The organism is Yoonia litorea (genome assembly GCF_900114675.1).
Classification (GTDB): Bacteria; Pseudomonadota; Alphaproteobacteria; order Rhodobacterales; family Rhodobacteraceae; genus Yoonia; species Yoonia litorea.
This window is the reverse complement of the sequence record NZ_FOZM01000003.1, coordinates 114,431-227,110: the sequence shown is the minus strand read 5'-3', so window position 1 is coordinate 227,110 and position 112,680 is coordinate 114,431. Positions and strand designations below refer to the sequence as shown.

Below are 112,680 nucleotides of genomic sequence, written 5' to 3'. Positions count from 1 at the left end.
GATAGCAGCGAAATGCCGCCGCGTTGCGGAAAACGAGGGGTTCTATCCCCAGCGCCTGCGCTTTATAACGCTTTGGGACCTGCGCAGCTCAGCGCGCGCAGGGGAATCACATTGGGTTGGGGAAGGCCGCGCAGATGTTAGGCTTAGGTGGACTGTTTTCGTCCGACATGGCGATTGATTTGGGCACAGCGAATACGCTTGTGTTTGTGAAGGGCAAAGGGATCATTCTTTCCGAACCTTCTGTGGTGGCCTACCACGTCAAAGACGGCGTGAAGAAGGTGCTGGCAGTTGGCGAGGATGCAAAACTGATGCTGGGCAGGACACCCGGTAGTATCGAGGCAATCCGTCCGATGCGCGATGGTGTGATCGCCGACTTCGATACGGCGGAAGAAATGATCAAGCACTTCATCCGGAAAGTGCATCGTCGCTCGACCTTTTCAAAGCCGAAGATCATCGTTTGTGTTCCTCACGGTGCGACACCGGTAGAAAAGCGCGCCATCCGCCAATCGGTCTTGTCTGCTGGCGCAAGGCGCGCAGGCCTGATTGCCGAACCAATCGCTGCAGCCATTGGTGCGGGTATGCCGATCACCGACCCGACAGGTAGTATGGTTGTCGATATTGGTGGTGGCACGACCGAAGTCGCTGTCCTGTCGCTTGGCGACATCGTCTATGCGCGATCCGTCCGCGTCGGCGGTGACCGCATGGATGAAGCCATCATCAACTACCTGCGTCGCCAGCATAACCTGCTCATTGGGGAAAGCACCGCAGAGCGCATCAAGACCTCGATCGGGACAGCAAGAATGCCTGACGATGGGCGGGGGCAGTCGATGCACATCCGCGGACGCGATCTTTTGAACGGGGTTCCGAAAGAGACCGAGATCACGCAGGCCCAGGTTGCCGAAGCGCTGGCCGAGCCGGTGCAACAGATATGCGAAGCTGTCATGACAGCGCTTGAAGCTACCCCTCCCGATCTCGCTGCCGACATCGTTGACCGTGGCGTGATGCTGACCGGTGGCGGCGCGCTTCTGGGGCAACTGGACCTGGCGCTGCGCGAGCAGACCGGCCTTGCCATTTCTGTCGCTGACGAGTCACTCAATTGTGTAGCATTGGGGACTGGTCGCGCACTGGAATATGAAAAACAGCTCCGGCATGTGATAGACTACGACAGCTAGCACCACACACGAGGGAACAACCGCCCTTGGCACGGGACAAATCCAACGAAGACTATATCGGCCCGATCCGCAGATTGCTTGTCGGTGTTCTGGTCTTGGCCCTTGTTGGCCTCTTTCTCGTCTGGCGCATTGACAGCCCGCGGGTCGAGCGTCTGCGTGCCCAAGCCATTGATACATTTGTGCCTTCGTTTGCTTGGGCAATGGCCCCGATTACCGGGGCGGCCAATCTGATCAGCGATTTTCAAAGCTATCAGCAATTGCGCGCGCAAAATCAGGATCTCAGACGCGAGCTCCAGCAAATGAAAGCCTGGCGAGAGGCCGCGCTGCAGCTAGAACAAGAAAACGCCAAGCTGCTTGACCTCAACAACGTAAGTCTTGATCCGCAACTGACATATGTCACCGGGGTCGTCATTACTGATAGTGGGTCGCCCTTTCGGCAGTCCGTTCTTGTAAATGTCGGGGCACGCGACGGGATCGTTGACGGATGGCCCACGATGGACGGGATCGGCCTTGTGGGCAGGATCGCCGGTGTCGGTAACGAAACCAGCCGCGTGATGCTCCTGACCGATACCTCCAGCAGGATTCCAGTAACGATCCAACCGTCAGGGCAGCGTGCGATCCTAGCCGGAGACAATACGCTTGCGCCCCCGCTCGACTTTCTTGAAGACACCGCACTCGTCCGTCCCGGTGATCGTGTCGTCTCGTCAGGCGACGGCGGTGTGTTTCCCGCGGACCTTCTGGTTGGTCAGGTTGCTCTGGGAACAGACGGACGGATGCGTGTCCGCCTGGCCGCTGACTATGGCAGATTGGAGTTTCTCCGGGTCTTGAGAGCACAGCCGCATGGACAGATTGCCGACCCAGACGGGCTCGTGACACCAGGAGGCGAGTTTTACGGCCCTGCTGTGCCAAATTTCTTCAACCCCGCGACCCTTGTCCAGCGGGAGGACGAAGATGGCTGAGCGTATCGATAGCCAGACGTGGATGATGCGCGCCATCTTTGTCATGCTCGCATTTGTTCTGATCGTGGTCGACCTTGTGCCGCTTGATCTGCGGCCGACAGCTTGGGCTGGACCGGATATTCTTCTCCTGGTTACGTTGGTGTGGGTTGCGCGGCGGCCTGCAGTGCTCCCGGTGTTCGTGGTGGCGATCGTTTTCCTGATGGCAGATCTTCTTTTCCTCAGACCACCGGGACTTTGGGCAGCACTCGTTGTTGTTCTGACCGAGGTCATCAGACGCCAGCATAGCGAGTTCCGCAACATGGCCTTCCTTGTGGAGTGGGGCACAATTGCGGGCGGGCTCGTCACCGTCACTTTGATCAACAGGATCGTCCTGACAGTCACCGCAGCACCACGGCCACCGCTTGGCCTCTCCTTGATTGAGCTGGTTGCGACAATCCTGTTCTATCCAGTCGTCGTTGTCTTGGCGTATTACTTGTTCGGCATCAGACGGGCTGCCCGCGGCGAAATGGGTAGCAAGGGACAACTGCTATGAAACGCTCCGCCAAAGACACAATTCAAAGCGCACGCACAATTAACCGGCGTGCTTTTGTCGTGGGCGGCGTGCAACTTGGTATCGTTGGCGCACTCGGTTACCGCCTGAGGGATATGCAGGTAGAGCAGGCCGACCAATTCCGCCTCCTGGCAGAGGAAAACCGCATCAATATCAGGTTGCTTCCGCCTGAGCGCGGCGTGATCTTCGATCGTAACGGCATTGCCGTTGCAGATAACGAACAGAATTATCGGGTCATCATGATCCGCGAAGATGCCGGTGATGTCGGTGAAGTGCTGGCCAAGCTGACCGAAATTGTTCACATCGAACCGGGTGATCTTGCGCGCGCCATGGAAGAGATGCGGCGTAGATCGCCATTTGTACCCGTTACTATTGCAGACAGGCTAAGTTGGGAGGATGTCGCGGCCATCAATCTCAATACCCCTGCCCTGCCCGGCATTCAGGCCGAAGTTGGCCTCAGCCGAGTCTATCCTTGGGGTGCCGATCTTGCGCATGTCGTCGGATACGTTGGGCCTGTCAGTGATTTTGACCTCAGTCGTATCGAAGACCCGGACCCCTTGTTGCAAATACCTAAATTTCAGATCGGCAAAACAGGCGCTGAAAACAAGCTTGAGCAGGAATTGCGCGGCAGCGCCGGCACACGAAGGATCGAGGTCAACGCCGCAGGACGGATCATGCGTGAACTCGACCGGCGTGAGGGCGATCCCGGCAAAGATATCCAGCTTACAATCGATAGCCGCCTTCAAAGCTACGCGCAGGCCCGCATGGATGGTGAGTCAGCGGCAGCGGTCGTCATTGATCTCGAAAACGGGGATTTGCGCGCAATTGCGTCAGCACCGTCTTTTGACCCCAATCTCTTTGTTCGCGGCATTTCAGTCCCTGACTGGAATGCCCTTAACGCCGACAAATACCGCCCATTGGCTGCGAAAGCCGTTCAAGGCACCTATCCGCCAGGGTCGACCTTCAAAATGGTTACAGTCATGGCCGCAATGGAAGAAGGTGTCGTCACCGCAGACGAGACAGTCTACTGCCCCGGCTACACGGATGTCTTCAACATCCGTTTCCATTGCTGGAAGCGCGGTGGTCATGGCAACATCAACCTTCATGAAAGCCTTAAGCAGAGTTGCGATTGCTATTACTACGAGATCGCCCAGCGCGTTGGTATCGACAAGATCGCGGCCATGGCGCGGCGGCTTGGTCTCGGCATCCGGCACGATCTACCACTTTCAGCGGTTGCTGAAGGTCTTGCGCCTGACAAAGAGTGGAAGTCTCGGGTGCGGGGCGAAGAATGGCGGGTTGGCGACACCGTTAATGCCTCTATTGGCCAGGGCTATGTATTGTCCTCACCACTTCAACTGGCGGTCATGACGGCGAGACTTGCCACGGGGCGAGAGGTGACACCGCGTCTGGTCCGTCTGATTGATGGTGTTGAGCAGCCAAGCGGGATCGGCGAAAGCCTCGGGATCAACGAAAACGTCCTCCGCCGTGTCCGGGCGTCCATGGACGATGTGTGCAATCACCGGCGCGGCACGGCCTACGGGTCACGTATTGTGGATGATGCGCATAAGATGGCCGGAAAGACCGGCACCAGTCAGGTCCGGCGGATCACGCCCGAAGAGCGCGCCGCAGGTATCATTCGAAACGAGGATCTGCCGTGGGAACGTCGCGACCATGCGCTGTTCGTCGGATATGCCCCGCTTGATAAACCCCGCTACGCAATTTCTGTTGTCGTCGAGCATGGCGGTGGTGGATCACGCGCAGCGGCGCCAATCGCCAGAGATATCTTGCTTCAGGCACAATATGGCGGGCCGCCACCTCTCGAAGCATATCCTTCCAACGTGAGGGACCAGATCGCCGAGCAGCAACGCCGCATCAGCGCGCGCATTCCGCCCGGTGCGAAGGTACAGGGCCGCGCATGAGCTATCTGGAGCATAATACGAAGTCGGTCCCTACGGGCTTTCGGAAAGTTCTGCACCTGAACTGGCCGATTATCATACTTTTGGTCGCTGTCGCCTGTGCCGGATTTGTCATGCTCTATTCGGTCGCTGGCGGCTCTACCCGTCCGTGGGTCGAGCCACAAATGCAGCGCTTCATCCTCGGACTGGTTCTGATGTTCATCGTTGCCATGGTTCCGATCTGGTTTTGGCGGAACATGGCGTTTCTGGCCTATACCGGCTCCGTTCTGCTTCTCGTCGGAGTGGAGTTTTTTGGAGAGGTCAGAATGGGCGCCCAGCGTTGGATTGACATCGGCTTTATGCGGCTGCAGCCGTCAGAACTGACCAAAATCACGTTGGTGATGTTTCTTGCAGCTTACTACGATTGGTTGCCTAACAAGAAAACGTCCCACCCGTTCTGGGTGGCTGTCCCTGTCGTGCTGATCCTTCTTCCGGTGATGTTGGTGCTGGGCCAGCCCGACCTTGGGACCGCGCTCTTGTTGCTCATTGGTGGGGCGACGATCATGTTTCTGGCAGGCGTCCATTGGGCTTATTTCGCGACAGTGGTCGGCGGCGGTGTTGCAGCGATTCTTGCCGTATTCCAAAGCCGTGGAACACCGTGGCAGTTGCTGCAAGATTATCAGTACCGCCGGATTGATACATTTCTCGACCCGTCGAATGATCCGTTGGGTGCGGGATATCATATTACGCAGGCCAAGATTGCTCTTGGGTCTGGCGGATGGACAGGCCGCGGCTTCATGCAAGGGACACAATCACGGCTGAATTTCTTGCCTGAGAAACATACGGATTTCATTTTTACAACTTTGGCCGAAGAATTCGGCTTCGTTGGAGCATTCACCCTTTTGGTACTTTATCTGTTGATCATCGTCTTCTGCGTCGTATCGGCGCTGGGAAACAAAGACCGTTTTGCAGCGTTGCTCACCTTGGGCATTGCCATGACCTTCTTCCTCTTTTTCGCTGTAAATATGGCGATGGTAACCGGTCTCGCGCCCGTGGTCGGTGTCCCGCTTCCGTTGGTGAGCTACGGCGGCTCCGCGATGCTTGTCCTGCTAGTGGGCTTCGGGTTGGTCCAAAGTGCACATGTCCATAGGCCACGCTGATGCTTAAAATTCTCTTCTCCGCACACCGCGACCGCTGGAGCGAATACGAACAGCCCTTGAATGCAGCATTCGCGGCCGTGGGCCTTGCAGCCGACCTTGCGCTGGATCACTCGCCAGATGAAGTCGACTATATTGTTTTCGCGCCAAATGGCCCGGTTTCGGATTTCAGGCCCTATAGCAAAACCAAGGCGGTGATGGGGCTGTGGGCAGGCGTCGAGACGATCGTGAACAATGACACACTGACCCAACCACTTTGTCGGCTAGTTGATGAAAGTCTGACGGACGGGATGGTCGAGTGGGTCACAGGACACACACTGCGCCATCACTTGGGCATGGACACCCACATCAAGGGGCAGGACGGCGTCTGGCGTGACGACAGCTTTCCACCGCTTGCCACGAACCGCCCAGTAACAATCCTCGGAATCGGAGCGTTGGGTGCCGCCTGCGGGCAGGCGCTGGCGCGGCTAGGGTTTCCCGTGACTGGATGGAGTCGTACAGCGAAATCAGTTCCTGACATGCGATGCCTCCATGGCGAAGAGGGCTTGATAGAGGCACTGACTGCTGCTGAGATTGTCATTCTGTTATTGCCACAAACGCCCGAAACCACTGGCATCCTCAACGAAAAGACCTTCAGCTTGCTGGCAGAGGGGGCTTTCATCATCAACCCCGGGCGCGGCCCCCTGATCGACGATAGTGCGTTGCTCGCCGCGCTTGATCGCGGGCAAGTCGCACATGCAACGCTGGATGTTTTTCGGACCGAACCCTTGCCGCCAGATCATCCATTCTGGTCTCATCCAAAGGTGACGGTAACGCCGCATATTGCGTCGACAACGAGACCGGAGACCGCAGCAAAGGTCATTGCCGAAAACATACTGCGCGGAGAACGCGGCGAACCGTTTAAGTATCTCGTGGATCGCGCTCGCGGTTACTAACGGAGCTTCGGCGGGCTTTCTGGATCCATGCCCGGCGCGCCGGGGATATGAGGTGTCGCTGGCTCAGGCAAATCGAACCGGAGGCCGATTTTCGCAAGATGTGCCGCAAGCGGGTCACTTGCCTTAATAAACATGACATCAATCGCGCCAGCTTCGATCCCCGAAAAGGTGAGGGCCTCGCCTGCGGCCGACGCAAGCGCTTTCTCTGACCCGTCTACGGCGTCAACAAAGGCAAGCACATGCCCTCTTCCCCCGTCTTCGTAGGTCGCAGCGGCAAGGTATGCGGATCGGGCAAGTCCTGCTGCAATCGCCAGTTTACGGTCGAGCGCCGTAATCACGGTCTCTGGCAAACCTTTCGGCGCCAGAACCTCGGTGAGGCGTGCTTCTGCTTCGGTCGGGCCATGCGCCAAAGTCTGAACCAGCCAGTCAACGGCTTCAGCCGGGATCAGCATCGCTGACGGGGCAACTTCAAGATTAAGCGCGAGGCCTATACCTTGCCCCTGCAGCATCTGGACCAAGGCACGGCCCGGAAGGCCAGCATAGGGTGCTACACGCCCCACGAACTGGGAAAGGCGCTCCTCACGGTCAAATACAAGCGTAAATCGCTGATCCTCGATCTCGAACAGCTCTGGCGTGATCTGCTCGTCTGCGGCCTCTTCGCCGAGAAGCATGAAGAGTTCGGTATCAGCGAGCCGTTCGTAAAACCGCAAACGCGCGGCATCATCGTCGGGCGCTGCTTCCATTGCGGCATGTGCTTGATCAAGATCCGTCATTCCAACACCTTTGCTACCGTTGTGCGTAGCTCCGGCAGGAGCTCTTCAACAAACCACGGGTTCTTCTTCAACCATGCGGTATTGCGCCAGGACGGATGTGGCAAGGGAAAGACTCGCGGTGCAAGGTCGCGCCAGCGCTTCACTGTCGCGGTGACGCCCTCGCGCGTTGTCAGATGCCAGCGTTGCGCATAACCGCCGATCAGAATTGTCACCGGTATATCGCCGAGCGTGGCAAGGATTTCCCGCCGCCAGGTCTGATGACAAACAGGCGGGGGTGGCAGGTCAGCTCCAGAACGGTCATAGCCGGGGAAACAAAACCCCATCGGCACGATTGCGATGCGCTTCCGGTCATAGAAGGTCTCTTGATCTACGCCCAACCAGTCGCGCAACCGATCGCCGGAGCGATCCCAAAACGGCATTCCAGCCTCATGGACACGCGCGCCGGGTGCCTGACTGGCAATCAATATCCGGGCGCCCTTCTCAAACCACACAACCGGGCGCGGCTCGTGCCGCGTCGCGGTCTTTGCAAAACGCTCCGCACAGATGCGACAGTCTTGCAAGCGGGTTTGCAAATCGGAAAGGTCAGTCATGCCACCCTATGTAAGGCCGCTGTGCAAAACGCCAACGTGACACCTCAGTCAGGCTCACAGAATTGTCGCTATATTCCCGCCGCAATGCTGGGGTAAGAAGAGGAAAAGGGTGTTTGCACATCGTGGCGCTAGAAACCGACATGGCACCGAGCAAGAGATACTAAAGCGACATGCTGGAATTTTCAGAAGTCAGTAAATCATTCTGGACCGGAACCCAGCGCAAGGTCATCCTTGATCGCGCTTCATTCAGGGTCGAATTGGGAAAGTCGCTGGGTATTCTGGCGCCAAATGGCACGGGTAAAACCACGCTCATCAATATGATGGCGGGGCTGGAAAAACCTGATGAAGGCACGATCCGGCGGGATTGCCGCATATCCTTTCCGGTCGGTTTCACAGGCGGTGTTAATCAGAAATTGTCGGCAATGGAGAACTGCCGCTATGTAGCGCGGCTCTACGGTCTGGATCCCGACTACATCGAAGCCTTCTGCCGCTGGCTGTGCGATCTGGAAGAATATTTCGACCAGCCTCTTGGTTTTTATTCGTCAGGCATGCGCGCGCGGTTCACAATGTCACTGACACTTGCACTGGACTTCGACATGTATCTCGTCGACGAAGGGATGCCAGGCGCTGTTGATGCAGAATTTAACCGAAAAGCTGGCGAAATCCTCAGGCAACGCCTGGAAAATGCGACACTGGTGATCGTTTCGCATAGTCCCGAGACGCTTGAGCGTTTCGTCAAAACTGCGGCCGTGCTAAAGAACGGGCAGTTGCATATGTTTGACTCCTTGGAAGAGGCACGGGTGCTTTATGACTACCAAACCCAGGGTTAAACGGTTTCAAATCCGTCGGCGCAGTTCGCCCGAAAGCGCGCAGCCGCAAGAAACCTCTTCGGATGAAGTGGTGGAGGCGACAGAGAAACGCCAGCCGACCCATGCAGAGCAGATCGAAGCGATCAGCAAAGAGGGCCTGACCGCGCGACAACTTCGGATGGCCCGCCGCGTAGCTGTCAAAAACGGATTTGAAGCCTCGTCCGATTATGATGCCGTCAGACAATTGCGAGCGGCGGGTATCGATCCCTTCCAGCGAAGTTCTGTCGTCGATCTGGTTGCGCCGGACAAAGACAAACAATCCGGCAAGCGCGTGCGCATTCAATTGCCGGACACAACCAAGCAAGGCGAAGTTGCCTTGCCGAACCCGGCCTCTCAGGAGGCAGCAAGACGCAACGCGCAGGAAATCCTGCAAATCCAGCGCGACATTGCACGGCGGCGCAAGCGCAAACTAGCCCTGCTTTGGACACGCCTAGCCGTCTTCATCATGCTGCCCACGTTTGCTGTGGGATGGTATTTTTACAATATTGCGACGCCGATGTATGCCACAAACTCGGAAATCGTCATTCAGCAAGCCCAGCCGCAGGGCGGCGGGGGCGGCAGCCTCGCGACACTGTTTCAGGGCACCTCGATGGCGACGCAACAAGACAGTATCGCAGTACAGTCCTATCTTGCGTCACGCGAAGCAATGTTGCGCTTGGACGAAGATCACGGCTTCAAAGAGCATTTCAGCGATCCCGCTATCGATGGCATCCAGCGCTTGCCAGAAGGTGCAACCAACGAAGAGGCTTTTGGCCTCTATGAGGATCACGTCCGGATTAGTTATGACCCGACCGAAGGCATTATCCGCATGGAGGTCGTCGCAACCGATCCGATCAAAAGCTATGAATTTTCGCTGGCCTTGATTGGGTATGCCGAAGAGCAGGTAGATCAGCTGACCAGCCGTCTGAGGGCCGACCAGATGCGCGGTGCACAGCAAAGCTACGAAGATGCCGAACGTCGGCGGTCAGAAGCCCTGGCCGAATGGCTGGCGATCCAGGAACGCGTTGACCAGATTGACCCTGCCAGTGAGACTTCGGCGCGCATGGGACAAATCAACAGTCTTGAAAGTGAAAAACAGCGCCTCGAATTGGTCCTGCAGTCACGTCTGAACGTGGACCGCCCGAGCGAGGTTCAGGTCCAGACCCTACGTGATCAGATCAGCAACATTGACGATGCGATTGCCGACCTACGCGAACAACTGACAGGCAACGACGGTGACCGTATCTCACTTGCTGAACGCAATACCGAGCTTCGCACCGCCGAAGAAAACTACAACTTTCAAACCATTATGGTGCAGCAGGCGCTGACCCAGATGGAAACAGCGCGGATTGAGGCAAATCGTCAGGTTCGCTACCTCTCTCAAAGTGTCAGGCCTGTTATTCCTGACGCGGCAACCTATCCGAGGGCATTTGAAAACACGCTCTTGGCTTTCTTCATTTTCTCAGGTGTCTATCTGATGATTTCTCTCACGGCTTCGGTCCTACGCGAACAGGTCAGTTCATAATGCATACAGTCAAAATCGGCTCTTTGGAGGTCAGCAATGACCTCCCACTTCTCGTCATTGCTGGTCCCTGCCAACTGGAGAGCGAGGACCACGCACAGATGATCGCCGGGCGCATGGCAGAGGTCTGTGCCGCGCACGGTGCGCAGTTCGTGTTTAAGGGCTCTTACGACAAGGCGAACCGGACCTCACTGTCAGGAAAACGTGGCCTTGGCATGGATGAAGGGCTCAAGGTGATGCAGTCGGTGAAAGAGAGTATTTCCTGCCCTGTTTTGACGGATATTCACACAGCCGATCAATGTGCCACTGTGGCCGGGGTTTGCGATATCCTGCAAATCCCCGCCTTCTTGTGCCGACAAACTGATCTATTGCTTGCAGCAGGGGAAACAGGTGCCGTTATCAACGTCAAGAAGGGCCAGTTTCTCGCACCTTGGGATATGCCGAACGTAGTCAGCAAGATCGAGAGTACCGGCAACACTCGTATTCTCTTGACCGAACGTGGGGCGTCTTTCGGCTATAACACGCTGGTCGCAGATATGCGGTCGTTACCGACTATGGCCAAGACAGGTTACCCGGTCGTGATGGATGCGACACACTCCGTCCAGGAGCCCGGTGGCCAAGGTGGCTCTTCCGGCGGCCAGCGCGAGTTCGCTCCTGTGATGGCGCGCGCAGCTGTTTCGCTAGGGATTGCAGCGGTCTTTATCGAGACACACGAGGACCCGGACAATGCGCCGTCAGACGGACCGAATATGATTCCGCTTGATCAAATGGATGGCGTCATAAAAAGCCTCATGGCTTTTGACGGACTTGCAAAGGCAGACCCATTGCGCGTCTGATTGGCTCTATCGAAAGTGCTAGGTCGCCCCGATTGGCTTAAACACATGCAGCCGTGTTCTAGCTGTCAAAGCAGGTCAATCGTTTAATGCCAGATGGGTTTGTTGAGCAATGGACACCGGGTGAGCGGGCGATTTGGAAAGAAACCGGATTAGGTGCATTTCTTTCATATTCGGGGCTTGAACAGCCCTCGCCTTCACAGTAACTAGCATCTCGCTGTTGGGGTGTAGCCAAGCGGTAAGGCAGCGGTTTTTGGTACCGTGTACCGTAGGTTCGAATCCTACCACCCCAGCCAGCAAATCCTGAAATCGAGACTCCTTTGCTTCTGGGTAGCGATCCGACATCGGAATTGAAAAAGGCCGCGCATGGTTTCCCAGCACGACCTCTGAATGGTTCGGGTTCGTGAAAGAACGCCTTTAGTTGAGGCGCTCTCCCGTCGCCGGAACAAAGTAGGACACCTTGGACAGATCAAAGGACAGCATCTGCGGCTGTCCAGCCTTCGCCGTCGTCTCAGCATGCAATCGGGCCGTGACGGCCTTTCCGCCCAGATGTGTGACAACGAATGTATCTGCGCCTGCAGGTTCAACGATATCGATGCGGCACTCGGCCTGCTGCAGGCTCTCTCCGCTACGCTGACCAGCCTCGGCAATGTCTTCCGGCCGCACGCCGATGATCACATCATTGGGCAAACCAGAGGTGCCGGTGTCTTTCAATGTGATCGGCGTCCCGTCGGCGCCGGTAATTTCGATGACGCTTCCATTGCCGTTCGCAGTTGCCTTGGCTGGGATCAGATTCATCGCCGGACTGCCCATGAAGTCTGCGACGAACATGTTGGCAGGCCGATTATAGATCTCTGACGGTGTCCCGATTTGCTGGATGACGCCGCCCTTCATCACGACAATCTTCGTCGCAAGGGTCATCGCTTCAATCTGGTCATGGGTGACGTAGACCATCGTGGCCCCAAGGTTCTGGTGAAGCGCTTTGATTTCGGTACGCATCTCGACACGCAATTTAGCGTCAAGGTTGGACAACGGCTCATCAAAGAGGAACAGCTTCGGATCACGGACCAATGCCCGCCCCATCGCGACACGCTGGCGCTGACCGCCTGACAACTGGCTGGGACGACGGTTGAGGAGCGGCTTGATCTGCAACTGCTCAGCCACACGCTCAAGCTTGGCGTCCTGCTCGGCCTGATCCACGCCGCGGACCTTCATGCCAAATGTGATATTCTTGGCGACCGTCATCGTCGGATAAAGCGCGTAAGACTGAAAAACCATCGCGATGTCGCGGTCCTTGGGACTGACGTTTGACATATCCTGCCCGCCAATGCTCAGGGAACCGCCAGTGATCGGCTCAAGTCCAGCGATGCAGTTCAGCAGTGTGGACTTCCCGCAACCTGAGGGGCCGACCAGCACAAGAAAATCGCCAGGCTCAATCGCGACATTGATGTCCTTAAGGATCTCTGTGCTGCCATAGTTTTTGTAGAGGCCTTTGATATCAAGAATAGGTGCCATGTGATTAGCCTTTCACGGAGCCAGCGGTCAGACCGCGGATGAAGTATTTTCCGGCAATGACGTAGACGATCAGCGTCGGTAGCGCGGCGATAATCGCGGCGGCCATATCAACGTTGTATTCCTTCACACCGGTTGTTGAGTTGACGATATTGTTGAGGGCAACGGTCACGGGCTGTGTTCCCGCCTGACTGAATGAGACCCCGAAAAGGAAGTCGTTCCAGATCTGTGTGAATTGCCAGATGACAGTCACGACGATGATCGGCAGAGAAAGCGGGAGAAAAATCGACCAGAATATCCGGAAGAATCCAGCGCCATCGACCTTGGCTGCTTTGACAAGTTCAGACGGGATTGAGACGTAATAGTTCCGGAAGAAAAGTGTCGTAAATCCCAGTCCGTAGACGACATGAACAAAGATCAGGCCTGGAATGGTCCCTGCAATGCCCATCAGACCAAGCATCCTTGCCATCGGCAGAAGAACGACCTGAAACGGAATGAAGCAACCGAACAAAAGCAAGGCGAAGAAGACGTTTGCTCCGCGAAACTGCCATTGCGCGACGACATAACCGTTGATCGCACCGATCAGGGTTGAGATCAGGACTGCAGGCACAGCAATCAGGACAGAGTTCCAGAAGTAAGGCCGGACCCCTTCGCACTGGATTCCGGTGCAGGCGCCGGACCATGCTGTAGCCCAAGCATCGAATGTTACTTCGCGCGGCAGTGCAATCAGGTCACCTGTGCGGATTTCCTCAAGGCTTTTCAGCGAGGTTGTGACCATGACGAAAAGCGGCGCCAGATAGAACAGCGCGAAGGCGATGAGCAGCACATAGAGCAGCCAACGCAGTGCAACCGTAACGGCTTTGCCTTGGGTTCGTGCTGGGGTGTTTGTGAAAGCGGCATCAGTCATTTTTTGCTCGCAGTTCTGAATAGAGGTAAGGCACAACAATCGCGAAGACGACGCCCATCATCACCATGGCAGAGCTTGCTGCCTGACCAATGTCACCGCGCGAAAACGCCATCGAGAACATGTAGGTGGCTGGCAGATCGGTTGCGAAACCCGGCCCTCCGCCTGTCAACGCGATGACCAGATCAAAGCTTTTGATGGCAAGGTGTGCGAGTACGATAAAGGCGGACAGGAAGATGGGGGCCATCGACGGTATGATGATCGCCGAATAGATGCGCCAGGTCGGGATTCCGTCGATCTGCGCGGCTTTGATAATTTCACCGTCAACGGACCGCAGACCAGCCAAGAACAGCGCCATGACAAATCCGGAGCTTTGCCAGATTGCTGCAAGCACGATGGTATAGATCGCCATGTCAGAATTCACGAGCCAATCAAATCGGAAGTCCTCAAAGCCCCATCGGCGCACCATTGCTTCAAGTCCCAGACCGGGGTTCAGGATCCACTTCCATGCGGTACCTGTCACAATCATCGAAAGGGCCATTGGATACAGATAAATGGTGCGAATGGCACCTTCGGCACGAATGTTCTGATCCAGGAAGATTGCGAGAACCAGACCGAGGATCATCGAGATGCCGATGAACAGCGCACCGAAAAGAAAGAGATTTCCGAAGGCTGTATCCCAGCGGGGTGAGTCAAAAAGGCGTTCATACTGGATGAAACCTTCGATGTCGTAGCGGGGCAGCAGACGGGAGCGTGTCAATGACACCCAGCCAGTCCACGCGATAAAGCCATAAACAAAGATCAATACCGCAAGAAAGGATGGCGCAAGCATGATCTTGGGAAGGTTTCGCTCTAGAAACTGCATCTGGCGACCTCGTGTGTTTGGAGAACCCACCGCCAATGCAGGCGGTGGGGGAGTTTAGCATGAATGTCGGGATCAGTGTTTAGAGGCTGTTCGCAACAGCCGCAGCGAGTTGCTGCACAGCTTCTTCGGAGCTCATGTCAGAGTTGAAGTGCTGAGTAACAACATCTGTGATCGCACCAGACTGCGCACCGCGCAGTGCCATACCGTGCGCGTAGCTCGGCAGAAGTGAGCCGCTTTCGCTCGACGCAGACATATCTGCCGCCGAAAGAAGCGCACAGCTGTCGAATGCATCCAAAGCCACGTCTGTCCGTGCTGGGATCGACCCTTTGTTAAGGTTGAAGACCTCTTGGAAGTTCTCGCCAACGATCAGTTCAGCCAAGAGTGCCTGACCCTCCTGCTTGTCTTCACCATCAACGGCGAACATCGCAAAGCTGTCCACGTTGTAAAGGAAGCCTTCACCCGGCGTAGATGCGCAAAGGAAGTCTTCGCCAGGTGTTTTGCCAGCCGCCAGGAACTCACCCTTGGCCCAGTCACCCATGATCTGGAAGGCCGCTTCGCCGTTCATGACCATCGCCGTTGCGAGGTTCCAGTCACGACCTGGGAAGTTGGGGTCAACAAAGCCGCGCATGGTACGCATCTGGTCGAACACAGCGACCATCTCTGGCGATGTCAGTGTTTCTTCGTCCAGTTCGACGAATGCCTTGCGGAACCCATCTGCACCCAGAATGCCAAGTGCGACGGCTTCGAAGACTGTTGCGTCCTGCCATGCCTGACCGCCATGAGCGAGTGGGATGATGCCAGCTTCCTGCAGTTGCGCGGCGGCGGCGTTGAATTCTTCCCAGGTTGTCGGCATCGCAATACCGTTTGCTTCCAGAACGTCAGCATTTGCCCAGATCCAGTCGACGCGGTGTACGTTTACAGGTGCCGCGCACCATGTGCCGTCACACTGCATGTGGCCTGCAATGGATGCTGGCAGAACGTCTGCCCAACCCTCTGCTTCAGCGACGGCAGTGATATCGGCCAGAACGCCTTCTTCATACCATTCCTGAATAGCCGGGCCCTTCAGCTGGACGGCTGTTGGTGCATTGCCAGACAGAACACGTGCACGCAGCGCCTGCATCGCAGCATCGCCGCCGCCGCCAGCAACTGGCATATCAGTCCATGTGCCGCCGTTTGCTGCGAACTCTTCTTGCAGAACAGCAACAGATTTTGCCTCACCACCGGATGTCCACCAGTGCAAGACTTCGGCCTCTGGTCCAGCATGTGCCGCGCCTGCGACGCAAAGGGCCAATGCGGATACCGCCAATACGGATTTTGTCATTCTTTGATCCTCCCAAAATGACATCTCACTTAGATGTGCACCGCAGCAAACCGCGAGAGGGCCGCTTCGATCAATAATGAAACGGCGTCAATTCAAGGGCCGCCCGCAGAAATTATGCCGGTCTGTTACACGTTGTTACATCTGGATTGATTTTGTTGCCTGTTGTTACAAACCCTCTGATGACAAGATCACAGCGCGAGGGAGGCGGGCCGTGTCGATTCTGCGAATACTGGTTGTCGATGACGACCCCGAAGTCAGGTCGATGCTGACGCAGTTCTTGCAGCGCAATGGCTTGATTGCACTGCCGGCCGCCAACGAGGCCGACATCCGCAAGCACATGACCGCAGGACGGATCGACCTGATATTGCTTGATGTGATGTTGGGCGACGAGAGCGGCATCGATATCTGTGCCAAACTGCGCGAGGATGACGATGTTCCAATTATCATGGTCTCTGCCCTGTCGACCGATCAGCAAAGGATGGCAGGTTATGCCGTCGGGGCCGATGACTATATTGCCAAACCGTTCAATACGTCCCTTCTTCTCGCTCGGATCAAAGCAGTCATGTCACGCACCCGCAGGACTGCCTCGCTTGCTCACAGGCGCCGTCTTTCGCGATTTGCCTTTGCGGGTTGGCTTTACGACGGTCGCAGCGACGAGGTGAAGTCGCCAGAGGGCTATCAGGTTACGCTTTCACGACGTGAAATCAGCTTGCTCCAGGCGCTTTTGGCAAATCCGCACATCCCCCTCACCCGCGAAGAGATCGCAGCTGCCCTTGATGTCACTGGCACTGATGGTGACTCAAGCGGAAGAGCAATTGACGTGCTGGTCGGGCGACTGCGCAATAAGATCGAGAAAGACCCCAAGGATCCAAAGCTCATCAAAACCCAACGCGGTGTAGGCTATGTCTTCGCTGCGGATGTTGAAGTGACCCCCTCGTGATATCGCCACTCGGCAGCCTCAGGGTTGGCGGCGTTGCGCTTGCGGTCGTTGCATTTTTCTGTGGCGTTGGAACGGCCGCCTTATGGTTGTCGTCCAAGGCTGCATGGGACAAGCATTTGCTGCGTGCAGAACAGATGGGTGTCCTCATCTTCGAGTCTGTTCGCTCCGACCGCCCCCTGCCATCAGAAGTTTCAGAAGTCGTGCTTTCACAATCTGATCAGGCTCGCGCTGAGGCGGGCGAGTTTGAGCGGATGCGTGCTGCGCCAAGTCCGATCTTCGTCACCTACCTTACCGCGACGCCTGAGAACCCTGCCGACCGGCTGGCGTCCGGGGCGCTTCGGATCGCAATTCTTTCGCCTGATCTGGTTTACCCCATCTCAGAAATTGACCAAAGCGGTGCACATTCGCTGCCTAAAACGATGGGTGATGTGACTGCGCTGATCGCTACCTATTGCAGCGATGCATTGCTGCTGGTCAGTTTCGGTGAAACTGCATGGCGCGGGGTAAGGGGCGACGCAGTCTGGTCGTGCGACGCGGCACCGAATGACAACCGCCTAGCAGCAACACTCTTGGGGTTCCTTGCACTCTTCAGTCTTGGAAGCATTGCAGTAAACACGGCTGCACAATTCACCGCCTTTGCCGAACTGCTGCAATCCAGGCGGCGGATCGGTGCAGCTGATGATTTCGCAAGAGAGGGTCCCGAAGAACTCCAAGCGATCATTGCCGCCGTGAATGATTACCGCGATACCCAGCGTCAACACCTTGCAGATCGTGCGATGGTTTTGTCCGGCGTAAGCCATGACCTCGGTACGCCTGCGCTTCGGCTGAAACTACGCAGTGAGTTGATCGCAGACGAGGAGTTGCGGAAAAAATTCGACTCCGACATTGATCAGATGACCGGAATTATCGAAAGCGTTCTGACTTACACGCGCGCAGAACTGAATACGGAAGAACCGCGAAGGGTCTCTCTGACCTCACTGATCGACGCAACCGTCGCGGACTACGCAGACATCGATAAACCGGTTATTTTCGAGAAAACCGAGCGCGTCGTCATAAAAGGGGGACAATCCATTTTCATGTCTCGCCGTGGCAGCACTGAATTGACCGACACCTCACAAGTGATCGTGCACGCCCGTCCGATTGCCCTTCAGCGCGCGTTATCCAATCTAATTGACAATGCCCTCAAATACGGGCGCCGCGCCGCGGTGCGTTTGGAAACAGAGGCAACTCAGGTGCACATCCTTGTTGAAGACGAAGGTGGCCCGACCGCAATTAGCGAAATCAACGCGCTGACCGCTCCTTTCCAACGAGGCAAAAACGCCACACCAATCCCTGGCTACGGAATGGGACTAACAATCGCGTCTACTATCGCATTGGAACACGGAGGGAGCTTGAGTTTCGCAGAAGGAAAGGCTGGTCTGATCGCCCGTCTGACGATCGCTCGGGGCTAAACCATGCGTTGAAGCCTGATTGTTCTCGAATCGCGATACAATCCAAGTCGAGCACTCAGATTGCTGAAACCACGCCCGGAGCCGTGAGAAAGTGGCGAAACACGCCAAATTCGGCTGAAACAGGCCGGCTGGGACCGCGATCTTTCTACAAAACAAACATTCTCTCGACACAATTTGCCCCAAATTCGCGTGTTTGTTTCCTCTCATGATCTTGCTTGGAGGTGATGTCGCAATTCCGACACCCTCAATCACAACAACGGTCGACGGGCCCGGGAAGGCTCTGAAACGATAGAGGAGAGAAGACTTTGGCGATGAAGCTTAAGAAAACACTCAAGACGTCTGCGGCGAGCCTGGCTCTCGCCTCCGCGTTCTTGGCACCGTCAGCTTCGCTGGCACAGGATGTTACGCTGGTATCGACCGATGGCACAATCAATGTCACCGGTCAGTTTATTTCGTTTGAAAATGAAACATACGTTCTGCGGACCGCCTTGGGTGATCTGCGGATCGCCGCAAGCAGCGTGATTTGTGAAGGTGCTGCTTGTCCAACGTTTGAAACAGCTTCCGCCGATGTAACAATCGTGGGTTCTGAAGCAATCGGCCTTGGCATGATGCCATTGCTGATGACCGGCTTTGCCGCTTCGCTGGATGCGGATGCTGAAATCACAAACTCCGCCGCTGGCGAGTCGATTGCAACGCTGATTGACGATGGTGGCTTTGGCGACGAGATCGGTTCTTATCTCGTTTCGTCCACGGATGATGACAATGCATTCGAGGCACTGCTGGAAGGTGACGCCGCGATCGGTATGTCATCTCGTCGTATCACTCAGGACGAAGCTCGCGCACTCCGCGCAGATGGCGCTGGCAGCATGGTGAGCCCAACGCAAGAACGGATTATTGCGGTGGACAGCATGGTCGTCGTCACACACGACTCGAACCCTGTCGATCAGCTTTCGTCAGAACAGCTTGCCGGCATCTTCTCCGGACAGATCACCAATTGGTCTGAAGTTGGTGGCCCTGACCGCGAAATCAATGTGATCTCACACGAGCAAAATTCGGCGTCCTATGACTACTTCATGTCGTATCTTTATGGTGAGGACCGCCCAGCGTTCCGTCCGCAAGCCATTGCAGCGGATGATCAGGCCATGTCGAACGTCATGTTCCATGACCGCAACGCCATCGGCTACCTTGGCTATGCGTTCCAGCGTGGCGCCAAGCCCGTTCAGCTGCTGAACGAGTGCGGAATCTCGACACAGCCTGATGCGTTCTCGGCCAAGACCGAGGAATACGAACTCAGCCGTCGTATGTATCTCTACAATCGCTCCGACAATCTGGATGATAGCGCGCAAGCTTTCCTCGACTACGTCATGTCGAACGAAGCTGACAGCGTGATCGGCAAATCCGGCTTTATCGATCTGGGTATCGTTCGCCGCAGCCAAGGTGAAGATGACCCACGTCGTGCAGCCCTGATCCAGGAGACACAGCGTTATGACATCGGTTTCGAAGGCGAAATCATGTCTGACATGCTCACCGAAATGTCTAACTACGACCGCTTGTCGACAACGTTCCGCTTCCGGACAGGCTCCTCCCGCCTCGACGAACGTGGCCGTCTCGATTTGCAGCGTCTGATCGCATATCTTGAGGACATGCCCGTCGGGACAGAGATCGCCGTTGTTGGTTTCACCGACGATGTCGGCCCGTTCGAAGCCAACCGTGCCCTTGCCATTGAGCGCGCAGGTGCGGTGCTGGATGAAATCCGCGACGCTGCTGGCGACCGCCTTGCTGGCATCAACATGGTGACAAAAGGCTACGGTGAAGTTGCACCATCTGCCTGCAACGTCTCAGAGCGTGGACGCGGTATCAACCGCCGTGTCGAAATCTGGATCGCAAGCACGACTGAAAGCTAAGTCTTTCCATCCAGAGCGGCAGGCATCAACGCAGATGCCTGCCGCTTTCTTTTACGATTGTCGCTTCTTGATGGCTGCGATTGGCCATGAGCCGGACGGCCCGCGTATTGGGCGCTTCCTTCCGATGTTATAACTGCGTGTTGTTTAATGAGTATTCCTTTGGCCAAAGGTTGGTAGGGCAAAATGCGCGTGCACGTCCCTACAAAGATAGGAACCAACGATGCACAACCGGGATTCTGAATCTCAACGATCTGTTCTCACGACATTTGCGAATGCTAAAGGTGGCAGCCAGGCTTTGATCTTTGCTTTGGCTGTCATTGCATTTCCCACAACCGGGCTTTGGCAACCCACAATCGCCAACGCCGAGACTGCAAATACAGAAGTTGCAAACGGTGGAAAGGCGCGCGTTAGCCGCTCTGCGAGTTTGCGCTCACTCACCGAAGCTGTCGCATCGGCCAGTTGCCGAATTGATGCTGGCATCGGCACCGATCTAGCCCGCGCAGAACTCAAGAATGCATCAGAAGATTTCAGCGCGATTATCACAGGTCTGATTGATGGCGATCCTGCACTTGGTATGCCCGGACCTGAACGCCGCGCACGGACGCTGACGTCACTTCAAGCCACTGCCGACCTTTGGAAACCGCTCGCTTCTGCCGCACAGAATCTCGCGACTGGGGCTGGAGAAAGCGCAGATGCCACCATCATTGCGGCAAACTATGCTGAACTCTTCGCCCAGACTGAACAGACGGCATCCGATGTGTCCGGGCAATATGCCGATCCACAGTCGTTGCTGCAAAGCGATGCGACCGTTCTCAATTTCGCGGTCCGTCAGCGGGCGCTGGCATATCGTATGACCCGCGCCATGTGCCAGTTGGCCGCCGGAACCGGAGACGAGACAACTGCCGCGGAACTTGCCGAAACTGTCGATCTGTTTGATCGAACGCTTATTGCGTTGCGCGATGGCTTTCCGGCGGCAGGCATCAACCCGCCCCCGAATGAGACGGTCTCAGACCGCTTGAGTGAAATCTTCACTGTCTGGCGTGGTGTGCGCGGCATCTATGACAATGCCATTGCCGGAAATACGCCGACGGTTGCGGACGTTGAGGCTTCCGCGGACCTGACAGCGCGACTTTCTGTGGCGATGAATAATGCAATCACGCTCTACCTTATCGCAACTCCGGGACAGGACGACGTCTATCGAATCCCGCTGGAAGCCTACGCGCGCAATGAGCTTGCCGGCTGGATGACTGATCCTGCCGTCATCGCGGCTCTGCAATCGCAGAATATGGCGCACAGCGACCTGAATGAAGACGCGGTTGTCGCGCTTGATCAGCAATGGCGCGCGGAAGCTGGTGAAGGCGGGGGTCCACTCATCAATCGTCTTCTGAGCAGCGACGTGTCCGGATGGCTACGGACAAAACAGGACGCGACGGCAGGTTTTGTGACCGAGGTGTTCGTGATGGACAACAAAGGTCTCAACGTGGCCCAGAGCGTCGAAACATCTGATTACTGGCAGGGCGACGAGGCAAAGTGGCAGCAAACCTATCTGGTCGGGCCCGAGGCTTTACATATCAGTGATGTGGAATTCGACGACAGCACGGGGTTCTATCAATCGCAGGCATCGCTTCCGATCACGGATCCCGACACAGGCGAGGTGATTGGCGCCGTCACATTCGGCATCAACGTGCAAAGCCTGATGTAAATGCGCTCAATGATCAGCGGGCCCCAACGGGCCCGCTTTTTTTAGGCTTCTTGTCCAAGCTTTTGAAGGATCGGGCAATCAGGCCGGTCATCCCCGGCACAACTTTCGACAAGCTCCGAAAGGGTCCGCTGCATGTCTTGCAGATCCGCAATCTTGGATTCGATCTCATTCAAATGATCCTGTGCGATTGCACGAACATCTGCACTCGCACGTGAACGATCTTCCCATAAAGCCAGCAAATTGCGGCAATCCTCAATCGTGAAACCCAGCGCCCTCGCACGGCCCAGAAAGGTCAGTTTGTGCGTATCGGTTTCGCGAAAAGCGCGATACCCGTTATTGTCGCGAAGTGGCTTTACCAGACCGATATCCTCGTAATAGCGGATGGTCTTGGCTGGCAGGCCAGAGAGTTTGGCAGCTTCTTTAATGTTCATCCTGCGGCCTCTACTTTTGGCACCCAACCCAGGCGCAAAGCGTTTGACAGGACAAAGACGCTCGACAAAGCCATCGCGCCCGCCGCAAGCATAGGCGACAGAAGTGGCCCGCCGAACACGTAAAGCACGCCTGCTGCAACCGGGATGAGGGCAGTATTATAGGCGAAGGCCCAGAATAAGTTTTCACGGATGTTCCGCATGGTTCTGCGGCTGATCTCGAAAGCGTTCACCACCCCGCCAATCGAACCAGACATCAAGACAACATCGGCACTTTCAATGGCAACATCTGTGCCAGTTCCAATCGCGATACCGACATCAGAAGCAGCGAGCGCCGGAGCATCGTTGATACCATCACCGACAAAGGCGATCTTTCCATGTTCGTCGCGCAAGGCATTTATTGCCCGCACCTTCCCATCTGGAAGCACCTCTGCCACCACATGATCAATACCGACGCGTTTTGCGATCACCTTGGCCGTGGCAGCATTGTCGCCGGTGATCATGGCAACCTGCTTTCCCATACGATGCAACGCGGCAATGGTTGCTGGTGTGGCCTCTTTGACCGGATCAGAGACACCGATAAGCGCGGCAAGCTTGCCATCGATCGCGGCATAAAGCGGTGTTTCACCGTTCGAGGCGATTTCTTCGGCCAAGTTGCTCAATGCGCCGAGGTCGATCCCATGTTTGACCATCAAACGATCTGCACCAATCAGAACTTCACTTTCGCCGACACCGGCCTCAATTCCAAAACCCGTCAGCGTTTTGAATTTTTGCGGAGCGGCAATTGACAACCCTTTTTCCTTGGCGGCACGTACAATCGCCTGAGCAATCGGGTGTTCACTATGGCTTTCGACGCTCGCGACCTTCTGCAGAACCGCGTCAGCATCATGGTCAACCACCTCAAAAGTCGTGAGCGCCGGGCGACCTTCCGTCAACGTGCCTGTCTTATCAAAGGCTACGACACTCACGTCCTGAAGTGCTTGAAGCGCATCTCCTTTGCGGAACAAGACGCCCATTTCAGCCGCGCGTCCTGTGCCGACCATGATCGATGTCGGCGTCGCAAGTCCCATCGCACAAGGACAGGCCACAATCAGGACAGCAACCCCGGCGACAAGCGCAAAACTCAAGGCCGGATCAGGCCCGAAAATCAGCCACATTCCGATAGTTACCGCAGCAATAACCAACACTGCTGGCACGAAATACATCGTAATACGGTTGACCAGATCCTGAATAGGCAGCTTTGCCCCTTGTGCGTCTTCGACCATCCGAATGATCTGCGAAAGCATTGTGTCTTCGCCAGTTTTGGTCACGCGGAAACTAAAGGCCCCTGCCCCGTTCACCGTCCCACCCGTCACAGTTTGGCCCTCCACCTTTTCGACAGGAACAGGCTCACCTGTGATCATGCTTTCATCGACGAAGCTGCTTCCTCGCACAACCGTGCCATCAAGCGCCACACGTTCACCTGGGCGGACCCGCACGATTTGGCCGACCGAGATCTCATCAATGGGGACTTCGCGCGCGTCGCCTTCAATCTCGACCATAGCCGTTTTGGGCTGAAGGCCGACAAGCTTACGGATTGCTTCACCGGTGCGCCCTTTGGCGCGCGCCTCCAACCAGCGCCCCAATAGAATAAGCGTCACGATCACTGCCGCAGCCTCATAATAGACCGCGCGCGTCCCCTCCGGCAAAAGTGATGGGACAAATGTCGCGATGGTCGAGAAGCTCCAAGCGGCCAGCGTCCCGATTGCAACGAGGGCATTCATATCCGGTGCACCTTTTAGGAGCGCGGGTATGCCGCGTTCAAAGAAAATTCGCCCGGGCCATGCAAGCACAAGAGTAACGAGCACAAACTGGATCAACCAGCTTGTCTGCAACCCGATTGTCTGCGCGATCAGATGATGCATGCCCGGAACAAAGTGACTGCCCATTTCCATGATGAAAACCGGCAGTGTCAGAATGCCAGCAACAAGAACCCGACGAGAAAGGGCCTCAGCCTCAGCGCTTTTGCGCTCGGTTGATACTGTCGCATCGATGCGCGGCTTGGCCTTGTAGCCTGCCTGTGTCGAGACACCTGCAAGTATCTGGGGCGTTGTCGCACCATTCACGTACTTCACCGTGGCAGTTTCGGATGCGAGGCTGACCGCAACTTCCGAAACGCCCTCCGCACCCTCCAAGGCCCGCTCGACGCGACCAACGCAGGAGCCACAGTTCAACCCTTCCACGTCAAGAACGACCTGATCAAGGGTGGCGGGATAACCTGCGGCATCCAGCGCCTCGGTCAGCGCAGCAGGGTTGGCAGGGGCATCATATATCACAGTCGCATTTGCGTTCGCGAGATTGACCGCCACCACCGATACACCTTCAACCTCTGAAAGTGCCTTTTCGGCGCGGCCAACACATGATCCGCAATTCAGACCATTGAGCTGCATTTTGATTGTCTGAGACATTTTGGCGGCGTCCTGTTGTTCCGGTCGCCACCTACATAAAGGTTCCACTCACTGGAAGGTCAAGGGGGACCTTTCAAGACTCGCTACTCAGAACGGGCCTGCGCAACAAAACTCTGCAAATCCTCAAGCGGAACTGCTCCTGGTACGACCGCATCGCCGATGACGAACGCGGGTGTCCCGGTAATTCCAAGCGCCTGCGCGAGTTCGCGGGTGTCCTCAATGTGCGTCGTCACAGCCGCGCTTTCCATGTCAGCACGTAGCCGGTCGATATCAAGCCCAAGATCACGTGCAGCCGCGATGATGGACGCCTCCTCGGCCCGGCCGCGAAGTTCCATCAGCGCCCAATGCATTTCCTCGTATTTTCCCTGTTCACGGGCAGCAAGTGCAGCGCGCGCCGCAAAGACCGAACCTTCACCCAAAATTGGCCATTCACGATAGACGACACGGACATCTTCATCGTCACCCAACAACGCCTTCACATCGGCCGCAGCGCGTTTGCAGTAAGGGCAGTTGTAGTCGAAGAACTCGACCACGATGGCTGTCGGCTCTTCGGCGCCTACGTATGGCGCATTGGGGTCACCTTCCAGAAAGTCGCGGCGTTCTTGCAAGACCTGAGCACCAGCGGCCATCTGTGCAGCTTGTCGTTCCTGCTCAAGGATGGCGACAGCCTCTATGATGATCTGCGGGTTTTCAAGGATGGCCTGTAGCGCAAGCTCCTTGACCCGGTCTTCTGACAGCTCTTGCGCAACAGCGGAAAGTGGCCACACAGCCAAAGCACACGCCAAACCAATTTTTCTGAACATCAAACGCCTCATCAAGTTTTCGCGCGCAGTGAAACATGACGCGTCAGAAGTCACCAGACACAACTGCGTCACTTTGGTGCATCGGTATGCGTGCTAGTGCCGCATCGGTCGTCTTGTCAACTTGCTCAGAACGCGCCTGCAGAGTAGGTCCGAGGCATGACAACCACCGCGTTCAGACCCCGGAAAAGTAAGTCGCCGATGACACGTGTCTTCGGCGTGGTTGCCGTTCTGGTCACTATCATTTGCGTTATTCCTTACATCGGGGTGATCACGGCAGCTGCATCCGGGTCATTTGATACGTTGGCCCATTTGGCTGACACGGTCTTGGGCCGCTACACTCTGACAACCGTGATCCTTGTCGCACTTGTGATGATCGGCAGCGCGGCAATCGGGGCCGGGGCCGCATGGTTGGTGACCATGACAGAGTTTCCGGGGAGACGGTGGATGGAAATCGCACTGGCACTGCCACTGGCGTTTCCGGCATATGTGCTGGCCTATGGATATACGCACGTTCTTGACCATCCGGGTATAGTACAAACAACGCTGCGGGACCTGACAGGATGGGGGCCACGCGACTACTGGTTCCCTGAAATCCGGTCGTTAGGCGGTGCAGCACTGATGCTGACTTTGGTGCTTTATCCATATGTTTATCTGCTCGCGCGCGCTGCGTTTGCAGCCCAAGGGGCGAGCACCTTTTTGGCGGCGCGGGTATTGGGGCAGTCTCCGCTCAATGCCTTCTTTTTTGTTTCGCTCCCTATGGCACGTCCAGCTATTGCATCAGGCGTTATGCTTGTTGCGATGGAGACGATTGCCGATTTTGGCACGGTTGCCTACTTCGGCGTGCAGACCTTTGCTGTCGGGATTTACACGAGCTGGTTCACGATGGCCGACCGGGCCGCAGCTGCGCAACTCGCCCTGGGATTGCTCGCCTTTGCATTATTCCTGGCAATTCTCGAGCGAACATCACGCGGCGGCGCAAAGTACGCAAACGGACGCCGGAATGCGCCGATGCAAAGGATCAAGCTGAGCGGCACACAAAGGATTGTCGCGAGCTTCTTCTGCTTCTTGCCAATTCTCATGGGAGTTATCTTGCCAGTTGCGGCTTTGGGCACAATGGCAGTTGGATCGGAACAAGACCTTCTCAGCCCTCGCTATCTAGGCTTCATCCGAAATTCGTTGATGTTGGCGAGTATCGCGGCGGCACTTGCCGTTTTTGCAGCCCTCGTCCTTGGCACACTGCACCGAGCGAAGGATAGCCGGACCACCGGCGCAGCACTCTATCTGGCGCGGATCGGCTATGCGGTGCCGGGTGGTGTTATTGCTGTAGGGCTGTTGGTGCCTTTCGCGGCGTTTGACAACACTCTGGATGCATGGATGCGGGCCAATTTCGACATCTCGACGGGTCTGCTGTTTACCGGCTCGATCTGGCTTCTGATCTTTGCCTATCTGATCCGCTTCTTGGCGGCTGCGATCGGCGCTTATGAAGGCGGGATCGCCAGCGTCGGCACCAATATGGATGCCGCCGCGCGCACACTCGGGCAAGACATGCCGGGGATGGTGCGCAGGATTCATCTTCCCCTCTTGCGCACTAGCCTGCTGACGGCAGGGCTGATCGTGTTTGTCGATGTGATGAAAGAGCTACCCGCCACCCTAATCATGCGCCCCTTCAACTATGACACGCTGGCAGTGCAGGCCTATCGCCTCGCTTCTGACGAGCGGCTCGAAGGGGCGGCGGTGCCGAGCCTTGTGATTGCCGCTATCGGGTTGATCCCTGTCGTTCTGCTGTGCCGCCGGATCGGCAAAGGCCGTGCTTGATAAGGCCATCCCAGAAGCAACTAACGTGAACAAAAAAGGGCGTCACCGCAGTGACGCCCAGTTTAGAGTGGATGCGTGGGGCCTTATTCCCAGCCAACCTCATTAAAGATGCGCTGCGCGGTTGGGACGTTCTTGGCAACGGCGCTCAGATCAACCGCGTCGGGGCGGAAGAGACCCAATGCGGCAACTGATGGCGCAAGACCCACGCCAGGCACGCCTGGATATTCGTCGTTACCTGCGCTGAAGTACTCCTGCGCCTGATCTGAGGCGAGGTACTCAAGGAACAGGATGGCATTGTCGCGGTTTGGTGCGTTGGCAGCCACGCCACCGCCGGAGAGGTTCATATGCGCCCCTTCCGCGTTCTGGGCAGGGAAAACCCAGCCGATGTTTGCCATATCTTCGGCACCGAGACCGTCTACGTCTTTCCGGAGCGCGCGGGCGAAGTAGTAGGTGTTCGAGATCGAGATATCGCATTCACCAGAGACCAAACCGCGCAACTGGTCAGTATCGCCCCCTTGTGGATCGCGAGCGAAGTTGTTGACCATGCCTTGCGCCCATTCTTTCGCAGCTTCTTCTCCATGGTTCTCAATCACGGCCGACAGAAGGCTTTGCGAATAGACGTTGGTGGATGACCGATGGCAGACCATGCCTTCGTAAGCCGGGTCAGCGAGTGAAACGTAATCCATTGGCGGATTTTCGACGTCGTTCTTGTCGTAGAAGATGATCCGCGCACGCTGGCTGAAGCCAAACCACTGGTTGTCGGCGTCCTGCAGGTTTTGCGGAATGCGTGCTTCGAGCACGTCGCTGTCAACGGATTGGAGGATGCCAGCGTCCTTGGCGCGCTCAAGACGTGAGCTGTCGACGGTCAACAGGATATCGGCTGGCGAGTTCGCACCTTCGGCCTGCATTCTGGCAATCAGCTCGTCGGCGTTGCCTTCGATGCGGTTGATGGTGATGCCTGTCATATCTGTGAAGTCAGAATACAGACGCTCATCAGTGTCGTAGTGACGCGACGAGTAGAGGTTCAGTTCGCCGTCAGCATAGGCTGCGACGCCGGAGGCCAGCGACGCAACAGCGGTGGTCACGGCCAGAGAAGCTTTCAGTGATGGACGCATTTGTTTCCCCTGCGTTGATGTTTATCACGCGGCGGAACCTGACAAAAAGTATCGGAAATAGCAAGTATTCCTGATTATTTTTGTTGGTTTATTTTAAGATGCTGATTTGTATTATGTTTTTGACGTTGCTGTCTGGTCTTGGCCTGCCCGCCCCCTGCGACAAACCGTCTACCGCCCCTTCCAGACCGGATCACGTTTCTCGGCAAAGGCGCGTGCGCCTTCTTTCTGGTCCTCCGACCGATAGAGTCGCTCCACCGTTTCAAACTGGCTCTTGGTAATCTTGTTCATGGCGTCCTGGAACTTCATGTCCTCGGCCTCGCGCACGATCTCTTTCAGCGCGGCATAGACCAGCGGTGGCCCCGAGGCGATGAGGTCGGCCATCTTGCGTGCCTCTGCCATAAGCTGATCCGCAGGCACCACGCGGTTGATGAGGCCCCAGCGGGCGGCTTCTTCGGCGTCGATCCAGCGCCCTGTCAGGAGCATTTCCATCGCGATGTGATAGGGGATGCGCTTGGGCAATTTAACCGAAGCCGCGTCGGCCACGGTGCCGGACCGGATTTCCGGCAGGGCAAAGGTGGCATGGTCCGCGGCGAGCAGGATGTCACCCGAGAGCGCCAGTTCCAGCCCACCCCCGCAGCAGATGCCATTGATCGCCATGATCACCGGCTTGTTCAGCCCGCGCAACTCCTGCAAGCCGCCAAAGCCGCCCTTGCCGTAGTCACCGTCAACTGCGTCGCCCTCAGCGGCTGCTTTCAGATCCCAACCGGGGCAGAAGAATTTATCGCCCGCAGCCGTCACAAGCGCCACGCGCAGGTCGGGATCATCGCGGAAGTCGGTAAAGATCTCCCCCATAATCCGGCTGGTCACCAAGTCGATCGCGTTGGCCTTGGGCCGGTCGAGTGTCACTTCAAGGACATGGCCGCGCCGTGTGGTCTTGATCGGGCTGTCAGTCATCGGGCTCTCCTGTCGTGATAAGGGCGTCGGCGGCGGTGGCATGGTCGGACCCACACATCAGCGGGTTGATTTCGACCTCATAGGGGTGGTGTGTCAGCACATAGTCCTGCAGTGCGAGGACAGAGTCGATGATGGATTGCAGATTGGCGGGTGATGCCCCGCGGTAGCCTCGCAGCAGCGGGGCGATGCGGAGATGCGCGAGGGCTCGCCCGATATCGTCATCGCTGACAGGCAGGATCAGGCTGACGCTGTCGTTCAGGATTTCCGTCAGAGTGCCCCCTGCGGCGAGGGTCAGCACGTAGCCATGTGCGGGGTCGAGGACCACGCCGATCAGGAGTTCCGCAACCGTGCCAGTGATCATCTCTTCCAGAAGGAAGCTGTCAGTTGGCATGGCGACGGCGGCATTTTTCACCGCTTCCGGTGTAGCGAGATTGAGCGCCACAGCCCCTGCCTCGGTCTTATGCGTGATGCCTTCGCCTTTGAGGACCACGGGATAGGTGAGCTGCGCGGCTACCTCTGAGAGGATAGCGCGCGTAGTCCGGATCGCGGTTGGTGTGCGGATGCCGTGGGCGCTTAGGGCGGCTTTGGCCTCGGCTTCGGTGAGGGTTTGGCCAGCGCGAATCACTGGTGGCGGTGCTGGTGTCCAGTCTGGCGCGATGCGCCCGAGGGAAGCTGCAACAGTGATCGCCTCCAGCGCCTCGTCCAGCCCGCAGAATGGCAGGATGCCTTGGGTGATGAGCCGTTCGGCGACCTCTTCGGGGATGTTCTCGACCAACGAGCCAAGGATCGCGACGGGCTGGCAGCTGGCCTCTTGCGCGCGGGCCACGGCGTTGCAGACGAGATCCCAATCGGGATGGGTGCAGCGGTCGGGGCGGGGGAAGTCGAGGATCACAATCCCGAGTGCCACGGCGGGCGTCATCATGGCGGTGAAGGTCGCGGCCATGGCGTCCTCGTTGCCCCAGATGAAGGTGTGGTAGTCGAGCGGATTCGACAGGGCGACCAGCAGGCCGAGGGTGGCGCGCAGCTGCTGGCGCTGCGTGTCAGTGAGCGATGGGAAGCTGATTTCTGTGCCATGGGCGGTATCGGCCATCAGGCTTGCTTCGCCGCCCGAACACGACATTGATGCAATCGCGGTTGAGGGCAGCGGCCCTAGGACATGCAGCAGTTTCAGCGACTCCAGCAGCGCAGAGAGCGACCGCACCCGTCCCACGCCCAGCCGTGCCAGAAGTGCGTCCGCGCCTGCGTCGCTGCCCGCGAGCGAGGCGGTGTGCGACACGGCGGCCTTTTGTGCCTGCTCGGACCGACCGATCTTGAGCGCGACGATAGGTTTGCCGATGCTTTGTGCGTAATGCGCAAGTTCGGTGAAGCCCGCGAGGTCGTCGATGCCTTCAATATAAAGCCCGAGAGCCGTGACCTTTGGATCCGAGAGTAGCGACTTGCCGACCTCTGACAGCCCCGTCTGCGCCTGATTGCCGACGGTTACCACATAGGCAATAGGCAACCCGCGTTTCTGCATGGTCAGATTGATCGCGACATTCGAGGACTGGGTGATCAGGGCCACACCGCTTTCGACCCGCTTGCCGCCGTGCTGGTCAGGCCAGAGAGTAACGCCGTCGCGGTAGTTGAGGAACCCATAGCAGTTGGGACCAATAATCGGCATATCGCCTGCGGCCTCCAGCAAGGCCGTCTGGAAATTGGTGCCGTCGGCGTCCTCGGCGGAGGCCTCCTTGAAACCCGATGCAAAGCAGACCGCGCCACCTGCACCCATAGCGGCAAGGTCTCGGATCACATCGATAGTGGCAAGGCGGTTGACCGCGACATAGGCCGCATCAGGAGCGTGAGGCAGGTCGGCAATCGACCGATAAGGAATCAGACCCGCGATGTCCTCCTTTGTCGGATGCACCATCCAGAGGTCTCCGGCAAAGCCGATCTTCTGGCATTGCCGGAGCACGGCCTCGCCCCATGCGCCGCCGCCGATGACCACGATGGACTTGGGGCGGAAAAGCCGCCCGAGGCGATCCATCAGGCGCCCAGAGGCCGCAGGAGCTCGCGGCTGATGATGTGGCGCTGGATTTCCGAGGTGCCGTCCCAGATACGTTCGACGCGGGCGTCGCGCCAGAAACGCTCGATGGGGAAGTCATTCATCAGCCCCATGCCACCGTAAATTTGCAGCGTCGCGTCTGTCACGCGGGCAAGCATTTCTGTGGCGTAGACCTTGGCGGAGGCGATTTCACGATTGGCGGGCAGGCCCTGATCAAGCCGCCAAGCCGCGTTCAGGGTCAGCAGATCGGCGGCGTCGATCTCGGTGATCATATCGGCAATCTGAAAGCTGACGCCCTGAAACTTGCCGATGGGCTGGCCGAATTGCTTGCGCTCAGCCGCGTAAGAGAGCGCGTAGTCAAAGCAGCGCCGCGCGCGGCCCACAGACATGGTGGCGACCGTGATCCGCGTGGCATAGAGCCATTCGTTCATCACCGCAAAACCGCCGTCCACCTCGCCCAATACTTGCGCATGAGACAGGCGGCAGTCGTCAAAATTCAGGACGCAGTTCTTGTAGCCACGGTGGCTGACGGACTTGTAGCCTTCGCGCACCTCGAAGCCAGGCGTGCCGCGATCCACAAGGAAGGCGGTAATCCGCTTTTTGGGTCCGCGTGTGGTTTCATCAACGCCGGTGGCCACGAAGACGATGAAGAAATCCGCGTGATCCGCGCCTGAAATGAAGTGCTTCGACCCGTTCAGCACCCAATCGCCGCCCTGCCGGACCGCCGTGCATTTCATGCCCCGCACATCCGATCCGGCGTCGGGTTCGGTCATGGCGAGCGCGTCCATCCGTTCCCCGCGCACCGCAGGCAAAAGATAGCGGTCTTTCTGGTCACCCTCGCAGGCCATCAGGATGTTCTGAGGCCGCCCAAAGAAATGGTTGAGCGCCATAGACCCGCGCCCCAACTCACGCTCGACCAGCGCGAATTCCAAATGGGACAGGCCCGCGCCACCGACACTTTCAGGAAAATTGCAGGCATAGAAGCCTAGTTCAATCGTCTTGCGCTTGATCTCGTCAGCGACCTCTTTGGGGACTTCACCTGTGCGCTCGACAAGGTCTTCGTGGGGATAGATTTCGTTCTCGACGAATGTGCGCACGGTATCGACGATCATCTGTTGTTCGTCGGTGAGGCCGAAGTGCATGGTGTCCCTCCCTTGGTCTTTCAGCCGACGTTAGGTAGGGTGCTCCATGAAGTCATGCAAAATCACGCCTGATACTGGCCAATGGCCGACACCTGCGAAAAAGGAGACACGCTAGCCAGCGGGTCGATAGTTGCCACCAGTAGCACGCGTCAGCCTTTCGGCAGCATCAATCACCTCTTCTGCAAGCACTTGAATCCGGTCGTCAGTGATACGGGACGTCGGTCCTGAGACCGAGATACCTGCAACAGCCTCCCCGTAAACGTTGAACACGGGCGCAGCGATACACCGCATGCCTATGTTGCGCTCCTCTCCGTCAAAAGCGTAGCCGCGTGCGCGGGTTTCGCGCAGATCAGCAATCATCGTTTCAGGATCGGTCAATGTATGCGGGGTGAATTTCTCCAGCTTGCTTGCGGCAAGTACCTGTCGCTGACGAGCATCATCCATGCGTGACAACAAAGCCTTACCGATACCAGAGGAATGCATCGCGCCTTCAGTACCCGGAGGAAAGAAGGCACGGATCGTGGCGTGGGTTTCGACTTGCCCCAGAAAGAGCACTTTGCCCCCTCTTTCGATCCCGAGGTTTGCCGTTTCGCCTGTCGCTTCCATCAAGTGTCGCATGATCGGTCGCGCACGTTCGACTAGGGACGTGCGCCGCAAAAAGTGCGATCCCGTCATGAACGCAGCTGGACCAATGTTCCAGGTCTGCCCGATCTCATCAAAATCCACAAAACCGCGCCCCTGAAAGGTCGTCAGCACGCGGTAGACGGTTGCTGGCGATTGGTCGAGCGCACTTGCAAGCTCTGACAAGGTTGCCCCCTGCAGTTCCCCCAGCTTCACCAACACCTCAAGCGCGCGATCAAGCGACTTTATCGTATTTTGGTCGCCCTTATCGTCCCAAGCGCGTGGGCGGCCCCGCCCTCTTTTGACATCCTGATCCATAATTTTTCCATTTGTGAAATGAATTTTCACATTATGAAAAAATCAACCTTCTGACAACTAAAGGTTTTTCTGTGCAGCTCATTTCTGAAAAATAATTTCAAAAAAATGGATTGGAATCGGCACGGCTGGCAAAACACCCTCACACCAAAGGAGGAGTTGGACGATGAGTTTTCAGAATCCTGTATTTATTCCAGGCCCGACGAATATGCCTGAGGCGATCCGCAAAGCCTGCGATATGCCAACGATCGACCACCGTTCGCCGTTGTTCGGCCAGATCCTGCATCCCGTCCGCGCCAACGTGAGAGAAATTCTCAAGTCCACGTCAGCCGAGATATTCATCTTCCCGTCAACCGGCACGGGCGGCTGGGAAACTGCGATCACAAATACGCTCTCCCCTGGTGACACCGTTTTGGCCGCGCGCAACGGGATGTTCAGCCACAAATGGATCGACATGTGCCAACGCCATGGTTTGAATGTCATGATGGTCGAAACCGCTTGGGGTCAAGGTATCCCAACCGACCGTTTCGCCGAGATTTTGGCCGACGACAAAGACCACAAAATCAAGGCTGTTTTGGCCACACACAACGAAACCGCGACGGGCGTGCGGTCCGATATCGCCGGCGTGCGCCGTGCGATGGACACATCAAACCATCCTGCAATGCTGTTTGTTGATGGCGTCAGCTCAATCGCCTCAATGGACTTCCGCTTTGACGAATGGGGCGTCGATGTTGCGGTCACAGGATCACAAAAAGGCTTTATGCTGCCCGCGGGCCTCGCGATTGTCGGGTTTAGCAAGCGCGCTGTCGAAGCGACCAAGACGGCCGGTCTGCACCGCACCTTCTTTGACATTAACGATATGACAAAGGGCTATGACGCAAACGCCTATCCCTACACACCGGCTGTTGGCCTGATGAACGGACTTCTTCTGGCAACAGAGACTTTGCTGAAGGAAGGGATGGAAAACGTATTTGCGCGCCACAACCGGATTGCATCAGGGGTGCGCGCCGCTGTCGATGCTTGGGGGCTTGAACTCTGCGCCGCATCACCTGATCTCTATTCCGACACAGTCAGTGCCATCATGACGCCAGAAGGCTTCAATGCATCAGACATCGTCAGCCATGCCGCTGAAAAATACGGCGTCGCATTTGGCACCGGCCTTGGTGACGTTGCAGGTAAGGTATTCCGGATCGGCCACCTGGGCAGCATGACGGACGTGATGGCATTGTCCGGTATCGCAACCGCCGAAATGTGCATGGTTGATCTGGGCCTCGACATCAAACTGGGGTCAGGGGTCGCCGCCGCGCAGGAGTTCTACATGGGCAAAACCCAAACTGTTCCGATGAAGGACGCTGCATAATGAAAGACCATAGCGAGATGTATATTCCAACATATCAGGACATGCTTGACGCGCATGAGCGCATCAAACCACACATCAACCGCACACCGATCCGCACCTCCGCCTATCTCAATGAACTTGTCGGTGCCGAGCTGTTCTTCAAGTGCGAAAACTTTCAGGAACCGGGTGCTTTCAAGGTGCGCGGTGCAGCAAATGCCGTTTTCGGTCTGAGCGATGAGCAGGCGGAAAAGGGTGTGGCGACACACTCATCCGGCAACCATGCCTCTTGCCTGAGCTACGCCGCGATGCGCCGTGGGATCCCATGCAACGTGGTCATGCCACGCACAGCACCACAGGCCAAGAAGGACACCGTGCGCCGCTATGGTGGTGTGATTACCGAATGTGAGCCGTCGACAACGTCACGCGAGGAAACCTTTGCCAAGGTTCAGGCCGAAACTGGCGGTGATTTTGTGCACCCCTACAACGATCCGCGCGTAATTGCGGGTCAGGGCACGTGCTCCAAGGAATTCATGGAGCAAGTCGATGGTCTTGAGATGATGGTCGCACCTATCGGCGGCGGGGGGATGATTTCCGGCACGTGTCTGACACTTTCGACCCTCGCGCCGGAAGTCCAGATCATCGCGTCAGAGCCAGAGCAGGCAGATGATGCATATCGCAGCTTCAAGGCAGGCCATATCATCGCTGACGATGCGCCCAAGACGATTGCAGATGGTCTTCTCGTGCCTCTGAAAGAGCGGACCTGGCACTTTGTGTCCAACTACGTGACCGACATTTATACAGCCTCAGAAGAAGAAATCATCGAGGCGATGAAGATCACATGGAAGCACCTGCGGATCGTGATGGAGGCAAGCTGTGCTGTGCCCCTTGCCACGATCCTCAAGAATAAAGAAAAATTTGCCGGCAAGCGTGTTGGCGTCATCATCACCGGCGGCAACGTCGACCTCGATAAACTGCCCTGGATCAAGGGCTAACGGAGAAAACCCATGAACGATATGAGCACCCTCAAGAACCTTGAAGTCGGCTATGACGTGCCCGCTTTGCCCGGCATGGACGAGTCCGAAATCCAGACACCTTGCCTGATCCTTGATCTTGATGCGCTGGAGCGCAACATCAAGAAGATGGGCGATTACGCCAAGGCCCATGGCATGCGCCACCGTGTGCACGGCAAGATGCACAAATCCGTCGATGTCGCTCTACTGCAGGAAAAGCTGGGCGGCGCGGTTGGCGTCTGCTGCCAGAAGGTATCCGAGGCTGAAGTCTTTGCCCGTGGTGGTATCAAGGACGTTCTGGTCTCCAACCAGGTGCGTGATCCGGCCAAGATCGACCGCCTGGCCCGCCTGCCCAAGCTGGGCGCGCGGACAATTGTCTGTGTCGACGATATCGACAATGTGGCTGATCTTTCTGCCGCGGCCGTCAAGCACGGCACGACCATCGAATGCTTTATCGAGATGGACGTGGGCGCAGGCCGCTGCGGTGTGATCGGTGCAGAGAAGGTGCTGGAGATCGCCAAGGCGATTGATGCGGCAGAGAACCTCAAGTTCACTGGCATCCAAGCCTATCAGGGCGCAATGCAGCACATGGACAGCTATGAGGACCGCAAAGCCAAGATCGACACGGCTGTTGCCATGGTCCAAGAGGCGATCGATTTGCTGGAACCTGCTGGCCTGAAGCCTGAGTTGGTGTCGGGAGGTGGTACGGGATCGTACTACTTTGAATCAAACTCCAGCGTGTTCAACGAACTGCAGTGCGGCTCTTATGCCTTCATGGACGCCGACTATGGCCGCATCCTTGATAAGGACGGCAACCGCATCGACCAGGGCGAGTGGGAGAACGCGCTGTTTATTCTGACCTCTGTCATGAGCCACGCCAAGGCAGACAAAGCGATCGTTGATGCGGGCCTGAAAGCCCAGTCCGTGGATAGTGGCTTGCCCTTCATCTTTGGCCGTGACGATGTGGAATACGTCAAATGTTCGGACGAGCACGGCGTTGTTGCTGACCCTGATGGCGTTTTGAAGGTCAACGACAAGCTCAAGCTGGTGCCAGGGCACTGTGATCCGACCTGCAACGTGCATGACTGGTACGTCGGCGTGCGCGACGGCAAGGTTGAAACGCTGTGGCCTGTCTCTGCCCGCGGTAAGGCCTACTAAAGCAGGAGCCTCCGGCGGGAGTTTTCTTGCCAAGATGAAGAAAAGAGCCGGTTCGGAAGGGCCGGCTCATTGCCAGAAGGAAACGGGCAATGATTATCGTACCAGAGCGTGAGATTGCAGACCTGATGACACGCGCCGCTGCTTTTGATGCGGTCGAGAAGGTCTTTGCGGCCATGGCCGCAGATGACGCCTACAACTTTCCCGTCGTCCGCGAGGCGATCGGCCATGAGGATGCGCTTTACGGTTTCAAGGGCGGGTTTGACCGTGCGGGAAAAGTGCTGGGTCTCAAGGCGGGCGGTTACTGGCCACATAACCTTGAGAAGCGCGGTGAGATCAACCATCAGTCCACCGTTTTCCTTTTTGACCCGGATACGGGAAAAGCAAAGGCGATGATCGGCGGCAACCTTCTGACCGCGTTGCGGACGGCAGCAGCATCGTCGGTATCAATCAAGCATCTCGCCCGGGAAGACGCGAAAGTCATGGGCATGATTGGTGCAGGGCACCAGGCCACTTTCCAGCTTCGCGCGGCTTTGGAGCAGCGGAGTTTTGAAAAGGTGATCGGCTGGAATTACCATCCAGACATGTTGCCCAACATCGCCAAAATCGCTGAGGAGGCAGGTTTGCCGTTTGAAGCTGTGGATCTGCCCGGCATGGCGGAAGCTGACGTGATTATCTCGATCACATCTGCATTTGCGCCCTCGCTCATGGCCGATCACGTCAGCGCAGGCACACATATCGCCTGCATGGGCACCGATACGAAGGGCAAACAAGAAGTTGAGGCCGCGCTTCTGGCCAAAGCGACTGTCTTTACCGACGAAGTCGCTCAGTCTGTCAGTATTGGCGAGGCCCAGCACGCGGTTGCCGAAGGGCTGATCGCTGAAAGCGATGTCCACCAATTGGGCGCAGTGATCAATGGCACCCACCCGGGCCGCGTCAGTGCAGATGATATCACGTTATTTGACGGCACAGGCGTCGGCCTGCAGGATCTGGCAGTTGCCGCATCCGTCGTCGATCTGGCTATCGAAAAGGGTATTGCGATAGAGGTGGACTTTTAGTCCACCAATCGCTGTCCCGAGACTGTATCGAAGAAATGCAGCGCCCCGGCGCCGATATTCAAACCGACCTCATCAGTACTTTCTTCATCCATGCGGCCCGGCAAGCGGGCTGTCACCGTGCTGCCACCGAGACTGAAGTTCAGGTAGCACTCCGCACCAGTGTTCTCGATCATGGTGGGTGTGACCACAAGATCCGGTGCGCCGTCTGCCAGAGAGAGCTTCTCCGGCCGGATACCAACCTTGACGTCAGTCGGTAAACCTGCGGGCGCCGGCAGGGTCAAGTCACCAAGATGGACTTTTCCATCAGAGGCGCGACCTGCGACGATGTTCATTGGTGGGGAACCCATGAAATCAGCGACAAAGGTATTGGCAGGCGTATCGTAGATTTCTTGCGGGGTGCCGATCTGCTGAATGTCACCACCTTTAAGCACAACGATACGGCTCGCCAGCGTCATCGCTTCGATTTGATCATGGGTCACATAAACAATGCTGGCTCCGGTCGTCTTATGCAGACGTTTGATCTCAGCACGCATCTCGACGCGCAGCTTTGCGTCGAGATTTGAGAGAGGTTCGTCAAAAAGAAAGAGTTTGGGATCGCGGACCAAGGCACGCCCCATGGCCACACGCTGACGCTGGCCGCCTGACAGCTGTGACGGATTGCGGTCAAGCAGATGGTCAATCTGCAAAAGCTCTGCCACTTCGCGGATTTTGGCATCCATTTCGGGTTTGGGCACTTTGCGGATGCGCATGCCAAAGCCGATATTTTCAGCCACGGTCATGGTCGGATAGAGCGCATAGGACTGGAAGACCATCGCAATATCGCGGTCCTTGGGCGGTTCTTGCGTCACGTCCCGCCCGCCGATCATGAGACGGCCCGCTGTGATTTCTTCAAGTCCTGCAATGCAATTCAGCAACGTTGACTTGCCACACCCCGATGGGCCGACAAGAACAAGGAACTCCCCTTGTCCCATCGCAATATCAATGTTTCTGAGCACTTCGACCTCGCCATAGGACTTTCCTAAGCCTTCGGTCTGAAGTGCGGGCGTGATTGATGTGTCTAGGGCCATAGTTCAAGTCCTGAGGTTGGTACGGGTCCGGTTGACTCCCGGACAATAAGTTCAGCATCTTCAATCTGCTGACGTGGCTTCGCCCCTTTGATCAATGCGATCAAAAGATCCGCAAGAGGCTGGCAGGCATCGCGCAATGGCGCGCGCGTGACGGTCAATGCCGGTGAGAAATTTACGGCACGAAGTTGTGGCAGGGCGTCGTCGTGGGCAACGATTGATACATCCGTTGGCACCTGCAGCCCCTTGTCCCGCACCGCCCGCATCGCTCCTGCGGCGACAAGTGTTGAGCCACAGACGATCGCTGTCGGTGGCAGGTGCTGCCGATGCGCGAGCATAGCGAGCGCCGCGGCATAGCCTTGCGCCTCTGTTTCATTGTCACCGGAGATAAAATCCGTCGGCACAGGAAGTTTGCGGTCCTCCATGGCTGAAACGAACCCACGTCGCCGATCATGGGCGAAGGCATATTGCAGGGGCCCGTTCAGCAATGCGATCCGCTGATGTCCCAGCGACACCAACAGCTCGACAGCCGCTCGGGAGACACCGGCATTGTCGATGCCGTAACATGTGTAATCGACGTCAGGCGCGGTCTGGCCGTGCAAAACGAAGGGTATGTTTCTTTGACGCAGGTAATCGACGCGTGGGTCGTGCGGCGTTGGCGCATTCAGGATGAAGCCATCAAGGATGTCGCGCTCCATCATCTTTGCGTAAGGTTTCACCGGGTCTTTCCCTTGGTCCACCGACAAAACCAAATCCACATCATGGGCTGCAAGAGCTGCCGTAAGACCGGTGAGCATCTCAAAAAAGGTCTGATCGGCGCTCATGTCGGGGCGGATTTTCAGGATCATCCCCACCATACCCGAGCGACCCGTTACAAGGCGTTGAGCGACCCGGTTGGGCCGGTAACCCAGACGGTCCGCAACTTCGCGGACCTTGTCACGTGTGTGCTGGTTGACCTCCGGAAAGCCGTTGAGCGCGCGACTGACCGTCGCTGGGGAAAGCCCCAACTCCAATCCGATCTGCTTGAGTGTCGCCATCACTCACCTCCCAAAGCGTTTTAGAACATTTGAGCAAATTTGTCGCCCCAAGTGCTTTAATCCCTTATATGCTGCCATCTGCCGCGCTGTCTAGCTTTCAAAACGTTTTGAAAAAGACAGCAGGTTTGGTAATGTCCGCTCGAATCAGGGAGGACAGTATGCGAGAATGGTGGCGTGATGCGGTGATCTATCAGGTCTATCCGCGCTCATTTCAGGACGACAACGGCGATGGTGTCGGAGATCTGAAGGGCATCACGCGGCGCTTACCCCATATTGCGCAGCTTGGCGCGGACTGTATCTGGCTGTCACCGATCTTTACCTCACCGCAGAAAGACATGGGATACGATGTCTCGGATTACACAGGCATCGACCCATTGTTTGGAACACTTGATGACTTCGACGCTTTGATCGCGCGCGCCCATGAGCTGGGTTTGAAAGTCATTACGGATCAGGTGCTTTCACATACGTCTGACCAGCATCCATGGTTCAAGGAAAGCCGCGTAAGTCGCGATAACCCGAAATCGGATTGGTATGTCTGGGCGGACCCTCTGCCAGACGGCTCGCCGCCGACGAATTGGCACAGCCACTTTGGCGGGCCAGCTTGGGAGTTCGACCCGGGTCGTGGACAGTATTACCTGCATAACTTTCTGGCCGCTCAACCGGATCTGAACTTTCACAATCCCGATGTTGTTGATGCTATTATCGACACCTGCAAATTCTGGCTCGACCGTGGTCTGGATGGCTTCCGGCTGGATACCGTGAACTATTATTTCCACGATCAGGACTTGCGGTCTAACCCGCCGGCACAGACCCGCCCGCAGGTGATGGCGACCGATCTCTACGGGATGCAGCAGAACATCTATAACAAGACGCGACCAGAAAACCTCGGCTTTCTGGAACGGCTGCGCAAGTTGACCGACCAGTATGGCGAGATCATGATGGTCGGCGAGGTCGGCGAAATGGGCCGGCGCTCAATCGAGATCATGGGCGAATATACCGCAGGCAGCAGCCGCCTTCACATGGCCTATAGTTTCGCAATGCTTGGCCCTGATTTCAGCGTTGATCATTTTCGCAGTTGCATCGAAGGGTTTCAGGCTGGCGCTCCCGACGGCCATCCTAAATGGTCGTTCAGCAACCACGATGTCCCACGACACGTATCACGCTGGTCGGAATATGCCGTCAGTGACGAAGCGATGGCGCGCTTTGCCTGTGCCATGCTGATGAGTTTCGAAGGGACAGTCGGGATCTATCAAGGCGAGGAACTGGGTCAGACCGAAACCGAGCTGGTTTACGAAGAACTCACCGACCCGCCTGCCCTTCGCTTCTGGCCCGCCGTCAAAGGGCGTGACGGTTGCCGGACACCAATGGTATGGGAACATGACGCGCCGAACGCTGGTTTTTCCGATGGCACACCCTGGCTTCCTGTCAAAGCGCCTCAGGCGGCTCGGTCGGTTGATCTGCAAGAGGCAGATTCTGACAGCATCCTGCACTTCTACCGTGAAGCTATCGCATTCAGAAAGTCACAATCGGCATTGCGCGAAGGCGCGACGACGTTCGTGACTTTGCCGGAGCCGCTGCTCGCATTTCATCGTCAGTCTGACGCGCAGACGATCACTTGTGTATTCAACCTGTCGAAAGACACCCATGAAATCAAACTTTCCGGTGATGCGACGCTTATCGGCCCGCATCTCGCAAACCTGGATGGATCAAAGCTGACGCTTCCCGGCAACGGCTTTGCCTATCTCACGCACGACGGGGCGCTTACCCTGTCCGTGTAAAGCCAACTCTCTGGGAGGAGAACAAAATGAAAAAGTCACTTACTACCCTGGCGCTGCTCTTGGGAACAGCGATGCCCGCTGCAGCTCTTGAAGACGGCAAGCTGCTGATCTGGACAGGCGCAAACCGTGATCGCGATGCCCTGCTGGCCGCAGTACAGCCCTTTGTCGATGATCTCGGCGTTGACGTTGAGGTCGAAGTTGTTGACCCTGACCTGCCACAAAAGTTCCAGCAAGCTGCAGCGACCGGCGATGGTCCCGATATTCTTTTCTGGGCGCATGACCGCTTCGGAGAATGGGCTGGTGGCGGCCTTCTTGCCCCTGTGCAGCCTTCTGCCGCTTGGGAAGAAGACATCCTTCCAAGCGCAATGGAGGCTGTCCAGTTTGGCGGCCGGACGTGGGGCTACCCGATTGCAGTTGAGGCTGTCACGCTGATCTACAACAAGGATTTGGTTGCGACGCCTCCGGCATCCTTTGAAGAAATCGCCGACCTCGATATCGAAGGCCAGAAGATCCTTTGGGACTATAATAACACGTACTTCACCATGCCTCTTCTGATGGCGGGTGGCGGCTATGCCTTCCAAAAAGTCGATGGCGCCTATGACGGTTCCACCACTGGTGTGAATACCGAAGGCGCAATCGCAGGTGCGGAAGTATTGAAGTCATTGTTTGATGACGGTGTGATGCCACAGGGCGTTGACTATGGCGTCATGGATGGTGCCATGAACAACGGTGAAGTTGCGATGGTACTGAATGGCCCATGGGCATGGGGCGCATTCGAAGCATCCGGCCTGAACTTTGGCGTGGCCCCGATCCCGACGGTCAATGGCAATGTTTCGCCTCCGTTCCTTGGCGTTTTGGCACTTGGCATCAATGCAGCCTCACCGAATACGGACCTTGCGGTAGAGTTGATCGAAAACTACCTCGCGACCGACGAAGGTCTGGCGACCTGGAATGCTGACAACGCACTTGGTGCTTTGGCGGACGCGTCTGCTGCGGAAGCGCAGAACAACGAACTGGTAACCGATATGCTCGCTGTTGCGGCGAACGGTGTGCCGATGCCATCGAACCCAGAAATGGGGGCTTTCTGGGCCGCGATGGGACCTGCTTTGACAAACATCACGTCGGGCGTAGCGTCTCCAGAAGAAGCACTCAACGACGCTGCAACCCGAATTTTGGGCGAATAAGACTGAGAGGGGTGGCGGCATCACGCCACCCCCTTTCCTTTTGCATCGCGGGACAGAACCAAAATGACTGCAAGAGCGGATATTCCTGTCAGTGAAGGCTCCGACCTGCCACGCCTTTTAGGAGTTGGCGTCATCAGCATCGCGCTGCTCTTTGCTGCATTCATCCTATATGCGTTCGGGCAGCCTCTGTTTGGGGCGATCATGCTCGCGTTGGCGACCGGTTTTGCGATTGTTTTTGGCGCGCGCCGTTTCTACGGGGCGCGCTTTATTTTTCCGGGGATCGCGGCGGTTCTGATCTTCATCGCCTTTCCCGTTGCTTACACAATTTATATCGGCTTCACGAACTACTCATCCTTCAACCTGCTCACTTATGAACGCACGGTTGAAGTGCTGACGTCACGCGCGTCCGTCGATCCGACAACAGAACAGCCGTTTGCCGTTGCACCGGACGGAGACAATTTCCGCATCTGGTTACCAGAAACAGGGTTGCTTTCTGACCCCGTGGCGTTGGACGGCATTGCAGAGGCGCAGCTCAATCCTGCATCCGAGCCCTCCACATTGCTTGAGCGGCGCGATGCGATCCGCTTGCGTGAAGGCTTGGGGCTGCTGACCCTTGTGACGCCGGATGGAACAATCATCCAAAATGCAGGACTGCGCACGTTTGCCTCGGTGACGCCCGACTATCAGCAAATTAGCCCCGACACCCTCGTTTCAGCTGACGGAACAGTTCTGACTGCGAACCACGACATCGGCTTTTTCGAAACACCCGAAGGAGAGCGCGTCCCTCCCGGGTGGCGCGTAGCGATTGGCTGGGACAATTTTGAGCGCGTCTTTCAGTCCGAAGGCATTCGCGGCCCGATGGTCAGCATCTTCGTTTGGACATTCGTTTTTGCGATCCTGTCGGTCGTCCTTACCTTCGCGGTTGGTCTGACCCTCGCAGTTATCCTGCAATGGCCACACTTGCGCTTCAAAGCGCTGTATCGGATCTTGCTCATCTTGCCGTATGCGGTGCCAGCCTTCATATCGATCCTCGTGTTCCGCGGCCTGTTCAACCAGAACTTTGGTGAAATCAATCTGATACTCGAAGCCCTGTTCGGCATCCGGCCGGACTGGTTCACCGACGGTACTTTGGCACGATCAATGGTTCTGATCGTGAACACCTGGCTTGGCTATCCCTACATGATGCTGCTTGCGATGGGATTCCTTCAAGCTGTGCCTGAGGACCACAAAAAGGCTGCAGCACTTGAGGGCGCGAGTGCACTGCGGGTATTCTTCACGATCACGCTGCCACAGATCATTCCGCCGTTCCTGCCGCTGTTGATCGCCTCCTTTGCATTCAACTTCAACAATATGGTGCTGATCTTCCTGCTGACGCGTGGCCTGCCCGATATTCCCGGCACTGTCATTCCGGCCGGCGAGACAGATATCTTGGCCAGCTTCACCTACCGGTTGGCGTTCGACAATGCCGGACAGGAGTTCGGTTTGGCCGGCGCAATCACCCTGTTGATCTTTGTCGTTGTGGCTGCAATTTCATACGCGAACTTTGTTGCGATGCGGCGGGCAGCCCAGCGCCGTTCAGGGAGGGCTTAAGCCATGATCGTCGAACGTCCCAAGGATTTATTGATCAAGAAGATTCTGGCCCACGGGTTTATGCTGATCTTTCTCGCGCTGATCCTGTTTCCATTCTTCATGGTTCTTTCGATCAGCTTTCGTGAAGGAAACTTCTCCGTAGGCTCGATCATCCCCGAGAACCCAACGCTGGAACATTGGTATCTGGCATTCGGCCTTGATTACACGCGCGCCGATGGCACCGTGGTTGAGCCCCCCTATCCCGTACTCTTGTGGATGTGGAATTCGATCAAGATCGGGCTGATTGCCGGATTTGGCGTACTCGTCATCGCAACGATCTCGGCCTATGCGTTCAGCCGCATCCGGATCAAGGGCAAGAGCGCAATGCTGGACGGGCTGTTCTTGATACAGATGTTTCCGACCACCCTCGCGCTGGTGGCCATTTATGCGATTTTTGACGCCCTTGGCGAAGTCAGCCCGTTTCTAGGGCTGGACAGCCATGTGGCGCTGATCTTGATTTACATGGCTGGCGTCACCCTGCACATCTGGACGATCAAGGGTTACTTCGACAGCATCGACACTGCTCTCGATAAGGCGGCTGCGATTGATGGCGCCACGCCCTGGCAGACCTTCAGGTTCATCTTCTTGCCGCTGGCCGTCCCGATTATGTCGGTGGTTTTTGTCTTGGCCTTTATCGGATTCATCAACGATTACCCGATTGCATCGGTTTTAATCAGGTCGGAAAGCCAGATGACGCTCGCCGTCGGGTCGCGGCTTTACCTGAACGAATTCCGCTATCTTTGGGGTGATTTTGCTGCTGCTGCCATCCTGTCGGGCTTGCCCATTACGGTCGTGTTTCTGATCGCACAACGCTATCTTGTGTCCGGTCTGAGCGACGGGGCGGTGAAAGGCTAGGCCTGCGCCGCCGCGCGGATAGCCCGGATATTCTCGCCGTATGGCGCTGGATCGCTGACGGAGCCGCCACGGAATACAGCAGATCCTGCGACAAGCACATCGGCACCGGCAGCTGCGACCAGTGGTGCGGTGGTCGGATCAACGCCACCATCAATTTCAATGTGGATCGCACGGTCGCCGATCATCGTGCGCAACTGACGCACCTTGTCCACCTGACTATGGATGAATTTCTGCCCGCCAAACCCCGGGTTCACTGTCATAACGCAGACCAGATCGACCATGTCCAACAAATGTTCGATTGATGAAGCCGGAGTGCCAGGGTTGAGAGCAACCCCTGCCTTGGCCCCTGCGCCGCGGATCGCCTGCAATGTGCGATGGATATGGGGACCAGCCTCAACGTGGGCCGTAATGACATCCGCACCTGCCTTGGCGAAAGCTTCAATGTAAGGATCAACAGGCGCAATCATCAGATGCACATCCATCACGCCTTTGATGTGTGGCCGGATGGCGGCACATGTCGCAGGACCAAATGTGATGTTCGGCACAAAGTGGCCGTCCATGACGTCTACATGGACCCAGTCCGCACCTTGCGCCTCAATTGCTTCGCATTCAGCACCGAAATTTGCGAAGTCGGCTGACAGGATCGAAGGGGCGATCTTGATAGAACGATCAAATGACATGGCGGCTCCAATTCAACGATTGTGACCCCATACGCCAAAGCCCAAGGCTTTGTCACGCCTCGTTGCAGCGACAATTTCCAAATCGGACAAAGTTGAAAAGTTTTTTTCAAACAACGGCAAGTTTCGGATATTAATGCTGCAGCGCAGCAAGATCGGTGATAGCTTTGCGCCATGATCAAGACCCTTCGACACCAAGATATCCTGCTCGGCGGCGCTCAATCGCGGCTGACCCGCGCACCCTTGGCGTCCTCGCGCCCCAAGTCTTTGCACACCCATGACTTCTTTGAGCTATTTTGGGTGCAGAACGGTCAAATTCGCCATCATCTTTCCGAACGGACAGAAACTCTGTCCGAAGGTGATTTGGTCTTTATCGCCCCTGGCCAGTCACATGGCCTCCAAGGTAAGGGTGAAAATGCACTTATTGTGTTGATCGCCTTACATCCTGAACTGGTCATCGGCATGGCGAACCGCCATCCTAGTATGCAAGGCCGACTTTTCTGGGCTGACAAAGGACCTGTTCGCGCGCGTCGCGACATGAAGGCGCTTGCGGCACTCAACCATGCGGCCGTCCAGCTTGAACAAAGCAACAATGATACGCTCAGCACTGAGGCGTTTCTTCTACCACTCTGCGCTGATCTGACAGCGCAGTCGTTTGCGCCTGAAGTTCCAAACTGGCTTGCCGACGCCTGTTTGGCCGCTCGTCATCCTGATGTCTTCCGCGACGGCTCCGCCGGGCTGGTCGCACGCACTGGCAAGGCACATCCGCATGTAAGCCGCATGATGCGTCGCTACCTTGGCATTACGCCATCAGACTTCATCAACAAGATACGTATGGATTACGCCTCGCGCGCGCTGACAACCGACATTGAACCCGTCAGCGCGATTGCAGCGGATTGCGGCATTCCGAACATGTCCCATTTCCACAAACTCTTCCGCGCGGCGCATGGTATGACGCCACTACAGTACCGTCAGCAATTCCAGCGCCAGATCCTCCAGCCGAATTGACGCGAGGTCCCGGCGCTCAACTTGTCTTAACGCTTTGACGCCCTCTGCATAACTTGCCAAGACAATGCCAAAGTGCCACGCTGACGGCACTTCAGGAGGCCGTTTTGCAGACGACGCAATCACCAAAGACAATGACCGCGCAGCTCCCGCAGGTGCATGAACCGCGCAACGAAGGCACCCCACTCGATCTCGACTGGGTGATGGCGGTGCAAGCCAACACATCCGCGATCGAGCGCCGTGCCGCGACACTGCCCGGTCGCCGGAGCGTCAAGAAAGACCATCAAGCAGCCTGGCTTTGCAAAGCGATCAGCTTGATGGACCTGACCACATTGTCAGGTGACGACAGTGAAGGCCGTGTCAGACGGCTTTGCGCCAAGGCCAAGCAGCCGGTCGCGCAGCCCATCCTTGAGGCTTTGGGCATGGTGGGCCTGACCACAGGGGCGGTCTGCGTCTATCACGATATGGTTTCAACTGCGGTCGCCGCTTTACAGGGCACCGATATCCCCGTCGCTGCCGTTTCGACGGGCTTTCCTGCAGGTCTCTCGCCTTTTCATCTGCGCATTGCCGAAATTGGCGAAAGCGTCGCAGCTGGGGCCGAAGAAATCGACATCGTCATCAGCCGCCGCCACGTGCTGACCGGCAACTGGCAAGCGCTCTACGACGAAATGAAAGAGATGCGCGCCGCCTGCGGCGAAGCCCACGTCAAGGCGATCCTTGCCACGGGCGAGCTTGGCACGCTGCGAAATGTCGCCCGCGCCTCATTGGTTTGCATGATGGCGGGGGCCGATTTCATCAAGACCTCGACCGGCAAAGAACCAATCAACGCAACCTTGCCAGTCACACTGACGATGATCCGCGCGATCCGTGACTATCAGGACCGGACCGGTATCAAAGTGGGTTACAAGCCCGCTGGCGGCATCAGCAAGGCCAAGGATGCGATCACCTACCTTGCCATGATAAAGGACGAGCTTGGCGACCGCTGGCTGCAACCTGATCTTTTCCGCTTCGGCGCCTCCAGCCTTCTGGGCGACATCGAACGGCAACTCGAACACCATGTCACAGGCGCTTACTCGGCCCAGTGGCGCCATGCGATTGGATAACCCATGACCGTCAAAGAAATCTTCGACACGATGGACTATGGCCCTGCGCCTGAAAGCAGCAAGGAAGCGCTGCAGTGGATTGCTGACCGTGGCGGCATCGCCGGTCATTTCATCGGTGGCAAATGGGGTCCGCTGCGTGATGACTTTGCCACCAACAACCCTGCGACTGGTGAGAAGCTGGCCGGCGTGACAAAGGGCACAGCAGAAGAAGTTGCCACAGCTGTGACCGCAGCGCGCAAGGCGCAATCTGCATGGGCCAAGTCAGGCCACAAACGTGCCCGCGTCCTTTACGCGATTGCCCGTCTGATGCAGAAGCATTCCCGTCTGCTGGCGGTCATGGAAAGCCTCGACAACGGCAAGCCAATCCGCGAAAGCCGCGATATCGACGTCCCGCTGGCGATCCGCCACTTCTATCATCACGCGGGCTTCGCCCAACTGATGAAATCCGAACTGCCTGACCGCGAGGCCTTGGGCGTTTGCGGCCAGATCATCCCGTGGAATTTTCCGCTGCTGATGCTGGCGTGGAAAATTGCCCCTGCGCTCGCGATGGGCAACACAGTGGTGTTGAAGCCCGCCGAATACACACCCATGACAGCCATGGTCTTTGCCGAAATCTGCCGCGAGGCAGGTGTGCCGGCTGGTGTCGTCAATATCGTCACCGGTGACGGTGAGACGGGCGCTGCACTGGTCGAGGCAGATGTGGACAAAATCGCCTTTACCGGTTCAACCGAAGTCGGCCGCAAGATCCGCGAAGCCACCGCTGGCAGCGGCAAGGCGCTGTCGCTCGAATTGGGGGGCAAGTCGCCTTACATCGTCTTTGACGACGCCGATCTGGATTCGGCTGTCGAGGGCCTTGTCGATGCGATCTGGTTCAATCAGGGTCAGGTCTGCTGTGCGGGTTCGCGACTGCTGGTGCAGGAAGGCATTGCCGAGCGTTTCTACGCCAAGCTGAAGGCCCGCATGCAGGGGTTGCGCGTCGGTGATCCGCTGGACAAATGCATTGATGTGGGCGCCATCGTTGATCCGGTGCAACTGCAGCAGATCACCGCGATGGTGGACGCCAATACCGAAGGCGAGAAATTCCAGACCACCGCGCCTGAAGGCTGTTTCTACCCGCCAACCCTCATCACTGGACTGCATCCTGCATCCACGCTGATGCAGGAAGAGATCTTTGGTCCTGTTTTGGTAGCCACCACATTCCGGACACCTGCTGAGGCGGTCGAAATCGCCAACAACACGCGCTACGGGTTGGCTGCGTCGGTCTGGTCGGAAAACATCAACCTCGCTCTTGATATTGCACCGAAACTTGCCTGCGGTATTGTCTGGGTGAACGGCACGAACATGATGGATGCTGCTGCCGGTTTCGGCGGGGTACGCGAAAGCGGTTTTGGTCGCGAAGGTGGTTGGGAAGGGCTGAGTGGCTATACCAAGCCCAAAGGCAATGCCAAGACACTGAGCCAAATCACGGCTTTTACCAGCGAGGACGGCACTCCTGCCGATCCTCTCGACCGAACGGCAAAGTTTTATGTCGGCGGCAAGCAGGCGCGCCCCGATGGCGGTTATTCGCAGCCAGTCTTTTCGCCACGCGGCAAGCTTCTGGGCCACGCCTCTGTCGCTAACCGCAAAGATGTGCGTAACGCTGTCGAAGCGATGAATGCTGCCAAGGGCTGGTCAAAAACGACCGGCCATCTGAGAGCACAGATCCTTTACTACCTCGCCGAAAACCTCTCGGCACGTGCTGAAGAATTCGCAACGCGCATTGACAATATGACCGGAAAGCGCGGCGGCACGGACGAGGTCGAAGGCGCTATTCGCAGCCTGTTCACCGCAGCCGCTTGGGCAGACAAATACGATGGTCAGGCGCATGGCGTGCCGATCCGCGGTGTCGCACTTGCGATGAAAGAACCCGTCGGCAAGATCGGTGTACTTTGCGACGACGCGCGGCCGCTAGGCGGTCTGATTGACGCAATGGGAATGGCAATTGCGATGGGCAACCGCGTGACTTGCGTGGCAAGCGAGCCATTTCCTCTCGCTGCGACTGATTTTTATCAAGTGCTTGAGACCTCGGACGTGCCTGCCGGTGTGGTCAACATTCTGACCGGCAAACACAGCGAACTTGCGCCAACACTGGCAAGTCATTTGGACTTGGACGCGATCTGGTCGTTCTCGTCCAGTGACCTTTCAGGCGAGATAGAAAAGGCCAGTGCCGGCAATCTCAAACGCACCTGGGTGAACAATGGCAAGGAAATGCGGCCCGACACGCATGCCTATTTGTTGGCCGCCACGGAGGTCAAGAACATCTGGATTCCATACGGCGAATAAATCAGCCGTATCTCAGGTCGCCTGAGACTTTGTGCAGCACTCGAATTTTGAAGTGCGCAGCCCCTCTCATTCCTTGCGCCACCACCGCGCCAGCCGTCCGCGACGCTTTGCGACACCGGCCTGCACCTCATCAATCTGGTGTTCGGCCTTATCAATCAGCGGATCGACTGAGCGCTCCAGGAATTGTCGCCACATCGCACGAACAAACAGGGCCGCAATCCCGAGGAAGATGAAGAAGCCGATATTGAACCAAGGGATTATGCTGACATCCGGCCCGGCCACCGGGCGAATTGATACAGCGTTCGGGTAGATACTCGCCCAGCGCACCCGCCACCCGTAATGCGTGATGACGGCCCAGTCATCACCGCGGGCAAGATTGGCCGCCTCTGCCTGCAAATCGGCACTGTCGAATTTAAAGTAAAACGGCCATCCCCAGCCCGTATCCTCATTGCGGTAGACCATCACACTTTCAGTTTCGCGCGGGACAAATCCTAGCAACCAGGTGTCTTGCTTTTGCGTATTGAGCAAGCGTAAGTCGCGTGTGTTCTGTTCGGCTGATCCCGCGTCTGCTGACGCAAAGAAGATCCGGTTCCAGCCGCTGAAATCGGTGCGGATAATCTCGGTGGATGTCACCCGAACAATATCGTGCTGCGGTAGTGTGTAATGCAGAAATCCACCGATCACGACGAAAAGCAGAACGCGGAAGAATGTTTTGATACGGTCCATTGTAGTCCTTTAAGCCGCGTTTATCGCGTAGATGATAGTGCCAATGACGACTGTGGGTACAACGTAAACCAGACCGATAAGTTTCGGGCGAATGGAGCTGTCATAGGCCTTCAGCCCGTCGGCGACAAAAGCATCGCGCGCCGCGCGGTCTCCATCGTCAGGATGCGCTGCGTCATACTCTTCTTCGAGGTTTTCCTTGCGGACAGAACGAAAGAAGAGCGACATCGACAGGTAAATCACGCTCAAACCAATGAAACCAAAAATGACAAGTTTGATGAAACCCATCCGGTTCTCCTTCTGCACACGCCTTTATTTGGGGGCCTGCTCGGGCGAAATCAACGAAAAGCGCGTGTCACCACGTCTCATGCACCCATCTTTTCGGTAGCCCTGATAGCGAGAGCAACATCACCGGTGCCCAGATCAGCGCAGAGGCCAACCCCAGATTGAGAAAATGCAGTGCTAAGGGTGCAGTTTCAGATGGCGAAGGTTGGGACAGCGGCATGCCTTGCCACAGATATTGCAGATAAAAGAACGCCCCCGAGAGTATTGTGCAAAGACCAGTCGAAACAAATCCGTTGATCAAGAGCGGCAGAACCCCTTCAGGGAGTACTTTTGAGAGGGCACGAGGGGTGAAAAAGCCCAAAAGCCCGATGAGCAATGCCGGTACGATCAACCCTTCAGACAGCATGTCTTGCACGACGCATGTTCCTAATCCAGTCCGGCCTCGTTCGGGTGAAGACCTGTTTCGCCGTCAGGCTTCGTCAAGGATTGGCGGGCGATCGTTTGCGATCGCTTCTTCGCTAAGCAAGTCTTCCGGGTCGATAATCTTGGGCGGAAGCTCGATACCGCGACCGAAATATTCGGGATCGATCCGCAGCGACTCTTCTTCTGACCGGATCAGCACTGGCATCGGCGCTTCAACCTGATCATAGAGGTGAATAATGTCCTGATTGAACAGTCTGATGCAGCCTGCCGAACCGGAGTTGCCGATAGATTCCAGATCGTTTGTGCCATGGATGCGGTACCGCGTGTCCCGCCCGTTGCGGAACAAGTAGAGAGCCCGCGATCCAAGCGGGCTACGCAATCCGCCGGGCAGCCCAGCGGCAAAGGGCCCATAGACTTCGGGTTCGGTGCGCAACATGTTCCGCGTTGGCGTCCAACTTGGCCACTTACGCTTATACTGCAAACGCGCACGCCCGCGAATTGACCGCCCCGCGCGTCCAACGCCTACGGGGTAGCGCGTGCAAGTTCCGTCATCTTTCACGTGGTAGAGAAACTTGGCGTATGGATCGACGTCCAAGGAGTTTGGCGGAGCTTCTCCGAGGTAGATACCTGTCATCCGGCGATTGACACCTTGCGTGTATTTCGCCGGGATCGCAGGAAGCATATAGCCCGCGTCCTCGATCGGTCCGTAGCCGTCGATGAAATCAACCCGCTCGGGAAAATCTTCGATGCCATCAATGCGCGGAGTACAGGCCGCGGCTGTGCTCGAAAGAGCCATGGCTGAAAAGTGACGTCTTGTTATCAGGTCTCGTGTCATGCCACGCCTCAATTGATCAACGATACGCTTACACCAAACGGGCACATAGGTGCCAGATTACGAATGGGTTTCCTGATCAGCGTGGCCTCAAGGCCGCAATTGTAAAAACTCAGATCAAATCGCGCGCCTGCAATCCCTTCAGGACGTCTTCGGCTGGCATCGGTTTCTTTCCTGCGCGTTGGGCTTTCGTGATGACAACTGAGCCAGTCCCGCAGGCGACCGTAAATCCATCAAGCAATTGCCCTGGCGCTCCGCTTTCCTCGCTGACGCGGGCGCCCAGAAGCTTGATGCGCTCATCTCCGATCATGCACCACGCGCCCGGCGCTGGTGACAGCCCCCTGATCAGGTTGCAGACTTCATCGGCAGGTTTGCTCCAATCGACACGTGCTTCTGATTTGTCGATCTTTGCAGCGTAGGTCACACCATCAGAAGGCTGTTCTTGTGTGATGAGATCATCAAGCCGTTCCAATGCTTCCACGACCAGACGCGCACCCAAGTCTGACAGGCGGTCATGCAATTCTCCTGTGGTCTCCTCCGCCCCAATTGGTAAGGCCTCTCGCAAGAGGACAGGTCCGGTATCCAGGCCTGCTTCCATTTGCATAATGCAGACCCCTGTCACCGCGTCGCCTGCCATGATGGCGCGATGAATTGGGGCCGCTCCGCGCCAACGGGGCAGAAGGGAAGCATGAATATTCAGGCAACCGCGCTTTGGCGCATGCAGCACAGGGATAGGCAGTATCAGCCCATAGGCCACAACCACGGCAACATCTGCGTCGAGTGCGGCAAATGCAGCTTGCTCGTCTTCATCCTTCAGACTGACGGGATGTCTGACCGGCAACCCAAGCGCCTCTGCTCGTTGCTGAACAGGTGAAGGGCGTTCCTTCTTCCCTCGCCCTGCCGGGCGCGGAGGCTGGCAGTAGACTGCAGCGATCTCATGCCCAGCATCTACGAGCGCCTCAAGGACTGGCACCGAAAAATCGGGTGTACCCATGAAAATAACGCGCATTTCACTGCTCCTTCTTTCTCTGCGTCAGTTGAATTGACGACGAAACGGCAACTTAGTTCCCAGATCGCTGCAATTTGCGCGCACGCTTAAGCAACATATCCCGTTTCACCTTTCCAAGACGATCAAAGAACATCTTGCCTTGCAGATGATCAATCTGGTGTTGGACCGATGTCGCCCATAGTCCAACGAACTCCTGTCGGTCCCACTGCCCCTTGTCATTGAGAAACCGCACCGTCACCGCACGCGGGCGTTTGATCTTGGCCCAGACGCCTGGCAAGTTGGGTGAGCCTTCTTCATGCTCCCGCAGTTCGACACTGCTGTGCAAGATCGAAGGGTTTGCCAGTCGGATTGCCTGACCACGCTTAGTCGAGGCATCCACAACCACCAGAGCCATATCTATACCCAATTGGGGGGCCGCAAGACCGACGCCAGGCATCGTGTCCATCGCATCGATCATCTCATCCCAGATGGCGCGCACTTCATCAGTTATTTCTGCAACCGGCGCGGCTGACTTCCTCAAGGCCGGATGCGGCCAAGGTACGTAAGGTCGATGAGACATGAGACTAGCCCCGCGCCCGCTCGCGCTTGAGCTTCTGCATCTTGCGGGTGATCATCTGACGCCGCAGCGGTTTGAGGTAGTCGATGAAAAGCTTGCCGTTCAGGTGGTCGATCTCGTGCTGGACGCATGTGGCCCAGAGCCCATCAAATCGCTCACGTCTTTGCTTGCCTTTCTCATCCGTCCACTGGACCTCAACCTCGGCAGGACGCTCGACTTCCGCATATTGTTCGGGGATCGACAGACAGCCCTCTTCGTAGACGTTCAACGCCTCTGACGACCAGGTGATCTCGGGATTGATCAAGACCATCGGTTCAGGCGTCGCCTCCTCGTCCTTGACGCAATCCATCACAAGCAGTCGCTCGGTGATCCCGATTTGCGGTGCTGCCAGCCCGATGCCCGGTGCGTCATACATCGTCTCGAGCATATCGTCCGCCAGACGCCGGATGTCGTCGTTCACCGCAGCAATCGGTGTCGCCTTCTTTTTCAGGCGCGGGTCGGGGTGGATGAGGATATTTCGCAAAGTCATGCGCTTCATCTAGTCCGTCGATGCGACCACCGCAAGCAACGCGCAATATTGGCCTTGAACACCCCACTGCTTCGCACCAGTTTGCAGATCGAAGACTGGAGACACGCATGAATTTCAACAACCGCATCGACCGCCGCAACAAGAACTGTTCCAAGTGGGACATGATGGAAAACCTCTACGGGATTTCCTCCCAAGACGGTCTGGCGATGTGGACGGCAGATTCGGACTATCCAACCGCTCCTTGCGTACGCGAGGCCGTGCAAGAGGCTGTCGATCATGGTGTCTTCGGCTATGGCTGGCAGGATGCAGCCTATCTGAATGCAATCCAATGGTGGATGAAAGCCCGCCACGGCTGGGACGTTGACACCGACTGGATCCTCTCGTCCCAAGGCTTGGGTCACGGGATAGCCATGGCGCTCGACGTCTGGACGGAAAAGGGTGACGCCGTCGCGATCTTTACACCGGTCTACCATGAGTTCGCCAACAAGATTAACAAGTCCGGTCGCACCGTCACCGAATGCCCGATGGTACTTGATGGCAACCGCTATGTCCTTGATCTGGAGGATGCCAAAAAGCGCCTCACGGGCCGCGAGAAAATGCTGATCTGGTGTTCACCGCAGAACCCTTCAGGACGCGTCTGGACGGCCGACGAGCTGCGCGCCGTCGCCGCTTTCGCCCGCGACAACGGCATGCTGTTGATCAGCGACGAAATTCATCACGATTTGGTCTATGCGGGCGAGACTTTTGTGCCCATGCATGTCGCCTCGCCAGAGACTGCCGACAATACGGTCTATGTCACCGCTGCCTCCAAAACCTTCAATATCGCGGGTCTGCGCACCGGAAATATGATCATTCCCGATGACACGCTGCGCGCCCAGATGCGAAATCGGATCAACGCTTTGGACTACCAGCCTAACACGATGGGTATCCGCATGGTCACAGCGGCCTATACACCTAAAGGCGCTGAATGGGCCGACGCGCAAATGGTGCATTTGACGGAAATGCGTGACCTTCTGCATGATGGCCTCAGCCAAATTCCCGGCGTAAAGTCTATGCCGCTGCAGGCAACATATCTAGCTTGGGTCGACTTTTCGGGCACCGGCATGACCCATGAAGAAATCAAGACGCGCTTCCGCGACGGCGCAAAAATTGCGGCCTCAGACGGACCGACCTTTGGTACTGGCGGTGAAACCTTCATGCGGATCAATTTCGCCACACAACGCCACATCGTGGAAGAAGCAGTCCGCCGCCTGCAAGATGCATTTTCGGATTTGCAATAGCGCCTAGCTGTCGCGAGAGATCAGGCCGGCTGGCACAAATTCAGGTCTTACGAAATCTGCCGCAGGGCCGGCGGCAACAGGCGTGGCCCATTTGAACTCAAAGACACGTTCGTCACCGTCCTCAACCGAAGACATCACCAGACACTGATAGAGGTGTTTTGGACCATCATAGATATCGACATGGCCACGCAATTTTTCCGACCCTTCGACGTCGAGCGCAAAGCCCCCGTCCCAAAAACGACGAATACGGTAGGTCGCATCGCCATCATGCACTGACAAGCGGTCTTTCCGTTTCAAAGCGGCCTTGCGTGCCTGTTCCAGACCTTCACGCACCGCAGCGGGCAAAAACGCATACATTTTGATCACCTCTTACACCTAGGCCAAAGAATGGGGCCAGAGAGGTAAATTTCAAATGACATTCGTCGCCGCGGTGCAGAAAACCCTTGTAAATCAGGCTTTAACCCGTGGTCTGAGCACATGAGGTTTGGCCGCATCATAGAGTGCAGAGTCCGGAAACCCGTGCGAATCAGACAATGCAGGCCCAACGAGGATCAGTGCAGTACGCGTGATTTTCGCGGCACGGACCTTTTCGCGCACATCCATCAGCGTGCCCCGAATGATCATCTGATCAGGCCAGCCGACACGGTAGATGACCGCAACGGGGCAGTCCTCGCCATAATAGGGCGCCAACTGCCGTTCGATCTCGCGCAAGGCGCGGATGCCAAGGTGGATGGCAAGCGTCGCACCAGTGCGGGCAAAATTCTCAAGCGTTTCGCCAGCGGGCATTGACGTGGACTTCATCGACATCCGTGTCAGGACGATCGACTGCGCCACTTCCGGGATGGTCAGTTCCGTGCCCAGCGCCGCCGCGGCAGCGGCATAGGCGGGGACACCGGGAATGATCTGGTAGTCGATATCGTCGTCCTTCAGCCGCCGGATCTGCTCGGCAATGGCACCATAAAGCGAAGGATCACCCGAATGCACCCGCGCGACGTCCTGCCCTTTGGCGTGAGCTCTGACGATTTCGGCATGAGTTTCCTCTAACGTCATCGGGGCAGTATCCAAAACACGTGCATCTTCTGGCGCGCAGCCCACAACCTCTTCAGGCACCAGCGAACCGGCATAAAGACAGACTGGGCAAGCACCGATGATCCGCGCGGCTTTAAGGGTCAAAAGCTCAGGATCACCGGGCCCTGCACCAATGAAATAGACTGTCATCGCAATGCCTTTATCATTTTGCCAAAAATACTCCCGCCGGAGGCTTCTGCCCTATCCGGCCAGATCGCCGTCAATCTTACGTGCATAACCGCGTGGTGTGTACATCCGCGGGCCTTCGCCCAACTGCGCAAGACGCGAGTTGGATGATCCGATCAGAACGACCGTCAACATATCCACCTCATCCACCTGCAAATCGGCCAGACGGCGGTAGCGGATGTGTTCCTCGGGCCGCCCCAGCGACGAGGCCAGCATCACCGGCGTGTCGGCTGGCCGGTGCTTGAGCAGTATATCCCGCGCCTCAGCCAGCAGGGTCCGGCGCCGCATGGAGACAGGGTTGTAGAAGGCAATCACGAAATCGCCCTGTGCTGCCGCATGGAGACGTTTGATGATGTCTTCACGCGGGGTCAGCAGGTCCGAAAGAGAGATCGCACAGAAATCATGTCCCAAAGGCGCGCCTGCTCGCGCCGCAGCCCCTTGAAGAGCACTGACACCGGGCGAACAGATCACCTCGACGCGGCGCGCGGCATCCGAGACACCCATCTGGTCCGGTCCGCGATCCAGCAATTCAAACACCAGCGCCCCCATGGCATAGATGCCCGCATCGCCCGAGCAGACGAGTGCCACGTTCTTGCCCTTGCCTGCCTGTTCCAGCGCATAGCGACAACGATCTTCCTCGCCCCCCAGCGGAAAGTCCGAGCGGTCCTTGCCGACCGCAAGCGGACCCAGCAGGTCAATGTAGAGACCGTATCCGACCAGTTCCTCGGCCTCCGATACAAGCTTTGAGACCTCGGGGGTGCGCCAAGCTGCCTGACCAGGCCCAATGCCCACGACCGACAGCCGACCACGTGCGCGGCCCTTCAGGTCGGTCAATGGTGCAGGCACGCGGGCCAGCGCGCAGGTGGCGTTCTTGGTCTTCTGTTTGGCAACCAGCAGTTCCGCCTCCGACCCGCCCTGGGCAAGCGCTGCCGCCTCTGACACGCCATGTGTGCCGACTTCGGCAAAGACCACGTCAGAGGGGGTAGCGAGGCGCGGGGTTTCGGCCTCCAGCGTTTCGGCATCAAAGAGGCGGAGCGGCACGCCAAGCTTATCGGCAAGCGATATGATCGCCGGTTCGTCGGCCTTGAGCGTGATCGTATTCACTGAATGGATCGCCTCGGAGGCAAGCCCTGCCTCGTCCAGCACCGATTGCACCAGCGCAGCCAGTTCTGCCGGATCGCAGTCGCGGGCGCAGCCGACGCCGAGCATGATCTGCTGTGGCGCGAATTGCAGCTGGTTTTCGCCCAGATCATCCTGCCGTGCGGTTGTGGCTGAGATACGCAGCGCGCCGCCCTTTGGCAGTGCGGCCAACCACGGGGCATCGCCCGTCACTGTGGCACCTCCACCGCCCAGCAGGGCCGCCATCGCGCCTTTGGCATCGTCGCGGTTCACCAGCCGCCAGCCTGCGGGGGGTTCGTCCAAGGCGATGCCAAGGGCCACGTCGCCTGCCGTTGTCACGGCAGCCACCGCACCCAGAGCATCCGAGACCTGCGCGGCCAGCCTGTTCGCGCCGCGATGCCCGCCCAAGAGCGGTACGACGACCGACCCGTCATCCGACACGGACAGCACCGGCGGTTCGGTCCGCTTGTCGGCCAACAGCGGAGCCACAGCACGGATCAGGATGCCCGAGGCACAAACGCCGATGATCGGCACACCCGCCGCAAAAAGATCACGCGCATGATCCAGCGCATTGGCGAAAAAGGCATCCGCCTGATCCACGCGACCTTCGCGCCCATGCACGGCGAGGTCCAGAGCGGCGGCAATACGATGGGCCACCGGCTCGCCCGAACGCGAGAGGGCCAGTACGACAGGTTTCAAAGCCAAGGATCGGCCCCTTTCGTCAACAAAATCATAGAGAAATACGGCGCCTTTTCAGGGGCTTCGGCCAATGGCAGAACCACCTCTTGAGGCAAGGTCGCGCGTTCGACGTAAACGGCCGTCTCCGTCAGGCCAAGGTCGTCGATGATGGCGCGGATCTTGGCCAGATGCCGCCCGACCTTCATGATGACCACGCTCTCGGCCCCCGCGATACGGGCGCGCAACTCGTCTTCGGGCAAAGGTCCCGGCAGAACCGTCAATCGCTCATTGCGGGCCGCCAGCGGCATGCCCGCACGGGCAGCACATGCGGTGATCGAGGTGACACCGGGCACGACTTCGACGCGGTAGTTCTCGGAGAGCCGCGCGAAAAGATACATGAAAGAACCGTAGAAGAACGGATCACCTTCGCAAAGGCAGACTACATCGTGGCCCGCATCGAGCGCCGCCGCGATTTCAGCGGCACCTTTATCATAGGCATCCTGCGCGGGCTGGCGCTCGACAGACATGGGCACGTCCATCACGATTTCCCGCGTGCCGTCCTTGATCAGATCGGCAGCGATGGACCGCGCGAAACTGTCGGCACCTGCAAGAGTTGGATAGGCAATCACCTGCGCGCCCTCGATCAGCCGCGCGGCGCGCAGCGTGATCAGGTCCGGCGCACCGGGTCCAAGGCCCACGCCGTAAAGCACCCCTGCTTCATCTTGGCCAGAAAACTCCCGCCGGAGGCGTTCTGTCATCGCTTTACAAGGCTCCATTGCGTGACGGGCATCAGGGGCCGCCAGCCGGTCAGACGCCCGACGGGTTCGGCACGGTAGACCGAGAGTTTCACCAGATCGCCGCCAAATTCTCTGTGGAGCGCGATCAGCTCTGCCTCGCTTTCCAGCGTCACCGCATTGGCGACCAGACGCCCGAGAGGGCGCAACGCCTCCCACGCTGCGGCGAAGGTCTCGCGGCTAAGACCGCCGCCGATGAAGATTGCATCAGGCGCATCAAGGCCCTCGAGCGCCTCGGGCACGGTGCCGTCTATCAGTTCCAGCTTGGGCACACCAAGCGCCAGCGCGTTGGCGGCGGCCATCGCGCGCCTGTCCGCGCGGGGTTCGATCCCGATCGCACGGGCATAGCGGGCGGCGCGCATCCATTCGATCGCGACCGAGCCGCAGCCCGTACCGATATCCCAAAGCAGCGCCCCGCGCATCGGCATCAGCTTTGCTACGGTTGCCGCGCGGACCTCTTGCTTGGTCATGGTGCCGTCGGATTGAAAAAGGTTATCCGCCAATCCCGGCACGCGCGGCAGCAGGGCCGCGTCGGGGGTGGCGACGCATTCCACGGCGAGCGTGTTGAAGGCAGGCACGGTGTGGTCCCAGCTTTCCGCCAGCCCGTCAAAGCGCGCCTCGTCCTTGCTGCCCATCGCTGCAAGGACCGTCATGGGTGACTTTCCAAAGCCGCGCTCAGTCAGGAATTTCGCGATCTGGGCAGGGGTCTCGGCGCCTGTGGTCAGCACCAAAAGCCGTGCGTCCGGCTGGATGAAGGCGATCATCTGCTCGACAGGGCGGCCATGCACGGTGAGCGTTTCCACATCCGCCAGCGACCAGCCCATGCGGGCCGAGGCAAGCTGGAAGGCCGAAAGCTGCGGGTGATAGACGATCTGGGCAGGATCAATCCCCCGCCCGATCCGTGCCCCCACAGAGAACCAGAGCGGATCACCTGTGGCGAGGATCACAACACGGCGGCCTTTGAGCCCCTCAATCGTCTCAATGAGCGCGTCGAAAGGGTGCGGCCATGCAAGCCGCTCGGCAGTGACATTTTCGGTCAGCGTGTGGTGCCGGTCTCCGCCGATGATGACTTCGGCGGCCTCGACCACAGCACGGGTCGCAGGCACAAGGCCGTCCATCCCGTCTTCGCCGATCCCGACAATATGGAGCCAGGCATCACGCATCTTCAGGCAATCCTGCAGCGAGCGCGTTGACAGCGGCAGAGGCCATGGCCGACCCGCCGCGCCGTCCGCGCAAGGCGATATATTCACACCCACGCGCATCGCGGGCCAGTTCTGCTTTGCTTTCGGCGGCTCCGATGAATCCTACAGGGAAGCCAAGGATGATCGCCGGTTTCGGCCAGCCCTGATCCAGCAATTCCAACAGGTGGAAGAGCGCCGTTGGCGCGTTCCCGATGGCAACAACAGCGCCGGCGAGGTGGTCTTTCCAGAGCTCCACAGCCGCAGCCGATCGTGTATTGCCGATCTCTTTCGCACGCTCAGGCACGGACGACTCGTTGAGCGTCACGATGACCTCGTTGCCCGCAGGCAGGTAGCGGCGGATAATCCCTGCCCCCACCATCTCGCAATCGCAAAGCACCGGCGCGCCCGCTTTGAGGGCCGCGTGGCCGACCTCGGCTGCCCGTTCTGAAAACGACAGCCTGTCGGCGATCTCGACCATGCCGCAGGAATGGATCAGCCGTGTCATCACCGGCTGCATCGCTGGCGGAAACCGCTCAAGCCGCGCCTCGGCCCGCACGGTGGCGAAACTGGCCGCATAGATCGCGGAAGGGTCTTTTTCGTAAGGACGCAAGATCAGGCTTTCGGGTCGGGTGGTAATCGCCGGAGCCTCCGGCGGGAGTATTTCTGGCAAAATGATAGACTAGTCGGATTTCACCTTGCGCGCGCTTTCCGGACCATGCGGGTGTTTGGCATGCGGGTAGGCGGCGTGGTGGTGATGGTGATGATGGTCATGATCATCACCGTGGTGGTGATGATGATGGTGATGATGATCATGGTCGTGATCGGCCATCACCAGACGGCACATGCCGGTGCAGAAGGTGTCGCAGTGGGTGCAGTCGGCCACGTTCGAGCCCGGTGCATTGGCCCCCTGCCCTTCGACATGGTGGTGGTGGCTTTCCTGAACGGCGCCGACCTCGGCCTCGAAGCCCAGCACCTGAACACGGTACTTGCAGAGCACGCACGTCGGCGGCGGCACCGCACCAAAGGCGGGGTGCTTGCGGTCTTCTGGTTTGATGTGGTGATGTCGGCCATCTTCCAGCGCGAGCACCTGTTCGCGGTAGGCGCAGATCCCGCAGTTGGGCGGCGGCGTGTCGCTGTCCTGTTCCATGATGCGCTCGGCGAAGGTTTCGAGCACTTTGGGGTGATCGCCGAGGTAGCCTGCCTTGACGAACTGGATATCCGGGTGTTCGTCAGCCACCTGATCGGTGAACCCGTAGATGCGGTCGATCAGGATGCCGGAGAACAGGAAATACGGGAAGACGATCACGCGCTTGTAGGGCAACCGCGCTACATGCTGGAGGCACGGTTCGACCAGAGGGAAGGTCACACCGGAATAGCCGACCTCGCACCAACCAAAGCCCATACCTTCTTGCAGCATCCGCGCGATTTTTGCGACATTGCCATTGGCATCGGGATCGGACGCGCCGCGACCGATGACGACAAGGCAAGTCTCGGTTAAGGGCATCTCGCCGTCGTTGGCGTTGGCTTGATCCACCGCTTCCTGAATGCGGCCTGCAGCGGCGGCGATCATCTTGGGATCGACGCCCAGCTCGCGGCCATAGCTGACTTTCATGTCGTGCTTGGCGGCATATGTGTTCAGGACCGTCGGGATGTCGTTCTTGGCGTGCATCGCGGCAAAGAGCATGCCAGGCACTGCGAAGATCCGTTCGCATCCCGCCTCGCGCAGATTGTCCAATCCGTCGCGAATCACAGGATTGGCGAATTCCAGATAGCCGTAATCGGTGATCCAGTCAGGCGGCAGGTAGGCGGGCAGCTTTTCGGCCAGTGTCGCGAATTCATCGACCGCCGACTGGCTGCGCGAACCATGTCCACAGATCATCACACCGGTTTTCATGTGGCTTCCTCTTCAAGCTCGGCTTCGTCTTCCGAGACGTCTTCGGCGTCTTTCTTCTTGCCTTTCAGTGCCCCCCAGAGCGCGGCAAGCCCGGCCAACCCGATCGCAGCCCCTGCGACCCAGTGATCATGGCCCGCAAGATCACCCCAATGACCGGGGTGAGCGGATGCAGCGCTGCCTGCAAGAATCAGAATGAATGTCAGTATCGCACGCATGGGCGTCCTTTCGTTTCACGCAGACGACCAGAAACCCGCCACTTTCGGCGATCTTGACGACGTGGCGTCCGATCCCCGTATTGGGTCGACCGTTTCGCCTCCAACCGTTCTGGCCCTTGTTCTGGGCTTCGTCGTTGACGGGTATAGTGATGCGGCACTGGCAGAGCAAACGCTTAAACGACGATTTGCAGCTAACTGGCGTCAGCCGCGAATGACACGCTGCAGACGGTGATGTGCGCAGGCGCACGGTGAATGCGCCAACCCTCACCTATGTTCATTCATGCCGTTGCACTACATGTATCGCGAGATAGGAAAAGGAATCAATTATGGGACAGCTGGTTGACGGTGTCTGGCACGACGTCTGGTACGATACGAAAAAGTCAGGAGGCGCATTTGTCCGAAAGGACGCAAGCTTCAGGAACTGGATCACCGCTGACGGGTCGCCTGGCCCTTCAGGAGAAGGTGGGTTCAAGGCGGAGTCAGGACGCTACCACCTTTATGTCTCATATGCCTGCCCATGGGCACACAGGACGCTGATCTTCCGCCAGCTCAAGGATCTGACTGACCACATCGGCATCTCTGTTGTTCACCCCGACATGCTTTCTGACGGGTGGACATTTGAAACCGATGAGTATGGCGCGACAGGCGACAGGCTGTTCGGCCTGCCATTTGCGCGCGACATCTACACGAAAGCTGTTCCTGACGTCAGTGGCCGCGTCACTGTCCCGATCCTCTGGGACACAAAAACAGACAGCATTGTATCAAACGAGTCGTCTGAGATTATCCGGATGTTCAACAGCGCGTTTGATCAGATCACAGGCAACACTGATGATTACTGGCCCGAGGAACTGCGCGACGCAATTGCGCCAGTCAACGACCGTATCTACGACACGTTGAATAACGGGGTGTACAAGTCCGGGTTTGCGACCACACAGGAGGCCTACGATGCAGCCGTCCATCCATTGTTCGACACACTCGAGTGGTTGGAGGACCGCCTTTCGGAAAACCGATACCTCATGGGTGACCGTCTGACGGAAGCCGACTGGCGGCTCTGGACAACGCTTGTGCGTTTCGATCCGGTTTATCACCTGCATTTCAAATGCAATCGCAAGCGCATCGCTGATTATCCGAACCTTTCAGGATACATGCGTGAACTCTACCAAGTGCCAGGCGTCGCCGAAACGGTGAACATGCACCATATCGTCCGCCACTATCACTACAGCCATGAAACGATTAATCCGCATAGGATCATCCCGATCAATCCGGTTATTGATCTTGACGCACCGCACGGGCGTGGGGCTTGACGCCAAAAAAATGAACGATCTCCGCCAGATCATCTGGCGGGGTCGCCGTTTCGATGAAGGCTCTTGCATTTGCAGAGTGCCTGAAGATCGAACCATCTGAAAAAAATGTTGTGTTGGTGACGAAGACGACATTTGCCTCTGGCTGCCGGAATTGCGCCAAATCGGCGACAGCAAGGGCGCTTCCTTCCGACAGGACCAAATCCAGCACAATCACATCAAAGCTGACTGATTGGATGAGGTTCAACGCCCGCTCGGCAGTTTCCGCAACAGTAGTCTCGACCTCAAGACGCCCCAAGTAACGTGCCCAAAGCGCGCCTAATGCTGGATTGCTTTCTACTATCAGGCAATGCATCTCTTTCTCCTAACGCGCGTACTGCGCAGAATCGTAAACTTTATTAACAACACGTGAACACAACTCCGCTCAAATCCTTAACGAATGGTTAAGCGAGTGGTGCATGCGCAAAGATCGGCGGGAATTTCACGAAAGTTTGAGCAACCGGCTGGAAACCGCACAAAACGTGGGAAAGAACGGAAGACGAAGATGACGACTTGGATCACGGTCTGTGACACATGCAAACAGGAAGGCTGGGAAGACGGCGCCATGGAGCAAACCGATGGTGAGCAACTTGCCGCGCTGATTGAGGATGCTGCCAGAGGCACCGAGACGATCAAGACGCGACGGGTCTCTTGCCTGATGGGATGCAAACACGGCTGTAACGTTGCAATTCAGGCACCAGGCAAGCTCAACTACACTCTTGGCCGCTTCGCCCCCGAAGCGGAGGCTGCCGAAGGCATCGTCGCCTACGCTGAGAAACATGCAGCATCTGACAGCGGGCAAGTCCCTTATCGCGAATGGCCTCAAGCGATCAAAGGGCATTTCGTGACCCGTCACCCGCCGATCCCTGCTGACGAGTGATGACTATGCGCGATCATGGCGGGGGGATCGACGCAGCAATCGCAAGGTTCGGCGGTAAACGGTGCGATTGGTCGGATCTATCGACAGGCATCAATCCTGTCCCGTATCCGATGCCAGGCTTGCCTGATGATGCATGGACCGCCCTGCCAGATAAAGCTGCCTTTGCCAATCTGGCCGCGCGTGCACGGACTTTCTGGAACGTCCCTGCTGAGGCAGACATCATTGCAGCCACGGGGGCGTCGGCCATTATCGCAGCAATCCCGCACGTCTTGCCGAAGTCGGGCGTCTTTATCCCTGGCCCCACATACAACGAGCATGGCGCGGCCTTCGTCGCAGCAGGCTGGCAAATGGATGACTCCCCTGACCACGCGATGGTCGCCGTCCATCCGAACAATCCTGATGGATACCTTTGGGAGGAGGAGAAAGTTACTGCCCCCTATCTGGTGATCGACGAAAGCTTTTGCGACATCATGCCCGATGCAAGCCTGATCCACATGGCTGCGCGGCCTAATACCCTCATTCTCAAAAGTTTTGGCAAGTTCTGGGGGATGGCCGGTCTGCGTTTAGGCTTTGCGATCGGTGACCCCGTTCTTGTCGCGCGATTGAGGGATCTTCTGGGGCCTTGGCAAGTCTCGGGTCCGGCCCTCGCAATCGGTGCAGAAGGACTGGCAGATCCACAATGGGCAGATGACACCCGCGCGAGGCTTGGCAGAGATAGCGAAAGACTGGATCGGATTGTCACGCGGGCCGGTGCTGAGCTTATAGGAGGAACATCCCTTTTCCGCCTCTATCAAGTAGAAAACGCAAGTCACTGGCAAGACAAGCTCGCGCAAAATCAGGTCTGGTCGCGGGTCTTTCCCTATAATCCGAAGTGGTTGCGCTTGGGCTTGCCCGCACCGGACCGTTGGGCACAGCTTGAAGAGGCCCTATGACGCTTCTTCTTGGCATGATCCTCGACGCGATCTTCGGTGAGCCGAAATGGATCTGGTCGCGTCTGCCCCATCCGGCGGTGCTGATGGGGCAGTTAATCGGATGGGCTGACCAGAAATTCAATCGTGGGCCGTCCAAACGACGCAATGGCATCCTCTTGATGCTTGCACTGGGCATCGGCGCAATGTGTCTCGGCTGGGTTATCACGGCGGTTCCAGGTATCTGGCTGGATGTTGTTGTCGTAGCGATCCTTCTCGCACAAAGGTCTCTCGTTGAGCATGTGCAGGCCGTTGCGGACGCGCTCCGATTGTCCGTCGGTGATGCCCGCCGTGCCGTTGCAATGATCGTCGGACGCGATACGACAAATATGGATGACCCGGCCATTTCTCGCTCCGCTATCGAGAGCGCTGCAGAGAACCTTTCCGACGGGGTCGTCGCACCAATTTTCTGGTGCGCGCTTGGCGGCCTCCCGGGTCTACTGGTTTACAAAATCACAAACACAGCCGACAGCATGATCGGTTACAAAACACCAAAACACGCAGACTTTGGCTGGGCCGCTGCACGTTTTGACGATCTGTTGAACTTCATCCCCGCGCGTCTGACAGCGCTACTGATCTGGGTCGTGACGCGCAGGCCCGATCCCGCTCTGTTATTTCGCGATGCGCCGCTCCACCGCTCACCGAATGCAGGCTGGCCGGAGGCGGCAATGGCACACGGCATCGGGGTCGCGCTCAGCGGACCACGCAGCTACGATGGTCGCCAAGTGGACTATCCCTTTGTCAACGCCGGAGGTAATCTCTCCCCTGGCCCAGATCACATAGATCAAGCGGTGCAAGTGCTTTGGCGGACATGGTTCGCGGCGTTGCTCTTGATCGGATTGCTTGCGGTTGCTTAAGGGTTCGGCAGTTTCCTGCACGCACATCGGCCTTGGGCCTTGCGCCACCCTTCTCCACTGTTAGGCTTTGGGCAAAACAATTTCAGAGCGGAGATTTCAGATGCGTCTTGCAATTGCCCTTATCTTGGCCGCCAGTACGGCCAACGCACAGACATGTGGCGGACCTGTGGGATCATTTATCGACGGCGTGAAAGCAGAAGCCCGCGCCATGGGCCTGCCCGATACGACGATTGATAACTTCTTTCGCGGCGCAGAGATTGATGCCGCCGTCTTGCGGGCTGATCGTGCACAAGGCGTCTTTCAAAGGGATTTCATAGACTTCTCGCGCCGCCTGATCAGCCAAAACAGAATTGATAACGGGGCTGTCTACGGCAACCGGTTTGATGCAACCTTTGACGCCATCGAGCGCCGGTTCGGGATTCCGCGCGGTGTTCTCTTGGCGTTTTGGGCGTTTGAGACCGACTATGGCCAGGTGCAGGGCGGCTTCAACACACGTAACGCCCTTCTCACGCTGGCGCATGACTGCAGAAGGCCTGATCTTTTCCGGCCTCAACTGCTCGCCGCGATCGAACTTTACCGGCGCGGCGGCATGGATCCTGCGAGCACAACAGGGGCATGGGCCGGTGAGATCGGCCAGTTGCAAAAATTGCCACGCGAAATTGTAGCACAGGGCATGGATGGTGACGGCGATGGTGTCGTCGACCTGAAGGGATCATCACCAGACGCATTGATGACCGGGGCAAATGTGCTGTCCTCGCTTGGCTGGCGGGCGAACGAGCCTTGGCTGCAGGAAATAGTGGTTCCAGAAAACCTCGACTGGGCACAGACAGGTTTGAACCACAAAGCGAGTGTCAGGGAATGGGAAAGACGTGGTGTGCGCGCACGCAACGGTTCACTCGGACCTGCAAACCTAGAAGCTTCCGTTCTGCTTCCCATGGGCCGCAACGGGCCTGCGTTCCTCGCCTATCCGAATTTCGAGGTCTATTTTGATTGGAACAAGAGTTTCGTCTATGTGACGACCGCCGCCTATTTCGCAACACGGCTGGAAGGCGCACCAGTCTATAATGCCGGCAACCCATCCCCTGCGCTCTCGGGCGAGGAGATGATCCTTCTTCAGGAAAAGTTGACAGCCCGCGGCCATGATGTTGGCGGGATCGACGGTATTCTGGGGGCGATGACCCGGGAAGCAGTTCAGGCAGAACAGGTCCGCCTCGGACTGCCTGCCGATGCATGGCCGACGCGTGAACTCCTGAACCGCCTCTGAGGTTTTGGCCGCCCTTCGCAGCTATTATCGGCCCGGAAATATCCCCGCCGGAGGCAGGAAACTTAAGCCACCAGTGCTTCGGCCTTCTTGAGGTCGACCGATACCAACTGCGATACGCCCTGCTCGCCCATCGTGACACCGAACAGACGGTCCATCCGGCTCATTGTCACGGCGTGGTGGGTGATAATCAGGAAGCGGGTCTCCGTCCGTCTGGTCATTTCATCCAGCAAATCGCAGAAACGGTTTACGTTTGCGTCGTCCAGCGGCGCATCCACCTCGTCAAGCACACAGATCGGCGCGGGATTTGCAAGGAAAACCGCAAAAATCAGAGCAAGCGCCGTCAGAGTCTGCTCGCCCCCCGACAAAAGCGACAACGTGCTCAGTTTTTTGCCGGGCGGTTGGCACATGATTTCGAGCCCGGCCTCGAGCGGGTCATCGGATTCAACAAGCACCAGCTTGGCTTCGCCACCGCCAAAGAGGTGGGTAAAGAGCAGACCGAAGTTTTCATTGACCTGCTCAAATGCCGTCAACAAGCGTTCGCGCCCCTCTTTGTTCAAGCTAGCGATGCCTGTGCGCAGCGCCGCGATTGCGGCTTCCAGATCTGACTTCTCGCTGACAAGCGCGTCATGCTCAACCTGTACCTCTTTTGCGTCTTCCTCAGCGCGAAGATTGACTGCGCCAAGCGCGTCGCGCTGGCGTTTCAGTGCGTTGACCTCCGCCTCGACTTTTTCCGATGCCGGCATCCCTGCGACGTCGGTCTCAAGCGACTCAAGCAATTGCGCAGGTGTGACCTCCTGCGCCTCCATGATCCGCTCTTCAGCATAAGCGACCGTTTCGCGCGCGGCATCACTGCGGGCCTCAGCGCGCGCGCGTGCTTCGCGTGCTTCCGAAGCGAGGCGCTCAGCGTCACGCTCGTTATGGCCCAGATCGCGTAGGATCGTCTCGGCTTCCGCCAATCTGTCTGCAGATGTTTGGCGGCGGGCTTCGGCTTCCGCGATTGCATCGGCAAGCTCTTCACGCTTGGCTGCAATCTCGGCAGGTGCAGCACTTGCAGTCACCAATTCTGCTTCAGATGCCTCCTTACGTTCTGCAAGTTCGGCGGTGCGTTTGTTGGCTGTCTCCAGGCGGTGCTTCCAGCCGCTGACTTCTTTGGTGATTTCCTGACTGCGCCGCAGACGCGCTTCGCCTTCGCGCCTGACCTCATCGAAAGCAGAGCGGCGCGACATCATCGTGATGCGCGCGGCCTCGACCGTCATCTTCACGTCCTCAACTGAAGCACGCGCGGTGTCAAGATCGCCAAGCTCCGCCGCCGCCTTCTCTGCCTCAGACAGAGATTTGCGCGCAGCCATCGCCTCTTCCTCATGGCGCTTCACAGCCATTCCAAGACTTTCCAGCCGTCCTTGAGAGAGATTCCGGTCAGCCTCGGCACGGCTCGCGGCACGATTTGCGTCAGCGACGGCGCGGTCTGCATCGCGGCGTGCTTGCCGCGCCGCATGATCGGCTTCGGTCTGTTTCTTCAGCATCTGCGTTAGCGCTTCATGTGCCTGCGCGGCACCGATCGCTGTTGCATTTGCCTCTTCGAGATCGCGTTTCAACTCAGTCAGACGGTTCAACTGCTGTAGCCTGAGCGCAGCCGCCGACGGGGCATCTTCTGCACCGGCTCGGAATCCGTCCCAACGCCAAAGATCGCCTTCGATCGACACGAGGCGCTGGCCCGGTTTCAGGTCTGACTGCAGACGCGGCCCATCAGCCGCATCAACGAGCCCCACCTGTCCCATCCGACGCACCAAGACAGGGGGAACCGAAACGTAATTCGTGAGTGCCTTGACGCCTTCCGGCAGGGACTGCGCATTGGCATAGCCAGGCAAGGCCACCCATCCCGATGCGCCATTCTCGGCAATTTCAGGTGCACGCAAGTCATCAGCCAGTGCAGCACCGAGTGCTTTCTCGTAGCCGCCTTCGACCCGCAACAGATCGAGCACCTGACCACCCTCAGCCGTATCGCGCTCAACCAGCTTGGCCAAGGCCGACACCTCGGCACGCAAGGCGTTTGCTTCGCCTTCCGCTTCCGACCGCAAAGCACGAGCGTCGCTTTCGCGCTGTTGGGTATCGGCGCGCGCAGCCTCTGCAGCAACAAGGGCTTCGTCAGCTTCGGCCGCTGCGGATACGGCTGCTTTTTCCGCCTCGCCTGCAGCAGCAAAATCGGCCTCGGCCTTGGCAAGTGCTGCTTCCGCATCTGCGACGGCTGCTTTCGCCTTTGCAGCTTCGCCTTCGCTTTTGGCCAATGTTGTGCGGTTGTCTTCGAGCAAGCGTTGCGCTGATTGATGACGCGCGGCAAGGCGTGCCACATCTTCTGTCAGTTGCGTCAGATCGGCTTCGCGCTGTTGTAGAACGCCTGCCGCCTCACGCGCATCGGCTTGGGCGGACTCAAGACGTGCCTCATGCCCCTCTCCGGCCTTTCCGATTTCGCGTGCTTCCCATTCAAGTCGCTCGATTGTCTCTCCGGCATCGCGATTCAAACCGCTTTCGCGTTCCATATCGCGGGTCAGTTGGTCGATACGCGCGCTGAGTGTTTCAATCATATCGCGTGCACGCTGTTCCTGATCAGACAACGTGTCCCGCTGCACCAGAAGCCGCTGAAGAACGGCTGCTGCAATCGCCTCTTCCTCACGCAGTGGCGGCAATGCCTCTTCGGCTTTCTGGCGGGCCTTTGCCGTCTCGCGCGCCGCCTTCTCGGCTTGAGCAGCCGCAGTTGTCCGTTCACGCAGTTGCTCGCTGGCGGCCAGCAGGGCTTCGTCAGCCTCTTTCCATCGGCGGAAAAGAAGCATCCCTTCAGCTTTCCGCAGCTTTTCGCCAATTTCACGGTAGCGGGCCGCTTGTCGTGCCTGCCGCGCCAATTGGCCCAACTGGTTGGCGAGTTGTTCAATCACATCGTCAACGCGGGTGAGGTTGCTTTCGGCACCTTTCAGCTTCAACTCGGCCTCATGCCGGCGCTGGTAAAGTCCAGAAATCCCGGCCGCTTCTTCCAGAATACGCCTCCGCGACTTCGGCTTGGCATTGATCAATTCCGAGATCTGACCTTGCCGGACCAGCGCAGGTGAATGAGCACCGGTCGAGGCATCGGCGAAAAGCATCTGCACATCGCGCGCGCGGACGTCTTTGGTGCCGACCTTATAGGCCGATCCCGCATCCCGCGTGATCCGACGCGTGATCTCAAGAAGGTCGCTGTCATTGAAGGTCGAGGGAGCCAGACGCTCGCCGTTGTCGATCACAAGTGAAACTTCAGCGAAGTTCCGTGCCGGCCGCGTCGCTGCCCCGGCAAAGATCACATCTTCCATGCCGCCGCCGCGCATCGCTTTGGGGCGGTTCTCACCCATCACCCAGCGCAGGGCTTCCAGCAGGTTGGACTTTCCGCAGCCATTCGGACCGACCACGCCGGTCAACCCGTCTGCGATGATCAGATCGGTTGGGTCAACAAAGCTTTTAAAGCCGTTCAGTCTGAGTTTGCTAAATCGCAATGATTCGACGCCCGTGATTCCTCAAGATGCGAAAGCATCGCCCCCCAAGAAGGCGCGAGTCAACGTCGCAGCACCTGCATCTGCCATATTTGGCGATCTTATCCACAAGATATTGCGGTTTCTTGCCGCCGAACATGGGTGAGCTAGATGCAATCTCAACTTTCATGACGGGGTATTCATGCGCAAATTTATTTATCTGTTGATCGGTCTGGTGACTGGTTCGGCCCTCGGCGCTGCCTATGGTGGCGATGTCTTGGCGTCCATGGCGCCTGCCGAAAACCTGGAGGTTGGCGATGCTCCCTACCAGAACCTTCGGGAAGCAAACAGTATGCCGTGGCCGTCCGAGTTGCCGGTCCCCGAACTCGCAGTCGACCTTCAGAAGGATCCTTCTTCCGGTCACAACCTCATCTTGACGGCTGACGGTTTCGTCATGACACCCGAAGATACGAATGGCCCGGTCGAGGCTGGTACCGGCCATGGCCACATGTTTGTGAACGGCGTGAACGTTGGACGTCTTTACGGCAACTACCATCATTTCAACAACCTGCCCGAGGGCGATGTGACAATTCACATCTACCTCGGTGGCAATGATCACCGAATTTGGGTCGCAAACGGCGAACCGCTGTTCGTGGAAAGGACATTTCAGGTCGAATAGCCCCCTTGCATCATGGCTGGCAGCCCGCCAAAACTGCGGCGTCATTTCTGCATGCGAACGGAGCCGCCAGATGCCAGCCAAAATACCCGCCACCGTCGTTACCGGTTTCTTGGGCGCGGGAAAAACGACTTTGATCCGCCATATGTTGCAGAATGCCGAAGGCAAGCGGATCGCACTGATCATCAATGAGTTCGGCGATCTTGGCGTGGATGGCGATATTCTGAAGGGCTGCGGCGACGAGGTCTGTTCCGAGGACGATATCGTCGAGCTCTCCAATGGCTGTATTTGTTGCACCGTTGCCGATGATTTCATTCCCACGATGGAGGCGTTGCTGGCGCGGGACGTGAAGCCCGACCATATCGTTATCGAAACCTCTGGATTGGCACTTCCGCAGCCACTCGTGCGCGCCTTCAACTGGCCGGGGATTTCGACTAAAGTGACTGTCGATGGTGTTGTCACAGTGGTCGATGGCCGCGCCGTCCATGACGGACAATTTGCGCATAATGTTGCTGCCATCGACGCGCAGCGTGCAATGGATGAGAACCTTGATCACGAAACGCCCCTGTCCGAACTCTTCGAAGATCAGATCGCCTGCGCTGACATGATTGTGGTCAATAAGACAGACCTCTTAGGCGCAGAGGAAGCCGATGCCCTCAGCAGCAAGTTGAAAGCCGAGGCGCGATCGGGTGTTCAAGTGGTGAAAGCTGCCATGGGCGCGTTGCCAGTGGACGTTCTACTCGGTCAGGGTATCGGCGCGGAGAACGATCTGGAGGCCCGCCACGAAATCCACCATCATCACCACCACGACGATGAGGATGATGATGATCATCACGACCACGAACATGAACACGGACATGACGAGTTTGAAAGTTTCATCTTCACTCGCGGCGAAATCACAGATGCAAAGGCCTTCGCCCAACAGGTGGCTGATGTCATCCGGACTCACGACATCCTGCGCTTGAAAGGCTTCGTCGCGGTAGAGGGCAAGCCCATGCGTCTGACCATTCAGGCGGTAGGACCCCGGGTCGACACTTATTTCGATCAACCGTTTGGCGCGGCCACCCGCGAGACACGTCTGGTAGTGATCGGTGAGGCAGGACTTGATCACGACGCGATCTCTGCTGCCCTCGCATCATGATCATCGTCGAGCGGACAGACCCACGTCATCCGCAGGCAACTGCCTTGTTGAAACAGAGCCACGCTTTAATGGAAAGCCTCTTTCCGCCAGAAGACAATTTCTATCTTGATATCGACGACCTTGTTGATCCATCGATCCATTTTTTCGCCGCGCGTATTGGCACCGACCTTTGCGGCACCGGCGCCTTGGCCCCAAAAGCGGGCTACGGCGAAGTGAAGTCGATGTTTGTCGCTGAAGAAATGCGTGGCCAAGGCGTCGCGGATGCGATCCTGCGCCAGATAGAGGACCAGGCACGCGAAGAAGGACTCGAACTTCTGAAACTCGAAACCGGTAACGTCCTTCATGCAGCGCACGCGCTTTACCGAAGACATGGATTTACCGCATGCGGGGCCTTCGGCGGCTACGAAAACGCTGGCAGTTCGATCTTCATGGAGAAGCGGATTTGACCTTAGAGATCAGGCCTCATTTCAAGGTCGCGGAGCGTTCTCCCATGCGCCTCGTCCTCATCCATGTGATCAGCCGGGTCAGCGGGCCTGTCATGCGGATTGTCACCACTATCAACATCGGCCTTCTCTTGCGCCTCTTCCAGATCGTCGACGTCTGGGCGCAGCGGTTCGCCTTCGCTTTCTCTCTCTTTGCTCATACTGGCGAACGCTCTGGCACTGAACTGGTTCCGCCTGCCACCAAAGTTGGTCAGGTCTGATGCATCTGCTTGCCGCCACACCTGGTGCGATTTCCGACGGCAGTGAACCTGTCGATCTTGGACAGACCCCTGACGATGTCGTCGTCATCTCTGCCGCCGATACTGAACTTGCCGCGCTTTCAGAGGCGCGATCAGAGATGGCTGATCCGCCGGGCTTGCGCTTGGCAAATATGATGCACCTGACCCACCCGATGTCGGTGGATCTGCATCTGGATGATTGTGCCACAAAATCGGGGCTGGTCATCGCCCGCATCCTTGGCGGCGCGGGGTACTGGAAATACGGCCTGACCCAATACGCCGCAAGGCTGCACGAGGCGGGCGTGCCATTCGTCGCTTTGCCGGGTGACGACAAGCCCGATCCTGAGTTGCGTGAACTCTCGACAGTAAGTGCTGAAGACTATGACGCCCTGTGGGCCTATCTGGTTGAAGGCGGGCCACAAAACAGCACTGCCTTTCTGAGTTACGCAAAGGCGATGCTGACCGGAGCGGACAAGCCTGCCGCCGCCAGTCCCCTGCTGCGTGCTGGTGTCTACTGGCCAGGTGCGGGCATCGCTGATCTGACTGCGGCACAGGCCGAATGGACCGAAGGCGCACCGGTTATCCCAATCATCTTTTACCGCGCCCTGGTGCAGGGTGGTGGCCTGAACCCGATCAATCGACTGACCCGCAGTTTGCTGCGTGCCGGTCTGAACCCTTTGCCCATCTTCGTGGCGAGCCTGAAAGACACGGTCAGCTCGGCCACGCTCAACAGTCTCTTTGATGCAGCCCCGCCAGATGTGATCTTGAACTGCACGGCATTCGCCGTGGGAAGCCCGCACGATGGCGACGACAGCCCTGCGAACCCCTTGCTGGTAAACGATGCGCCTATCTTTCAGGTGATCCTGTCAGGCGCATCCGAAGCTTCGTGGGATGAGGGCCTGCACGGCCTTTCGGCCCGTGACATTGCTATGAACGTCGCTCTGCCCGAGGTGGACGGCCGCGTCTTGTCGCGTGCGGTCAGCTTCAAAGGCGAGGCCTTTTTCGACCAAGCCACTGAATGCCCGATTGCCACCTATCAGGCGCGCGGTGATCGGATCGACTTTGTAACGCAACTGACCAAAGGCTGGGCAAACCTTCGTCGGACGCGCGCGGGCGACAAGAAGACCGCACTGATCCTGGCCAACTACCCCAATAAAGACGGGCGTCTGGCCAACGGCGTCGGTCTTGACACACCTGCTGGCACCGTCCATGTGCTGAACCTTCTGAAAGACGCTGGCCACGCCGTCACGCCACCAGCCGACAGCGCCGCATTGATGCACCAGATTATGGCGGGCCCGACGAACTGGCTTACCGACCGCGCCGACAAGAATGGCGGAGAATTCCTGCCGCTGAACATCTACAAACAGCACTACGACGCCCTGCCTTGGGATCTTAAGGAACAGATCACCACGCGCTGGGGCGCCCCTGAAGATGACCCCTTCATCTTGGCGAAAAAACTCCCGCCGGAGGCACCCGACGCTGCAACCGGCACCGGTTTCGCCCTCTCGATTCACCGCTTCGGCAATGCGGTTGTTGGCCTGCAACCGGCGCGGGGCTACAATATCGATCCGACGGACACTTACCATTCGCCTGACCTTGTTCCGCCGCACAACTACCTCGCCTTCTATTTTTGGCTGCGGCATCACTGGGGCGCAGATGCGATTGTTCATATGGGCAAACATGGCAGCCTAGAATGGTTGCCAGGCAAAGCAGTCGCCCTCTCTGAAACCTGCTGGCCCGAGGCGATCCTTGGGCCGACCCCGCATATCTACCCTTTCATCGTCAACGACCCCGGTGAAGGCACGCAAGCCAAGCGCCGCGCCAGTGCGGTGATCATCGACCACCTGACCCCGCCGCTGACCCGTGCCGAAAGCTATGGTCCGTTGCGCGATCTCGAAGCGCTGGTGGACGAGTACTACGAGGCCGCTGGCGTCGATCCACGTCGCATTGGTCATCTGCGCAAGGAAATCCTGTCGCTCTCTGACGTTACGGGTCTGGCAAAGGATGCAGGCTTTACCGGCGATCAAGACACGGACCTTGGCAAGCTCGACGCCTATCTGTGCGAGTTGAAAGAGGCGCAGATCAGGGACGGGCTGCACATTTTCGGGCAATCCCCCGAAGGCCCCTTGGCCCGCGATCTCGCCATTGCCATTGCCCGCGTCCCACGTGGCGATGGTAGCGGATGCAATGCGTCGCTGCTGCGCGCGCTGGCGACCGATCTCGACTGCGGTATCGACCCTCTGGATTGCGATCTGGCAGCACCTGCGATGCGCAAACCTGCGGCGCTTCAAGGCGAAGGCAAATGGCGCACGAACGGCGACACAGTCGAACGTCTCGAACACCTCTCTCAACGGCTTGTCGACGGCGGAGTCGAAGCACCAGGCCCGGCCTCAGGCCTCGTTTTGCAAGAAATCGCAGACACCATCTCGACCGCCATTCGGGACTGCGGCCCTCACGAAGGAGCAGGCATTTTGCGCGCTCTGGATGGTAAGTTCGTCCCCCCAGCCCCCTCCGGCGCACCCACGCGCGGGCGGTTGGATGTTCTGCCCACGGGCCGCAACTTCTATTCCGTCGATAGCCGCGCCGTCCCAACCCCCACCGCTTGGGCGTTGGGATGGAAGTCGGCCAACCTGCTGATTGAAAAACACCTGCAAGACCATGGCGACTGGCCACGCACGATGCTGGTCACAGCTTGGGGCACCGCCAATATGCGCACCGGCGGCGATGACATCGCTCAGGCTTTGGCGTTGATGGGCGTCAAGCCCAAATGGGACAGCGCCAACCGCCGCGTGACTGGGTTCGAGGTGCTGCCTCAATCGGTTCTCGGTCGGCCACGCGTCGACGTGACCTTGCGTATCTCCGGCTTTTTCCGCGACGCATTCCCGCAACTGATCGCGCTGGTCGACAGCGCCGCGCGTGCGGTGCAGGCGCTGGACGAACCCGACGATCTGAACCCTGCCGCCGCGCGCACCAGAAAGGGCGAGGATCAGACGCGTGTCTTCGGCTCGAAACCCGGGGCCTATGGCGCAGGACTGCAAGCGCTGATCGACGAACGCATCTGGGCCGAGCGATCTGATTTTGCAGAGGCTTATCTTGAATGGGGATCTTACGCTTACGGGTCCGGCGCAGAAGGACGCCGCGACCGGGCAGCCTTCGAGGCGCGGCTTTCCCAGACCGAGGCCATCGTCCAGAACCAAGACAACCGCGAGCATGACGTGCTCGACAGCGACGACTATTACCAGTTCGAAGGCGGGGCCGCCGCAGCGGTCAGCACGCTGCAGGGGCAGGACCGCCCGATCTATCACAACGATCATTCGCGCCCGGAACGGCCCGTGATCCGCACGCTTGAGGATGAAATCGGCCGCGTGGTGCGTTCCCGTGTCGTGAACCCCAAGTGGATTGATGGGGTCAAACGACACGGCTACAAAGGCGCGTTCGAAATTGCGGCAACCGTCGATTACCTCTTTGCCTTTGCCGCGACGACAGGGGCGGTCCGCAACCATCATTTTGATCTGGTCGAAGAGGCGTTTCTCGCCGATGACGACACCCGAGACTTCATTGCAGACGCCAATGCACCGGCGCTGAAGGAAATCGCCCAGCGCCTGCAAGAAGCAATCGACCGCAATCTCTGGCAGCCCAAATCAAACTCGGCGCGCGCACGGATTGCCGGTCTGTTGCGTTAGATCGTGTCACATCCTGAGCGCATCACGGCAAACGATCACCGATTGCATGCCGTTCACAGACTGATCACGGATGCCTTCGCATATATGGATGGGCTGATCGACCCGCCGTCATCCATTACGCGTTTTGATATTGCCGCTGCGCGGCATCACGCAACCAAAGGTGAGTTGATCGTCATTGGTACGCTGCCAGTCGCAGCCATGGTCATGCAGGAAATGCAGAACACCCTTTATCTGGGAAAGATCGCTGTGGCAGAGGAAGCACGCGGTCGAGGCTACGCGAAACAACTCATCACATATGCAGCAGAGCATGCGAGAGCTTTAGGGTTGCCGAACTTGACCTTGCAATCCCGAATTGAACTTAGAGCCAATCACGCGGCCTTTGCCGCCATGGGTTTTGTGGAATCCGGACGCACCGCGCACGCGGGCTTTGACAAACCCACCTCCATCACATTTACGCGGACATTGTGACGGGATAGCCTGGCCGCCAAAGGGAGCATGACATGACTGAAGATACCGACCGCCACGCAATGAAGATGGCAAAGAAGAAGGCCGCCCGCGACAAGATCATGGCCACCAAGACCGACAAGAAGGGTCTGATCATTGTCCATACGGGCAAAGGCAAGGGGAAATCCTCGGCCGCTTTCGGTATGATCTTCCGCTGCATCGCCCATGACATGAAATGTGCCGTTGTGCAGTTCATCAAAGGCGGCATGTCGACTGGCGAGCGTGATCTGATCATGTCCAAGTTCAGCGACATCTGCGCATTCCACACCATGGGTGAGGGCTTCACATGGGAAACGCAGGACAAGTCCCGCGATATCGAGATGGCGCAGGCGGCCTGGGCCAAGGCCAAAGAGTTGATCCTTGATGAAAGCAACAAGATGGTCCTGCTGGACGAAATCAACATCGCGATCCGCTACGACTATGTCGACATTGCCGAGGTCGTGTCCTTCCTGCGCGACCACAAGCCAGAGATGACCCATGTGGTGCTGACAGGTCGCAACGCACATGAAGACCTGATCGAAGCGGCCGATCTGGTCACGGAAATGGAGCTGGTCAAACACCCGTTCCGATCTGGCATCAAGGCACAGATCGGTGTGGAGTTTTAATGGCGCGCAGACGATGGCGCAGCTAGAGCTGAACAAAGACGACCAGATTGCAAGCGGTGTTCAGCGCGCGATTTTCAGGCACCCATTCGACAAGACAAAACTGGTCAAGGTCCTGAAATCCGCCGATGAGATGCCTCAACGGAGCAACTTCAACGGGCGGATGGACCAGCTATTGCCCAGCACGCGGTTACGGCAAGTGCGTAAGGAATATCAGGAATACCTACGGCTGATGCTCAAAACCGAAGGGCGCGAAGCCAGAATACCAATCAGCCATATGATGGGGTTCGTCAGCACCAATCTGGGACTTGGTTGTTTGACGGAAAGTGTGACCGAAGCTGACGGAACACTCGGAAAGACGTTAGGGGAACTTGCGAGATCCGGATCATTGAAAGATGAGGATCTCGATTTGCTTAATGATGCAGTCAGCCGGATCTATCGACTGAACATCCGCGCAAGCGACATGAACCCAAAAAACTTCGTCCTTGGTCACCGCTGGCAAGGCACCGCATTGGGGCCGCGTGAGTGTGTGCTCGTCGATGGGTTCGGAGATATCCACGCAATCCCTATCCGGTCACTTTCCAATTGGACAAACCGTTTGGGACTTGATGACAGTTGCGCACGATTGGCGCGGAGTGCCAAGTTGCGGTGGGATAAGACAAACCGCGCGTTCACACGCCGAAAGGAGAGTTAGACATGCCCAAGCACCGCGTTCTCACGGAATTTGGCCTTGGCACCAGCCTGCGCAGGCAGGACTATACGGAGGCGGCACGGCGCGGGCTGCAGGATGCGCTCTGGCACAATTCGATCAACATGGCCGAGCTTTACGGCTTCCCGAAAGAGGCGATGCTGATCGACGTGGAAATCGGCGTGCAGCAACCCGATCAGGTGGACACTAAAAGCCTGATGTCGATTTTTCCCTACGGCCGGCCCACGATCACCGTCAAACATGGCGGTCTGGATGTGCCGCGTGGCGACGGCGGCAAGCCCACCGTGATTGCGAATGTCGCGATCAATGTCTCCTTCGACATGGAGCGCGCCTGATGGAACAACGCATCATCATCGAAATGGGGATGGGCAACGACCTGCACGGGATGGACTATCAAAAGGCTGCGCGGCGGGCGATCGAGGACGCAATACGCCATTCGACGCTGCCGATTTTTGAAAGCACGGGCCTGCCCCATACCGATATGCGGGTGCAGGTGACTGTGGCCGTGCAGGAACCCGACAAGATCGACCCCGAAGCACTGAAATCAGGATTGCCCCGCGGGCAGGCCGAGGTATCCGTGACCAAAGGCGGCCTCAACATCCCGAACCCTGAAACGGGGGAAACGGCTGTGGTGGCCACAGCGGCAGTCGAGGCTTTCCTGCCAAGCCAAGCGGGCAAATGGGTGCAGACCTGAAATGAAACTGACGCAAGCCCATCGGGACGCGCTGCTGGATATCCTGCGCTGGCGGCGTGACGTGCGCCACTTTCTGTCTGATCCGATTGACGAGGCAGTTCTGGAACGTTTGCGCGCAGCGATGGAATTGGCGCCTTCGGTGGGAAATGCCAGCCCATGGCGGGTGTTGAATGTCGTCTCACCTGATAAACGCGCGGCGGTCATTGCGAATTTCGAGGCGGCAAATGCCGAGGCGGCCAAACTCTACGAGGGCGAAAAACGCGCGGAATACAACGCGTTGAAACTGGCAGGGTTACGGGATGCGCCGGTGCATCTCGCGATCTTCACCGAGACCGATCCGGATGAGGGCCACGGGTTGGGCCGGCAGACGATGCCAGAGATGCTGGCCTATTCGACAGTCGCCGCGATCCATACTCTTTGGCTTGCAGCGCGGGCTGAGAACCTTGGCATGGGGTGGGTGTCGATCCTTGATCCCGAAGGGATTGCCACGATCTTTGACGTGCCCGCGAACTGGTCTCTGACGGGGTATTTCTGTCTGGGCAAGGCGGCCTCGGATGACGACACGCCGCTTCTGCACCGCAATGACTGGCAGGAAAACAGCCCGACCGAGTGGCGCGAGGTTTAGGCCAAAGATGTTTCGAAACGTCTTGGTCGGTTCCTTCGAAGGAACTTACTTGCCCAAAGCCGCGTCCCGAACCGCCGACAGCGTGGCACCAGTCGAGAGCGCCTCTTCATCCACCCGACATTCGATCACCGCAGGCAGGCCAGAGGCCACCGCACGCGCAAATGATGCGCCAAAGTCTTCACTGCGGTCGACCAACTCGCCATGTCCACCGTAAGCCCTTGCAAAGGCGGCAAAGTCAGGGTTCGCCAGCATCGTGCCGGACACGCGTGCCGGATAGTGTTTTTCCTGATGCATCCGGATCGTGCCGTAGCGACCGTTGTTCATGACCACGACAATCGGTTTGGCCCCGTGCTGTACTGCGGTCGACATCTCGTTACAGGTCATCTGGAAACAGCCGTCACCTGCAAGACACACGACTGTGCGGTCGGGATGCTCAAGTGAGGCAGAAATCGCTGCCGGAAATCCGTAGCCCATCGACCCGGACGTTGGCGCAAGTTGCGTGCCATGTCTTTTGTATACGAAATACCGGTGCAACCATGCGGCATAGTTGCCAGCGCCATTTGTGACGACAGCATCATCGGGCAGGTTGTCAGACAGCCATTTGATCACCGCTTCCTGTTTAAGCGCGCCGGGGCTTTCCTGCGGCGCCAGCCATGCCTCGTAGTCCGCACGGGCGGCAGCCGTCCAGCCGCTCCAATCACCGGCGGGGGCTGCGTTGGAAAGTTGGTCAAGAGCCGCAGGGGCAGTCGCGGTGATCCCGATGGCGGGGGTATAGACCCGCCCGATCTCGTCAGCGTCTGCGTGAATATGGATGATCGTCTTCTGCGGATCGGCCGGATCAACCAGCGTGTAACCTTGGGTCTCAATGTCGCCAAAGCGCGTGCCGATCAAGAGCAGCAGATCCGCCTCACGCACCCGCTTTGCGAGCCGCGGGTTGATCCCGACATTCAAATCACCGGCATAACAGCGGTGATGGTTGTTGATGTAGTCCTGCCTGCGAAAGCTCACCGCGATTGGCACGCTTTGGATTTCTGCGAATGCCTGCAAGTCCGCTTGCGCCTCTGGTGACCAGTGGGGACCACCAATCACGACAAGCGGGCGTTCGGCCTGACCAAGCGCATGCATGACAGATTGCAATGTATCAGGCGTCATCTGCGCCTTGGGCAGTGTGGGCAATGTGATATCCGCAACCTCCGCGTCAGCGCTCAGCATATTCTCGGGCAGCGCCAAGACAACTGGCCCGGGTCGGCCAGACATCGCCACGCGGAACGCCCGCCCGATATATTCCGGCAAACGGTCGGTGTGATCGACCTGCGCCACCCATTTCGCCAGACTGCCGAACACGGCTTTGTAGTCGACTTCCTGAAAGGTCTCACGGTCGGTGTGGCGGTTGTCGATCTGGCCCACAAACAGCACCATCGGCGTGCTGTCCTGCATGGCAATATGAATGCCAGCCGCAGCATTCGTCGCCCCGGGACCACGTGTGACAAAACAAACACCGGGTGTGCCAGTCATCTTGCCGTAGGCCTCGGCCATCATCGCGGCACCACCCTCCTGACGGCAGACAATATTGGCGATCCCGCTATCATAAAGCCCGTCGAGTGCGGCAAGGAAACTCTCGCCAGGGACCGAGAAAACCCTCTTTACACCGAGTTTTACCAATTGATCGCTGAGGATCTTGCCACCATGCCGAACCATTCTTTGCCCCTCCAAGTCTGCCGTCACCATGTGTCAGCAGACAGGTCTGTGCAAGCACGCAGGTTGCTCTTTCAAGAGGTAGTCCTAAGTCAGGCCGAACGGTGAAAAAAGGAAAGACGATGACGACACTCTTGGGAATATCCGGATCGCTGCGCAAAGCGTCGACCAACACCAAACTGATGCGCCATGCGGCCGAGGTCTTCGCACCTGACACGTTTATCGAGGGCGATATCAACCTGCCGCTTTACAACGGCGATGTGGAAAAGGCTGACGGAATACCGCCATCGGTGCAAAAGCTAGCAGATCAGATCGCTGCGGCTGACGCGGTGATCATCTCGACGCCAGAATACAACAAGGCCCCCTCTGGGTCGCTCAAGAACGCACTGGACTGGGTCAGTCGCACCAAAGGGTCACCATGGAAACACAAACCTTTGGCCATCATGTCTGCCGCCGCTGGCCGTGCCGGCGGGGAGCGCACGCAATTTGCCCTGCGTTTGATGATGATGCCTTTCCGGCCGGAAATCTTGCAAGGACCGGAGTTGCTTGTCGCTGATTCAGGTAACGCCTTTGATGAGAACGACAAGCTCAAGAGCGAGCCCTACGTCGATATTATGACGGAGCTCATGGAAGCGCTGAAAGCGCGGGTGTAAGCCAATGTGATAGAGCGGCAGGCCCGGGTCTGCCGTCTCTTTGTAGGCGATGTGATTTGCAGACATCGCGCTCTGGAAATCATCCGCCCCGCACACTATTTCTCCCACATCGGAACCGCAGACAGGGGGTCACATGGCACGCGGCGCAGGAGGCTCTGACGGCGGGACAACCAGCTTCATCATCGGTCTGATTATGATGATTGGTGGCGCGTATCTTTTGCTCAACAGCATTATCGTGGTCCCGAATTTCGGGTTCGGCGCGGTGGCCTTTCGCGTAGGCGGACTGCCGGTCACAAGCGGATTTATCCTGATCCCATTTGTCTTCGGGGTCGGAATGATCTTTTATAACGCTCAGAACTGGGCCGGTTGGATACTTGCCGGTGTCTCAGTCGTCGCTCTTGTTTTTGGAGTGATTGCAAATATGCAAATCCAGTTTGCAAGGATCAGCATCCTTGATTTGCTGATCATTCTTGTCTTGTTGGTTGGCGGCGCTGGTCTGTTCCTACGCTCACTCAGGGCAGGGTGAAGTAGAGGCTGGATGCAAAAATCGGATGCGCATCTTTCGAATGCAATCTTCCTCACCCCACCGACTACGCCCCTTCCCCGTTTTCAAACCTGATCCGGACGGAAGTGATCTCATAGGGTTTCAATGAGAGGCAGAGTTTATCACCTGTAGTCGCCAAATTTGCCGTGTGATCTTCGTGGAAATCGACGCACTCCGCTGACGCGATTTGCCGGTTGAATACCAGATTGGCCTGCACGGTTTCGCCCGTCGCCTCGAACATCCTGAGGATGACCCCATCTCCGTCTTCGGCGGGCTTCAGCGTTTCGATGATGACTTGCGCGGTATCAATGCTCACAAATGGCGTCGTGAGATCAGAGGCGTCGCCCGCCTCTTTCACGATGCGCAACGGCGTGTTGAGCGCGTAAGCCTCGTGGTTCAGGGTCGCGCGATCATTCCCGGTCAATGGCAGAAGGCTGTAAGTGAACACATGTTTGCCCTGATCGGCTTGCGGGTCGGGTGATGTTGCCGATTTAATCAGCGTGAGCCTGATCGTATCCTCCCGCACGTCACAGCCATATTTGCAATCATTCAGCACTGCCATCGACCGCATGTCATCACACAGCCGCGCCCATTTCTGGGCTGGCACCTCAAAGCGGGCCTGATCGAAAGACGTTTCCCGTGCGGTTGACCGCTGGACGGACCCCCACTGAATATCGAATTCGGCAGAATTGGCCCTGATCCCTGTGGGGAACGCCGCTTTGAGCAAGGTATGTTGTTCGTGCCAGTCTGCTTCCGTCTCGAAATCGATCCTGCGCGAGTCGGCGCAAAGCGAGATCGTCTGGGTGAAACGGCTGTTGCACCATCCAAAACGGACGCGCAGGCGCACGCGCAACGGATGATCCTCGATGATCTCGCATTCGCTGTCACCGCTGACCTCATCCATCCGGTCTTCGAAGAAGGGATCAATGTCCCAGGCATCCCACGCGATGGGCCGGTCCTCGAAAGCCTGCAGGACATTGCCAAGCGCGCCGTCCGGCAAGACCTCGCAGGAAAGCGCCTTGTCATAGACTGAGGTCAGGCGGCCGTGGCTGTCACACGTAACTTTGAGGTATCCATTCTCCAGAACAAACTGGCTATCGTTCTGCGTGATCGAAACAGGGAGAACAGGTTCTTGCGCTGCGCTAAGCGGTGTCACGCTGTAGGCTGGCAGACTTGCAAAGTAATGGAGCCCCCCGGCATAGTCGGCGACAACGCGCGGGCCGGTGCAGGGTGAGGTGTTCAGCACCGCGGGCGCGTTCCCCGCAAGTGCCGCGGCGGCCTGACCCGCCGCCTTCTCGACCAACGCGCCGATCTTTTCAAAGTCGCGACGCGCATCCTCAAAAACAATCGGAACGGAGGTGCCTGTGACGATATCGTGGAACTGGTTCAAACAAAGAAGCTTCCACGCCTCTGACAGGTCAGGCTGATGACCGGCCATCGCGGCGAGGGCCTCAGCCTCATGTAGCGCACGCTCGGCCAGCCGGTTGGCACGTTTGATCCAGCCTTGAGACGTCAGAACGCCCCTGTGGCCCTCCATGTAATGCTCACCTTTCCAGACAGAGAGCACATCGGCGTGTTTCTCCAGCGCTGCAAAAGTGTCCCGAACGGTCGACATCTTGAAGCGTGGCATCCCCGGCAGGTTTGCAAAGGCCCGCGCTTTGTAAAGAAGATCCGTGGTCGGGCCACCGCCACCATCGCCATAGCCATAACAGATCGGAAGCTCGGAAAGGGCCGCAGGCACCGTGGCATCTGTTGCCGTTCCCAGAACCTCGCCAGCGCTCAGGTCACTTTTGTAGTTGGTCGGGAATGGCAGATACTGCACATCGCGCGGCGTGGTCAGGATGTGCGCGAGGACGCGGCTGCCATCAAGTGCCTCCCAAAGGTGCGTTGACCATGGGACCTTGTTCTTCTGGTTCCAGTTTAGCTTGTTGGTGACAAAGTATTTCAGGCCCGCATGGCGCATGAGTTGCGGTATCTGCGCAGGAAAGCCGAAGGTGTCAGGCAACCACAAGACCGGTGTTTCGACATCGCCAAAACGATCCTTGAAGTAGGCACGCCCCAGCATGAGTTGCCTGACCAGCGCCTCAGGACCGGGAATATTGAGGTCCGGTTCGACCCACATGCCGCCCATCACCTCCCACTGCCCGGTCGCGACGCGGTCTTTGATCTTGGCAAAGATCTGCGGGAAGTCCTGCTCGACCATCGCATAGAGCTGTGGTTGGGAATGCGAGAACCTGAAATCCGGATCGTCACGCATCAGCCGTAAGACGTTGGAATAGGTGCGCGCATTCTTGAGCCTGATCTGGTCAATGGGCCAAAGATAGGCAATGTCCATATGCGCATGGCCAATGCCGTGCAGCGTGACATCCAGTGGCTTGCCCGCCGCCGCGATCTCTTTGTCGAGAACAGCTTGCGCGCTCGCAATGGTCTGTTGCAGTCCTTCCGCCAAAGGCGCACGCGTATCAAGGGCCTTGAACGCTGCATCAAGCGCACGGATCAGACCGATATGCGTGTCGGAGTCTGATGGCATTTTCGAGGCGGCATCCAGAACCGATGTGGCCTGCGCATGAAACTGCCAAAGCGGCTGGTTGATCTCCACCAGAACCGGTTCACCCATAAAGAGCTTGGTTTTCGCGTTCGGATCAGGCGGCCAACCGGCAAGACCGGTCCATCCGACCAACGAAAGCATATGGCTTTTGCCATCCGCCACCGAGGGATCAAGCGGAATTGTATGATGGTATCTGTCAGCCGACCCGATGGGCACCCGATCAACGTGGACCAGTGCCTCAGGGTGATTGAAGATATCCCCCATCACACCCAGCGGCATGTAAAGAGCCAGACAATCGCGGTCCCAGGTCTCTGGCACGCTGAAACTGGACTTCATCACAAAGTTCAGATCGGCACCGCCCCAGTAGGTGTAATGCGGGATTTCCTCCCAACCTGTCGGGTCGGCGCAGATCGGCGCATCAATCTGTGCGGCCGGCAGCGGCAGGATGCGAAACGCAGGTAACGGCAGTTTGCGGCGAAAGATATGTGGGGCGATCAGCGTCAGCCGCGACGCGATCTTTTCTGCCGTGAATGGCCAGCGCCCGCCCATTTGACTAGGCCCGCAACAAATCGAACCCGGGAACATCCCCGCGATATTCGGTTGCAGCACGTTCAGCTTGCGCTTCGAGTTGCGCCGGGTCCCAGTCGCCACGGCCATCGCCCCACGATCTTTCCAGATCAGGCCATGGGATCGAGTCGATCAAAAGTCGGGTATAGGGGTGCTGGGGTGCGCCGATCACCTCTTTCGGCGGTCCAGCTTCGACGACATGCCCCTTGAACAGCACCATCACGTAGTCGCTCACGTGATAGGCGGTCGCGAGATCATGAGTGATGTAAAGGATCGAAATCCCGTATTTGTCCTTCAGGTCATAGATGTTCGACAGGATCGTGGCGCGCAAGGATGCATCGACCATCGACACCGGTTCATCTGCAATCAGAAGCTTTGGTGACAGCATCAATGCACGGGCCACGATCAATCGCTGCCGTTGCCCCCCTGACAACTGATGCGGATAGCGCGAAAGTACCAGATCGGGGTCCAGACCCACGGCAGCGCAAGCCTCTTCCATGGCGCGCTGGGTCTGCGCCTCTGAGGTGGCAAGCCCGAACTGCTTGTAGGGGAACTTCAGCGCATGGTTGACGCGGTAGAACGGATTGAAACAGGCGTATGGGTCCTGAAAGACCGCCTGCACGTTCTTGCGAAACTCCAGCGATTGGCCCGCGTTCATGCGCTGAATGTCCTGCCCTTCGTATAGGACCTGCCCTTGGCTTGGTGGATTGAAACCAAGCATGATCGAGCCCATCGTCGATTTACCTGATCCCGACTGACCCACAATCGAAATGATCTGCGGCGTATCCCCTTGCAAGGTGAACGACAGAGGACGAAGCGCTGTGACCGATCCATAATCCTTGCGTACGTTGTCGAACCGCAAGAGTGGCTCTGAGCTGGCGCGTTTGGGGGCTTCGGCCCGCGCATCGGGGTTGAGAAAGCTTTCGCCGCCCACAAGCGGGACCGATGAAATCAGGTCCTTGGTGTAAGGGTGCTTGGGTGCCTCAAGGATTTGCTGCACAGTGCCATGCTCGACAAGCTCACCGTCTTTCAACACGGCAAGCTCATCGACGGTCTGCGCCATCAGCCCCATATCGTGCCCGATCATCATCAGGCCGGAACCTATCTTGCTCTGGATATCCTTGAGCGTCTGGATCACCTGCCGTTGCGTGACCACGTCCAGTGCCGAGGTCGGCTCATCGGCGATCATCAGTTCCGGGTTCAGGATAATCCCCATCGCGATGCAGACGCGCTGTTTCATCCCACCGGACAGTTCGTGCGGGAACAGCTTGCCGACGCGTGGAGGCAGGCCCACGCTTTCCAGCGCTTCATCCGACCGGCGCTGAAGTTCGGCGCGGTCCTTGTTGCCTTCATGTGCGATAATCGCATCCCACATCTGCGGCTCGACCCGCATCACAGGATTGAGCGAGTTCATCGCACCTTGCGGGATATAGGCGACGCGGCTCAGTCGGGTGCGCCGCATTTCCTCTTCATTCAGATGCAGGATATTTGTGCCACTGAGATCAATTGTCCCGCCGGACACGCGGCCCGGTTCCGCAAGCATCTGCATCACGGCAAGCGCCGTGGTTGTCTTGCCGGACCCGCTTTCGCCGATGAAACCCACGCGGCGGCCTTTGTGGATATCAAGGCTGAGTGATTTGACCGCCTGTACAACACCTTTCGGCGTAGGAAACTCGATCGAAAGATCCTTGAGGGTCAGAACTGGTTTATCGGTCATGACAACTTCCTCAGACGTGGGTTGGAGACTTCATCAAGTCCAAGGTTGATCAGCAACAGGCCGATAAAGATGATCCCCAGCAAGAGCGTCGGAATACCCCACCACCACCAGAGGTTCTGGATCAGGGCGCCTGCGTTGATCGCCTCGTAGATGGTGCGGCCAAGGGTCGGGATGCGCTGCGGGCCAAGGCCGAGCACTTCAAGGCCGACAGCCGTCACGATTGACGTGGTCACACTCGCGATGAACGACCCGAAGAGATAAGGCACAAGGTTCGGCAGCATCTCGCGGAACATGATGTGACTGGTGGATGCACCGGATAGCTGCGCCATCTGCACATAGCCGGACTGCTTCATCGACAGCACCTGTGCGCGGATCAGGCGCGTGGGCGATTGCCAGACAAAACCTGCGATGAGCAGGGCCATCATGGTTAGTGACACATCACCGAAGGCCGACTGAAACACGACGAGGATCAAGAGCGGCGGGATAGTGATCATCACGTCAGCGCCGACACGGATCACGTCATCGGTGCGCCCGCCCATAAAGCCAGCGGAAAAGCCGAGAAAAATCCCGATCGACATACCGATCAGCGACGCCAGTAGCCCTACGAACAATGTATTGGGCGCACCGATGATAATCAGCGACAGCATATCCCGTCCGCCGCCGTCAGTGCCCAGAGGGTGATCAAGGACACCCGGTTGACCGCGCAGGTTCTCGAACCCGATTGGCGGCAGTTTCAGCGGTGCCGAGCCCGTAAAGACCAGATCAAGGTTCCAGACGAAACGCCCGATAATCCCGATAGCGACGATGCCCAGCAGCAAGGCCGCACCCCAGATCAGCTTGGGATTGATCCACGGATTATCAAAACGTCTGATGCGGCGCGCCTGTTTCTTTTCGGCGCGGGTCATCGGCATGTTGTCTTGCGATGTCATGGTCAGGCCGCCTCATGTCTGATGCGTGGATCGATGAACGGATAAAGCAGATCGACAAGGAAGACAGACAGCGCCGTGATCAGGATAATGACGTAGCTGACGCCTTGGATCACAGGGAAATCCTGATTGAGGATCGCATCGTAGAGAAGCTTGCCCATCCCGTTATAGGCAAAGATCCGTTCCACCAGCACCTGCCCGGCGATAAGAAGCCCGATCTTGAGCGCGAAGGCCGTGATTTGCGGCAGGATCGCGTTGCGGATCATGTAGCGGTAAAGGATGTAGCGCGGGCGCAGGCCCTTGGCTTCGGCCAGCTTGACGTAGTCTTCGCCCTGCACGCCGATCATCAGACCGCGCATCCCCAACGCCCAGAAGCCGAAGGTCACAACGACAATCGACAGGGCAGGCAGGAACCCGTGATGCAGCACAGACTGGACAAAGCTCCAGGACCACCCTGGCTCGACAAAAATCGAGTACGCGCCGGTGAGGGGGAACCATTGGAGTTTCGCTGCGAAAATCCACATCAGCAGGAGGCCTGAGAGGATTGGGGGGATGGAGGTGAAGACCATGGCGGCGGGGATGGCGACCCGCACCAGCTTGGGTGAGCGGTCCCAGACCATCAGCGCGCCGAGCAGGTTACCAATCACAAAAGTGATCAGGAGCGACAGGATCATCAGACCCAGCGTCCAAGGCAGCGCATTGAGGATCAGCGTCGAGACAGGCGTCGGGAATGCAGCTGTCGAGAGACCGAAATCAAAGACCAGAGCACCGCTAATATACTTGAAGTATTGAACAATTAGCGGCTGATCGATGCCCATGTTCGCGCGCAACTGCGCCAGAATTTCCTCTGAATTCGCGACCGAACCAGCACCGGCGGCCATGCGTCCGAGAGCGATTTCCGCCGGATCGACAGGCGAGAGCCGCGGGATGATCCAGATAATCGTGGCCGCGATCAGGATGGTCAGCACAAGTGTAACCAGCCGGTTGATCAGGTAGTCGCGGGGGATGCGTCCCATGGATTTTCCTTTCGAAAAGGCGGTATGGGAAGGGTTCAGGAGGCGTACACACCCTGTACACTGGCTGTACACAGGCTGTGCACCAGCCGTACATACACCCTTGCCATACAGCCCCGGTTGTCGGGGCCGAGGGGGCCAGCGCAGACGCGCCGCGCCAGCCCCCCGGGAGAACCCTTAGTTTCCAGCCGGTTCCAGATTGTGGATGATCTGGTGGGTGTGGTTCCACCAGAAGAACGGATGGTTGTAGTAGTTGTCCGCGGTGGGCCAACCCGTCCAGTAGGTCTCGTTCATCGGCAGCAGCTTGGCGGCCTGAACAAGCGGGATGAACGGCATTTCGGCATCCAGATGCTGATAGGCCTCAGCGACCAGTCCAGGGATTTCCTCATCACCCAATGGGCGTGATGCAATATCGGCCATGATGGCGGAGTAAGCCTCTGCCGCCGGACCGTCCCAACGGGCGGTGTTGTTGAAGCCAGGTGAGCGTTCGCCGACCGGCACAACATCGGCCACGGTGTAGCGGCCCATGGATGCCCAAGGTTCGTTCACCGATCCGCATGAGAGCCAGCTATAGGACATCTCATAGGCACCGAATGGCAGCACCTCACCCCAGAACACGCCGTTCTCGACAGGCACAGCACGGGCGTCGATGCCTGCACGCTGAAGCTGCTCGACGATCACGTCGATTGTGCGGGTGTATTCGGTGGAGGCCGAGTTCACATGGATATCAACCGAAAGCGTTTCGCCGTCCTTGGTGTAGTAATCACCATCACGGGTCCAGCCTTCGCCCTCGATCAGCGCCTGACCGGCGGCCACGTCAGCGGCGGCTGGCAAGCCGTATCCAGCTTCGACCACAGCGTCGATGAATGGTGCCATCGAGCCATATTGCGCGAACATCGTGCGGCTGGCTTCGGTGGTGCCTTCATAGGCAACATTCACGATCTGGTTGCGGTCGATGATGTGGGCCACAGCCTTGCGCATGTTGGCATTGTCCCAAGGGGCAATCGTGGTGTTGATTTCCAACTGGCGCGCGCATGGGTCAGCGGCGGCATATGGGTAATCGGCATACCATGCGATCACGTTCGGGTTCTGGGCCTGAATGGCCTCGAACGTACCGATGGTGACGTTCTGGGCGGCATCCAACTGGTTGGAGGCCATCAGCTGTGCGCGGCTTTCCTCGCCACCTGACTCAAGGAAGATGACGCGCTCTGGCGCTGGCAGGTCCATGAAGCCTGTCTTGGCACCCCACCAGTCATCGTTACGATCCCAGATCGCGCGGTTCGATGCGGCTGAGGTGAATGTGTAAGGGCCGGTGCCGATGGGCGGGTTGAATGCGAAGGTCGCAGCGTTTTCACCGCTCCAGATATGCTCTGGCATGATCAGGAAAGAGCCGAAAATCCGCACACCGAAGTTTTCCACGATGAAACGCGGGTTCGGATTGGTCAGTGTGAATTTCACTGTCTGATCATCCACCTTTTCAACAGAGGCGACCTGTGCGCGGATGGTCGAGGCTTCACGGCTGGAAATCTCTTCGTTGGTCAGCGCAAGGTTGACGGTAAAGACCACATCGTCGGCATTGAAGGCCTCACCGTCGGACCATTCCACGCCTTCGCGCAGTGAAATGGTGAATTCGGTGCTGTCGTCGTTCTGCTCAAAACCGGTGGCAAGCCACGGGTCCAGTTCGCCGGTACCGTAGTTGAGGATAAAGAGCGGTTCCCACATCGTCTGGTGGGCACCATGCATCCGCTTTGTGCCAGGCGTCATCCAGTTGAAGTTCTCAGGGTCCTGGATCGTCCGGTCGAGGTCGAAAATGACGGTGTTCTCGCGAGAGACGTCTTGGGCCAGTGCCGCACCTGCCATAAGGGCAAGTGCCGATGACGCCAAAAGGGTCGTTGTAAGTTTCATATTTTCCTCCCAGTTGGTCGGGCAAACTGCCCATCAATGCGCCCTAGCGGGCATAGTCCATCACCAAAACGCGGGTGCGCTCTGGCAAGGTATCCTTTGTCACCTCGGCTTCGCAGCCGAAGGCAAAATCCACATCCTGCTTTTCGTCGAAGTAAGACAGGAAGCTTTCGATCCACAGCAGGTTCCGTGGCTTGTAGGTGAGCGTACGGAAGTGCATCGGAATGACGAGTTTCGGTTTTGTGTGGTCAATCAGCCGTTTCACTTCATCAAGGCGGGTTGTGAAAATTCCGCCGGCAAGGGTCAGCAGAATGTCAACGCCTTCAAAGAATGCAAGCTGCTTGTCGTTGAAATCATTGCCGATATCGCCCATGTGGCCGATTTCCATACCGTCGAGTGCGAAACGATACATCGCGTTGGCACCCGGTTCATGCAGCGGGTGATCCTCGATCTCCATGGCTTCGACGGCATCAACGGTGATGCCTTCGACAGTGATCGGTGCGCCTTGCCGCACCACATCAAGCGTGTTGAGCCAGATATGGCTGCCGGGCACCAGATCGTAGCGGCAATGGGCGCTGTCATCATCCGATGACGTCAGAACCACATCGGCGGGGTCGGTCATATCGCTGTAGCCAAGCTCATGCGGTGTGTAAGGATCGGTCGCAACGCGCAGCCCATTTTCGGAGGTAAGCATGAACGCAGCCTGTCCGTACCATTTGATCCGCATCAGTTGTTCCCCACCACATGAGGGCTGGAGGTCAGCGTAATGTCGTTGTTGTCAGGGCGCGGGTGCACCTTCCAGTCGCGCGCCTCGCCACGGCACAAGATCGCTTCGACACCACCGGCCCACGCCGGATCGGTGATCTGCACGCTTGGCGGGCAATACCGCAGGGTCAGCCCGCAGCGGCGGCGATCTGATCTGTTGGCCTGCGACCCGTGCACAAGCATATCGGCATGCAAGGATACCTGACCGGCGCGCAATGTGTTGGTGAAGGGGGTGCCAAGCGCCTCTGCGTTGGCGGTGCCCTTGTGAAAGACATTGGCCGCGCCATCGGTCTCGGCCACCGGCAACGCCCCTTTGTCATGGGTGCCGGGAATGAAACGCATGGCGGAGTTTTCGTCGTCGGCATCGTCGATGGCCAGCCAGACGGTGACCGTGCGGGCTGGTGACAGCGCCCAGAAGGATGCATCCTGATGCCAGGGGACGGCCTTTGGGTCATGCGGACGTTTGGACAGGATCGCACTGGCCCAGCACAGGATATCCGGACCGATCAGGTCTTCGACCAGATCAAGGATGCGCGGGTCAGCGGCGATATCGTAAAGACCTGACAGACGCGCCTGATAGCAGTTGATGCCGTAAGCGCCGTCAGGGCCGAGGGCGGCCATCAGTCCGTCAACGTAATCACGGATTTCAGCGATTTCACCGTCGGAGAAGACATCATAGGGCTGCACAAAGCCGTTTGCGTTGTATTGCGCGATCTCGGCCTCGCTGAGCCGCTTGAGACCGGCGGGGCGCACGGGCTCAAACTGAAGGTCTTGCACGACCTGTTGCATTTGTTGCTCCTCCCAAAGCTGGGAAGATCATGCTCCGAAACGGATCAGAGTCAGTGGCGCACATTGACATTTTATTGCACCATTTTGATATTTTTCTCCCATTTTGGGCAAATGCTTTGCTAATATTGGCCAATGCAGACGACGCGTTTCTATATCGACAGCTATATCGCACCCCGCGAAGCGTTCCATTTCGCGCGCAAGCATCTGGCCAAGCGCTATCCCGAGCGCGCCCATGACCATGACTATTACGAGGTTTTCCTGATCGAGCATGGCACCGCGTCGCATTGGATCAACGGGGTGGCACAGACGCTTGAGGCGGGGCAGTTGATGTTCATGCGCCCTTCTGACAGCCACGCCTTTTGCGCCAACCGCAAGACAGGATGCCAGATCATCAATGTGATGTTCCGCGAGGATACCGCCCGCCATCTGGTGACGCGTTATGGCGACACCATTGCGGGGCGCTTTTTCGATGCAAGCGGGCCTTTGCCTGAGTTGCACACGCTGGGTCCGTCACGCTTTGCGCGCGCGATCACGATTGCAGAGCAGCTTCAGACGGCGGAAAGATCACTTGCGCGGATCGAGGAATTCCTGCTGGCTTTGATCAATCGCGTTGCCCATTTGCCAATCGGGGTCAGTGCCTCCACCCCGCGCTGGTTTGCGGCGGCCTGTAGCGCGGCCTTGTCACCAGAGATTTTCCGTCTGGGCGCGCCTGGACTGGTCGCTGCGGCAGGGCGGAGCCATGAACACGTCTGCCGGACCTGCAAATCCGTGACGGGCTTTACCCCGTCAGAGTATATCAACCGGATCAGGATCGAGCACGCAGCGCAGTTGTTGCGCAGCACCGAAACGCCAGTTGATGAAATCATCGAAGGCTGCGGGTTTGAAAACGTCAGCTACTTCTACCGTCTGTTCCGAAAGCAGATCGGCATGACGCCGCGCGAGTACCGCGTCGAGAACGACCGCGATCCTTTCGAGATGTTGTAAGGCGGGGTGCGGGTCAGATGACCGAATAGATACCGCCGGGGCTGTCGGACATACGCTTGGCTTGCGCGACCATGCGGTCTTTCACAATCTTGCGGGACATGGTCATCGGACCAGAGACCGTGCAGGGGTAGCGGTAGGTTGCGGCCCCTTTCGCGACATCGACGCGACCTTCAAATGCGCTTTCGGCAGGGTTGTACCAAAGGTTCTTAATCTTCGCGGTCATTTCAGAAAACTCCGTCTGGAATACTCAATCTTCAACGCCAGAATGTTTCGTTTGGTTCCGCATGGCGCGCGGTCTGCGCCTTACCCGCGGGCTTCCAGAAAGCCCAAAAGCAGTTGCTCTGTGACCTTGAGGCCCGACAACTCGATCGGATCGATGTGCGGTGCGTCCTTGCCCCTCAGGTCAAGCACATCGGGGTGAATGTAGCTTTCCTTTGCAATGGTCGGCGTGTTGCAAAGAACATCTGCGGCGGCGGTGGCCATTGCGGCGATCGTCGCCCCGCCCTGCCTTGCGACATCAAAAGCGGCACAGGTGCCGGCCCATGTGCGAAAAGTCTTTGCAGTGACATCTGTAAGGTCTGTCGCGTCGGCCAAATACCGGTTCAACGCCTCTGACGAGAGCCGCTGCGGTGCACCGGTGGTGTCCGTCCATGCGAAAAGTTCAACGCCAGGCAGGTCGCCGATTTCCTCTAGGGTTTCGGCCAGCTTTGCATCGGTCACCTGATGGGTGATCTGTTGGCCGCCCTTTCCGGGGAAGTCGAGAAGGATCTGGTTGTCCTCAAGCTGGACGTGCCGTGGCCTCAGCGTCAATGCGCCGAATGTGCCGTTTTCGTCAGCATAGGATGGTGTCCCCACCCGCACGGCGGTCCGGTCGATCAGGCGAACGGCGGCTGCGAGCGCAAAGGCGCGTTCGCCCACGTCTTCGTTCAGATCACGCACAACGCGGCGACGCAGGCGCGGTAGGGCGCGTCCAAAATCAATCAGGCTTTCGTATTTGGCCTGTGCCTGTGCGGCCTGCCAATCAGGATGGTAAAGGTATTGCTTGCGCCCTTTGTCATCGCGGCCAGTCGCCAACAGATGCGCATGCGGGTGCGGTGAATACCACACATCAGCGTAGGCAGGGGGCACCGCCAATCCGGCAAGGCGCGCTCTGAGCGCCTGATCGCGGATGATCGTCCCGTCTTTTGCGAGATAGGTAAACCCGCGCCCACACCGGCGGCGGCTGTAACCCGGCTTGCTGTCAGGATAATATATCAGCCCGTCCAGCGTCACGCAGAGCGCACTTCTGATGCCAATTTCAGAACTTTGGTCCCATCATCCTGCTCAATTTCAAGGGCGGGGTCGTCATCGCTTCCGTTGCGTGTGACCTCACTGCCGTCAATCGTGCGGGTGATGCTTTCCTTGTGGCGCTCCTGGATTTTGCCCTGCGCCGTGCCATTGCCCCAGTCCCATTCTACGATCTCGCCAGTTTGGTATGCCATTGTGGTTCTCCTGTGAATTTGTCTGCAGCCAACGCGCGCGCGCGAGCCTTTGTTCCCCACAAAACGGGCTGCGACAGGACACCACAGGCAATTCAGCGCTTTCTCGAAATTTTTTCGGAACGCAGATAGGGCGAGCCCGTTGTGTCACCGGAAGCGGGGGGCGAACGGCTACCCTGCAATGAACGAAAAGACAGGAGCTAAACAATGTTTAACTTCATGAAAACAACCGCACTGGTCGCAGCACTGGGCACAGGTACAACAGCAGCAGCCGACGCATGGTTCGGTTCGCAGTCGCAGGTACAAGATGACAGCAGCATCGTGCTGGACCTGATCCGTACTGACGAAGCTGGTATCGTGGCCGTATATGACTTCACCGGTGGTGAATTTGGCGAGATGCTGGGCATGGCAGAGCTGACAGCCGGCGCAAATGACGACGTCATCGTGCCGCTTGAGCTGAACAATGCACAGACAGTCGCAGCCGTGATCTACAAGGGTGACCTGACAGATCCGACAATGGCAGCGAACTGGATTGAACTGGACCTGTCCGACGACAGCTAAACCAACCAGTTGAACCGAGAAAGGGTGGCATTACGCCACCCTTTTTTGCGTGTCGCGAGCGACGCCAGACCTCGGAAGTTTGGTGTTGGGCCGGACCGCCCTACGTCCAAAGTATCAGCGCTTGCTTTGCAAAGTGACAATCAAGGTAAGCAAAGCGATCGAAAGGAAGACGAAGCACAAGATTTGCGCAATGTCGGCGGAGGCGGACGTGCCGACAAAACCGCCGAAACCGAAAATCCCCGCAATCAGCGAAAGGGACAAGAACACAAGTGTGTACGCCATTATCAATTGCCTGTTTGTTTGGTGGACACTGCTTCAGTCGTTGGAACTTGCTGGTGAACGCGGGTTCGGACCAAGTGTTCCAACGAAAAAAAGTAAAAGTTTAGGTGATGCATGGTGGTCTTGATCGTCAACAAGCGGAGGAACCGTTGATTCAATCTGTCTGGGATATCTTAGCTTCGTTCGTTCGGTCTGTTCACTCCGCAGCCGAACTTTCAGGATCGCTGTCATCACCTGTAATCGCATCGAGCATCATCTCGGACGAGAAAGGGAAGTCGATGAAGTGGACATCCCTCGGCAGCGCCACTGGTTCGCCGGTTACGATGATCCTGCAATTGTGCTGTGAGGCTTTTTCAAGCAAGGCAACAAGTGTTGCGTCTTTGGTGATCAAGCTTCCTCTGACGATGAACACGGAGTCCTCAAACGCGAAGGTTTCCAGACGCACAAAGTCCGCCCCTGACGTTCCTGAGGTGATGCGTGCATCGACGAAGGCTTCGGTGAGAAGGCTTTCCAGATCCATCAGCACAACCGGATCGGATTCGATAATCGTGAAGTTCAAAGCGTTCCCAGCCTTTTCTGTCTGGGATCAGACTACAGGCACTCTGACACACAATCATTAATCTATGACATAGGAGGTAGAGAATTTTGGCGACGAAATGCGAAAACTGCCCGTTACGGAAGAAAGACCTTTTCGTGCCTATGACACGGGAAGATGCAGCTGTGATGCAAAAATTCAAAATGGGTGAACTGGTGGTTGATCCCGGCACGCCCATCTTGATGGAGGGCTCTAACAGCCCGCAACTTTACACCGCCCTGCGCGGGATGGGCCTGCGTTACAAGCATCTTGAGAACGGCCGACGCCAAGTCGTGAATATGATTTTGCCCGGGGACTTTATCGGTCTGCAGGCAAGCGTCATGGGCGAAATGGGACATTCCGTGGAAGCGACCACGCATATGACGCTGTGCGTTTTCGACCGCTCCGCCCTTTGGGGGTTCTACCGCGACAGTCCGTCACGGGCTTATGCCATGACATGGCTTGCGGCGACTGAAGAACATTTTCTAGGGGATGCCCTGATGACGTTGGGGCAGCGCAGCGCCTCTGAAGCGGTGGCTTGGGCCTTGGCCAAGATCTATCTGCGCGGAGACCATATCGGACTGGTGAAGAATGGCCAAATGCCACTGCCCTACCGTCAGCAAGATCTGGCCGATGCACTGGGCCTGTCACTGGTGCACACCAACAAGGTTCTTGCCACGATCCGCAAAAGCCAGCTGGCCAGTTGGTCAGATGGTATTCTGAGCGTGAATGATCTCGATGGGCTCTGCGAGCTGGCGATGCTGGATTCAAAGACTGTCAGACAAAGGCCACTGATCTAGCGCGGACTTGAAATCCCCTCGCGGCTTCTAGGTCCTTTTCCAGACATGATTTTTGACCGAGGCACCAACGTGCAACGCAACGACCTGACAATCTACGATAATGTGGCCGCGCAGTGGTGGTCCGATGATATCCGGTGGGTCAGGACGCTCAAGAACATGGTGCCGGCCCGTCTGTCGTGGTTCGATCAGGCGATCGACTGGAACGGCAAAGAGGTTCTGGACCTTGGCTGCGCTGGCGGCTTCATGGCTGAGGCCTTGCATGATCGCGGGGCGCAGGTGACCGGCATCGACCCCGCAAAGGACGCAATTGCAGCGGCGCGCGCACATGCGCAGGAAACGGGCCGCGATATTTCCTACACCGTCGGTGTCGGAGAAAAGCTGCCTTACGAGGACGCGAGTTTTGACGCTGTTGTGTGCGTTGATGTGCTGGAACATGTCAGCGACCTGAACGCCACATTGGCCGAAATCGCACGTGTCCTGCGCCCTGGTGGCACGCTGTTTTACGACACGATCAACCGCAATCCGCTTGCCTCTTTGGTGACAGTGACGATTGCGGAAGATACGCTGAAGATCCTGCCGAAAGGCACACATGATCCCAAGATGTTCATCAAGCCGTCCGAATTGCAGGCGGCCCTGACCGATGTGGGGCTGGCCCCGACAAAGCCGGTTGGTCTTGGCCCACGCGGTCTGACCCGAAAGGGCGATTTCCGGTTTGGCCGCGTGCCGGGGACGTTCATCATCTACATGGGTATGGCGCACAAGCCCGATCCGGCGGCACCATAGAAAGGAGCACCATGCAAAAGACTGCTGAAAACAAATTCGATCGCCTGTGCGCGCATTTGCAGACGCCAGCGGCATCGCCGGAGTATGTCGAGACCTCTGACACCCGTGGTGCGCTTGATCTGTCGAAAGACCGCTCAGGACACCGCCGCTTTCACGCCCACTACGAGGATTTGCTGAATTGATCGACCGGCGTCTCTTTCTTCAGGTTTCCGGACTGTCGCTTGTGGCGCCCCGCGCGTTTGCAGCCGCCGAGCTTGATCTTGAGACGCCTTTTGCCTCGATTGATGGTGGTGACATCCGGCTTTCGGATTGGGCGGGGCGCCCGATCATGGTTGTGAATACGGCGTCACTCTGCGCCTTCACCGACCAATATGCCGGGCTACAAGCGCTTTATGACCGCTACCGCGATCAAGGCCTTATTGTCCTTGCTGTCCCGTCAGATGACTTCAACCAAGAGCTTGGCAGCAACGATGAGGTGAAGGATTTCTGCGAGGTCGTCTTTGGCCTTGATCTGCCCATGACCGAAATCACACCCGTAAGAGGGCGCAAGGCGCATCCCTTCTACCGCTCATTGGCGCAATCGGCGGGCTTCACGCCGAGGTGGAATTTTAACAAGGTTTTGCTGGATGGAACCGGTGATCTCGTTGAGACGTTTGACTCGCGCATTGACCCAATGTCACCGCAGGTCTTGCGCCAAATCGAGGCACTCTTGCGGTAATCTTTACTGGAAAAGGAAGCGTTGCATGAAGAAAATGCGCATTCACCCTACAGCCTTCGTTGCGACTGCCATGTTGATGAGCGCATGTGCAGCAGTCCCCGTTGCAGAGACCGAAGGCCCTGTGCCGGACGTTGTTTTGTCGATGGCGGGACCCGGACAGGATTTGTCGACCGTGATCCTGCGGGAAGAGGACAACTGCTATTGGTATGAGCACACAAGCCCGGTCGAGACGACCATCTTGCCACTACGTGATGCAAGTGGTCGTCCCATCTGCGCGTCGGTCTAGCTGGTCGCAGTGCGCAGTGTATTGGCGTCGTGCAGATGTGCACGCACGCCACGATCCACCATCGGGTAAAGCGCGTTGATATGCGCCATGATCATGCGCACACAGCCGGAGCTGGCGCGCCCACCGATTGAGCGTGGCTCGTTTGTGCCGTGGATGCGCAGATATGTATCGCGCGGTCCGTCGTAGAGGTAGAGGGCGCGTGATCCCAACGGATTGTCCGGCCCGCCGGGCATACCGTCTTCGTATTGGGCGTAAACCTCTGGTTCGCGTGCGATCATCGCAGCCGTCGGTGTCCAGCCCGGCCAACGCGCCTTGCGCTTGATCGTGTAGACACCGGGCTCATAGAGGTTGCCCTTTGCAATGGCGACGCCAAAGCGCATGGCCAGACCGTCTTCACGGATGTGGTAAAGATAACGCGCAACAGGATCGACGTGGATGTCGCCTGGCGTCAGACCTGCGTTTGCTTCGACAAGACGTGGCAGGAACCGCGGGTGAATTCCCCAAGGATTGCTGCTGTAAAGATCAAAATTGACGGGTGTGATCTGGGCATCCCATGCGTTCCACTGGCCGCTGCTTGCAAATGCAGTTTGCGGCAGGACCGCTGCCCCGAACAGAGCTGCGGATGTTTTGATAAAGTGACGACGAGCCAACATGACAATTCTCCTTTCGTGATGGTCCGCGTGGCCTTCTGACGTGTGCGGACACGACACTCATTTGCGGGATAAACGCGTGAATTCGGGGATATGTTCCCTTTTCGGCCTCTGCCGCAAAACCGCGGGGCGGCAAAAATCTGCCGATGTCGCATGACGAAGGCCGAAAACAAGAGATGGCAAGTGATCCAATCTCACTTACCGGACGTTAAGAAATCAGGCGCTATCAAACGATACACCGCGCACCGGAATTGTCGCTGATTCATATGACACCGGTGTGACAGCGCCGTCACGAAATGGGGAGGACCGGCCGATGATCAACGACCTGCTTGCCACAGGCACGCTGGAACGTTTTTTGGTAAACCTGGTAGCGATGTCGTTGCTGATTTTCGGGCTGTTTTACAGACGTTATCGTGACAAGGAACTGGTCACGGCTGCATCCTTGTTCAATATTTTTGCCTTCGGCGTGCTGTCCATTCTTGGCTCGGTCGAATTTTCGCTGGCAGCCGGTTTCGGGCTTTTTGCTATTCTTGCGCTGTTCACGTTGCGGTCAGAACAGATCAGCAAGATCGAAATCGCCTATTTCTTCGGTGCGGTGGCGATTGCCGTGATCTGTTCGGTCAAAGGGACCACCTTGCCCTTCGTCATCGTGATCGTGGGGATGGTCCTTTTGGGGGCCTATATTTTCGATCACCCGGGCATTCTGAAATCCGTCGACAGCATCAAGATCACACTCGACAAGATTGACCATGATGCTCTCTCTGACCCTGCAAAAATGCGCGCGGGCCTGTCGGCGCGTCTTGGGGTGGAGGTGATGAGCTATGACATTGTTGCGCTCAACTACATCACCGATATGGCGCAGATTAATGTCTTTTACCGCAACACGGGCAAAGGACAGGTATCGTGATGGACGGTCGCGTCGCAACGGCGCTGTCCGCATTTGATGCCATCACACTCGAAGAGCTGAACGGCAAGGCTGCGATGCTGGAAAGGCTGGACCGCAAATATATCGTCCCTGCCCCTCGGCTCATTGCTGCCTTTGCACAGTTTCAGGACCACTTTGACGTGCTGGAGATCGCAGGAAAGCGTTCGTTTACCTATGCTACACAGTATTTTGACGACCACGATGCGCGCTTTTATCACGACCACCATCAGGGCCGCCGGAAACGCTGCAAGGTGCGGATCAGAACCTATCTCGATGCCGGTTTCAGTTATCTGGAAGTCAAACTGAAAGACGTGCGGGATATCACGGTCAAGAAACGGCTGAAGCTTGCGGAGCCCGAAAAGGGGCTTTCAACAGAGGCGCTCGCTTTTATCGATAAGTGCCACAGCGATATGTATGGCACCGCCTTGGCGCGGCAGATCGCGCCGGTGATCGAGATGCAATATGCGCGCATCACTCTTGTTGCCAAACAGGGGGGTGAGCGGATGACCATCGACACAAATCTGGCGTTCCACAACGGGAGGTTCAGACGCGCAACACCTTCCGGCCATTTTATCCTCGAAACCAAATCGGCGCGCGGCAACGGGTTGGCTGACAAAATCCTTAGGGCGGTCCACCTGCATCCGACCAAACAGTGTTCAAAGTATTGTATGGGGATGGCCGCACTGGGCGCGGTCGAGCGGCACAACCGTTTCCTGCCTGCACTGAAGCGGTTGCAGGTGTTTGATCAACCTCTGGTCGCGCGGTCGCTCGACAACCGTCAAGCCAGCCAGATCGCTGCCTAGGTAATTTGCAGGATCTGCCGCGCCCGCGGCGGCGTGGCCACAGGGCGCACATACTGCGCGCAGAGATCAAAGACCCGCCTGACTAACGCGGCATTTGATGGGGCCAGCGTTGCGCGATCCAACCGCACGTTATCTTCCAGACCGGTGCGTGCGTGGCCGCCCCCGCTGACAGACCATTCATTGACGAGCAGTTGCGACGCACCAATACCAGCGGCGCACCAAAAGGCATCCGGCCCAAAGAGCCGCCCACGGTCTGGACATAAAAGTCGAACACGACTTCATCGGCGGGCATGGCATTCTTGACGCCCATCACGAATTGCACGCACGGCGTAGCCGCTATCTGACCTGCCGCGTGCATCTGGGCGGCTTTGTAGATATGGCTGAGATCGAAAGCCTCGATCTCTGGTTTGATGTCGTGGGTCATCATTTCCGCGGCCAGCCAATCCACCAGATCGGGCGGATTTTCATAGACCCGCGTCGGAAAATTGTTCGACCCAACCGAAAGCGAGGCCATCTCCGGGCGCAGGGGCAACATCCCGCCACGTTCCCGCACTGCCCCCGACCGCCCTCCGGTCGAGAACTGGATGATCATGTCTGGGCAATGCGCGATGAGGCCCTCTTTCAGGCGCGCGAATTTGTCAGGATCGCTGGACGGGGTTTCATCATCATTGCGCACATGGACATGGGCAATCGTCGCGTCGGCCTCTTAGGCCTCATGTGTGCTTTCAATCTGTTCGGACACAGTGATCCGCACGGCGGGATTGTTTGCCTTGCGTGGCGATGAGCCGGTGATGGCGACGCAGATGATACAAGGTTCAGACATCCTCACCTTTTCTGGCATGCCTTCCGCAGCTGCTTTGCGGCTTTCGCCGCGGCCGTCGCAACCCTGCACGATGTTCGGACGTTGAATGACATGTCGGACCGCCTGAAAGGAGCAGCACCATGAACGCCTTTGAGCGTACAATCGTCAAGATCGGCAGCAAACTGGAATACCAGTTTGCAAAATTCATGTCCAAACGACGCAAGCCGCGCGTGATCGAGCCGTACATCGGTTACGCAACCCCTGATGAACTGGTGGTCAAGGGCCGTGTGCTTGCCTCGCGACGCTACGTCGAAGAACGCTTCGGCCAGAGCCGCGTGCGCAATGTCGGACAGATGCTGGGCCGGTTCATGACCGCCGAGGTGGCCGGTGCGCAGGTCCAGGCAGAGGGCATTTCAACGACTTCAGATGAGGAAGGCTATTTTGAACTGCGCTTGCCGCGCAATGGCCGCCATGGTTGGGTCACCGTCGAAACCCATCTGCATGATCAGGACAATAATCTACTGCATAGCGAAGACTGCGCGGTTCTGGCGCCGGTTGATTCCAAGACCGTCATCATTTCCGACATTGATGACACCGTGATGAAAACGGGGGCCTATTCGCTCACCCGAAATCTGTGGACGTCGTTCACTGGCAATACCCTCACGCGGCAGGTCTTTGCCGACAGTGCTGTCTTGCTCGACCGTCTGACGACGCGACGGTCAATGCCGGTTTATTATGTGAGCTCTTCGCCTTGGAACCTGCATGATTTTCTGCAGACCATTTTCGACCGGTCTGCCGTCGTCAAAGGGCCGATGTTTTTGCGTGATCTGGGGTTGAGCGAGACAAAACTGATCACCAACGGTCACGGCGATCACAAGGGGGCGGCCATTGATACGATCCTTGACGCCAATCCCGACGGGCAGGCCATCCTGATTGGCGATTTGGGGCAGAAGGACGCGCAGGTCTACCACGATGCCATCATACGGCATGAAGGACGGATTGCTGCGGTCATCCTCCGCGATCCCGGGCCGCAACTTGATGCCAAGATCCGCAAAGCGCTGAAGAAGCTCGAAGACACAGGCGTGCCCACGTTCCATGACACCACATTTGCAGGGTTGGACGCGAAAATTCTGGATCTGATCCCCACCGAGAAGTGAACTAGGTCTAGATTTGGTTCACCTTCGCAAATGATGAGGAACCGCCCCAAGGCAGCATTCGTTGAGCATTGAACGGAAACTGACAAAGGAGGAACCTCAAATGTCCATCAAGCGCATGGTCACTAAACTTGCCCTCGCCTTTGCGGCGAAGAAGGGTGTCGAAATCTTCAATAACGCAGGCGGCGTCGATGGCGTTCGCGATATGCTGGCCGGGCGCAAGGCACCGCCACAGCCAGACACACAGACCGCTGGCATGCACGGCCGTATTGGCGGGACACGCGCTGCGGGAACTGGCGGTCTTGGCAACATACTCGACAGCCTGGGCCATGCCGGTGCAACGAATGGCCGTGAGAGTGGTGTGACGGGTCAGGTAAGCCCACTGAACCAAAGCCTCGGTGGTCTTTTCGGAACACTCGCGGCGGCACTTGGCCACCAGTCACAACCAGAACAGGCTGCAAGCAAGCTGGAAGAAGAATTCGAGACCAGTGACATCACCCGTGACGAAGAAGCCAAACCGCTGGTCCGTGCGATGGTGCAAATGGCCCGCGCCGATGGGAATATTGATGATCAGGAAAAGTCGGCACTCTTTGACATTCTGCAGGATGCCACAACGCAAGAGCAGGCGACGCTTCAGGATGCCTTGCATGAGCCGATCAACCCCAAGGCAATTGCTGACGACACGCCACCGCATGCGCGCAAACAGGTCTATACGGCAGCCTTGCTGGTCGGTGACCCCGAACACCCAAACGAGAAGCAGTTTCTGGCATCTCTGGGCAGCAATCTTGGCCTGAATGACCGTGAGGTGGCAGCACTGCATGACGCTGTCGGCAAGCCACAACTGGCGGCCTGAGCATCTTTTCCGGAACCGGCAACGCAGTGGCTGCGTTGATCTGTCAAGCAACTCAAGGAGGCTATTATGGAATATGGTATTGTCGGACTTCTGGTCCTGATCGCCAGCGTTTACGCAATTTATAACGTCATCACATCCGGTGCGAGCACAGGTGCGAAAGTGCTTTGGACACTTCTCATCCTGATCGTCCCAGTGATCGGCTTTATCGTCTGGCTGCTGGCAGGCCCACGTTCATCGGGCAGCAGCATCGCCTAACTGGCAAAATGAATAAAGAAAGGGCGGCCTAGGGGCCGCCCTTTTTTTGTCCGCGCTTGTTTTGCGCGCAACTGTCATTCCGATTTTTCAGAACTATCCAACAGGTTTTCGTCGTTTTCATCACTGCGACGCTCCCTTTCGGCGGCGTCCTGACCGGCGTCTTCCTTGCGCGTCGGATCTGCCGCAGGCGGCAAGGGTTCATCGGCGGGGCGCGGTGTGGGGGTGGCTTGTGTCGGCGTGTCGTCAGTTGGTTTCTTGCCGCCAGCGGCAAGGCTCAACTGGTTGTTGGACATCTGACTGTCGTCGAGACGGACGCGGTAGATAGGCTCCGGCAAGCCGAACCCGGCATCTTCCAAGGCACGTTTGGCGACGCGGATCGCCTCGCCTCGGGCCTTTGGGAAGCTCACCTCGTGCTGGTTGACCCACCCTGTAAAGGTCAGCAGGACGTTGGAGTCGCCCACCTCCTTGATCCACGCGCCGACCTCCGGGTCAGTCAGCACGAAGTCGAGACTTTCGAGCGCATCGACAACGATTGTAAGCGCCGCTGCCTGATCTGCGTCGGCATCGACGCCCAGATCAAATTCAAACCGGCGCTGAGGGTCGCGCGTGAAATTCACAATCCGGCCTTTATAGACCGTCGCGTTGGGGATGCGGATATGATTGCCTTCTGGAGAGATCAGAATGGTGGCGCGCGATGTAAGTCTCGCCACGGTTCCGATGTCGCCCTGAATATCGACGAAGTCGTTGGGGCGAAACGGTTGTCGCAAGCTCAGAAGGATCGAAGCGATGAAGTTTTCAACAGTGTCCCGCACAGCAAAACCGAGCGCCAGACCCACCACGCCCGCAGCACCAAGGACAGCACCAAGGAGTGCGGTCGCGTTCAGGATGTCGAGCGCCAGAACGACGCCAAGCAGGATGAATGCGATCCTTGCGATTGCGCGATAGACGTTGCCGATAAACTGGTTCGGGGCGATGGCCGACCAAATTCCAATCCGTGTTGTCAAAAGCCAGCCAAGCACTGCGACAAGCAGAAATGCCATCAATGCCACCAGGAAAATCGGTGCATTCGCCCGCAGACTTTCCGTCCGCTCGATGATCCGCTCGGCCGCTGGAACAAGACGCTCTTCGAGGCTGCCGGATACCTCCACCTCGTTTTCGATGGCGACCACGCCGTCAACGCGATTGATCAAAGTGCGTAGCTGATCACGCGCGGCACCATCGACGACCTGACCGGTCAGCCTGACGACCCCCTCATTGACGTCGACAGTCACTGACCCGTAACCATCAAACTGTGCCAAAAGGCGCGTGATCCGCGCCCCGATCTCACTGTCTGTCGGCGCACCTTCGCCCACCTCGATCGCCGCATCGGTCTGTTCGGTTTCCGATACGGTCTGCGCAAGGCTTTCACTGCCGGGGAAAGACCACAAAAGCAGAAAAAGGCCTGCAAACAGCCAGCGAAACAGACCATTAGACAAGCTTTCGCGCAGGGGGTGAGACGTCATTGAGACCTACATTCATTTCTTGGCGGTATAGCGAGGAACGCTGCGGCGTGTCGCTGGGTTCCACCGACTATCTAGCACGATCGCACCGCGCGGCACGGGTTCGGAACAAATGCCACCCAGTTTGCGTTGATTCAGCAAGGAAATCGCTCGCAATGCCTTTGGCATGGCGGGCCAGAAAACGGAGGATAACGACATGGTTGAACGCGCAGATGGCCTACCACATGGCGCTTGGGTATTGATTGCAGACGGTGAAAAGGCCCTTTTCCTTGTCAATGCCGGCGACGCGCAGGACATGCACCTGCAACTGCGCCAGAAAGAAGAGCAAGAGAACCCTCAGGCACAGGACTGGGCCGCCAACCGGCCGGGACGCTTCAACGACGGCCCCAGCGTGCATCGCTCTGCTGTGCAGGACACTGACTGGCATGTGCTTGAAAAGGAACGCTTTGCACACGATCTGGCCGAGATGCTTTATCAGGACGCGCATTCGGGCAAGTTCGACAAGTTGGTCATTATTGCCAGCCGGGTTGTGCTTTCCGAACTTCGTCAGGAGCTGCATCAGGAAGTCACCAAGCGTCTGATCCTTGATGTGCCGAAAGTGCTGACCAATCACCCGATTGAAGAGGTCGAAAAGCTGCTTTCCAGAGAACTTGAGGACGCCTGATCCGATCAGAATGACAACAAGATCAATCGAACACGCGAAGGGCGTCTCGTTTACCGAGGCGCCCTTTTTGCGACGCGTTACGCGAAATTTTCCATGACATGATCTGTTGGGAACCCAAGTGAATGGCACGGCGTTCAGTTAAGTCGGTGCGTTGGACACCGCCGCAACACTCAACGGAAGTCACGCGACCGGCGAAGGCATTCCCCCTGCAAAGAGAGTATCCCCATGACAAAGAAGGCTATCATTTTTGGCTCTATCGGGACGATCGTCGAAACCTCGCAGATGCAGCTCGATGCATTCAACATGGCTTTCGCAGAAGCTGGCCTTGATTGGCGGTGGTCTCGTGAGGTGTATATTCCGATGCTGGCCAAGTCGGGAGGCGAGGCGCGCATCAGACGCTACGCAGAAGAACACGACACTGATGTCGATGCAGCCGCGTTGCACAAGCGCAAGACAGCGCTTTTCGATGATATGATGGTTGAACGGGGTCTGGCACCACGTCCAGGCGTGCTGGAGTTGGTGCATTTCGCTAAAGAGAACGAGATGAAGGTTGGCTTTGCGTCAACGACATCGCGCAACAATATTCTTGCCATCTTCGAAGCATTGCACGGCGCCTTGCACCGGAGCACGTTCGACTTTCTGGGGGATGCGGATCGCGTCACCATGTCGAAGCCCAACCCAGAGATCTATCAACTTGCGATGGACGAACTCGGAGTGACAGCGAGCGAATGTCTGGCAATTGAGGACACCCCGGTTTCGCTAAAAGCAGCAAAGGCAGCGGATATCGAATGTGTCGGCTTTCCCGGCGACTTTATTGATCCAAACAGTTTTGACGACGAAATCTCGATCGTCCGGAATGTTCACCCTGAACATATTGCAGCGTTGCACGAAAACGAAGATGCAGAAGACGCCGAGCAGACGCGCTTGGCGAGTTGATCAAAACAGAACCCGCGCGGGCATCCTGCCCGTGCGGGTTTTTAATTCATTGCATATTATTCAATGCCGGTTGGCCTTAGCTTGTTTGAGGCTCGCCCAGATTGTCGGCCTTTCGCGCGTCGCGCTTCCCCATTGGCATATCGCGACCAACCGTTGAATCACGGCGCGTCTGCGCTTCCATTTCGGCGTTGAGCTCCGCCCCCAAGATGATGACGAAGGCCGAAATCCACAGCCACATCAGCAGGATCACGACGCCGCCGAGTGCACCGAAGCTTTCATTATAGGTGCCAAAATTTGCCACGTAGAATGCAAAGCCCGCCGAGCCGATCAGCCAGAAGATTGCAGCCACTACTGCGCCCGGCGTAACCCAGCGAAACTCAGCAGGATCACGTGACGGTCCGTATTTATAGAGCAGCGAAAGGCCAAAAATCGTCAGGCCCAGAAGCACAGCAACGATGATGATTGCCCCTAAAGTTTCCGCCGCTGCACCAAAGTTCAGGGCCTGCAGCACGACCGGCACACCGAGCATCGCCACCAATCCGACGAGCAGTCCGAAAATCAGCAGAAGCGTCAGCCCAAGGGTCTGCAACTTCAAACGCACAAAGCCACGCTCTTCTTGTTCGTCATAGGCGACATTCATGCCGTCCATCAGGCTGCCCATGCCTTTTGATGCGGAATAGATGGCAAGCAAAAGGCCGATGATCGCGGCGATCCCCAGACCTGTTGACTGCGAGCCGGCAATCTCGGTCGCTTGTTGTGTGATGATGTTCATCACGGCTTCGGGCACGAAGCCTTGCAGAACCGCAAACTGGTCAATCATCTGACCGGGTGCGAACCAAAGCCCGCCAACGGCCAAGATTGCCGTGATCGCGGGGAAGAGGGCAAGCAAGCCGTAGAACGCAACGCCGGCGGCAATCAGACCGACGCGGTCCTCTGCCACTTCATCTTTCACGCGGAAAGCGATGTCTTTCCAACCGGATGTCGGGATCTCTGACGGTGTGGTCGCGTCACGGCCTCTGGTCATGGTGCTGGCTCCTTTCGTTGCTGAAAAGGGAACGCGTGAAGGCGCGTTCTGTTCCGCCGGAGCAATTCTGTCGCAGGCCTCGATGTCGCCGCTTCGACAAAAAAAGGGGCGCTCGCGCGCCCCGATTTTCGAGTTGTCTGAGAAAACCTAGTTATGCAGCCTCGGCTGCTCGGTTTGTGTTTTCCTTGCGATGGTTGATTCCACCTTGAGTTTCGCCTTGTCCATTTCCTGCTCAAGTGCGCGACGCGCCTCAGCCATGAGTGCGTCACGACGTTCACCAAGCAAGGCATCTTCTCTGCGAGTGCCCGGCAACAGTGCGCCGGCAAGAACGCCAAAGCCGAGTGCAAGGGCACCAACCGTCAGCGGTTGCTCGTATGTGAAGGTCTTTGTCGACTTCACCGCCTTCTTCGCGCCCTTTTCGACTTTCTCTTGTGCGTCAATTGCTGCCTTGCGTGCCTGGACGACCCGCTTGCGCGCTGCTGGCGGAAGCTGGTCCAAGCCCTGCTGCAGTGTTTCACGCAGGCGCGATGCTTGCGGTTGTGGCTCCATCTGGCCTGTAAATTCGGCCTTCATCTCGGCATCGGCCGCGGCGAGACGCGCATCAAAGCCGCGCATGTCATCGTTCGGGCCTGGTGTCGCATGAGGATGGGGGTTTGCGCCGGGATCGCGACGCTCTGCGCCGGTTGCGAGCAGGCCCAGACCTGCGGCGACGAGGACGCCACCTGCCGGATTGTTGCGCAAGATTGACCAAGCCTGCTGCGCAAGAGCGGTTGCAACGTCGTTTGCGACTGTTGTCGCCTCTTGTGCTAGAGCTTTCGGTTCAATCGTATCTGACAGAGCGTCGAGGCTCTGGCTCAAGCGGGCGCGTTCGTCTTCCACTTCGCGGGAAATGTTATCGATGTTAGACATTTGCTGCCTCCTTGATGGATTCGTAGTCTTTCTTCACACTGTGAACGGTTTTGTTCGGCGTCAGTGCTTCAGGGCTCAGACGGGATTTTCCGGCGAGTGCCAGCACGACAGCCACGATGAGCAAAGCTGCGCCGACCATCAGTGATGCCAGCCCAATCGAGAAACCGTTGGCGGCGATGTAGGCCACTGCAGCGGTTGCAAGAACGTTGAGTGAGACGAGCGCCATCAGCATCGCGATTGCGATCAGGGCGATGCCAACGCCAGCCCGGCTGACGATGTTTGATACCTCGGCCCGCGCCAGTTTCAACTCACCTTGGATCAGCGCACTAAAATGGCGCAGCGTATCGACCAAAAGTGACGGGGCTTGGTTGATCGGGTGCTTAGCCATAGGAATTCGCCCCCCGCGTGCCATCAATTGAAACGCGTGGATCAGCCTGCTCTTCAGGCTCCCGCGTGTTGACGTAAGGATTGGCCCAAGGGTCGCTACCTGTCGGTGCTGCGGTCATCGGCTGCGTACTGCGCGCCTTGAGAAAACGGGCCGCAGCAAAACCAACGAGTGCTGCGCCACCAATGGCGACCAGCGGGTTCTGACGTGCAAAGGTTGTCGCCTGCTGGGCCAGCTTCTGTACGTCTGCTGTCCGCAGTTGCGTCGCAAAACCTTCGATATGGTCAGCAACCTGCTGCACGGCCTGCGCCTGCGGTGAGTTTGGTGCCATTTCAGACGCAGCAGCATCAGCTGCGCGGGCGGCTTCATCTACGCGCGCGGCAGCGGCGTCTCTGGCCTGATTGGCATGGGCCGTTGCGGTCTTCGCAGCAGCGTCTTTTGCCTGATCTTGAATTTCTTTGACGTGCTCTTTTGCGGCAGAGCCGAGATCGTTTCCGTGTGTCATTACAACTCTCCATTTTGAATGGTTCGTCTTCACAACGTGACAGCGGAAAAAACGTTCCGCGTAGGCGTGTGCTG

At 57.6% G+C, this 112,680-nt stretch carries 112 protein-coding genes, 1 tRNA gene and 1 pseudogene; 60 read left to right on the top strand and 54 right to left on the bottom strand.

From position 1 onward, the window contains the following. Positions 1-134: 134 nt before the first annotated feature. The 6 genes from BM316_RS14265 to BM316_RS14240 are packed head-to-tail and all read left to right on the top strand — an operon-like array spanning position 135 to position 6,668. Positions 135-1,172: a rod shape-determining protein gene (locus BM316_RS14265; RefSeq protein ID WP_090209947.1), complete on the top strand. Its 1,038-nt coding sequence runs from the start codon at positions 135-137 to the stop codon at positions 1,170-1,172. A gap of 26 nt (positions 1,173-1,198) precedes the next feature. Beyond that, positions 1,199-2,131: a rod shape-determining protein MreC gene (gene mreC, locus BM316_RS14260; protein WP_090209945.1), complete on the top strand. Its 933-nt coding sequence runs from the start codon at positions 1,199-1,201 to the stop codon at positions 2,129-2,131. Beyond that, positions 2,124-2,663: a rod shape-determining protein MreD gene (locus tag BM316_RS14255; protein ID WP_090209944.1), complete on the top strand. Its 540-nt coding sequence runs from the start codon at positions 2,124-2,126 to the stop codon at positions 2,661-2,663. Before mreC ends, BM316_RS14255 begins: the two co-directional genes overlap by 8 nt. Continuing rightward, a complete protein-coding gene (mrdA, locus tag BM316_RS14250; RefSeq protein WP_090209942.1) occupies positions 2,660-4,600 on the top strand; it encodes a penicillin-binding protein 2 in 1,941 nt (646 codons plus the stop codon). The genes BM316_RS14255 and mrdA overlap by 4 nt, the downstream gene beginning before the upstream one ends. Further along, entirely contained in the window at positions 4,597-5,736 is a 1,140-nt protein-coding gene (gene rodA / locus BM316_RS14245; RefSeq protein WP_090209940.1) for a rod shape-determining protein RodA, read from the top strand. Before mrdA ends, rodA begins: the two co-directional genes overlap by 4 nt. Beyond that, positions 5,736-6,668 carry a 2-hydroxyacid dehydrogenase gene (locus BM316_RS14240; protein ID WP_090209938.1) on the top strand — a complete coding sequence of 311 codons (933 nt, stop codon included), beginning with the start codon at positions 5,736-5,738 and terminating at the stop codon, positions 6,666-6,668. The genes rodA and BM316_RS14240 overlap by 1 nt, the downstream gene beginning before the upstream one ends. Here the strand turns inward: BM316_RS14240 and BM316_RS14235 are convergent. Together BM316_RS14235 and BM316_RS14230 are read right to left on the bottom strand one after the other, a co-directional pair. Then, positions 6,665-7,441, bottom strand: coding sequence for an SseB family protein (locus tag BM316_RS14235; RefSeq protein ID WP_090209936.1), 777 nt, complete (start codon positions 7,439-7,441; stop codon positions 6,665-6,667). The genes BM316_RS14240 and BM316_RS14235 overlap by 4 nt on opposite strands. Then, entirely contained in the window at positions 7,438-8,031 is a 594-nt protein-coding gene (locus tag BM316_RS14230) for a uracil-DNA glycosylase family protein (protein WP_090209933.1), read from the bottom strand. Before BM316_RS14230 ends, BM316_RS14235 begins: the two co-directional genes overlap by 4 nt. Positions 8,032-8,201: 170 nt before the next feature. On the opposite strand from BM316_RS14230, the gene BM316_RS14225 reads away from it, so the two are divergent. The 4 genes from BM316_RS14225 (at position 8,202) to BM316_RS14210 (ending at position 11,530) form a co-directional block, all read left to right on the top strand. Continuing rightward, positions 8,202-8,861, top strand: a complete 660-nt coding sequence (locus tag BM316_RS14225; protein WP_090209932.1) for an ABC transporter ATP-binding protein — start codon at positions 8,202-8,204, stop codon at positions 8,859-8,861. Then, complete coding sequence (locus BM316_RS14220) at positions 8,839-10,404, top strand: KpsE/RkpR family capsule polysaccharide export protein (protein ID WP_090209930.1); 1,566 nt, start codon at positions 8,839-8,841, stop codon at positions 10,402-10,404. The genes BM316_RS14225 and BM316_RS14220 overlap by 23 nt, the downstream gene beginning before the upstream one ends. Next, on the top strand, positions 10,404-11,237 hold the full coding sequence (gene kdsA / locus BM316_RS14215) for a 3-deoxy-8-phosphooctulonate synthase (RefSeq protein ID WP_090209929.1): 834 nt from the start codon (positions 10,404-10,406) through the stop codon (positions 11,235-11,237). The genes BM316_RS14220 and kdsA overlap by 1 nt, the downstream gene beginning before the upstream one ends. A 218-nt stretch (positions 11,238-11,455) precedes the next feature. Then, positions 11,456-11,530: transfer RNA gene (locus BM316_RS14210), tRNA-Gln, on the top strand. A gap of 121 nt (positions 11,531-11,651) precedes the next feature. On the opposite strand, the gene BM316_RS14205 is transcribed toward BM316_RS14210, so the two are convergent. From BM316_RS14205 to BM316_RS14190, 4 genes are all read right to left on the bottom strand, one after another. Further along, positions 11,652-12,749: an ABC transporter ATP-binding protein gene (locus BM316_RS14205; protein WP_090209927.1), complete on the bottom strand. Its 1,098-nt coding sequence runs from the start codon at positions 12,747-12,749 to the stop codon at positions 11,652-11,654. 4 nt (positions 12,750-12,753) lie between these two features. Further along, positions 12,754-13,653, bottom strand: a complete 900-nt coding sequence (locus BM316_RS14200) for a carbohydrate ABC transporter permease (protein WP_090209925.1) — start codon at positions 13,651-13,653, stop codon at positions 12,754-12,756. Beyond that, positions 13,646-14,515, bottom strand: coding sequence for a carbohydrate ABC transporter permease (locus tag BM316_RS14195; RefSeq protein ID WP_090209923.1), 870 nt, complete (start codon positions 14,513-14,515; stop codon positions 13,646-13,648). Before BM316_RS14195 ends, BM316_RS14200 begins: the two co-directional genes overlap by 8 nt. Before the next feature lie 79 nt (positions 14,516-14,594). Next, positions 14,595-15,836 (bottom strand): ABC transporter substrate-binding protein, encoded by a 1,242-nt coding sequence (locus BM316_RS14190; protein ID WP_090209921.1) that lies wholly within the window; start codon positions 15,834-15,836, stop codon positions 14,595-14,597. A 211-nt stretch (positions 15,837-16,047) separates the two neighbouring features. On the opposite strand from BM316_RS14190, the gene BM316_RS14185 reads away from it, so the two are divergent. The 4 genes from BM316_RS14185 to BM316_RS14170 all read left to right on the top strand — a co-directional run bounded on the left by BM316_RS14185 (position 16,048) and on the right by BM316_RS14170 (position 21,833). Continuing rightward, the gene (locus tag BM316_RS14185) at positions 16,048-16,776 is read left to right on the top strand and encodes a response regulator (protein WP_090210414.1); all 729 of its coding nucleotides are present in this window, start codon (positions 16,048-16,050) and stop codon (positions 16,774-16,776) included. Then, positions 16,773-18,227 (top strand): sensor histidine kinase, encoded by a 1,455-nt coding sequence (locus tag BM316_RS14180; RefSeq protein ID WP_090209919.1) that lies wholly within the window; start codon positions 16,773-16,775, stop codon positions 18,225-18,227. The genes BM316_RS14185 and BM316_RS14180 overlap by 4 nt, the downstream gene beginning before the upstream one ends. 311 nt (positions 18,228-18,538) lie before the next feature. Further along, the gene (locus tag BM316_RS14175; protein WP_090209917.1) at positions 18,539-20,131 is read left to right on the top strand and encodes a phosphate ABC transporter substrate-binding/OmpA family protein; all 1,593 of its coding nucleotides are present in this window, start codon (positions 18,539-18,541) and stop codon (positions 20,129-20,131) included. 220 nt (positions 20,132-20,351) lie between these two features. Beyond that, positions 20,352-21,833 (top strand): type IV pili methyl-accepting chemotaxis transducer N-terminal domain-containing protein, encoded by a 1,482-nt coding sequence (locus BM316_RS14170; RefSeq protein ID WP_090209915.1) that lies wholly within the window; start codon positions 20,352-20,354, stop codon positions 21,831-21,833. A gap of 41 nt (positions 21,834-21,874) precedes the next feature. Here BM316_RS14170 and cueR read toward each other — a convergent pair whose 3' ends face one another. From cueR to BM316_RS14155, 3 genes are all read right to left on the bottom strand, one after another. Next, on the bottom strand, positions 21,875-22,264 hold the full coding sequence (gene cueR, locus BM316_RS14165) for a Cu(I)-responsive transcriptional regulator (protein ID WP_090209912.1): 390 nt from the start codon (positions 22,262-22,264) through the stop codon (positions 21,875-21,877). Then, positions 22,261-24,708: a heavy metal translocating P-type ATPase gene (locus BM316_RS14160; RefSeq protein ID WP_090209910.1), complete on the bottom strand. Its 2,448-nt coding sequence runs from the start codon at positions 24,706-24,708 to the stop codon at positions 22,261-22,263. Before BM316_RS14160 ends, cueR begins: the two co-directional genes overlap by 4 nt. An 83-nt stretch (positions 24,709-24,791) precedes the next feature. Beyond that, positions 24,792-25,511, bottom strand: a complete 720-nt coding sequence (locus tag BM316_RS14155) for a DsbA family protein (RefSeq protein WP_090209908.1) — start codon at positions 25,509-25,511, stop codon at positions 24,792-24,794. Positions 25,512-25,709: 198 nt separating this feature from the next. Between BM316_RS14155 and BM316_RS14150 the strand changes: the two genes are divergently transcribed. After that, positions 25,710-27,326: an ABC transporter permease gene (locus BM316_RS14150; RefSeq protein ID WP_090210412.1), complete on the top strand. Its 1,617-nt coding sequence runs from the start codon at positions 25,710-25,712 to the stop codon at positions 27,324-27,326. Positions 27,327-27,409: 83 nt separating this feature from the next. Here the strand turns inward: BM316_RS14150 and BM316_RS14145 are convergent, their stop codons facing one another. The 5 genes from BM316_RS14145 to bhcR form a co-directional block, all read right to left on the bottom strand. Further along, positions 27,410-28,441 (bottom strand): extracellular solute-binding protein, encoded by a 1,032-nt coding sequence (locus BM316_RS14145; protein WP_090209906.1) that lies wholly within the window; start codon positions 28,439-28,441, stop codon positions 27,410-27,412. Between the two features lie 168 nt (positions 28,442-28,609). Continuing rightward, positions 28,610-29,395, bottom strand: coding sequence for a carnitinyl-CoA dehydratase (locus tag BM316_RS14140; RefSeq protein WP_090209904.1), 786 nt, complete (start codon positions 29,393-29,395; stop codon positions 28,610-28,612). Then, entirely contained in the window at positions 29,388-31,418 is a 2,031-nt protein-coding gene (locus BM316_RS14135; RefSeq protein ID WP_090209902.1) for an acetate--CoA ligase family protein, read from the bottom strand. Before BM316_RS14135 ends, BM316_RS14140 begins: the two co-directional genes overlap by 8 nt. After that, positions 31,418-32,578 (bottom strand): acyl-CoA dehydrogenase family protein, encoded by a 1,161-nt coding sequence (locus BM316_RS14130; protein WP_090209899.1) that lies wholly within the window; start codon positions 32,576-32,578, stop codon positions 31,418-31,420. Before BM316_RS14130 ends, BM316_RS14135 begins: the two co-directional genes overlap by 1 nt. Before the next feature lie 111 nt (positions 32,579-32,689). Next, positions 32,690-33,517, bottom strand: a complete 828-nt coding sequence (gene bhcR, locus BM316_RS14125) for an HTH-type transcriptional regulator BhcR (protein ID WP_090209897.1) — start codon at positions 33,515-33,517, stop codon at positions 32,690-32,692. Between the two features lie 163 nt (positions 33,518-33,680). On the opposite strand from bhcR, the gene bhcA reads away from it, so the two are divergent. The 4 genes from bhcA (at position 33,681) to bhcD (ending at position 38,076) form a co-directional block, all read left to right on the top strand. Continuing rightward, the gene (bhcA, locus tag BM316_RS14120; protein WP_090209895.1) at positions 33,681-34,874 is read left to right on the top strand and encodes an L-aspartate--glyoxylate aminotransferase BhcA; all 1,194 of its coding nucleotides are present in this window, start codon (positions 33,681-33,683) and stop codon (positions 34,872-34,874) included. Beyond that, positions 34,874-35,845: a beta-hydroxyaspartate dehydratase BhcB gene (gene bhcB / locus BM316_RS14115; RefSeq protein WP_090209893.1), complete on the top strand. Its 972-nt coding sequence runs from the start codon at positions 34,874-34,876 to the stop codon at positions 35,843-35,845. Before bhcA ends, bhcB begins: the two co-directional genes overlap by 1 nt. Before the next feature lie 12 nt (positions 35,846-35,857). Further along, on the top strand, positions 35,858-37,021 hold the full coding sequence (bhcC, locus tag BM316_RS14110) for a 3-hydroxy-D-aspartate aldolase BhcC (RefSeq protein WP_090209891.1): 1,164 nt from the start codon (positions 35,858-35,860) through the stop codon (positions 37,019-37,021). An 89-nt stretch (positions 37,022-37,110) separates the two neighbouring features. Then, entirely contained in the window at positions 37,111-38,076 is a 966-nt protein-coding gene (gene bhcD, locus BM316_RS14105) for an iminosuccinate reductase BhcD (protein ID WP_090209889.1), read from the top strand. Here bhcD and BM316_RS14100 read toward each other — a convergent pair. Beyond that, positions 38,073-39,143, bottom strand: coding sequence for an ABC transporter ATP-binding protein (locus BM316_RS14100; protein ID WP_090209887.1), 1,071 nt, complete (start codon positions 39,141-39,143; stop codon positions 38,073-38,075). The genes bhcD and BM316_RS14100 overlap by 4 nt on opposite strands. Next, complete coding sequence (locus tag BM316_RS14095) at positions 39,134-40,177, bottom strand: substrate-binding domain-containing protein (RefSeq protein ID WP_090209885.1); 1,044 nt, start codon at positions 40,175-40,177, stop codon at positions 39,134-39,136. The genes BM316_RS14100 and BM316_RS14095 overlap by 10 nt, the downstream gene beginning before the upstream one ends. Positions 40,178-40,335: 158 nt before the next feature. On the opposite strand from BM316_RS14095, the gene BM316_RS14090 reads away from it, so the two are divergent. From BM316_RS14090 to malG, 4 genes are all read left to right on the top strand, one after another. After that, positions 40,336-41,955, top strand: coding sequence for an alpha-glucosidase (locus tag BM316_RS14090; RefSeq protein WP_090209883.1), 1,620 nt, complete (start codon positions 40,336-40,338; stop codon positions 41,953-41,955). 26 nt (positions 41,956-41,981) lie between these two features. Continuing rightward, positions 41,982-43,139 carry a maltose/maltodextrin ABC transporter substrate-binding protein MalE gene (malE, locus tag BM316_RS14085; protein ID WP_090209881.1) on the top strand — a complete coding sequence of 386 codons (1,158 nt, stop codon included), beginning with the start codon at positions 41,982-41,984 and terminating at the stop codon, positions 43,137-43,139. A gap of 63 nt (positions 43,140-43,202) precedes the next feature. Further along, positions 43,203-44,729 (top strand): maltose ABC transporter permease MalF, encoded by a 1,527-nt coding sequence (malF, locus tag BM316_RS14080; protein WP_090209879.1) that lies wholly within the window; start codon positions 43,203-43,205, stop codon positions 44,727-44,729. 3 nt (positions 44,730-44,732) lie between these two features. After that, positions 44,733-45,623 (top strand): maltose ABC transporter permease MalG, encoded by an 891-nt coding sequence (malG, locus tag BM316_RS14075; RefSeq protein ID WP_090209877.1) that lies wholly within the window; start codon positions 44,733-44,735, stop codon positions 45,621-45,623. Here the strand turns inward: malG and rpe are convergent. Next, entirely contained in the window at positions 45,620-46,303 is a 684-nt protein-coding gene (gene rpe / locus BM316_RS14070; RefSeq protein ID WP_090209876.1) for a ribulose-phosphate 3-epimerase, read from the bottom strand. The two genes, malG and rpe, sit on opposite strands and share 4 nt — an antisense overlap. Before the next feature lie 171 nt (positions 46,304-46,474). On the opposite strand from rpe, the gene BM316_RS14065 reads away from it, so the two are divergent. From BM316_RS14065 to BM316_RS14055, 3 genes are all read left to right on the top strand, one after another. Beyond that, the gene (locus BM316_RS14065) at positions 46,475-47,308 is read left to right on the top strand and encodes a helix-turn-helix transcriptional regulator (RefSeq protein ID WP_090209874.1); all 834 of its coding nucleotides are present in this window, start codon (positions 46,475-46,477) and stop codon (positions 47,306-47,308) included. Positions 47,309-47,439: 131 nt separating this feature from the next. Further along, positions 47,440-48,408 carry a deoxyribose-phosphate aldolase gene (deoC, locus tag BM316_RS14060; protein ID WP_090209871.1) on the top strand — a complete coding sequence of 323 codons (969 nt, stop codon included), beginning with the start codon at positions 47,440-47,442 and terminating at the stop codon, positions 48,406-48,408. A gap of 3 nt (positions 48,409-48,411) precedes the next feature. Then, complete coding sequence (locus tag BM316_RS14055; RefSeq protein WP_090209870.1) at positions 48,412-50,730, top strand: aldehyde dehydrogenase family protein; 2,319 nt, start codon at positions 48,412-48,414, stop codon at positions 50,728-50,730. Between the two features lie 66 nt (positions 50,731-50,796). Here BM316_RS14055 and BM316_RS14050 read toward each other — a convergent pair whose 3' ends face one another. The 7 genes from BM316_RS14050 to def (BM316_RS14020) all read right to left on the bottom strand — a co-directional run bounded on the left by BM316_RS14050 (position 50,797) and on the right by def (BM316_RS14020) (position 55,087). After that, entirely contained in the window at positions 50,797-51,456 is a 660-nt protein-coding gene (locus BM316_RS14050) for a DUF1523 family protein (RefSeq protein WP_090209869.1), read from the bottom strand. 9 nt (positions 51,457-51,465) lie between these two features. After that, on the bottom strand, positions 51,466-51,741 hold the full coding sequence (locus BM316_RS14045) for a hypothetical protein (protein ID WP_090210410.1): 276 nt from the start codon (positions 51,739-51,741) through the stop codon (positions 51,466-51,468). Between the two features lie 67 nt (positions 51,742-51,808). After that, the gene (locus BM316_RS14040) at positions 51,809-52,153 is read right to left on the bottom strand and encodes a hypothetical protein (protein WP_131802596.1); all 345 of its coding nucleotides are present in this window, start codon (positions 52,151-52,153) and stop codon (positions 51,809-51,811) included. A gap of 54 nt (positions 52,154-52,207) precedes the next feature. Beyond that, positions 52,208-52,957 carry a L,D-transpeptidase gene (locus tag BM316_RS14035; RefSeq protein WP_090209866.1) on the bottom strand — a complete coding sequence of 250 codons (750 nt, stop codon included), beginning with the start codon at positions 52,955-52,957 and terminating at the stop codon, positions 52,208-52,210. Between the two features lie 148 nt (positions 52,958-53,105). Further along, positions 53,106-54,002, bottom strand: coding sequence for a methionyl-tRNA formyltransferase (gene fmt, locus BM316_RS14030; protein ID WP_090209863.1), 897 nt, complete (start codon positions 54,000-54,002; stop codon positions 53,106-53,108). A gap of 52 nt (positions 54,003-54,054) precedes the next feature. Next, complete coding sequence (gene def / locus BM316_RS14025) at positions 54,055-54,561, bottom strand: peptide deformylase (RefSeq protein ID WP_090209861.1); 507 nt, start codon at positions 54,559-54,561, stop codon at positions 54,055-54,057. A gap of 4 nt (positions 54,562-54,565) precedes the next feature. Beyond that, complete coding sequence (gene def / locus BM316_RS14020) at positions 54,566-55,087, bottom strand: peptide deformylase (protein ID WP_090210408.1); 522 nt, start codon at positions 55,085-55,087, stop codon at positions 54,566-54,568. A 107-nt stretch (positions 55,088-55,194) separates the two neighbouring features. Between def (BM316_RS14020) and BM316_RS14015 the strand changes: the two genes are divergently transcribed. Beyond that, a complete protein-coding gene (locus BM316_RS14015) occupies positions 55,195-56,367 on the top strand; it encodes a MalY/PatB family protein (protein ID WP_090210406.1) in 1,173 nt (390 codons plus the stop codon). Between the two features lie 3 nt (positions 56,368-56,370). Here the strand turns inward: BM316_RS14015 and BM316_RS14010 are convergent, their stop codons facing one another. The 8 genes from BM316_RS14010 to BM316_RS13975 all read right to left on the bottom strand — a co-directional run bounded on the left by BM316_RS14010 (position 56,371) and on the right by BM316_RS13975 (position 63,502). After that, positions 56,371-56,724, bottom strand: coding sequence for a hypothetical protein (locus BM316_RS14010; protein ID WP_090209859.1), 354 nt, complete (start codon positions 56,722-56,724; stop codon positions 56,371-56,373). 93 nt (positions 56,725-56,817) lie between these two features. After that, the gene (gene cobM / locus BM316_RS14005; RefSeq protein ID WP_090209857.1) at positions 56,818-57,585 is read right to left on the bottom strand and encodes a precorrin-4 C(11)-methyltransferase; all 768 of its coding nucleotides are present in this window, start codon (positions 57,583-57,585) and stop codon (positions 56,818-56,820) included. Positions 57,586-57,636: 51 nt separating this feature from the next. Then, complete coding sequence (gene cobJ, locus BM316_RS14000) at positions 57,637-59,445, bottom strand: precorrin-3B C(17)-methyltransferase (RefSeq protein WP_090209856.1); 1,809 nt, start codon at positions 59,443-59,445, stop codon at positions 57,637-57,639. Continuing rightward, positions 59,436-60,176: a precorrin-2 C(20)-methyltransferase gene (gene cobI / locus BM316_RS13995; protein ID WP_090209853.1), complete on the bottom strand. Its 741-nt coding sequence runs from the start codon at positions 60,174-60,176 to the stop codon at positions 59,436-59,438. Before cobI ends, cobJ begins: the two co-directional genes overlap by 10 nt. Beyond that, positions 60,173-61,375 (bottom strand): precorrin-6y C5,15-methyltransferase (decarboxylating) subunit CbiE, encoded by a 1,203-nt coding sequence (gene cbiE, locus BM316_RS13990; protein ID WP_090209851.1) that lies wholly within the window; start codon positions 61,373-61,375, stop codon positions 60,173-60,175. Before cbiE ends, cobI begins: the two co-directional genes overlap by 4 nt. Continuing rightward, the gene (locus tag BM316_RS13985) at positions 61,368-62,003 is read right to left on the bottom strand and encodes a precorrin-8X methylmutase (protein ID WP_090210405.1); all 636 of its coding nucleotides are present in this window, start codon (positions 62,001-62,003) and stop codon (positions 61,368-61,370) included. Before BM316_RS13985 ends, cbiE begins: the two co-directional genes overlap by 8 nt. Positions 62,004-62,072: 69 nt before the next feature. Continuing rightward, the gene (locus tag BM316_RS13980) at positions 62,073-63,287 is read right to left on the bottom strand and encodes a sirohydrochlorin chelatase (RefSeq protein WP_090209849.1); all 1,215 of its coding nucleotides are present in this window, start codon (positions 63,285-63,287) and stop codon (positions 62,073-62,075) included. Beyond that, entirely contained in the window at positions 63,284-63,502 is a 219-nt protein-coding gene (locus BM316_RS13975; protein WP_090209847.1) for a DUF6732 family protein, read from the bottom strand. Before BM316_RS13975 ends, BM316_RS13980 begins: the two co-directional genes overlap by 4 nt. Between BM316_RS13975 and BM316_RS13970 the strand changes: the two genes are divergently transcribed. Together BM316_RS13970 and BM316_RS13965 are read left to right on the top strand one after the other, a co-directional pair. Further along, positions 63,501-63,734, top strand: coding sequence for a hypothetical protein (locus tag BM316_RS13970; protein ID WP_090209845.1), 234 nt, complete (start codon positions 63,501-63,503; stop codon positions 63,732-63,734). The two genes, BM316_RS13975 and BM316_RS13970, sit on opposite strands and share 2 nt — an antisense overlap. Positions 63,735-63,828: 94 nt before the next feature. Continuing rightward, the gene (locus BM316_RS13965) at positions 63,829-64,806 is read left to right on the top strand and encodes a glutathione S-transferase family protein (protein WP_090209843.1); all 978 of its coding nucleotides are present in this window, start codon (positions 63,829-63,831) and stop codon (positions 64,804-64,806) included. Here BM316_RS13965 and BM316_RS13960 read toward each other — a convergent pair. Continuing rightward, complete coding sequence (locus BM316_RS13960) at positions 64,769-65,158, bottom strand: response regulator (protein WP_090209841.1); 390 nt, start codon at positions 65,156-65,158, stop codon at positions 64,769-64,771. The genes BM316_RS13965 and BM316_RS13960 overlap by 38 nt on opposite strands. A 189-nt stretch (positions 65,159-65,347) precedes the next feature. Here BM316_RS13960 and BM316_RS13955 point away from each other — a divergent pair, with 189 nt between their 5' ends. From BM316_RS13955 to BM316_RS13940, 4 genes are all read left to right on the top strand, one after another. After that, positions 65,348-65,722: a DUF1636 family protein gene (locus BM316_RS13955; RefSeq protein WP_090210403.1), complete on the top strand. Its 375-nt coding sequence runs from the start codon at positions 65,348-65,350 to the stop codon at positions 65,720-65,722. Continuing rightward, complete coding sequence (locus BM316_RS13950; RefSeq protein ID WP_090209839.1) at positions 65,722-66,654, top strand: threonine-phosphate decarboxylase; 933 nt, start codon at positions 65,722-65,724, stop codon at positions 66,652-66,654. The genes BM316_RS13955 and BM316_RS13950 overlap by 1 nt, the downstream gene beginning before the upstream one ends. Next, positions 66,651-67,547, top strand: coding sequence for an adenosylcobinamide-phosphate synthase CbiB (gene cbiB / locus BM316_RS13945; protein ID WP_090209837.1), 897 nt, complete (start codon positions 66,651-66,653; stop codon positions 67,545-67,547). Before BM316_RS13950 ends, cbiB begins: the two co-directional genes overlap by 4 nt. A gap of 100 nt (positions 67,548-67,647) precedes the next feature. Beyond that, entirely contained in the window at positions 67,648-68,811 is a 1,164-nt protein-coding gene (locus BM316_RS13940; protein ID WP_090209835.1) for a lytic murein transglycosylase, read from the top strand. 62 nt (positions 68,812-68,873) lie between these two features. Here BM316_RS13940 and smc read toward each other — a convergent pair whose 3' ends face one another. Then, complete coding sequence (gene smc / locus BM316_RS13935; protein WP_090209833.1) at positions 68,874-72,329, bottom strand: chromosome segregation protein SMC; 3,456 nt, start codon at positions 72,327-72,329, stop codon at positions 68,874-68,876. A 178-nt stretch (positions 72,330-72,507) separates the two neighbouring features. On the opposite strand from smc, the gene BM316_RS13930 reads away from it, so the two are divergent. The 11 genes from BM316_RS13930 to bluB all read left to right on the top strand — a co-directional run bounded on the left by BM316_RS13930 (position 72,508) and on the right by bluB (position 81,660). Further along, positions 72,508-72,984 (top strand): hypothetical protein, encoded by a 477-nt coding sequence (locus BM316_RS13930; protein WP_090209832.1) that lies wholly within the window; start codon positions 72,508-72,510, stop codon positions 72,982-72,984. A gap of 70 nt (positions 72,985-73,054) precedes the next feature. After that, the gene (gene cobW, locus BM316_RS13925) at positions 73,055-74,122 is read left to right on the top strand and encodes a cobalamin biosynthesis protein CobW (RefSeq protein ID WP_090209830.1); all 1,068 of its coding nucleotides are present in this window, start codon (positions 73,055-73,057) and stop codon (positions 74,120-74,122) included. Next, a complete protein-coding gene (locus BM316_RS13920; RefSeq protein WP_090209828.1) occupies positions 74,119-74,568 on the top strand; it encodes a GNAT family N-acetyltransferase in 450 nt (149 codons plus the stop codon). The genes cobW and BM316_RS13920 overlap by 4 nt, the downstream gene beginning before the upstream one ends. 44 nt (positions 74,569-74,612) lie before the next feature. Beyond that, positions 74,613-74,825, top strand: coding sequence for a hypothetical protein (locus BM316_RS13915; protein ID WP_090209826.1), 213 nt, complete (start codon positions 74,613-74,615; stop codon positions 74,823-74,825). Further along, positions 74,825-78,526: a cobaltochelatase subunit CobN gene (gene cobN, locus BM316_RS13910; RefSeq protein ID WP_090209825.1), complete on the top strand. Its 3,702-nt coding sequence runs from the start codon at positions 74,825-74,827 to the stop codon at positions 78,524-78,526. The genes BM316_RS13915 and cobN overlap by 1 nt, the downstream gene beginning before the upstream one ends. 3 nt (positions 78,527-78,529) lie before the next feature. After that, complete coding sequence (locus BM316_RS13905) at positions 78,530-78,994, top strand: GNAT family N-acetyltransferase (RefSeq protein ID WP_242649917.1); 465 nt, start codon at positions 78,530-78,532, stop codon at positions 78,992-78,994. Positions 78,995-79,026: 32 nt separating this feature from the next. Further along, positions 79,027-79,635, top strand: coding sequence for a cob(I)yrinic acid a,c-diamide adenosyltransferase (cobO, locus tag BM316_RS13900; RefSeq protein WP_090209823.1), 609 nt, complete (start codon positions 79,027-79,029; stop codon positions 79,633-79,635). 13 nt (positions 79,636-79,648) lie between these two features. Continuing rightward, positions 79,649-80,326: a YrbL family protein gene (locus BM316_RS13895; RefSeq protein ID WP_090209821.1), complete on the top strand. Its 678-nt coding sequence runs from the start codon at positions 79,649-79,651 to the stop codon at positions 80,324-80,326. A gap of 2 nt (positions 80,327-80,328) precedes the next feature. Further along, positions 80,329-80,676 (top strand): Lin0512 family protein, encoded by a 348-nt coding sequence (locus BM316_RS13890; protein WP_090209819.1) that lies wholly within the window; start codon positions 80,329-80,331, stop codon positions 80,674-80,676. After that, entirely contained in the window at positions 80,676-81,035 is a 360-nt protein-coding gene (locus tag BM316_RS13885) for a Lin0512 family protein (protein ID WP_090209818.1), read from the top strand. The genes BM316_RS13890 and BM316_RS13885 overlap by 1 nt, the downstream gene beginning before the upstream one ends. Position 81,036: 1 nt before the next feature. Next, complete coding sequence (gene bluB / locus BM316_RS13880; RefSeq protein ID WP_090209816.1) at positions 81,037-81,660, top strand: 5,6-dimethylbenzimidazole synthase; 624 nt, start codon at positions 81,037-81,039, stop codon at positions 81,658-81,660. A 45-nt stretch (positions 81,661-81,705) separates the two neighbouring features. On the opposite strand, the gene BM316_RS13875 is transcribed toward bluB, so the two are convergent. After that, a complete protein-coding gene (locus BM316_RS13875; RefSeq protein ID WP_090210399.1) occupies positions 81,706-83,358 on the bottom strand; it encodes a thiamine pyrophosphate-binding protein in 1,653 nt (550 codons plus the stop codon). A gap of 119 nt (positions 83,359-83,477) precedes the next feature. Between BM316_RS13875 and BM316_RS13870 the strand changes: the two genes are divergently transcribed. After that, positions 83,478-84,008, top strand: coding sequence for an NADPH-dependent FMN reductase (locus BM316_RS13870; protein ID WP_090210397.1), 531 nt, complete (start codon positions 83,478-83,480; stop codon positions 84,006-84,008). A 133-nt stretch (positions 84,009-84,141) separates the two neighbouring features. Beyond that, complete coding sequence (locus tag BM316_RS13865; RefSeq protein ID WP_090209814.1) at positions 84,142-84,534, top strand: hypothetical protein; 393 nt, start codon at positions 84,142-84,144, stop codon at positions 84,532-84,534. A 64-nt stretch (positions 84,535-84,598) separates the two neighbouring features. Here the strand turns inward: BM316_RS13865 and BM316_RS13860 are convergent, their stop codons facing one another. From BM316_RS13860 to BM316_RS13830, 7 genes are all read right to left on the bottom strand, one after another. After that, on the bottom strand, positions 84,599-87,751 hold the full coding sequence (locus tag BM316_RS13860; RefSeq protein WP_165606605.1) for an alpha-mannosidase: 3,153 nt from the start codon (positions 87,749-87,751) through the stop codon (positions 84,599-84,601). Then, the gene (locus BM316_RS13855; protein ID WP_090209810.1) at positions 87,654-89,384 is read right to left on the bottom strand and encodes an ABC transporter ATP-binding protein; all 1,731 of its coding nucleotides are present in this window, start codon (positions 89,382-89,384) and stop codon (positions 87,654-87,656) included. The genes BM316_RS13860 and BM316_RS13855 overlap by 98 nt, the downstream gene beginning before the upstream one ends. Beyond that, entirely contained in the window at positions 89,381-90,313 is a 933-nt protein-coding gene (locus tag BM316_RS13850; protein WP_090209808.1) for an ABC transporter permease, read from the bottom strand. Before BM316_RS13850 ends, BM316_RS13855 begins: the two co-directional genes overlap by 4 nt. A 2-nt stretch (positions 90,314-90,315) precedes the next feature. Beyond that, a complete protein-coding gene (locus BM316_RS13845) occupies positions 90,316-91,326 on the bottom strand; it encodes an ABC transporter permease (RefSeq protein WP_090209806.1) in 1,011 nt (336 codons plus the stop codon). A gap of 174 nt (positions 91,327-91,500) precedes the next feature. Beyond that, positions 91,501-93,228: an ABC transporter substrate-binding protein gene (locus BM316_RS13840; RefSeq protein WP_090209804.1), complete on the bottom strand. Its 1,728-nt coding sequence runs from the start codon at positions 93,226-93,228 to the stop codon at positions 91,501-91,503. 43 nt (positions 93,229-93,271) lie between these two features. Then, a complete protein-coding gene (locus BM316_RS13835) occupies positions 93,272-93,952 on the bottom strand; it encodes an MBL fold metallo-hydrolase (protein ID WP_090209802.1) in 681 nt (226 codons plus the stop codon). Then, positions 93,952-94,779 (bottom strand): phytanoyl-CoA dioxygenase family protein, encoded by an 828-nt coding sequence (locus tag BM316_RS13830; RefSeq protein WP_090209800.1) that lies wholly within the window; start codon positions 94,777-94,779, stop codon positions 93,952-93,954. Before BM316_RS13830 ends, BM316_RS13835 begins: the two co-directional genes overlap by 1 nt. A gap of 132 nt (positions 94,780-94,911) precedes the next feature. Between BM316_RS13830 and BM316_RS13825 the strand changes: the two genes are divergently transcribed. Next, on the top strand, positions 94,912-95,763 hold the full coding sequence (locus BM316_RS13825) for a helix-turn-helix transcriptional regulator (protein ID WP_090209798.1): 852 nt from the start codon (positions 94,912-94,914) through the stop codon (positions 95,761-95,763). A 13-nt stretch (positions 95,764-95,776) separates the two neighbouring features. Here BM316_RS13825 and BM316_RS13820 read toward each other — a convergent pair whose 3' ends face one another. From BM316_RS13820 to BM316_RS13810, 3 genes are all read right to left on the bottom strand, one after another. After that, complete coding sequence (locus BM316_RS13820) at positions 95,777-95,986, bottom strand: orotidine 5'-phosphate decarboxylase (protein WP_090209796.1); 210 nt, start codon at positions 95,984-95,986, stop codon at positions 95,777-95,779. Between the two features lie 80 nt (positions 95,987-96,066). Continuing rightward, entirely contained in the window at positions 96,067-97,035 is a 969-nt protein-coding gene (locus tag BM316_RS13815) for a DNA topoisomerase IB (RefSeq protein ID WP_090209794.1), read from the bottom strand. Continuing rightward, positions 97,032-97,244: a hypervirulence associated TUDOR domain-containing protein gene (locus BM316_RS13810; protein WP_090209792.1), complete on the bottom strand. Its 213-nt coding sequence runs from the start codon at positions 97,242-97,244 to the stop codon at positions 97,032-97,034. The genes BM316_RS13815 and BM316_RS13810 overlap by 4 nt, the downstream gene beginning before the upstream one ends. Positions 97,245-97,448: 204 nt before the next feature. Here BM316_RS13810 and BM316_RS13805 point away from each other — a divergent pair, with 204 nt between their 5' ends. Next, positions 97,449-97,802: a DUF7282 domain-containing protein gene (locus BM316_RS13805; RefSeq protein ID WP_090209790.1), complete on the top strand. Its 354-nt coding sequence runs from the start codon at positions 97,449-97,451 to the stop codon at positions 97,800-97,802. 114 nt (positions 97,803-97,916) lie between these two features. Here the strand turns inward: BM316_RS13805 and BM316_RS13800 are convergent, their stop codons facing one another. Beyond that, complete coding sequence (locus tag BM316_RS13800) at positions 97,917-98,084, bottom strand: DUF1328 family protein (protein WP_311135671.1); 168 nt, start codon at positions 98,082-98,084, stop codon at positions 97,917-97,919. 193 nt (positions 98,085-98,277) lie between these two features. Then, complete coding sequence (locus tag BM316_RS13795; protein WP_090209788.1) at positions 98,278-98,640, bottom strand: hypothetical protein; 363 nt, start codon at positions 98,638-98,640, stop codon at positions 98,278-98,280. A gap of 140 nt (positions 98,641-98,780) precedes the next feature. Here BM316_RS13795 and BM316_RS13790 point away from each other — a divergent pair, with 140 nt between their 5' ends. Genes BM316_RS13790 through BM316_RS13775 form a run of 5 tightly spaced genes read left to right on the top strand, consistent with a single transcriptional unit; the run spans position 98,781 to position 101,242 of the window. Continuing rightward, positions 98,781-99,455, top strand: coding sequence for a Crp/Fnr family transcriptional regulator (locus BM316_RS13790; RefSeq protein WP_090209786.1), 675 nt, complete (start codon positions 98,781-98,783; stop codon positions 99,453-99,455). 45 nt (positions 99,456-99,500) lie between these two features. Then, the gene (gene ubiG, locus BM316_RS13785) at positions 99,501-100,238 is read left to right on the top strand and encodes a bifunctional 2-polyprenyl-6-hydroxyphenol methylase/3-demethylubiquinol 3-O-methyltransferase UbiG (protein WP_090209784.1); all 738 of its coding nucleotides are present in this window, start codon (positions 99,501-99,503) and stop codon (positions 100,236-100,238) included. Positions 100,239-100,249: 11 nt separating this feature from the next. Further along, on the top strand, positions 100,250-100,420 hold the full coding sequence (locus BM316_RS16750) for a hypothetical protein (RefSeq protein ID WP_165606604.1): 171 nt from the start codon (positions 100,250-100,252) through the stop codon (positions 100,418-100,420). Beyond that, positions 100,420-100,956, top strand: coding sequence for a glutathione peroxidase (locus BM316_RS13780; protein WP_375342245.1), 537 nt, complete (start codon positions 100,420-100,422; stop codon positions 100,954-100,956). The genes BM316_RS16750 and BM316_RS13780 overlap by 1 nt, the downstream gene beginning before the upstream one ends. 25 nt (positions 100,957-100,981) lie before the next feature. Then, positions 100,982-101,242: a hypothetical protein gene (locus BM316_RS13775; RefSeq protein WP_242649916.1), complete on the top strand. Its 261-nt coding sequence runs from the start codon at positions 100,982-100,984 to the stop codon at positions 101,240-101,242. Here BM316_RS13775 and BM316_RS13770 read toward each other — a convergent pair. Further along, entirely contained in the window at positions 101,239-101,895 is a 657-nt protein-coding gene (locus tag BM316_RS13770; RefSeq protein WP_090209782.1) for a L,D-transpeptidase, read from the bottom strand. The genes BM316_RS13775 and BM316_RS13770 overlap by 4 nt on opposite strands. Before the next feature lie 310 nt (positions 101,896-102,205). Here BM316_RS13770 and BM316_RS13765 point away from each other — a divergent pair, with 310 nt between their 5' ends. Continuing rightward, complete coding sequence (locus BM316_RS13765) at positions 102,206-102,799, top strand: DUF4956 domain-containing protein (protein ID WP_207493712.1); 594 nt, start codon at positions 102,206-102,208, stop codon at positions 102,797-102,799. Beyond that, positions 102,799-103,620: a polyphosphate polymerase domain-containing protein gene (locus BM316_RS13760; protein WP_090209780.1), complete on the top strand. Its 822-nt coding sequence runs from the start codon at positions 102,799-102,801 to the stop codon at positions 103,618-103,620. The genes BM316_RS13765 and BM316_RS13760 overlap by 1 nt, the downstream gene beginning before the upstream one ends. On the opposite strand, the pseudogene BM316_RS13755 reads toward BM316_RS13760, so the two are convergent. Then, a pseudogene (locus tag BM316_RS13755) lies at positions 103,617-104,443 on the bottom strand (3-oxoadipate:acetyl-CoA acetyltransferase). The gene BM316_RS13760 and the pseudogene BM316_RS13755 sit on opposite strands and share 4 nt — an antisense overlap. Before the next feature lie 119 nt (positions 104,444-104,562). Here BM316_RS13755 and BM316_RS13750 point away from each other — a divergent pair. The 3 genes from BM316_RS13750 to BM316_RS13740 all read left to right on the top strand — a co-directional run bounded on the left by BM316_RS13750 (position 104,563) and on the right by BM316_RS13740 (position 106,684). Further along, positions 104,563-105,579 carry a phosphatase domain-containing protein gene (locus BM316_RS13750; protein WP_090209778.1) on the top strand — a complete coding sequence of 339 codons (1,017 nt, stop codon included), beginning with the start codon at positions 104,563-104,565 and terminating at the stop codon, positions 105,577-105,579. A gap of 100 nt (positions 105,580-105,679) precedes the next feature. Next, positions 105,680-106,429, top strand: coding sequence for a DUF533 domain-containing protein (locus tag BM316_RS13745; RefSeq protein WP_131802595.1), 750 nt, complete (start codon positions 105,680-105,682; stop codon positions 106,427-106,429). Between the two features lie 66 nt (positions 106,430-106,495). Next, positions 106,496-106,684, top strand: a complete 189-nt coding sequence (locus BM316_RS13740; protein ID WP_090209774.1) for a PLD nuclease N-terminal domain-containing protein — start codon at positions 106,496-106,498, stop codon at positions 106,682-106,684. 74 nt (positions 106,685-106,758) lie between these two features. Here BM316_RS13740 and BM316_RS13735 read toward each other — a convergent pair whose 3' ends face one another. Next, positions 106,759-108,186: a mechanosensitive ion channel domain-containing protein gene (locus tag BM316_RS13735; RefSeq protein WP_090209772.1), complete on the bottom strand. Its 1,428-nt coding sequence runs from the start codon at positions 108,184-108,186 to the stop codon at positions 106,759-106,761. A 193-nt stretch (positions 108,187-108,379) separates the two neighbouring features. On the opposite strand from BM316_RS13735, the gene BM316_RS13730 reads away from it, so the two are divergent. Next, positions 108,380-108,847, top strand: coding sequence for a baeRF12 domain-containing protein (locus BM316_RS13730; protein ID WP_090210387.1), 468 nt, complete (start codon positions 108,380-108,382; stop codon positions 108,845-108,847). Between the two features lie 225 nt (positions 108,848-109,072). After that, a complete protein-coding gene (locus BM316_RS13725; protein WP_090209770.1) occupies positions 109,073-109,783 on the top strand; it encodes an HAD family hydrolase in 711 nt (236 codons plus the stop codon). 76 nt (positions 109,784-109,859) lie between these two features. Here BM316_RS13725 and BM316_RS13720 read toward each other — a convergent pair whose 3' ends face one another. The 4 genes from BM316_RS13720 to BM316_RS13705 form a co-directional block, all read right to left on the bottom strand. Beyond that, positions 109,860-110,807 (bottom strand): YihY/virulence factor BrkB family protein, encoded by a 948-nt coding sequence (locus tag BM316_RS13720; RefSeq protein WP_090209768.1) that lies wholly within the window; start codon positions 110,805-110,807, stop codon positions 109,860-109,862. A gap of 147 nt (positions 110,808-110,954) precedes the next feature. After that, on the bottom strand, positions 110,955-111,716 hold the full coding sequence (locus BM316_RS13715; RefSeq protein WP_090209766.1) for a DUF3618 domain-containing protein: 762 nt from the start codon (positions 111,714-111,716) through the stop codon (positions 110,955-110,957). Then, the gene (locus BM316_RS13710; RefSeq protein WP_090209764.1) at positions 111,709-112,104 is read right to left on the bottom strand and encodes a phage holin family protein; all 396 of its coding nucleotides are present in this window, start codon (positions 112,102-112,104) and stop codon (positions 111,709-111,711) included. The genes BM316_RS13715 and BM316_RS13710 overlap by 8 nt, the downstream gene beginning before the upstream one ends. Then, entirely contained in the window at positions 112,097-112,606 is a 510-nt protein-coding gene (locus BM316_RS13705) for a hypothetical protein (RefSeq protein ID WP_090209762.1), read from the bottom strand. The genes BM316_RS13710 and BM316_RS13705 overlap by 8 nt, the downstream gene beginning before the upstream one ends. Between the last annotated feature and the right edge of the window lie 74 nt (positions 112,607-112,680).

What these genes read in the sequence shown, in the direction of transcription:
- BM316_RS13845 (WP_090209806.1), bottom strand. Translation starts at nt 91,326, where the DNA reads ATGGGACGCATCCCCCGCGACTACCTGATCAACCGGCTGGTTACACTT.
- cbiE (WP_090209851.1), bottom strand. Translation starts at nt 61,375, where the DNA reads ATGCGTGATGCCTGGCTCCATATTGTCGGGATCGGCGAAGACGGGATG.
- BM316_RS14095 (WP_090209885.1), bottom strand. Translation starts at nt 40,177, where the DNA reads ATGGCGACACTCAAGCAGATCGGATTGGAGTTGGGGCTTTCCCCAGCG.
- cobW (WP_090209830.1), top strand. Translation starts at nt 73,055, where the DNA reads ATGCCAGCCAAAATACCCGCCACCGTCGTTACCGGTTTCTTGGGCGCG.
- BM316_RS13760 (WP_090209780.1), top strand. Translation starts at nt 102,799, where the DNA reads ATGGACGGTCGCGTCGCAACGGCGCTGTCCGCATTTGATGCCATCACA.
- BM316_RS13965 (WP_090209843.1), top strand. Translation starts at nt 63,829, where the DNA reads ATGGGACAGCTGGTTGACGGTGTCTGGCACGACGTCTGGTACGATACG.
- rodA (WP_090209940.1), top strand. Translation starts at nt 4,597, where the DNA reads ATGAGCTATCTGGAGCATAATACGAAGTCGGTCCCTACGGGCTTTCGG.
- ubiG (WP_090209784.1), top strand. Translation starts at nt 99,501, where the DNA reads ATGATTTTTGACCGAGGCACCAACGTGCAACGCAACGACCTGACAATC.
- BM316_RS16750 (WP_165606604.1), top strand. Translation starts at nt 100,250, where the DNA reads ATGCAAAAGACTGCTGAAAACAAATTCGATCGCCTGTGCGCGCATTTG.
- BM316_RS14055 (WP_090209870.1), top strand. Translation starts at nt 48,412, where the DNA reads ATGACCGTCAAAGAAATCTTCGACACGATGGACTATGGCCCTGCGCCT.
- bhcD (WP_090209889.1), top strand. Translation starts at nt 37,111, where the DNA reads ATGATTATCGTACCAGAGCGTGAGATTGCAGACCTGATGACACGCGCC.
- BM316_RS13750 (WP_090209778.1), top strand. Translation starts at nt 104,563, where the DNA reads ATGAACGCCTTTGAGCGTACAATCGTCAAGATCGGCAGCAAACTGGAA.
- BM316_RS14200 (WP_090209925.1), bottom strand. Translation starts at nt 13,653, where the DNA reads ATGACTGATGCCGCTTTCACAAACACCCCAGCACGAACCCAAGGCAAA.
- BM316_RS13855 (WP_090209810.1), bottom strand. Translation starts at nt 89,384, where the DNA reads ATGACCGATAAACCAGTTCTGACCCTCAAGGATCTTTCGATCGAGTTT.
- BM316_RS13765 (WP_207493712.1), top strand. Translation starts at nt 102,206, where the DNA reads ATGATCAACGACCTGCTTGCCACAGGCACGCTGGAACGTTTTTTGGTA.
- BM316_RS14100 (WP_090209887.1), bottom strand. Translation starts at nt 39,143, where the DNA reads ATGGCCCTAGACACATCAATCACGCCCGCACTTCAGACCGAAGGCTTA.
- bluB (WP_090209816.1), top strand. Translation starts at nt 81,037, where the DNA reads ATGAAACTGACGCAAGCCCATCGGGACGCGCTGCTGGATATCCTGCGC.
- BM316_RS13890 (WP_090209819.1), top strand. Translation starts at nt 80,329, where the DNA reads ATGCCCAAGCACCGCGTTCTCACGGAATTTGGCCTTGGCACCAGCCTG.
- malE (WP_090209881.1), top strand. Translation starts at nt 41,982, where the DNA reads ATGAAAAAGTCACTTACTACCCTGGCGCTGCTCTTGGGAACAGCGATG.
- BM316_RS14150 (WP_090210412.1), top strand. Translation starts at nt 25,710, where the DNA reads ATGACACGTGTCTTCGGCGTGGTTGCCGTTCTGGTCACTATCATTTGC.
- cobN (WP_090209825.1), top strand. Translation starts at nt 74,825, where the DNA reads ATGCATCTGCTTGCCGCCACACCTGGTGCGATTTCCGACGGCAGTGAA.
- BM316_RS13915 (WP_090209826.1), top strand. Translation starts at nt 74,613, where the DNA reads ATGCGCCTCGTCCTCATCCATGTGATCAGCCGGGTCAGCGGGCCTGTC.
- BM316_RS13955 (WP_090210403.1), top strand. Translation starts at nt 65,348, where the DNA reads ATGACGACTTGGATCACGGTCTGTGACACATGCAAACAGGAAGGCTGG.
- BM316_RS13920 (WP_090209828.1), top strand. Translation starts at nt 74,119, where the DNA reads ATGATCATCGTCGAGCGGACAGACCCACGTCATCCGCAGGCAACTGCC.
- BM316_RS13820 (WP_090209796.1), bottom strand. Translation starts at nt 95,986, where the DNA reads ATGACCGCGAAGATTAAGAACCTTTGGTACAACCCTGCCGAAAGCGCA.
- cobO (WP_090209823.1), top strand. Translation starts at nt 79,027, where the DNA reads ATGACTGAAGATACCGACCGCCACGCAATGAAGATGGCAAAGAAGAAG.
- BM316_RS13940 (WP_090209835.1), top strand. Translation starts at nt 67,648, where the DNA reads ATGCGTCTTGCAATTGCCCTTATCTTGGCCGCCAGTACGGCCAACGCA.
- BM316_RS13870 (WP_090210397.1), top strand. Translation starts at nt 83,478, where the DNA reads ATGACGACACTCTTGGGAATATCCGGATCGCTGCGCAAAGCGTCGACC.
- BM316_RS13745 (WP_131802595.1), top strand. Translation starts at nt 105,680, where the DNA reads ATGTCCATCAAGCGCATGGTCACTAAACTTGCCCTCGCCTTTGCGGCG.
- BM316_RS14240 (WP_090209938.1), top strand. Translation starts at nt 5,736, where the DNA reads ATGCTTAAAATTCTCTTCTCCGCACACCGCGACCGCTGGAGCGAATAC.
- BM316_RS13770 (WP_090209782.1), bottom strand. Translation starts at nt 101,895, where the DNA reads ATGTTGGCTCGTCGTCACTTTATCAAAACATCCGCAGCTCTGTTCGGG.
- BM316_RS13810 (WP_090209792.1), bottom strand. Translation starts at nt 97,244, where the DNA reads ATGGCATACCAAACTGGCGAGATCGTAGAATGGGACTGGGGCAATGGC.
- BM316_RS14205 (WP_090209927.1), bottom strand. Translation starts at nt 12,749, where the DNA reads ATGGCACCTATTCTTGATATCAAAGGCCTCTACAAAAACTATGGCAGC.
- BM316_RS13950 (WP_090209839.1), top strand. Translation starts at nt 65,722, where the DNA reads ATGACTATGCGCGATCATGGCGGGGGGATCGACGCAGCAATCGCAAGG.
- BM316_RS14170 (WP_090209915.1), top strand. Translation starts at nt 20,352, where the DNA reads ATGCACAACCGGGATTCTGAATCTCAACGATCTGTTCTCACGACATTT.
- BM316_RS13885 (WP_090209818.1), top strand. Translation starts at nt 80,676, where the DNA reads ATGGAACAACGCATCATCATCGAAATGGGGATGGGCAACGACCTGCAC.
- BM316_RS14065 (WP_090209874.1), top strand. Translation starts at nt 46,475, where the DNA reads ATGATCAAGACCCTTCGACACCAAGATATCCTGCTCGGCGGCGCTCAA.
- BM316_RS14045 (WP_090210410.1), bottom strand. Translation starts at nt 51,741, where the DNA reads ATGGGTTTCATCAAACTTGTCATTTTTGGTTTCATTGGTTTGAGCGTG.
- BM316_RS13775 (WP_242649916.1), top strand. Translation starts at nt 100,982, where the DNA reads ATGAAGAAAATGCGCATTCACCCTACAGCCTTCGTTGCGACTGCCATG.
- BM316_RS14220 (WP_090209930.1), top strand. Translation starts at nt 8,839, where the DNA reads ATGACTACCAAACCCAGGGTTAAACGGTTTCAAATCCGTCGGCGCAGT.
- fmt (WP_090209863.1), bottom strand. Translation starts at nt 54,002, where the DNA reads ATGCGCGTTATTTTCATGGGTACACCCGATTTTTCGGTGCCAGTCCTT.
- bhcR (WP_090209897.1), bottom strand. Translation starts at nt 33,517, where the DNA reads ATGGATCAGGATGTCAAAAGAGGGCGGGGCCGCCCACGCGCTTGGGAC.
- BM316_RS14190 (WP_090209921.1), bottom strand. Translation starts at nt 15,836, where the DNA reads ATGACAAAATCCGTATTGGCGGTATCCGCATTGGCCCTTTGCGTCGCA.
- BM316_RS13805 (WP_090209790.1), top strand. Translation starts at nt 97,449, where the DNA reads ATGTTTAACTTCATGAAAACAACCGCACTGGTCGCAGCACTGGGCACA.
- BM316_RS14175 (WP_090209917.1), top strand. Translation starts at nt 18,539, where the DNA reads ATGAAGCTTAAGAAAACACTCAAGACGTCTGCGGCGAGCCTGGCTCTC.
- cobI (WP_090209853.1), bottom strand. Translation starts at nt 60,176, where the DNA reads ATGACAGAACGCCTCCGGCGGGAGTTTTCTGGCCAAGATGAAGCAGGG.
- BM316_RS13830 (WP_090209800.1), bottom strand. Translation starts at nt 94,779, where the DNA reads ATGCAACAGGTCGTGCAAGACCTTCAGTTTGAGCCCGTGCGCCCCGCC.
- BM316_RS13715 (WP_090209766.1), bottom strand. Translation starts at nt 111,716, where the DNA reads ATGTCTAACATCGATAACATTTCCCGCGAAGTGGAAGACGAACGCGCC.
- BM316_RS13800 (WP_311135671.1), bottom strand. Translation starts at nt 98,084, where the DNA reads ATGGCGTACACACTTGTGTTCTTGTCCCTTTCGCTGATTGCGGGGATT.
- BM316_RS13980 (WP_090209849.1), bottom strand. Translation starts at nt 63,287, where the DNA reads ATGAAAACCGGTGTGATGATCTGTGGACATGGTTCGCGCAGCCAGTCG.
- cobM (WP_090209857.1), bottom strand. Translation starts at nt 57,585, where the DNA reads ATGACAGTCTATTTCATTGGTGCAGGGCCCGGTGATCCTGAGCTTTTG.
- BM316_RS14265 (WP_090209947.1), top strand. Translation starts at nt 135, where the DNA reads ATGTTAGGCTTAGGTGGACTGTTTTCGTCCGACATGGCGATTGATTTG.
- BM316_RS14135 (WP_090209902.1), bottom strand. Translation starts at nt 31,418, where the DNA reads ATGGATCGCCTCGGGCGGCTTTTCCGCCCCAAGTCCATCGTGGTCATC.
- BM316_RS13735 (WP_090209772.1), bottom strand. Translation starts at nt 108,186, where the DNA reads ATGACGTCTCACCCCCTGCGCGAAAGCTTGTCTAATGGTCTGTTTCGC.
- BM316_RS14235 (WP_090209936.1), bottom strand. Translation starts at nt 7,441, where the DNA reads ATGACGGATCTTGATCAAGCACATGCCGCAATGGAAGCAGCGCCCGAC.
- BM316_RS13720 (WP_090209768.1), bottom strand. Translation starts at nt 110,807, where the DNA reads ATGACCAGAGGCCGTGACGCGACCACACCGTCAGAGATCCCGACATCC.
- BM316_RS13835 (WP_090209802.1), bottom strand. Translation starts at nt 93,952, where the DNA reads ATGCGGATCAAATGGTACGGACAGGCTGCGTTCATGCTTACCTCCGAA.
- BM316_RS14145 (WP_090209906.1), bottom strand. Translation starts at nt 28,441, where the DNA reads ATGCGTCCATCACTGAAAGCTTCTCTGGCCGTGACCACCGCTGTTGCG.
- BM316_RS13960 (WP_090209841.1), bottom strand. Translation starts at nt 65,158, where the DNA reads ATGCATTGCCTGATAGTAGAAAGCAATCCAGCATTAGGCGCGCTTTGG.
- BM316_RS14130 (WP_090209899.1), bottom strand. Translation starts at nt 32,578, where the DNA reads ATGCACTTCGGCCTCACCGACGAACAACAGATGATCGTCGATACCGTG.
- cueR (WP_090209912.1), bottom strand. Translation starts at nt 22,264, where the DNA reads ATGAACATTAAAGAAGCTGCCAAACTCTCTGGCCTGCCAGCCAAGACC.
- BM316_RS14225 (WP_090209932.1), top strand. Translation starts at nt 8,202, where the DNA reads ATGCTGGAATTTTCAGAAGTCAGTAAATCATTCTGGACCGGAACCCAG.
- mrdA (WP_090209942.1), top strand. Translation starts at nt 2,660, where the DNA reads ATGAAACGCTCCGCCAAAGACACAATTCAAAGCGCACGCACAATTAAC.
- BM316_RS14035 (WP_090209866.1), bottom strand. Translation starts at nt 52,957, where the DNA reads ATGGCTCTTTCGAGCACAGCCGCGGCCTGTACTCCGCGCATTGATGGC.
- BM316_RS13975 (WP_090209847.1), bottom strand. Translation starts at nt 63,502, where the DNA reads ATGCGTGCGATACTGACATTCATTCTGATTCTTGCAGGCAGCGCTGCA.
- BM316_RS13850 (WP_090209808.1), bottom strand. Translation starts at nt 90,313, where the DNA reads ATGACATCGCAAGACAACATGCCGATGACCCGCGCCGAAAAGAAACAG.
- BM316_RS14050 (WP_090209869.1), bottom strand. Translation starts at nt 51,456, where the DNA reads ATGGACCGTATCAAAACATTCTTCCGCGTTCTGCTTTTCGTCGTGATC.
- BM316_RS13825 (WP_090209798.1), top strand. Translation starts at nt 94,912, where the DNA reads ATGCAGACGACGCGTTTCTATATCGACAGCTATATCGCACCCCGCGAA.
- BM316_RS13725 (WP_090209770.1), top strand. Translation starts at nt 109,073, where the DNA reads ATGACAAAGAAGGCTATCATTTTTGGCTCTATCGGGACGATCGTCGAA.
- BM316_RS13705 (WP_090209762.1), bottom strand. Translation starts at nt 112,606, where the DNA reads ATGACACACGGAAACGATCTCGGCTCTGCCGCAAAAGAGCACGTCAAA.
- deoC (WP_090209871.1), top strand. Translation starts at nt 47,440, where the DNA reads ATGACCGCGCAGCTCCCGCAGGTGCATGAACCGCGCAACGAAGGCACC.
- cbiB (WP_090209837.1), top strand. Translation starts at nt 66,651, where the DNA reads ATGACGCTTCTTCTTGGCATGATCCTCGACGCGATCTTCGGTGAGCCG.
- malG (WP_090209877.1), top strand. Translation starts at nt 44,733, where the DNA reads ATGATCGTCGAACGTCCCAAGGATTTATTGATCAAGAAGATTCTGGCC.
- BM316_RS14160 (WP_090209910.1), bottom strand. Translation starts at nt 24,708, where the DNA reads ATGTCTCAGACAATCAAAATGCAGCTCAATGGTCTGAATTGCGGATCA.
- BM316_RS14010 (WP_090209859.1), bottom strand. Translation starts at nt 56,724, where the DNA reads ATGTATGCGTTTTTGCCCGCTGCGGTGCGTGAAGGTCTGGAACAGGCA.
- BM316_RS14090 (WP_090209883.1), top strand. Translation starts at nt 40,336, where the DNA reads ATGCGAGAATGGTGGCGTGATGCGGTGATCTATCAGGTCTATCCGCGC.
- malF (WP_090209879.1), top strand. Translation starts at nt 43,203, where the DNA reads ATGACTGCAAGAGCGGATATTCCTGTCAGTGAAGGCTCCGACCTGCCA.
- bhcB (WP_090209893.1), top strand. Translation starts at nt 34,874, where the DNA reads ATGAAAGACCATAGCGAGATGTATATTCCAACATATCAGGACATGCTT.
- BM316_RS14195 (WP_090209923.1), bottom strand. Translation starts at nt 14,515, where the DNA reads ATGCAGTTTCTAGAGCGAAACCTTCCCAAGATCATGCTTGCGCCATCC.
- rpe (WP_090209876.1), bottom strand. Translation starts at nt 46,303, where the DNA reads ATGTCATTTGATCGTTCTATCAAGATCGCCCCTTCGATCCTGTCAGCC.
- kdsA (WP_090209929.1), top strand. Translation starts at nt 10,404, where the DNA reads ATGCATACAGTCAAAATCGGCTCTTTGGAGGTCAGCAATGACCTCCCA.
- BM316_RS13710 (WP_090209764.1), bottom strand. Translation starts at nt 112,104, where the DNA reads ATGGCTAAGCACCCGATCAACCAAGCCCCGTCACTTTTGGTCGATACG.
- BM316_RS14230 (WP_090209933.1), bottom strand. Translation starts at nt 8,031, where the DNA reads ATGACTGACCTTTCCGATTTGCAAACCCGCTTGCAAGACTGTCGCATC.
- BM316_RS14255 (WP_090209944.1), top strand. Translation starts at nt 2,124, where the DNA reads ATGGCTGAGCGTATCGATAGCCAGACGTGGATGATGCGCGCCATCTTT.
- BM316_RS13730 (WP_090210387.1), top strand. Translation starts at nt 108,380, where the DNA reads ATGGTTGAACGCGCAGATGGCCTACCACATGGCGCTTGGGTATTGATT.
- BM316_RS13930 (WP_090209832.1), top strand. Translation starts at nt 72,508, where the DNA reads ATGCGCAAATTTATTTATCTGTTGATCGGTCTGGTGACTGGTTCGGCC.
- BM316_RS13970 (WP_090209845.1), top strand. Translation starts at nt 63,501, where the DNA reads ATGGGCGTCCTTTCGTTTCACGCAGACGACCAGAAACCCGCCACTTTC.
- BM316_RS14015 (WP_090210406.1), top strand. Translation starts at nt 55,195, where the DNA reads ATGAATTTCAACAACCGCATCGACCGCCGCAACAAGAACTGTTCCAAG.
- bhcC (WP_090209891.1), top strand. Translation starts at nt 35,858, where the DNA reads ATGAACGATATGAGCACCCTCAAGAACCTTGAAGTCGGCTATGACGTG.
- def (WP_090209861.1), bottom strand. Translation starts at nt 54,561, where the DNA reads ATGTCTCATCGACCTTACGTACCTTGGCCGCATCCGGCCTTGAGGAAG.
- BM316_RS13840 (WP_090209804.1), bottom strand. Translation starts at nt 93,228, where the DNA reads ATGAAACTTACAACGACCCTTTTGGCGTCATCGGCACTTGCCCTTATG.
- BM316_RS13875 (WP_090210399.1), bottom strand. Translation starts at nt 83,358, where the DNA reads ATGGTTCGGCATGGTGGCAAGATCCTCAGCGATCAATTGGTAAAACTC.
- def (WP_090210408.1), bottom strand. Translation starts at nt 55,087, where the DNA reads ATGACTTTGCGAAATATCCTCATCCACCCCGACCCGCGCCTGAAAAAG.
- BM316_RS13865 (WP_090209814.1), top strand. Translation starts at nt 84,142, where the DNA reads ATGGCACGCGGCGCAGGAGGCTCTGACGGCGGGACAACCAGCTTCATC.
- BM316_RS13740 (WP_090209774.1), top strand. Translation starts at nt 106,496, where the DNA reads ATGGAATATGGTATTGTCGGACTTCTGGTCCTGATCGCCAGCGTTTAC.
- BM316_RS13895 (WP_090209821.1), top strand. Translation starts at nt 79,649, where the DNA reads ATGGCGCAGCTAGAGCTGAACAAAGACGACCAGATTGCAAGCGGTGTT.
- BM316_RS14155 (WP_090209908.1), bottom strand. Translation starts at nt 25,511, where the DNA reads ATGTTCAGAAAAATTGGTTTGGCGTGTGCTTTGGCTGTGTGGCCACTT.
- bhcA (WP_090209895.1), top strand. Translation starts at nt 33,681, where the DNA reads ATGAGTTTTCAGAATCCTGTATTTATTCCAGGCCCGACGAATATGCCT.
- BM316_RS13790 (WP_090209786.1), top strand. Translation starts at nt 98,781, where the DNA reads ATGACACGGGAAGATGCAGCTGTGATGCAAAAATTCAAAATGGGTGAA.
- BM316_RS14140 (WP_090209904.1), bottom strand. Translation starts at nt 29,395, where the DNA reads ATGACTGACAGCCCGATCAAGACCACACGGCGCGGCCATGTCCTTGAA.